The following is a 115343-nucleotide window of genomic DNA, read 5'->3' as shown; positions in this document are numbered from 1 at the left end:
CTGCCCTACGGTGCCGCCACCAACCCGGTGGAGGAGTTCGACTTCGAGGAAGACACCGGCGGCGCCGATTCCTCCAAGTACACCTGGCAGAACGCCGCCTACGCGATGGCGGTCAACATCAACCGCTCGTTCAAGGCCTACGGCTGGTGCTCGCGCATCCGCGGCATCGAGTCCGGCGGCGCGGTCGAGGGCCTGCCGGTGCACGCCTTCCCGACCGACGACGGCGGCGTGGACATGAAGTGCCCGACCGAGATCGCCATCACCGACCGCCGTTCGGCGGAGCTGGACAAGATGGGCCTGATGCCGCTGGTGCATCGCAAGAACTCGGACATGGCCGCGTTCATCAGCGCCCAGTCGCTGGCCAAGCCGGAGGAGTACGACGATCCGGACGCCACCGCCAATGCCGCGCTGAGCTGCCGCCTGCCGTACATGTTCGCCTGCTGCCGCTTCGCGCATTACCTCAAGTGCATCGTGCGCGACAAGATCGGCTCCTTCAGCGATCGCGAGCAAATGCAGAACTGGCTGACCAACTGGGTCATGCAGTACGTCGACGGCGATCCGGCCAACTCCAGCGAGGAGACCAAGGCGCGCAAGCCGCTGTCGGCCGCCGAAGTGGTGGTGGAAGAGGTCGAGGGCGCCCCCGGTTACTACACCTCCAAGTTCTTCCTCAAGCCGCACTACCAGCTCGAGGGTCTCACCGTGTCGCTGCGGCTGGTCTCGCGCCTGCCGTCGGCTGCCAAGGCCTGACGCCCCGACGCGGCGGTAGCGGCCCTGCGCCGCCATCGCCGTGTCGCATGCGCCAACCGGCGAAGTTCCACCCGCACCGCAGCAAGACGATCCGAAGGGCAGGGACGCGTCCCGCCGGCGGTATCGAACATCCATCACGAAACGTAGGGAGAAGGTTTCATGGCATTCGACATGCACATCAAGTTCGGCGCCGGCAAGGTCAAGATCGAAGGCGCGTCCAACCACAAGAAGCACAAGGGCGAAGTGCCGATCCTTGCCTGGTCGTGGGGCGTCAGCAACACCGGCGACCTGCACACCGGCGGCGGTTCGGCCAGCGGCGGCAAGGCGCACGTGCAGGACATCTCCATCACCAAGTTTGTCGACGGCTGCTCCAACGCGCTGCTCGACGCCTGCTGCACCGGCGCCCGCGTCGAGCAGGCCTGGATCTACATCACCAACGCGACCGGCGAGCAGACCGACTTCCTCACCATCGAGCTCTCCGAGGGCGTGCTGGTGACCTCCGTCTCCACCGGCGGCAGCGGTGGCGAGGATCGCCTGACCGAGAACGTCACCCTGCACTTCGGCAAGTTCAAGTACTCGTTCCAGCCGCAGGACGACAAGGGTGCCAAGCAGGGCGGCGCCAAGGAATTCACCTACGACATCCAGGGCGTGGCCAAGGCCTGATCCTGATCCTGCAACGCCTCTGAAGGCGTATCCGACATCTCCAGGGCTCGACCATGACACCCGAGAACATGCTGAAGGAAGGTCGCCTGGACGAGGCGTTGCAGGGGCTCACCTCGCAGGTGCGGAACAACCCGGCGGACGCGCGCTGCCGGGTGTTCCTGTTCCAGTTGCTGGCCTTGCTGGGCCAGTGGGAGCGCGCGCAGACGCAACTGAAGGTCAGCGGCGAACTGGACGTGAACAACACCCTCATGGCCGGCGCCTACGCGCAGGCCGTGCGGGGCGAATTGATGCGCGCCGGCGTGCTTGCCGGCGAGCGCATGCCTTCGGTGGTCGGCGAGCCGTCCCAGTGGATGGCGCTGCTGCTGCAGGCACTCAAGCTCGATGCGCAGGGGCAGCACGCCAACGCGGCGCCGCTGCGCGAGGAGGCCTTCGAACTGGCGCCGACCGTGGGCGGCGAGATCGACGGCGAGGCCTTCGAATGGATCGCCGACGCGGACCCGCGCTTCGGTCCCTGCCTGGAAATGGTGGTCAACGGCGGTTACGCCTGGGTGCCCTTCTCCCGCCTGAAGCAGGTGGTGTTCGAGGAGCCCACCGACCTTCGCGACAAGATCTGGGCGCCGGTGCAGGTGACCTGGACCAACGGTGGCCAGGCGGTCGGCTTCGTGCCATGCCGTTACCCGGGCTCGGAGCGTTCGGCCGATCCCGACGTGGTCCTCGCCCGCCGCACCGACTGGGACGAGCGCGCTCCCGGCCTGTTCACCGGCCTGGGCCAGCGCATGCTGGCGACCGATGCCGGCGAGTACCCGCTGCTGGACGTGCGCACCATCGTCCTGCATCACGATGCGGCCGCCTGATGGCCGAGCTGACCACCCAGGAGCGCCTGCAGCCCTCGCTGCTGGACCGGCTGACCGACGAGGAACCGGGGAAAGCCGAGGAGAGCCGCGAGAAGCGAGTGATTTCCGCCACGCGCCTGCGCGACTGCGTGGCCCGCGACATCTCCTGGCTGCTCAATTGCGTGAACCTCGGTAGCGGCGTGGAACTCGACGACTACCCGGAAGTGGCCCGCTCGGTGGTCAACTTCGGCATCCCCGATCTGACCGGCATGGCGCTTTCGGGCGTGGATCCCGGCGTGCTGCAGCGGCAGTTGCGCGAGGCGCTGATCGCGTTCGAGCCGCGCCTGACGGGCAGCACGCTGCGCGTGGTCGTCAACGCCGACACGAAGCGCATGGACCAGCAGTCGCTGGTCTTCAACATCGAATCGGAGATGTGGGCCCAGCCGATCCCGCTGAACCTGTATCTGAAGACCGAAGTCGACCTGGAGACGGGCCGCTTCAGTGTTTCCGAAAGCCTGGGCTGACCGCCATGGACCCGCGCCTGCTCCGCTACTACAACCGCGAGCTGCAGCACGTACGCGAGATGGGCGGCGAGTTCGCGCGCGAGTACCCGAAGATCGCCGGCCGGCTTGGCCTGGAAGGCTTCGAGTGCGCCGATCCCTACGTCGAGCGCCTGCTCGAGGGCTTCGCCTTCCTCGCCGCGCGCGTGCAGCTCAAGCTCGACGCGCAGCAGCCGGTGTTCACCCAGCACCTGATGGAGATGGTCTACCCGCACTACCTCGCGCCCGTGCCGTCGATGGCGGTGGTCGAGATGGGGGCGGATCTCAAGGAAAGCGCGCTCGTCGCCGGCCATGTCGTGCCGCGGCACACCGCCCTGCGCAGCCTCACCGGTCGTGACGACCGCACCGCCTGCGAATACCGCACCGCGCACGACGTCACGCTGTGGCCGCTCAAGCTCACCGAGGCCAAGTACTTCGACACCCCGGCCGCGATCGCGGCGGCGGGTGTCTCCATCCCGGCCGATCGCACCGTTCGTGCCGGCCTGCGGCTGAAGTTCGCGGTGACCGCGGGCGCGCAGGCGAACCTGCTGGCGATGGACGAACTGCCGGTGTTCCTGGCCGGCGCCGATGAGCTTCCCAAGCGCCTGTACGAGCAACTGCTCGGCAACGCCGCCGGCGTGGTGGTGCGGGCCAGGGGCGAGGGCGGCATCGTCAGTACCTGGCTGGAGCCGGGCAGCATCAAGTCCAAGGGCTTCGACGACGCCGAGGGAATGATTCCCTACAGTGGTCGCTCCTTCAGTGGCTACCGGCTGCTGCAGGAATATTTCGCCTGCCCCGAGCGTTTCCTGTTCGCGGTATTCACTGGCCTGCGCCAGGCGCTCGCCCGCGCGCAGGGCCACGAGTTCGAGATCGTCGTGCTGTTCGACCGCAGCGTCAGCCGCCTGCACAACGCGGTGGACGCGGGCAACTTCCGGCTGTTCTGCACGCCGGCGGTGAACCTGTTCCCGCGCCGCGCCGACCGCATCCACCTTCAGCAGGGCCGCACCGAATACCACGTGCTCGCCGACCGCACGCGGCCGATGGATTTCGAGATCCACTCGATCGGCAACGTCGAGGGCTTCGGCGACAGCCAGGAGCCGGAGCAGCGCTTCCAGCCGTTCTACGGTTGCGACGAGCGCACCTGGCAGGCCGGCCACGGTGCGTTCTACACGGTTCGGCGCGAGCCGCGTCAGCTTTCGGCGCGGCAGAAGCTGCAGGGCGCGCGCTCCAGTTACGTCGGCAGCGAACTGTTCATCGCGCTGGTCGACGCCAGCGAGGCGCCGTACTCCAGCCGCCTGCGCCAGGTCGGCATGCAGCTGATGTGCACCAACCGCGACCTGCCGCTGCAGATGCCGGTCGGCAAGTCGCATACCGATTTCACCCTGGACATCGGCGCGCCGGTCGAGTCGGTGCGCTGCGTCGCCGGACCGACCAAGCCACGCGCGGCGGTCGCCGGCGGCGAGACCGCCTGGCGGCTGCTCAGCCACCTGCAGCTCAACTACGTCTCGTTGCTGGGCGAGGGCAACGCCGACGGCGCGGCCGCGCTGCGCGAGATGCTCACGCTCTACTGCGACGAGTTCGACTCGGCCGCGCGGCGGCAGATCGACGGCATCAAGGCGGTGGGCTCGCAGCCGATCGTGCGGCGCATCCCCGTACCGGGCCCGATCAGCTTCGGGCGCGGAATGGAAATCACCCTGACCTGCGACGAGGGCGCCTTCGAAGGCACCGGCGCGTTCCTGCTCGGCTCGGTGATGCAGCACTTTTTCGCGCGCTACGTCTCGGTCAATTCGTTCACCGAAACGGTCCTGCGCACCCTGGAACGCAACGAGGTCGCCCGATGGCCGGCACGGCTGGGCTCGCGCCAGACGCTGTAGCGCTCGAGCGTGCGCTCGAGGAGCGGCCGGGGGACTTCGATTTCTTCGAGGCGATCCGGCAGCTCGAGTGCGCGCACCCGACGCGGCCGCGGCTGGGTGAGTCGACGAAGCCTTCCGAGGACTTCGTGCGCCTGTGCCAGACGCCGTCGCTGGCGTTCGCGCCGAGCAGCATCGGCGACTACCAGCCCGCGGCGGGCGGTCGCCCGGCGCGCATGCGCGCGCTGTTCTTCGGCCTGTTCGGCCCGAATGCGCCGCTGCCGCTGCACCTGACCGAATACGCGATCGACCGAGAACGCAACGCACGCGACACCACCCTGATCGCCTTCGCGGACGTCTTCCACCACCGCATGGCGAGCCTGTTCTACCGCGCGTGGGCCAATTCGCAGCCGACCGTGCAGGCCGACCGCCCGGCGCAGGACCGCTTCCGCCTCTACACCGGCGCGCTGGTCGGCATCGCCACGCCGGGGCTGGAAGGCCGCGATGCGCTGCCGGACGACTTCAAGCGCTTCTTTGCCGGCCAGTTCCTGGGCCAGACGCGCCATCCGGAAGGCCTGCGCAGCCTGTTGCAGCAGTTCTTCGCCATTCCCGTGCGCGTGGTCGAGTTCGTGGCCGAGTGGATGCGCCTGCCAAGCGAGGCCTACCTGCGGCTGGGCCGCTCGACCGAGGTGGCCTGCCTGGGCCGCACCGCCGTCATCGGCGCGAACGTGTGGGGCGCGCAGCAGCGCTTCCGCCTGCGCCTCGGGCCGCTCAGGCGCAACCAGTTCGAGCATTTCCTGCCCGGCGGCGACGCGCTGGCGCAGCTGGTGGCGGCCGTGCGCAGCTACATCGGCGACGAGAAAGCCTGGGACGTGCAGCTGGTCCTGGCGCACGACCAGGTGCCGGCAACCCGGCTGGGGCAGGGCGGTCGGCTGGGGCTCACGACCTGGCTGGGGCAGCGCGCCGCGCGAACCGATGCCGACGACGTCGTACTGAAACCGGTGGGCTGACGCCCGCCATACCGAACACCACACCGGGCCGCCAGGCGGGCCGGAAGCAAACGCGAAGGGAAGACAAGTCATGGCCGAGATCAGTCGCAGCGCCCTGTTCGGGAAACTCAACAAGCTTGCCTACCGGGGCATCGAAAGCGCCACCGTGTTCTGCAAGCTGCGCGGCAATCCCTACGTGGAGCTGGTGCACTGGATCCACCAGATCCTGCAACTGCAGGACTCGGACCTGCATCGCATCGTCAAGCAGTTCAACATCAATCCGTCCAACCTCGCGCGCGACGTCACCGACGCGCTGGACAAGCTGCCGCGAGGCTCGACCACGATCACGGACCTGTCTTCCAACGTCGAGGAAGCGGTCGAGCGCGGGTGGGTGTTCGCCACCCTGATGTTCGGCGAGGCACAGGTGCGCACCGGGTACCTGATCGTCGGCGTGGTGCGCACGCGCCACCTGCGCAACGCGCTGGTCGCGATCTCGCCCGAGTTCGAGAAGATCAAGCCCGAGACGCTGGTGGAGAAGTTCGCCGAAGTGGTGGCCGGCTCGCCCGAGGACGGCCAGAGCGCCAGCGACGGCTTCAAGATGGGCGGTGCGGTGCCGGGTGAGGCCAGCGGCGCGATGGGCCCGGCCCAGATGGGCAAGCAGGAGGCGCTCAAGCAGTTCACCGTCGACCTCACCGAACAGGCGCGCAGCGGCAAGATCGACCCGATCGTTGGCCGCGACGAGGAGATCCGCCAGGTCGTCGACATCCTGATGCGCCGCCGCCAGAACAACCCGATGCTGGTCGGCGAAGCGGGCGTGGGCAAGACCGCGGTGGTCGAAGGCTTCGCACTGCGCATCGCCCAGGGCGACGTGCCGCCGCAGCTCAAGGACGTGGAGCTGCGCACGCTGGACGTGGGCCTGCTGCAGGCAGGCGCCAGCATGAAGGGCGAGTTCGAGAACCGCCTTCGCCAGGTGATCGAGGAAGTGCAGTCCTCGCCGAAGCCGATCATCCTGTTCATCGACGAGGCGCACACCCTGGTCGGCGCCGGCGGCGCGGCCGGTACCGGCGATGCCGCCAACCTGCTCAAGCCGGCGCTGGCCCGCGGCAACCTGCGCACGGTCGGCGCGACCACCTGGGCCGAGTACAAGAAGCACATCGAGAAGGACCCCGCGCTGACCCGCCGCTTCCAGACCGTACAAGTCGACGAGCCGAGCGAGGAGAAGGGCATCCTGATGATGCGCGGCGTCGCCAGCGTGATGGAGAAGCACCACCGCGTGCAGATCCTGGACGAGGCGCTGGAGGCCGCGGTCAAGCTCTCGCACCGCTACATTCCCGCCCGCCAGTTGCCCGACAAGGCGGTGAGCCTGCTCGACACCGCCTGCGCCCGCGTGGCCATCAGCCAGCACGCGGTGCCGCCGGAAGTGGACGACACCCGCAAGCGCATCCAGGCGCTGGAGACGGAGCTGGCGATCATCGCCCGCGAGAAGACCGTCGGCGTGGACGTGGCCGAGCGCGAGGCTTCGGCCGGCGAGAAGCTCGCCGTGGCCAAGGCCCGGCTGGAGACGCTGGAGGTCAACTGGCAGGTCGAGAAGGGCCTGGTCGAGAAGATCCTCGCCATCCGCGCCCGCCTGCGCGGTGACGCCGCGCCCGTCGAAGGCACCGGCAGCGCGCTGGAGCAGGCGGCCGAAGCCGAGGCCGGCGCCGTCGCCGTGGCCAGCGCCGCGCTGACCGACGCCGAACGCGCCGCCGCGCTCGAGGAGCTGAAGGCCCTGCAGGCCCAGCTCACCGAACTGCAGGGCGAGAGCCCGCTGATCCTGCCCACCGTCGACTACGTGGCGGTCGGCTCGGTCGTTTCGGACTGGACCGGCATTCCGGTCGGCCGCATGGTCAAGAGCGAGCTCGAGATCGTCATGAACCTGGCCGGCCTGATGGGCAAGCGCGTGATCGGCCAGGACCACGCGATGGAGATGATCGCCAAGCGCATCCAGACCAGCCGCGCGGGCCTGGACAACCCGAACAAGCCGATCGGCGTGTTCATGCTGGCCGGCACCTCGGGCGTGGGCAAGACCGAGACCGCGCTGGCGCTCGCCGAAGCGCTCTACGGCGGCGAGCAGAACATCATCACCATCAACATGAGCGAGTTCCAGGAAGCGCACACCGTTTCCACGCTCAAGGGCGCGCCCCCGGGCTACGTCGGCTACGGCGAGGGCGGCGTGCTGACCGAGGCGGTGCGTCGCAAGCCCTACTCGGTCGTGCTGCTGGACGAGGTCGAAAAGGCGCACCCGGACGTGCACGAGATCTTCTTCCAGGTGTTCGACAAGGGCGTCATGGAGGACGGCGAGGGTCGCCAGATCGACTTCAAGAACACCCTGATCCTGCTGACCACCAACGCCGGCACCGACCTGATCGCCGGACTCTGCAAGGACCCGGAGCTGATGCCCGAACCGGAGGGCATCGCCAAGGCGCTGCGCGAGCCGCTGCTGAAGGTGTTCCCGCCGGCGCTGCTCGGCCGCCTGGTCACCATCCCGTACTACCCGCTCAGCGAGACCATGCTCGGCGAGATCGTCAAGCTGCAGCTGGGACGCATCAAGAAGCGCATCGAGGCGCGCTACCGCATCCCGTTCGAATACGACGACGAGGTGGTCAAGCTGGTCGTCAGCCGCTGCACCGAGAGCGAGTCGGGCGGCCGCATGATCGATGCGATCCTGACCAACACCATGCTGCCGGACATCTCGCGCGAGTTCCTCAATCGCATGATCGAAGGCAAGCCGATCGAGCAGGCGCGCGTGGGTGCGCAGGACGGCAACTTCTCCTACACCTTCTAGGCATGGGCGGCGGATCTGCGGATTGCCGCTCGGCGAACCTCTCCACAACCGGGTCGTAACTGGGCTCCACCGGCAACAAGCATCGGCGAACAGGACATGGTCGACTGGAACAAGAAGTTCATTACCGAATACCGCGCCGCGAGAACCGCGATCGGCAAGACGGCCAGCTTCGAACGGAGCTGGCAGCCGCTGGTGGTCAAGCTTGGAAAACTGATGGGTGCGGAGGGGTTCGAAGCCAGCGAGGAGACAGCGCTGGGCGAGCTGCGCAGCAGTCTGACCAAGGGGCCCAGCCAGACGCGGGTCGCCGAGGAAAAGGGCATGCTCCAGGCCGCCGCCGGCTGGAACGACAGCGATGCCGGCCTGATCGACCAGGACACCCGGCGCCGCGCGGCAAGCCTGAAATTCCTTCGCCACGTCTACCTGCAGAACAAGGCCGGCAACCGCAGGGTCTGGGTGTTTTCGCTGCCGACGAATTTCACCGACTGGCCGAGCGCTTACCTCGACACGCATGCGCCCACGGTGGGGCATGCCAAGCAGTGTCTGGCCGGACAGAACGAGCACTTTTCCGACCAGGAGCGCCGATATCTCGGCAACTCGACGCAGCAGGCGCTTGCCTGGTGCCAAAAGGCCGGGATGGTGCTCGCGGGTGCGGCATCGTCCAGCGGATCGGCGGCAAAGCACGCCGAGTCACGCGCCATGGTAAAGCGATGGTTCGCCGAACCGGGCCTGGCCGATGCCGCACTCGACAATCACATCGCGACCCTGGCGAGCGGCTTCAAGAAGATCATCGGCATGTTGAACAAGGGGCGCTTCGTGGTGACCGACTGGGTGCCCTTCCGTGGTACCAGCGACGCCGACGAAGCCGCATTCCTGGCCTCCGAAGCGTTTACCTTCCGCAACGGCGCCGAAGGCATGGACGTGGTCTACATTGAAAGCAACTTCTTCACCGATGATCCGGGCGGCGTGGTCCACGGCCAGGCCAACTGGACCCGGATCATCGTGCATGAGTTGTCGCACCTGGCATGCGGCACGCTCGACGTGAAGAATGGCCAGGACCGGTACGCCTGGTACGGCATCGGGCCCCACGCCGGCTATCCGGCATCCGACTGCGTGCGCAACGCGGACAACTGGGCGTTCTTCGCAGCCGACTGCGGCAACGCGCTGTCCGATGCGGAGCGCAACCACGCGCTGAAGATCATATGAGCGTGCGCACGTCCCGTAGCCGGGGGGCGCGCGCGTTCTCCCTGCCGGCATGTATCGCGGGGCTTGTGCTGGCCGTCTCGGCATGCACATCCCATCCGGCCACCATGCCGCCCGGCCCACCATCCAACGACAAGGCACCGACCATGAACGACGACATGCCCAGCCCAAGCCGCCCGTCTCCGCCCGCGGTCGCGCCTATCGTCCACAACGGCGTGCGCTATGAGCAGGACATGCAGAGCTACCGCCATGGCGGCACCCAGTCCGGTGGTTACCTGGTGGCCATCGACCAGGCCACCGGGGAGCGCCTGTGGATGCTCAAGGTGTATGAGGTGCCCAGCCAGGATGCCGCGGGCGTGAGCACGCCAGGGCGCTACTTCAAGAGCATGCGGCTGCTCCCGGACGGCGGGCGGGTCGAGATCGAGAGCGAAGTCGGCGGGAGATACGTGGTCGACCTGCAGAAGCGCACCTCGACGTGGATGAGTGGACCGGATTCGGTCCACAAGGCGCGCGACGCGGAATGAAGTGACTCAACGGTCGCCGCGGGGGACCGGGGACGACCTGCGGAAGCTCGCGCAAGCGCCTGCCGGATGAGGGCCTCTTGGGGGCATGCGGCGGACGCTGAGCGATCAACAGACATTTTGGCCATTGATGACAGATGAGGTGACAGCGTGGCGATCCTGGTCTTGTGGGATGACGACGACCACCGGAAACGGGCTGAGCTTCTTGCCCAGACCTACAACGGCGTGGCGCATAAAATCTCGGACACCGTGCCGGTACAGGTTCCGGGCGTGACAACGATCTCCTTCTGGGGGCACGGCGATGCGGCGAGCTTCTGCCACAAGTCCCCGCAGGAGTTCCTCGATGTGGTTTCGGCCTGGAAAAAGGTCAATCCGCAGATCGACACCGTCGAGATGATTTCCTGCAATCTGCGGCACCGGCAGGGGACGCGGCCGGACTCCTATACGACCCAGGTCGTCACCAGGCTGAAGAGGAAGCATGCCGGCATCGTCTTCAAGGCATTTCCGGTTGCGGTCACCAAGCTCGGCGTTCCCAGCGAAAACTCGATCCTCAAATGGCATCCCGGTTCGCAGACGTGGGCCTATGTCGGCACGCCCGGCAAGGACGACAGGTACATGTTCGCAACCTGCCGCATGGTCGAGGACCACATGCCGCCGCGCGGAGTGCACGCGGGCTATGTGAGGGCCCACAACACCATGCGGGGCGCGAACTATTTCGAGACGCACAAGTTTGGCAAGGACGCGCTTGGCAGCATCGTTCCCGAAGCGTGTTCACTCCGGCATGTCCTGTGCGTCGCCAACAACGCGAGCGTCATGAGCGGGACGATCGGCACGCTGCGCTGGGCGTTGACGGAGATCAAGTAGCGGCGCGTCCTCACGGACAGCTCGGATCGAGGGCAACGAAAGGCCACGGCTGCCTGGCCTTTTTGCGGCGATGCATGGGACATCGGCCGAAAAGGTCAGGCATCTGCCGGACGAAGCGCGGGACGTGTGCGAAATCTTCCAAGGCACAGGCTGCGGCGCCAGCCAGAGCAGCACGACACATGCGAGATACCTCGGCCATGTGCGCGTGCGCGGTCGGCAGCGACGGGACAATGCGGTTGACCGACAACGATCCGAAGCACGCGGCGGTGGGGCGCGATCGCCGACGACTGGGCCACCCTCGCCGAGGAATGGGCCAATGCACCCGTTCAGCCAGAGGAAGCGGCTGTATCGCGCGTTCGACCCGACCGGCGCCACTGGCGACGGTTTCGACGCGTACGCCAAAGGTCCCGTGACCGGATTGGCAGGGCTTTTACGGATTCACCTATAGGCGACGCCGGCCGGCCCGGCAGGCGTCCCGTCATCAGGGCAGTGCCGCCGTTCCCGGGCGACTGCAGCCTGGCGCCGTTCGATGGCGCCGGTGCGCTGGATGACTCATGCAACGTCGGGCCCTAGCCAAGCATTATCCGAGGATTCCGCATGCAGCCGGCCGCCCGACTTACCGACATGCACGTCTGCCCGATGGTCACCGGGGTGGTCCCCCATGTGGGTGGCCCGATCGCGGCACCAGGGGCACCGAAGGTGTTGATCGGCGGACTTCCGGCCGCGCGCATGGGCGACATGGCCACCTGCGTGGGGCCGCCGGACAGCATCGTTCTGGGATCACCCAAAGTCCTGATCGGCGGCCAGCCGGCCGCGCGCATGGGCGACAGCTGTGCGCACGGCGGCACGATCGTGCTCGGTTGCTTCACGGTGCTGATCGGCTGATGGCGATGCGTACCGTGCTCCCGCAGAACGTGGCATTGCGCCGTTCCGTGCGCGACTTTGCCGGCGTACTCCAGCAGGCGCTTTGTGCGCACCAGGCAGACGACCTGGAGACTGCCGAGCGGCTCTACCGCGAGGTGCTCGACCTGCGGGCCGCGCAGCCCGACGCGCTGCATTACCTGGGCGTGCTATGCCACCAGCAGGGGCGCAGCGACGAGGGCGTGGAACTCATCCGCACCGCGCTGAAGATCACGCCGCGTCACCCGGACGCCCACAACAACCTGGGCAACATCCACAAGGAGTGCGGCCGGCCGGCCGAGGCAGAAGCCTGCTACCGCCACGCACTGGCATGCGCCCCCGACCACCACAACGCGCAAGGCAACCTGGCGGTGGTGCTGGAGGTGCAGGAGCGTCTGGACGAGGCGTTCGAAGCTTACGGCGCGCTGCTCGCGCAGGCCCCGGACGACGCGCGGGGCCACTATCTGATGGGCCTGTTCCTGCGCAACCACGCGCAGAGCATGGAGCACCTGGAGCAGTCGGCCGAGTGCTTCCGCCGCGCTTTCGCGGTCGATCCGCGCAGCCTGCGTGCGCTGGAGGCGCTTGGCGTAACGCTGTATGCCCTCAAGCGTCACGACGAGGCCCGCCAGGTCTACCGCGACTGGCTCGCACGCGAGCCGGACAACCCGGTGCCACGCCACATGCTGGCCGCCTGCGGTGGCGCCGAAGCGCCCTCGCGGGCCGACGATGCCTATGTGCGCGAACTGTTCGACGGCTTTGCCGACAGCTTCGACGAACAACTGCTCAAGAACCTCGACTACCGCGCGCCGCAGGTGCTCGCCGCGGCGTTGGGCGAGGTGCTCCGCCCGGCGGATGGGACACTGGACGTGCTCGACGCCGGTTGCGGCACGGGCCTGTGCGCGCCGCTGGTCCGGGCCCACGCACGAAACCTGGTCGGTGTGGACCTCTCAGGCGGCATGGTCGAGAAGGCGCGCCTGCGTGGCGGTTACGACGATCTGGAAGTGGCCGAACTGACCAGCTACCTGCAGGCCCACCCCGACGCCTATGACCTCGTGCTGTCGGCCGACACGCTGGTGTACTTCGGCCGGCTGGAAGATGTGCTGGCCGCCGCCCACGCGGCGCTTCGTCCCGATGGCTGGCTCGGCTTCACGCTCGAGGCCATGGAGGGCGGCACGGCGGACCTTGAGATCACGCCCAGCGGGCGGTATCGCCACGCCCGCCGTTATGTCGAAGACGTGCTGGCCTCCCGTGGCTTCCGCGACGTGCGCATCCAGGGCGATACGCTGCGCCGCGAGGCGGGCCATGCGGTCGCCGGCTGGGTCGTGCTGGCGCAACGCCCGTCCGACGCCCTGGCGTCATAGTCCGATCGCCCGTGGTGCACCAGGCGCTGCAACTCAGGGGCAGTTGCCGCCATTGAGCGCGTTGTCGGCATCACAGCGCAGGCTCCCGCCCAGCGTCTCCAGTCGGCCGTGGATGGCACCGGCGCACGCGACCTCATGCTCGCGGCCGTCGGCGGTGGTCACGCGCACTCCGGCCGCGCGCCGGCCGTCCTCGGTCTCATCGAACACCGCGTAGTCGACATCCACGCGCGTGAAGCCGACCTCGGTGCGTGCGACCTGGAAGCGGGTGTAGTGCGCATAGCCCAGTTGCCGCGCGCCCTGGCTGGCGTCCCGCGGAAACGCCAGTTCCAGCTTGGATGCCTTGCCGTAGCGGTACTGCAGTGCGGCCGGCACGTTGCCGCACAGGCTGATGGTCTTGCCGCTCGAAGCGGTGCAGCTGAAGTAGGTCGTTTCGCCGGCGTGGCAAAGGCCCTCGGCGTGCGAAGTGGCCGGGCTCGCGCAGGCACCGGCCAGCAGGCAGGCGAATACCGTGGCAAGTAGGCGTCGCACGGTGGAGATCTCCTGAGGGGGCGTCGGACACGAAGCGAGGATGGGAGCGGGATGGCCCGGGGGGGGCATCCCATCGCGCAAGCGCTGACCGTCAGCCCGGACGAAGGTGCCGGGAAGGCGACTTCCCGTTGCTTGAGGTCTTGCCGGCAAAGCGCGTCAGCAGGGCATGGGCCGTCCGGCAGGTTCCCGTGCCCGTGGCGCGCTTCATTGCTGCATGAGCTCCTCGGTGCGGTCGCGCATGCTGTCGGCAAGGCACTGGGCATCCGTGCCACACGCGTCGCGCGAAGCGACCCACTGCCGCTGCGCCTGGCGCAGGGCAGGGGCGTCGTCGCCCGCCCGTTCGAGCGCGAACCGATAGGCGGCCGCCACGCTGCGGTCGTACGCGGCAAGCGTCGCCGATGCACATAGGGTCTGCTCGGCGGGACGCTTCGCCTTCGCGCAGGCGAACGACGCGCGTACGGGCTGCCGGCCTTCCACCTTGCGCAGCACCAGCACGTAACCGCTACCGTCGTAGTTCGTCAGCAACCGGTCATCGGACGTGGCCACCAGCCATGCGCCATTCCAGGGCGACGAGTCGGGCGTGCAGTGGACTTCCAGCGGTGACACCGACGCGTTGTCAGGCGGGATGCCGAAATCCGCCAGGGTCGGTTGCACCGGCGTGTCGAAGGACTCCGGACGGGCAAGGCGCTCGCCGATGAAACGCTGCAGCTTGACGACCGGCAGCGCGGTAACGGCCGGGTCGGCGCAGGGGTGCGAGCCGTCGTCGAGCCGGATGCCCGCGTCGTCGACGTCGAGCTGGCGGCCGAGCAGGCGAGGGTCGTCGGGGAAGTACTGCCAGTGGGGCTGGTCCCGATGATCGACCGCGACCTGGACCACCTCCCAGTGCCCCTGCAGGGCGGTTGGGACTTGGGCGGCGGCAGCCTGCACCAGGACGCAGCAAGCGATGCTCGATCCGAGCAGGCGCAGCAATGAGCGGTGTCGTTTCGAATGGCGCATGGATGGGTCGCTCACGGTTTTGCAGCCAACAGGATCGCTTCGAACTGCCGCGCGATGCCGGCGATGTCCGCCGCATGGTCGACGCCGTTCACCATGTGACGGGCGCCGACGTAGTCGGTTGTGGCGCCATGGAAATAGCGCGCGAATTTCCTTCCGTTGGCAAAGCTCTTGCCCGTCAGCATGCCGTGCGCCATGACCTTGTAGGCGATCGTGGGCTGCAGCACGTCGTCCGGATGCAGCAGGAGCCGGAGCCCCAGGTTCAGGTCGGCGCTGACCTGGGCGTAGTTCGACCACCACGTCAGTTGCACGTAGCCGCGGCCGTAGTAGGCCAGCTCGTTGCCATCATCGTCGTTGTAGGCGGTCACGGCTTTCCGGGTTGGCGCCGCGCCCTGCCTGGCGCCCCGGGCCATCGGCTTGAACCTGCCCTCGGCGGTGACGGTGAACTGGTCGCCGTCCTGCTCGGTGATGCGCGCCTCTCCCGTCGGGAGCGATGCCACCTTCACCGGCAGGAAGTAGTTGCGATGCGCGCCGTGGCCGACTTCCTCCACCGGCGACATGGTGATCGCCCAGCGCTTGCGCGAACGCACCAGGGGCTTGCCGTCCTTGCCGACCATCGGTTTGTGGTGCTTGTCCAGCACCGGCACCGTTTCCTTTTTCAGCGACGTGGTTTCCCAGTACGCCGTGGCGAGCATGTAGGCCGTCCAGCGCACGTCGGTGATCCGCGTGTCGTCCTCGATGAAGCCGACCAGCAACTCGAGCTGCGGAATAGCGGCCGCATCGAAGTGCGGCGATTTGCCGAATTCGCGGACGAAGCCCTCGCGCAACTTGATACGGTCGAACTTCCCCTGCCACCCATAAAGGGCGGTGGCGGCGTTGTCGGCCGCCACTTGCGCAGCCGATCTGCCAGGGGCGCGCGGTGTGGGCTTGGCGCCCCGGGCATGCGGTTGATGGCCGCCGCCCTGGGCGTGACGCTGGCCCGGCAGCGCCTGCTGCGAGATGGCGCCCGGAGCCGTCGGGTGAGCGTTGCGGTGGTGGCGCATGGGTTCCTTCCGGTGATGGGTCGCACCGGTCCGATCGGTGGCGCGCATGCTGATTCTAGACGCGTCCGGCCCTGTACGTGCGCGCGTGACGGCATGCCCGATACCTCGGTGTCCGCCTGCCGGGAAGCCGGGGAAAAGCCCGCGCACATGGCAAACAATGGCTTTCCGAACAAATGGTTGGCGGTTGCTCTGCCGGTATCGAAGCGGCATGACCTGAAATGCTCCCGGTTTACGCACTAAGAACCATGGGGACTCCCTGCGGGTGCCGCAGGGCCTCGTGGTGTTATGGGCGCAAACCCCTGGCAACGGGTTGTGCGTGCATCGGTCTGGCTCAAAGGGGGCTTCGGATGCGTATCGACTGTGCTTGCGGCGGCGGACCTGTCCGCGCCGTGGCAGTGGCGTGGCGGTGCTTGGGCGCCCGCTTCAGTCCGGCCTGCGCGTCGGGCACGGCTCCCTTGGCGCTCGACCGCGGGTTTTCGAGGGACTGGACATGACCTACCGCATGACGATGACGTCGTCGCTCGGCGACAAGCTCACGGCGGCGAGCCTTACCGGCAGCGAACAGTTGGGGCGGCTGTTTTCCTACCAGCTGAAGATGTGGAGCGAGGACAACGGCATCGATCTGCTCGCGCTGCTCGGTAGTTCGATCACGGTGACCTACGCGGACGGCGACTACACGCGCCACGTCAACGGCATCGTGTCCGAAGCGTCCCAAAGCGGCTTCGAGAGCTTCCAGGGCAAGTCCTACGCCGCCTATTCGGTGACGCTCGTTCCCAAGCCCTGGCTGCTGCTGAACAAGGTCGATTGCCGGATCTACCTGAACCAGTCCGTGCCCGACATCGTCAAGGCGGTGCTTTCGGAAATCGGCTACAGCGACATCAAGCTCGAACTCACTGCGAGCTACACGGCGCGCGAGTACTGCGTGCAGTACCGCGAGGACTACTTCAACTTCATCAGCCGTTTGATGGAGCAGGAAGGCATCTACTACTTCTTCCGGCATGCCGACGGCGTGCACACCCTGGTGCTGGCCGACTCGCTGGGGGCGCACGCCGCGACCGACGGGTTCGCCACGCTGCCGTACCTGCCGCAGGCCGGGGAAAGCGGATCGTCGCACGAGACCGCGGTCACCGAGTTCTCGCCGCAGCGCTCGGTGCAGACGCTTAAGTACTCGCTGACCGACTACGATCCGCTGAAGCCGAAGGCCTCCTTGCTCGGCGTCGAGTCGGCCAGCAACGCCGACGGCAACCACTCGATGTCCGACCTGGAGTCGTTCGACTATCCGGGCGAGCACGATACCGGCGACGCCGGCAAGCACTACGCGCAGGTCCGCGTCGAAGCGATCAACGCCACGCAGTCCCAGTTCTCCGGCGCCACCAACGCCGGCGGCCTGCTTACCGGGGCGTTGTTCAAGCTGAGCGGCTTCCCGCAGGACAAGCTCAACCAGGAATACCTGGTGGCCGGCTCCACCATCCACATCGCAAACCCGACCCAGGGCGGGGAGGGTGAGGAGCTGGCCTGCAACTTCACCGCCATCCCGAGCAAGCAGCCCTTCCGCACCATGCCGATGGCGGTAAAGCCGATGGTGGTCGGCCTGCAGACGGCGGTCGTGACCGGCAGCGACACCGCCGAAGACATCTCGGTGGACAAGTACGGCCGGATCCAGGTCACCTTCCACTGGAACAAGCCCGACAAGAAGAACGCGCAAAGTTCCTGTCCGGTGCGGGTGGCATCGGCCTGGGCCGGCAAGAACTGGGGCGCGGTGAGCATCCCGCGCATCGGCCAGGAAGTGGTGGTCAGCTTCCTGGAAGGCGACCCGGACCGGCCGCTGGTGATCGGCAGCGTCTACAACGCCGACAACATGCCGCCCTACACGCTGCCGGACAACAAGACCCAGAGCGGCATCAAGAGCCGCAGCCTGCTCGGCGGCACCGCGGACTTCAACGAGCTGCGCTTCGAGGACAAGAAGGGCGAGGAGGACTTCTTCATCCACGCCCAGAAGGACATGCACGAAGAGGTCGAGAACGACCACGTGGTAACCATCGACCACGACGAGACGGTGACGGTCAAGCACGACCAGACGCTCACCGTCGAGAACGACCAGACCGAGACGATCAAGCACGACCGCAAGGTCACCGTGCAGAACGACGACAAGCTGGACGTCACCAACAACGGCACCACCAGCATCGGCCAGAAGTTCAAGCTCTCGGCGGGTACCGAGATCGAACTGGTCACCGGCGCCTCGAGCATCGTGCTCAAGAGTTCCGGCGACATCGAGATCAAGGGCGTCAACATCAAGATCACCGGCAGTGTCGGCGTGAAGGTGGAGGGGCAGGTCGAGGTCGGCGTGAAGGCCGGCGCCACCATGGACCTGGGCGCCGGCGCCAGCCTGAAGGTGCATTCGGACGCGATGGTCGAAGTCGCCGGCAGCGCCATGGCCACCGTCAAGGCACCCATGCTCACGCTCAAGGGCGACGGCATGAACCAGGTGTCCGGTGGCGTGGTGATGATCGGGTAAGGGAGAACGCCATGTCGATCGTCATTCAAGCGGCCGAACAGATGGAGCTGGGTGCGCCCGCCCGCGCCCGGCTGGAACCAGGCATGGGCCCGCGCGAGGCCGTGCAGGCGCTGATCGAGGGCGGCGATGCGCCGGACGCGCTGAAGCTGCTCGCACGCCTGCTGCCCAAGCGTTACGCCGTGGCCTGGGCCTGCCAGTGCGCGCGCGACGCGGCGCTGCCGCTGGCCGACCGCGCAGGTGCCGCGCTCGCCGAGCAGTGGGTGCGCGAGCCGGAGGAGGCCAACCGCCGCGCCGCGTTCGAGTTCGCCAACGCGGGTGGCTACCAGACCGTCGGCGCCTGGCTGGCGGCCTGTGCCGGCTGGTCCGGCGGCAGCCTGGCGCCGGCGACCCAGGAAACCCCGGTACCGCCGGCCGAGCACCTGACCGCCTGCGCCGTGGTCGCGGCGATCAACCTGATGGCCGGGCTCGAGCCCGAACGCTTCGAGCAGCGCCGCGCCGGCTTCATGGCCCGCGCCATGAGCCTGCTCGGCGCCGGCGAAACACAGACCAGCTGAGGAGCCACGCGTGCCTATTCCACAGACACTCGTCCTGGCCGTGCTCGGCCCGCATGCCGCGCAGTTCGGCGCGCGCAGCCAGAAATCCTTCGAAGGCCGCGACGGCAGCATCGGCCGCGCGGAGGACTGCGACTGGGTGCTCGGCGCCGCCGGCGTCTCGCGCGTGCACGCCATGGTGCGCTGCCTCAACGGCATGTACTTCATCGAGGACCGCAGCACCAACGGCATGCTGCTCAACGGCCGCCCGCTGGTGAAGGGCGACCCCGCCTCGCTGAAGGATGGCGATCGCCTGCAGATCGATACCTTCGAAGTGTCCGTGCGGCTGCAGGCCGACAGCGCCACGCTGGTGCAGCCAGCCGCGGCCCCGGCCCCGGTGCCCGCGATGGCGGCGGCTGCCCCGCTGCCCGGTGGCGACTTCCTGGACGAGATGCTGGGCGGTCCGTTCGGCGCTCCGCCGCCGGCGCGCGGCATCCCGGACGAGCCGCTTATCCCCGCGACCGGGAGTTCGGCCGCCGCCCTCGATCCGCTGGCGTTCCTGGACGAGCCGTTCGGCGCGCCGCCCGCACCGGCGCCGGCGCCGGCCGCCAGCTGGAACCATTCCAGCGGCATGGCCGACCACTTCCACCCGCCGGGCGTTGCCGGCCAGCGTCAGGCGCTGCCGGAGAACTGGGATCTCACCATGGGCGATTTCGCGCCCAAGGCGCCGCCCGCCCCGGCTCCGGTTCCGCCGACTGTACCGCCGGTCGTGGCACCGCCGGCCGCGCCGGTAGCCCCCTTGGCGATGCCGGCCGCCATGCCGGTTGCCGCAGCGGCTCCTGCCGTCGGCGTCCCGCCTGAACTGGACACGATCTTCCGCATCGTCGTCGATGGCGTGATGGACGTGCTGCGCGCCCGTGCGGAGATCAAGAACACCTTCCGCCTGCCGGTCACGCTGATCCAGCGTTCGGAGAACAACCCGCTGAAGTTCGCCCCGACCGCGGACGAGGCGCTGCAGAAGCTGCTGGCCCCGGCCGGCGGGGCCTTCCTCTCCGGCACGGAAGCCTTCCAGGACGCCTTCGACGACATCCGTTGCCACCAGATGGCCATGCTGGCCGGCGTGCGCGCCGGCTTCGAGGCGGTGCTGGCGCATTTCAACCCGGACCGGCTGGAGCAGGAGGTCGACGGCAGCAAGCGCTCGACCTTCGGCGGCAAGGGCCGCTACTGGGAGCGCTACCGGGAGAACTTCGAGGGCCTGGCCAAGGACCCGGACGAATGCTTCCGGCGCCTGTTCGGCGACGAGTTCGCGCGCGCCTACGAGGAGCAACTGGCCCGGCTGAAGTCGGCGCGGGTGCGGCAGCGGTAAGGGCGCATGGCGCTTTTCACGTGAAAAACACGCACTAGAGGAAGGGCCCGGCGCTTTGCCGGGTCCTGCAGGAGCGCCGTGGGCGCGGACGGGTTACCCGATCGCGCCGAGGGGCCTCCTGCAAGACGCCCATGGGCAATGCCAGCAGACAGGTCGGTCATGACGCAAAACAACAAAGTGGTATGGAGCGAGGGCCTGTTCCTGCGCCCGCAGCACCTGCAGCAGCAGGAGCGCTACTTCGAGCGCTTCGTCGAACTGCGTGCCGGCGCCCTGCGGCCCTACGCCTGGGGCTTCCAGGAGCTGGAGCTGGAGCCCGACCTGCTGGCCATCGGCAAGCTCGGCATCCGCCGCGCGCGAGGCATCTTCCCCGACGGCACGCCGTTTTCCATGCCCGGCGACGACCCGCTGCCGCCGGCGCTGGAGGTCGACGCCAACTGGCGCGACCAGACCGTCTACCTGACCCTCCCGCTGCGCTCGCCCACCCAGCCGGAGAGCGGCCGGCCCGAAGCCCCGGCCGAGCGGCTGTTCCGCTACCGCGTGCGCGAGACCGAGGTGCCCGACAGCTCCGGCAGCGTCGAGGGGCTCACGCCGCTGGAAGTCGGTGGCATGAGCACGCGGTTGCTGCCGCAGTCACAGCCGATGGAAGGGCTGGCGCAGATCCCGGTCGCGCGCATCGTCGAATGCCGCGCCGACCGCCGCGTGATGCTCGACGACGCCTTCATGCCCACCGGGCTGAGTTGCCAGGCCGTACCGCGGCTGGTGACCTTTCTCACCGAGCTGCTCGGCCTGCTGCACCAGCGCGGCGAGGCGCTGGCCAGTCGCGTCGCGCTGACCGACCGTGGCGGCGCGGCGGAGATCGCCGACTTCCTGATGCTGCAGGTGGTCAACCGCTACCAGCCACTGGTCGCGCACCTGGCCGAGGCGCCGCTGGAGCACCCGGAAGCCTTCTACCGCACGCTGGTGGCGATGGCCGGCGAGCTGACCACCTTCACCGCGCCGGGCAAGCGCCCGCCGATGTTCCCGCCGTACCGCCACGAGCTGCTGCGCGAGAGCTTCGAGCCGGTGATCGTCTCGTTGCGCAATGCGCTCAGCGCGGTGATGGAGCAGACCGCCATGCCGATCCCGCTGCAGCAGCGCAAGTACGGCGTGTGGGTGGCGGTGGTGCCGGACCTCACCCTGATCGACACCGCCGCGTTCGTGCTTTCGGCCAAGGCCGACATGAAGTCCGAGGACCTGCGCCGGCAACTGCCCGCGCACGCCAAGATCGGGCCGACCGAGAAGATCCGCGACCTGGTCAACCTGCAGTTGCCCGGCATCGCGGTGCAGCCGATGCCGGTGGCACCGCGGCAGATTCCCTACAACGCGGGCTACCTCTACTTCGAATTCGACAAGCACTCGCCGATGTGGCGTGAGCTGAAGACCTCCGGCGGCATCGCGTTCCATTTCGGCAGCGAGTTCGCCGGTCTCGACCTGCAACTTTGGGCCATCCGGAGCTGATGCCATGAGCGGTCCCTTCGACGAGGACATGCGCGACGCCACCGTGGTGCGTCCGCGCGGCGCGCCGGGCCCCGCTGCACCCGTGGCGCCGCTACCGGCCGCCCACGCGGCGCCGCCGGCGGCCTACGCCGCCGCGGCCCAGCCGGCACGCGAGGAAGACATCAGCGGTTTCCTCGGCGGCGGCATGAACCCGCTGGTGCAGGCGGCCAGCCCGCTGCTGCTGCTGGCCGTGCAGTTGCGCCACAGCGCCAGCGCGCCGGACGCCGCGCGCCTGCGCGAGCAGGCCACCACGCAGGTGCGCCGCTTCGAAAGCCGTGCACAGGCGTCCAACCTGCCGCAACAGACCGTGCTCGCGGCGCGTTACGTGCTGTGCACCATGCTCGACGAGTCGGTGCTCAACGCGCCCTGGGGCGAGCACAGCGGCTGGGCGCAGCAGACCCTGCTGGTCGCGTTCCACAGCGAGTCCTACGGCGGCGCCAAGTTCTTCCAGATCCTCGAGCGGCTGTGCGCGGATTTCTCCAGGCACATCGACCTGATCGAGCTGATGTACATCTGCCTGGCGCTCGGCTTCGGCGGGCGCTACCAGATCGAGGCAGGCGGGCGCGCCAAGCTGGCCGACATCCAGGAAGACCTGTACCGGCGGCTGAAGGAACAGCGCGCGCCGGCCGCGCAGGAACTGGCGCCGCACTGGCGCGGCGTCGAGGACCGGCGCAACCCGCTGGTGCGCTACGTGCCGCTGTGGGTGATCGCCACCGCGGCCGCCTGCGTGCTGCTGGCAGCGTTCCTGTTCTTCTATACCCGGCTCAACGACGCGGCCGCACCGGTCAACGCGCAGCTCGCGCGGATCGGGCTGGAGGGCGCGACGGCGCCGGATACGGCGCATCGTCCGGCGCCCGAGCGCAAGAGCCTGAAGCAATTGCTGTCGCCGGAAGAACAGGCCGGGTTGCTGAGCATCGACGAGCAGCCGGACGGGCAGGCGATGCTGCGCCTTTCGGGCAATGCGATGTTCGCCTCCGGCGGTGTCGACGTGAACGACCGCCAGCTGCCGTTGCTGCACAAGATCACCGCTGCGCTCAACCAGGTATCCGGCCGCGTGATCGTGATCGGCCATACCGACGATCAGCCGATCCACTCGCTCAAGTTCAAGGACAACTTCGCGCTGTCGGCCGCACGCGCGCAATCGGTGCGGCAGATCCTGACCCAGGGGCTGGACGACCCGGGCCGCATCGAATCGACCGGCGCCGGCGCCTCGCAGCCGATCGCGCTGCCGCCGGACCTGCCGGACAACCGCACGCGCAACCGACGCGTCGAAATCAAGTTCATTCCGGAGGCCTGACGCCGTGGCGAAGTTGCTGAGCCTTTTGAAGTCCGCCTGGTTCGTCACGCTGATCGGCGTGCTGCTGCTTTCGGTGCTGGTGTGGCTGGGCGGCCCGTACCTGGGTATCGGGGATGCGCAGCCGCTGGCCAGTCCGGTGGCGCGGCTGCTGCTGATCATGGTGATCGTGCTGGCCTGGGGCGCCTGGCTGCAGGTGCAGGCGCTGCGCGCGCGCGGCAAGGCGAACAAGATGTCCGGCGAGCTGGCCGGGCAGGGCGGCGCGGCGCCTGCCGAGGGCGGCGACAACCGCAGCGCGGGCGAACGCTCGCAGTTGCAGGGCCGCTTTGCCGAGGCGGTCGAGATGCTGCGCAAGCGCCGCCGTGGCAACCTGTACGCCTTGCCCTGGTACGTGGTGATCGGCCCGCCGGGCTCGGGCAAGAGCACGCTGCTGCAGAATTCCGGACTCAACTTTCCGCTGTCGGAGCGCTTCGGCAAGGAAGCGCTGCGCGGCGTGGGCGGCACGCGCAACTGCGACTGGTGGTTCACCGACGAGGCGGTGTTCCTCGATACCGCCGGCCGCTACACCACGCAGGATTCCGACCGCTCGGCCGACGCCACCGCCTGGGGCGAGTTCCTCAAGCTGCTGCGCCGTTACCGCAAGCGGCGGCCGATCAACGGCGTGATCGTGGCGATGAGCCTGTCCGACCTGATGGTGCTGGACGAGACCGGCCGGCAGGAACATGCCCGCGCGATCCGCCGCCGCCTGGACGAGCTGGCCGAACACCTGAAGATCGGCGTGCCGGTCTACCTGGTGCTGACCAAGTGCGATCTGGTGGCCGGCTTCGGCGAGTTCTTCGACGACATGAACCCCGAGCTGCGCAACCAGGTCTGGGGCGTGTCCTTCCCGCTCAACAAGACCATGGACGGCAGCGCCGCCAAGGCCTTCGCCGACGAGTACCGGCTGCTGCTTGACCGGCTCAACACGCGCACGCTCGACCGGCTGCACGCCGAACGTGATCGCGGCCGTCGCGCCGCCGTGTTGTCCTTCCCGCAGCAGCTCGCCTCGCTGGGCGAGACCGCGCGGCAGTTCGTCGAGGGCGTGTTCGCCGGCCACGCCTACGGCACCCCGCCGTTGCTGCGTGGCGTCTACCTCACCTCCGGCACCCAGGAAGGCACGCCGATCGACCGCATGATGGGGGCGGTGGCACGCACCTTCGGCCTGGATGCGGCGCGGGTCAATCCGCAGGGCGCGCAGCGGCGCACCTTCTTCGTCGAGCGGCTGCTCAAGGAAGTGCTGTTCCGCGAGTCCGGCCTGGCCGGGACCAACCCCGCGATCGAACGGCGCAAGGTCGCCGTGCAACTGGCCGCCTACGTCGGCATGGCGCTGTTCACCGTGCTGCTGTGCTTCGGCTTCGCCACCAGCTACGCGCGTAATCGCGCCTACCTGGGGCAGGTGCAGGACGCGCTCAAGGGTTACCCGGCCGGCGTGGACCTGCCGGCCAGCGCCACGCCGAAGGAATACTTCGCCAAGGTGCTCGATCGGCTCGAAGCGCTGTCGGCGGTGCAGCAGACGGCCACGCCCGAGGGCGGCGTGCCGATGTCGATGCGTCTGGGTCTCTACCAGGGCAACGCGGTCGGCGAGGATCTGCACGCGGCCTACCTGCGCGAGCTCAACGCACTGCTGCTGCCTGGCGTGGGTGCGCAGTTCCGCGGCGGCCTGGCCGCCAGCGCGTCCGATCCGCAGGCGCTCTACTACTACCTGAAGGGCTACCTGATGCTGGGCGAGCCCAAGCATCTGGACGCCGACGAACTGGTGGCGCTGGCCAACCTGGAATGGCGCAAGGTATTTCCCGACGAGCCTGTGCTGCAGCAGGCGTTGGCCAAGCACTTCCAGGCACTGGTGGAAGAGCCCGGCCAGTTGCGCGCGCTGCCGCTGGATGCGGCATTGGTCGAGCAGGCGCGCACCACGTTGCGCACCGCCGACCTCTCCACGCTGGTCTACGGCAGCATGAAGCTCTCGGCCGAAAACGCCGGCAAGCCGCTGCAACTGGACAAGGAGCTGGGCCTGCTCGGCAACGTGTTCCGCCGCCAGAGCGGCAAGCCGCTGTCCGATCCGCTGCCGGCGCTCTACACGCAGCCGGTGTTCGCCATCGAGGCGGACAAGGGCGTGGCCGAAGCAGTGAAACAGTTCGCCGCGGACGACTGGGTGTTCGGCGGCGAGCCGATCGATGCGCTGGCGCAGGCGCGGCTTTCGCGCCAGGTGCTGGCGCTCTACGAGACCGACTACATCAAGGCCTGGGACGCGCTGCTGGCCGATCTGCAGTTGCAGCCGGCGGCGAGCATCCAGGACGCCAGCACGATCGCGGCGAAGCTTTCCGGTCCGAGCTCACCGCTGAAGTCGCTGCTCAAGCTGGTGAGCGACAACACCAGCGACATGCTGCGCGCGCCGCCGCCCGACGCAGGCGACAAGGGGCTGGATGCGGCCAAGGACGCGGCCGGGAAGAAGGCCACCCAGAACGCACTCGGCCGCGCGCTGGCGAAGGCCGGGGGCGGCGCCGCCGCGGCGGACGAAGCACCGCCCGGCAGCGCCATCAGTGCTCACTTCGACACCCTCAACAAGCTCAGCGAAGGCGCCCCCGGCGCGGCGCCGATCGACCAGACCCTGGCCGCGCTCGACCAGTTGAGCAAGACGCTGTTGACCATGACCGACTTCAGCGATGCCGCCGGCCAGCCCAACCCGCAACTGCTGATGGCGCAGCAGGCCGCCGCGCAGTTGCCGCCGCCGGTGTCCGGCTGGGTCGCCTCGCTGACCGGCAAGAGCCAGGCGCTGGTCGCCAGCGGCACCAAGGGCGCGCTGGACGAGCAGTTCCAGCAGGCCGCCGCGCAGGATTGCGCAGCCTTCACCCAGGGCCGCTTCCCGTTCTCGCCAACCAGCCGCAACGACATCCCGGTGCAGAACTTCGGCGAGATGTTCGGCTACGGCGGGCGCTACGACGGCTTCTTCAAGCAAACCCTGGCCAAGCTGGTCGACACCAGCGGGCGTAACTGGCAGTGGAAGAGTGGCCCGGGCGCGGTCAGCGGTTCGGCCTCGATGCTGGCGCAGATGCAGCTGGCCGACAGCATCAAGCAGATGTACTTCCGCAATGGCAGCCCGACGCCCGAAGTGGGCTTCACCCTGCTGGCGCCCGTGCTGGCGTCGGGCATCGGCCGCTTCGCCATCGCCATCGACGGGCAGACCTTCGACTACAAGCCGGGCGGCAGCACCAGCATGGCGATGAAGTGGCCGGGACCAACGCCGGGACAGGTCAAGGTGTCGGCGTGGGATACGTCCGGCAACCTGCTCAGCAGCTACGACTACCAGGGCGACTGGGCCTTCTTCCACGCCCTGCAGGCGGCGCAGCTCTCCCGCCAGTCGGACCTGCGCTACCAGGCGCATTTCGATTTCGGCGGCCAGGCGGTCCAGCTCGTCGTGCAGGCCAGCAACCTTAAGAACCCGTTCCTCAACACGCAGGTGCAACGCTTCCGGTGCGGGGGCTAGCCATGTCCGGGCCGACAGGGGGCGGGACGGCGAGCGTGGGCTTCTTCGGCAAGTTGCCGGGGGCGGGGGACTTCGTGCAGCGGCGGTTGCCCGGAGGGTTCGTCGAACGCTGGGACCGGCATTTCGAGCAGGCGGTGTTCGCCAGCCGGGAGGCGCTGGGCCAGGAGTGGGGGGCGGCCTATCGCGCCAGCCCGACGTGGCGCTTCGTGCTGTCGCCGCAGGCGTGCGGCGAGGGTGCCTGGGCGGGCGTGTTCGGACCGGCGGACGACCGCGTCGGCCGCAGCTTCCCGATGGTGCTCGCCGCTTCGGTCGTGCCCGCACAGATCGAGCCGCTGCTGCGCGAGGGCGCCGGCTGGTTCGAGGCGCTGGCGCGCGTGCACGCGCAGGGACAGCGCGGTGCGCCGGTGGACGCCGAAGGCTTCGACATCCTGGTGTCGGCGTTGCCCGGCCCGTCGCCCCATGTGCCGGCGACGGTCGACCTGTGCGAAGGCATCGACTTCAGTCGCGCGACGCATTGGCGCCTTCCGCTGCCGGCGCGCGCGATCGATGGCGAGGCGCTGGTCGGGCTGTGGCGGCGGCTCGCCAGCCATGGTGGCCCGTGGTGCCTGTGGTGGAGCGAAGGTGCCGGTCGCGTGCCGGCCGGGATCCTCGCCACCCGCGGACTGCCCGCGCCCGAGGCGTACGCGGGTTTCCTGGATGCGGCGCGGGCCGGCGCGTGGCTGAGTCCAACGGGCGCCTCCGCAGCGCCGCCGGCGCCCACGGCGGCAGCCGTGAACGGACAACCGCTCACGCCCATGCACGCGCCGCCACCGCCGCCGGTTCCGCCGCGCGAGCCGGATGACGACGTGACCGTGCCCGGCTTCGTGCGCCAGGCACAGGCAGCCGCTCCCCTGGCGGGCGCGCCCGTGTTCAACACCGAGCTCTCGGTCCAGACGGCGCCCGGCGCTGCCGTGGTCCGCCATCCAGCCTGCGCGCTGACCCTCGTCGCGGCGGATCTGGGCCTGGCCGATCCGCGCCGCCGCGCCGCCTCCGCGGCTGCCAGCGTCGGCGCCGAAATGAATCCCGCCGACGAGGTGGCGCCCGGCACGCATGCGCTGCGTGCCCGCCTGATGGCGCTCCATCCGCTGTTGCGCCACGGGCGCGTCGGCGAGGACGGCGCGGTGGTCGCCGTGCGCGTCGCCGGCACCCAGGCCGGGCTGCTGCGGGTGGGCGCCGCCAGTGCCTGGCACTGGCGCGGTGGCCGCATGCGCCCGTTGTTCGCCGCCGCGCCGGCGCAGCCGGTTTTGCCTGGCGGGGGCGAGCTGGACGACCTGCTGTTCGGCGGCACCGACGCTCCCTCCGTCCCCGGCCTGGGCGCCGAAGGCATGCCCGGCTGCGAGCAGATCGCGTGCGAACTGATGCCTGGCGACCGCCTGGTGCTGCTGGCCGGCCTGGCGCATGCGCAGCTTTCCCAGGCCACGCTGGCCCAGGCGCTGGTCGCCGCCACGCCGGAGGACGCGCAGGCGCGCCTGGCCCAGGCGCTGGGTCCCAACCCTACGCGGCCCTGGCCGCTGGCCGTCATCGAGGTACAGCCATGAGCGTGCGTTACCAGTCCGCGGGACACACCCACACCGGCAAGGTCCGCAAGCACAACGAGGACGCGATCCTGGTGCGCGAGGACGTCGGCCTGTGGGTAGTCGCCGACGGCCTGGGCGGGCACTCGGCCGGCGACTACGCCAGTGGGCTGATCGTGGAGCGACTGGGCTCGCTGCCGCGCAACGGCGACGTGTTCGAGTTCATCGAATCGATCGAGGACACGCTGGCGCAGGTCAACAGCGAGCTGCGCCAGGTAGCGATGGTGCGCGGCGTCGACCTGATCGGCTCCACCGTGGTGCTGCTCGTGTACGACCCCGACTTCATGCTGTGCGGGTGGGTCGGCGACAGCCGCGCCTACTGTTTCGAGGATGGCCACCTGCGCCAGATCACCCGCGACCACGTGCATGGCGTCAAGGAAGAAGTGACCCAGTTCGCCGGCGGCCCCGCGCCCGCGCGCCCGCAGCCGGGCGCCGGCGTGCTGACCCGGGCGATCGGCGCGGAAGAGCGATTGTTCGTCGACTGGGTGGTTGCAGGCAACCGTGCGGGTACGCAGTTCGTGCTGTGCTCCGACGGCATCAACAAGGAGATGTCGGACGAGGAGATCGACGCGCAGTGCGCGCGTCCACAGCTGCCCGGCGATGTGCTGCAGGGGCTGTTCGCGCTGGCCATGGGCCGCGCCGCGCGGGACAACGTGTCGGCCGTGGTCGTGCGGCTGCAGGACTGACCCGGCACCATGACCACCCCGTCGCTAAGCGCGCTCATCGAGGCCTACCAGGCCGGCGAGCTGTCGTTGCCGGCATTGCTGGTCGACGCACTCGCCGAGCGCGGCGCGGTGTCTATGGAGCAGCATGCGGACGACCTTCAGTGGCTCGGGCGGATGCGCGAGGAAGGCCGTCTGGATGCCGGCGTGGCGCACCTGGTGTCCGAACGCCTGGCGTCGCTGCAACGCGCCGGCGAGGAAGTGGCCTCGGTGCTGGCCGAAGCCGACGAGGCGACCTGCGTTGCACCGGGCCTGCGATCCACGCCGATCGCCACCTCGGGTGATGAGGCGACCTGCGTCGCGCCGCCGGCACGGCCGGTCACCGACAGCGCGCCGGCAGACCAGGCGACGGTGGTCAAGCCGGCCTCCGTCCGCCCGGAAGCGACCCGCACCGGCGTCACCGGCTCGCGGACCACAGGCAGCACCGGAAGCGTCGACGCCGCCGGCTGGCAGCAGCTGGCCAGCGTGGCGGGCGGCGATCAGGCGAACGTCGGCATGCTGCTCAAGGGGCGCTTCCTGATCGAGCGCGAGATCGGTCGCGGCGGCATGGGCGTGGTGTTCCTGGCGCGCGACGAACGCAAGGTCGAGGCCCGTGACCGCGACCCGTACGTCGCGGTGAAGGTGCTCAATGACGAATTCCGCCGCCACCCCGATTCGCTGATCGCGCTGCAGCGCGAATCGCGCCGCTCGCAGCAACTGGCGCACGACAACATCGTGCGCGTCTACGACTTCGACAAGGACGGCACCATCGTCTTCATGACGATGGAGTACGTCGACGGCTCCGATCTCAAGACGCTGATCCGCGAGAGCGCGTTCCGTGGGCTGCCGCTGGCGAAAGCGAGGCCGCTGATCGAAGGCATGGCCCGCGCGCTCAAGCGCGCCCACGACGCGGGCGTGGTCCACTCGGACTTCAAGCCCGGCAACGTGATGGTCACCCGCGAGGGCTATCCGAAGGTGTTCGATTTCGGCATCGCGCGCGCCGGCAAGCAGCCGGGCGAGGCGGCCGAGGACCAGACCGTGTTCGACGCAGGCCGCCTTGGCGCACTGACCCCGGCGTATGCCAGCCTGGAGATGATCCAGGGGCGGCCGCCGCAGGCGACCGACGACATCTATGCGCTCGGCTGCGTGGCCTTCGAGCTGCTCACCGGCAAGCACCCGTTCGACAAGGTGAGCGCCGAGGTGGCCATGCGCGAGGGGCGCAAGCCGCCGGCGGTGCCGGGGCTGACCCGCCGCCAGTACAGGACGTTGTGCGACGCCGTCGCGTTTACCGCCGACAAGCGCCTGAAAAGTGCCGACCTGATGGTCGAGGGCTTGCGTGATGTCGGCCTGGGCGAGCGCCTGGGCCGGCCGCTCGCCTGGACCCTGGCCGGCGTCCTGCTGCTGGCGGTCGCCGGTTGGGGCGCGCTCGGCCAGTGGCGCGCGCGCCAGGTCGCCGAGGTGGCCTCGCGTTTCCAGGCGGCCAACCCGCGACATTTCGGCGACGAAGCGGAGGCGGTCGCCGCGCTCGAGCGACTGGGCGAGGACGGACGCAAGCGCCTGATGCTCGACCAGGGCGACCAGGTGCAGCAATTTCTGCTCGACCGCGTCGACGCCTACTGGGATCCGGGCCAGGGCCGGCGCGATTACGCCGCCGCCGAGCGTGTGTTCGAACTGCCCGCGCGGTTGCACCTGTTCCTGCCGCGGCTGGATCTCAAGCGTGCCACCGTGGAGAAGCAGAAGCAGGAGCTGGAGCGGCACGCCCTGGCGAACACTGCGCCGACGCCCGCGCCAGCGACGCCTCAGAGCAACCCCGATGCGGTGCCGGCGCCGATTCAGGCGACGCAAGCGCTGGCCACCCAGCCATCGGCAGCGACGCAGGCCGCGACCACGCAGCCTTTGGCGACGACGCAGGCAGCGACACCCGCCAGGACGCCAACGGCCGAGAAGCACCGGGCCGCTCCGTCATCCGCAGGTTCTTCCAGCCGCATGCAGGAAGTCGCCGCCGGGCTGCTGCGCGAGGGCGAGCGGAACTTCGCCCAGCAGAACTACTCCGCCGCCATCGCCAACGCCAAGGCCGCGCTGCAGGTCAACCCCGGCGACGCGGCCGCCCGACGTCTCCTGCGCCGCGCCCAGCAGGCACAGCAGCAGGCCATGAACAGCATCTCGATCAACTGAGGAGGGACTCGCCATGCATAACGGAATTCGCGGTATCAGCCTGATGGGCGCGGCTTGCATGCTCGCCCTGGTCAGTGGTTGCGCGCAGATGCCCGAACTGGGCATGCCCGCCGCTGACGCCGGCCGCACGAACGTCGCCGAACCGGCGTCGCCGGAATGCAACCCGGTGGTGGGCGGTGCGATCGGCGCACTGGCCGGGTCGATGTTCGGCAAGGGCAAGGGCCACGTGGCGGGCGCGGCGATCGGCGCCGGCATCGGCGTGTTCGCCTGCATGGCCTACAACTATCACGCGCGCAAGGTGCGCGACGCGCGCTCGGTGGAAGACCAGTACCGGCGCGACCGCGGCGCCTTGCCGACGGACAACACCATCAGCGCCTACCAGACTGCGCTGCTGCCGGGCGAGACGATCCGCTCCGGCAGCAAGGCGGCAATGCAGTCGCGCGTCACGCTGGTGCGCGGCACGCAGGCCGGCGCGCCGCAGCTCAAGGAACAGTTGACCCTGTTCGCGCCGGACGGCCGTCAGTTGACCACCGTGACCAAGGACGCCACCGCCATCGACGGCACCGGCGAGTACGAGACCAATTTCGACTTCAACCTGCCCAAGGGCATCCAGGACGGCCGCTACACGATGCGCTCGGCGCTGTACATGGACGGTCAGCAGGTGCGCACCAACGAAGTCCCCATGCTGGTGGTCAGCTGACCGCATCCGGCCGCCATCGCACCGGTTGCCTTGTGCAGCCGCCGCACCGACCAAGAGCTTTGCATGAACACGCTTGCCGAACTGATCGCCGCCTTCCGCAACGGCCACCTGCCGCTTCCCGTGCTGCTCGATGCGCTCGGTCGCCGCGGCGTGGTGCCGGAGGATCGCCACCACGACGAGCTCGCGCTGGTCCGCCGCCTGCACGACGAGGGTGAGCTGGATGCCGAGATCGGCCGCGTGCTGCTGGAGCGATTGACGGCCGCGCAGACCGCGGTCGAGGAAGCGTCGATGGTCAATGACGCCACCGTGGTGGCACCGGCCGGGATGGCGCTCGTGGAAGGCGATGCCACCGTGGTGGTGCCGGCACCCGTCGCGCGGGCCGCGTTCGAGGACGTCGGCGACGCGACCGTGGTCATGCCGGCCTCGCGTCCGCCCGCGCCGCCTGCACCCGTCGGCGAGGCAACCGTGGTCATGCCCGCCTCGCACGGACGCGCGGCCGACGAGGCGCAGTCGACCGGCATCCAGTCCGGCACGGGCACGGGCACCCACTCAGGCAATAGCGCCAGTTGGGAGCGCCTGGCCGGCGCCGAGGGCGGCGACCACGCGCATGTCGGCATGCTGCTGAAGGGTCGCTTCCTGCTCGAGCGCGAGATCGGCCGCGGCGGCATGGGCGTGGTGTTCCTGGCACGCGATGAACGCAAGGTCGAGGCCCGCGACCGCGACCCGTACGTCGCGGTGAAAGTGCTGAACGACGAGTTCCGCCGCCATCCCGACTCGCTGATCGCGCTGCAACGCGAATCGCGCCGCTCGCAGTCCCTGGCGCATGACAACATCGTGCGCGTCTACGACTTCGACAAGGACGGCACCATCGTCTTCATGACGATGGAGTACGTCGACGGCTCGGACATGAAGGCGCTGATCCGCGAGCGCGCCTACAACGGCATGCCACTGGCCAGGGCGCGCCCGCTGATCGAGGGCATGGCCTGGGCACTCAAGCGCGCGCACGCCGCCGGCGTGGTGCACTCGGACTTCAAGCCCGGCAACGTGATGGTCACGCGCGACGGCGTGCCGAAGGTATTCGACTTCGGCATCGCGCGCGCCGGCCAGCACATGGGCGAGGCGGTCGGCGAACAGACCGTGTTCGACGCCGGCACGCTGGGCGCGCTGACACCTGCCTACGCCAGCCTGGAGATGATCCAGGGCGGCGAGCCGACGCCGAGCGACGACATCTATGCGCTCGGTTGCGTCACCTTCGAGCTGCTCACCGGCAAGCACCCGTTCGACAAGGTGAGCGCCGAGGTGGCCATGCGCGAGGGGCGCAAGCCGCCGGCGGTGCCGGGGCTGACCCGGCGCCAGTACAAGGCGCTGTGCGACGCGGTCGCGTTCCGCGGCGAGGATCGCCTGCGCACCGCGCAGGAATTCGTCGAGGGCCTGCGCGACGTCGGCCTGCGCGAGCGCATCGGCCCGTACCTCGCGTGGGGCGCCGGCGCACTGGTCGTGCTGGTGGCCGGAGGCTGGGGCGGCACGTACTACCTGCACCAGCGCAAGGTGGCGCAGGTGATCGCCCGCTTCGGGCCGCAGGACGCGCATCGCTACGCCGACGAGGCGCAGGCGATGGCCGCGCTCGATACCCTCGGCGACGAGGAGCGCAAGCGGCTGGTGCTCGACCAGGGCGACCTCATCCAGCGTTTCCTGCTGGCCCGCCTGGACGCTTACTGGAATCCCGCGCAGGGGCGCTACGACTACACCCACGCGCAGCAACTGTTTGCGCTGCGCGACCAGCTCAAGCTTTATTCGCCGGAACTGGACATCCGCCGCAGCGCGATGGACCAGCAGAAGAACGAACTGCTCAACAGCCTGGATACCCAGCTTTCCCGGCGCATCGAGGCCGGCGCGATCTTCGCCGACCAGCCGGACAACGCAATCGAGACGCTGCAGAAGATCCGCGCAATCGACCCGACCAGCAGCCTGCTCAAGAACGCCGAGCTGGAACTCAAATACGACATTGCCATCGGCGACGCGCTGGCCCAGCACCACGGCGACCAGGCCGCTGCGCACCTGAAACAGGCGCTCGCGCTGTTCCCCGATTCGGCACGTCTGCAGCGGCGTCAGGCGCAGCTCGACGCGATGGCTTCCGGCGCCGCCGTGGCGGCCGCCCCGACCACCGCGGCCGCCACCAGCCTGCCCGAGGCGCGCGCTGCGCTGGCCGTGCTGATCGCCCATCCGCAAGCGAGCGCCGACTGGCAACGCCAGGTCGCCGCCGCGATGGCGCCGCTCAAGGGCGACGCCTCGCCGCAGACCCGCGCGCTGGTCGACCAGCTGGCGACTGCCATTGCCACCATCGCCGACCAGCAGACCGACGCGCTGCACCTGCCGCAGGATCAGGCGCTGGTCGACTTCGGCCTGACCGTCGCGCCGCAGTCGGCCGCGCTCAAGACCGAGCACGATCGCCTGGCCGCGCTGGACAAGCAGCAGCAGGACCGCCTGGCGCAGGAGAGTGCCGTAGCCGAAGTCACCGCGCGCATCGAGTCGGTCAAGCGTGCCGCCGCGGCGGGCGACACCGCCAAGGCGCAGGAATCGCTCGCGCGTATCCGCACGCTGGCGCCGCAGCACCCCTTCCTGGCCAGCGAAGGCCCGCAACTGCTCGCCGACGCCTACCTCGGGCAGGCTCGCGAGGCGTTCCGCAAGGGCCGCTACCAGGCCGCCGCCGACGTGCTCACGCGCGCCACCGGCCTGCTCGGCCAGCGCGCCGACCTGGCCAAGGCCAGCGCCCGCTACGGCCTGGCGGCCGACCTGGTGAAGGCGCGCGGGCAGGCGGTGTCCGCGCCCGAGCTCGACCGCATGCGCCACCAGCTGGCGCAGGTACGCCACGCGGACGCCGACGCGCTGGCCGCGCTCGAGGCGGACATGAAGCTGCGCGGACAGCTCGGCGAAGGCTCCCTGGCCGCGCTGCTGGATTCGCTCAAGCCCGCCAGCAGCACGCCGTCGACGCCCGTTTCGCCCACCGCTGCGCCGACGCCCGCCGAGGGCAATGTGGCGCCCCCGGCCGCCGGCCGTACACCGGCCACAGGGCAGCCTGCGGCCACCGCGGCAGCGAAGGGCAGTCCGGCGGTGATCCGCCCTGCGCCGGCCACGGCGACCGCAGGGCCCTCGTCGGACCCTTGCGCCGCGCCCGACCTGGTCGGTGCGGGCCGCGCCTGCTTCGACAGCATCGACGGCAAGCGCGGCCCTGCGCTGGTGGTGGTGCGTGCCGGCGGCAAGACGCTGGCGATGACCCGCTCGGAAATCACCATCAACGAGTACAACCGCTATTGCGCGGCCACCGGCAAGTGCAGCGCCATCGCGTTGGACGACCGTTCCGCGGGCAGCCTGCCGGTGAGCAACATCAGCCTGGCCCAGGCGCGCGCTTACGCGGCGTGGCTCGGCAGCGCCAGCGGCCACGTCTATCGTCTGCCGACCGACGCCGAGTGGCTGGCGGCCGCGCGCGCCGGGGGGGGCTGGAAGCAGGCGCCGGACAGCAACTGCATTCCGCCCACCGCCGGGGCCGACGACGGCAGCGGCGCGCCGATCGCCGCCCGCGGTCGCAGCCCCAACCCGTGGGGTCTGGTCAACCTGACCGGGAACGTCTGGGAATGGGTGGACGATGGCGCCGCCGTGCGGGGCGGCAGCTACAGCAGCTACTGGTCCGACTGCACCGTCGACAGCCGGCGCCCCGACGGCGGCGTTGCGCAGAAGGACGTCGGCCTTCGCCTGGTGAGGGAGGTGCCATGAACGATCGCGAACGCATCGTCAACCGCGACCTGAGCCTCCTCGACGAGGCCCATTACGGCGGACGCATCGCCCGCGCCGAGTACCGCGCGCGCCGGCGCAACGTGCTGTCCGCGCTGCGCGACAGCCACGGCGTCACCGCCCGCAACGTGCTGGTGCAGCCGGGCCGCCCCGCGGCCAACGCGCCCGGCGACGAAATGCTGCCGGCCCTGATGGGCGCAGGCGCACGCTCGAGCCGGATGTTGCTGGTGGTCTTTGCCGCCGGGGCGCTGGTGTGCGCCGTGCTGCTCGGCCTGCTGTTTTTCGCTGCCTGAAACGTGAACGTCCGATGAGCAAAACGTGAACGAAACTGCCCGCTGATGGGCGTTTTTGTTGACGTAGTTCGCACTACAGGGTGAGGGCGCGCGTTTGCGCGGCCACCAACGGCCGGGCCCCAAGCCCGGCCGTTGGCGCTGATGCGATGCCGGCAACCGGCGCCGCGCCAAGGAACCGGTCATCAAGAGGGGAATGTCGTGCGGATTGCTTGCCTCGCAGCAGCGGTGGCCCTGGCCCTGGCGGGCGGGGACGCCTGGGCCCAGGCGTCGCCACCGGCACCGTCCGAGTCCGGCGCGCCGGCGCAGGACATCCTGGTCAGCGGCGTGCCGACCGAGGGGCCGCAGGCCGCTCAGGTCCAAGCGCTGATCCAGGCCGAATACCAGCAGGCGCTCGCTACCGCGGGCGCTGCCTCGCTGGATGCGGGGCAGCTGCAGGCCGCGGCCGTGCTGATCACCACCCGGCTGCACGAGGCCGGCTACCCCGACGCCCACGCCTACCTGCCGGGGCAGGTGCTGGCGGTACACCTGGGTGCCGGCGCGACGCCTGCCGCGACCGTGGCGCAGGCCCTCGCCACGCCAGCGGCGCCGGTGCCCGACGCCGCACCTGCCGCCGCGGTACCGCCGCTGCGCGAGCGCGTGGCCGCCGAAGCGCAGGAACAGACCCTGGCCGTGCATGGCTTCCGCGTGCAGGGCGTGGGTGACCATCCCGAGGACGGCATCACCCCGGCGACCGTGCAGGCGATGGCCGACGAGCAGTTCGCCACGCTTTCCGGCGGTTCGGGCAAGCCGGTCCAGGCCAACTTCAGCCAGCTGCAGCAGGTCGCCGACCGCATCACCGACCGCTATCGCAAGGCCGGCTACATCGTGGCCACCGCCTTCGTGCCCGCGCAGGACGTGGGCAGCGACGGCATCGTGCGGCTGGGGGTGCTCGAGGGCACGATCGGCAAGGTTGTGGTCAAGGGCACCTCGCGCTACCGGCCGGGGGTGATCGCCGCGCCGGCCGAGAAGCTCAAGGGGCAGCCGCTGCGCAAGCAGGACATCGACTCGGCGCTGCTGTACGCGCGCGACCTGCCAGGCGTGACGGTTTCCTCCACCTTCCAGCCCGGCGCCAAGACCGGCCAGACCGACCTCGTCATGGTGGCGCACGAGGCCAAGAGCCCGTTCACCTTCACCGTGGGCGGCAACAACTACGGCACCGAACTGACCGGCCGCTACCGCGCGCAGGCCGGCGCCGCCTGGAACAGCCCGCTCGGCATCGGTGACCAGCTGACCGCCAACGTCGACTACGCGCTGGACCCGCACAGCAACGTCTATTACGCGCTGTCCTACCGCGCCCCCACCGTGGTGGTACCGGGCCTGGGCGGTGTGATCGGCGCCACCCGCAGCGAACTGCAGATCAACAGCGGTGCCTTCGCCGATCTCAAGGTGCGCGGCCCGACCTCCTCGACCTTCGCCGGCGCCGACTGGAAGTTCGTCAACACCGACGACGTCTCGATGCAGAGCTCGCTGCGTTACATCCGGGAGAAATCCCAGCTCGGTGCGCTCGGCGTGAAGCTCTCGGACGAGCGCTTCGACGTGGCCGAGCTGGGCTTCGGCCTGCAGCGCACCGACCAGCGCCTGCGCGGCCTGGACGTGGTGCAGGGCAGCCTGCGCAAATCGGTACGCGACGACTCGCTGGAACCGGACCTGGTCAGCCCCGACCACGACAGCAACTTCCTGTTGGCGCGGCTCTCCTACACCCGCCTGCAGTTCCTGACCCGTTCGCAGCGGCTGTACTTCAAGCTGGGCGGCCAGTACACGCGCGATGCGTTGCCACCGCTGGAGCAGTTCGTGATCGGTGGCCCCGACAGCGTCCGCGCCTACCCCATTGCCGACGCGCTCACCGACCGCGGCTGGTACACCTCGCTGGAGTACCACATCGACGCGCCAGGCCTGGGCGATCGCGTCTCGCCCTTCTACGACCGCCCCTGGCGCGAGTTGCTGGAAGTGGAGGTGTTCTACGACTTCGGTCGCGGCTACGCCTCGAACCATCGCGACGGCAACAACCCGATCGAGACGCTCGAGGGTGTCGGCGCGGGCCTGATCTTCCGCATTCCGCGCTTCCACCATTTCGAATTCCGCCTCGACGCCTCGGTGCCGACCGGCAGCCGCGACGCTTCGGACAAGCGCGGCTACCACGTCTATTCGCGCTTCGGCTTCACCTTCTGACGGACCCATCCCATGCACACCACCCGCGCGACCTCCCGCAAGGACTCCCTCGCCAGCCTGCGCCGCAAGGCACTGCCGCTGAGCCTGTCGCTGCTGCTGTGCGGTGCGCTCGCCAGCGCACCGGCCCAGGCCGGCGGTGGCGTGGGACGAACCACCACGCCGACCGGCGGCACCATCGTCGGCGGCAGCGGCAGCATCCTGCAGGATGGCGCCAACGTGGTGATCAACCAGACCAGCGACAAGCTGGTTCTGAACTGGCAGAGCTTCAACCTGGGACAGGACGCCCTGGTGCGCTTCAATCAGCCGGGCAGCTCGGCGGTCGCGCTCAACCGCATCCTCGACCAGAACCCGAGCCAGATCTTCGGCCAGATCAGCTCCAACGGGCAGGTGTTCCTGATCAACATCCACGGCATCATCTTCGGCAGCACCGCGCAGGTGAACGTCGGTGGGCTGGTCGCCAGCACGCTGGACCTCACGCCGACCGACTTCCTCTCGAACCACTTCAACCTCAACGCGGTCGGCGGCGGCGCGGGCATCGTCAACCACGGCACGATCGCGGCGGCCAGCGGTGGTTCGATCAGCCTGATTGGCGGCAGCGTAGCCAACGATGGCGTGATCCTGGCCAACTACGGCCGGATCAACCTCGACGGCGCCGAACACGCCGTGCTGGACTTCGACGGCAACGGGCTGATCAACGTCCAGATCACCGGCGAACTCAAGCAGCGCCTGGATGCCAAAGCTGCGGTCAGCAACGCCGGCACGCTGCAGGCCGACGGCGGCACGGTCGTGATGGAGGCTTCGGCCGCGCGCGACCTCTTCACCAGCCTGGTCAACAACTCGGGCGTCATCGATGCCGGCGCGATCAGCCACGACGGTGGCGTGGTGCGCCTGGTCGCACGCGGCGGCGACACCGTCAACAGCGGCAGCATCGATGCGACGGGTGCGCACGGCGGCAACGTACAGCTGCTGTCCGACCGCAACGTGGGCGTGACCGGGGGCAGCATCGACGCCTCCGGTACTTACGGTGGCGGCGCCATCCGTGTCGGTGGCGGCTGGCAGGGCGGCGAAGGGCTGCAGACGGCCAATGCCGTCTACGTGGACGGCGATGCCACGCTCAAGGCCGACGCCACGCGCAACGGCGATGGCGGCTCGGTGGTGGTCTGGGGCAACCAGGTCAACAACTTCTACGGCAGCATCAGCGCGCGCGGCGGCGCCAACGGTGGTGACGGCGGCCGCGTGGAGACCTCGTCGCACGAGGGACTGAACGCACAGGGCCACGTCGACGCTTCGGCCGCGCACGGCAACATGGGCAGCTGGCTGCTCGATCCCTACAACATCACCATCAGCAGCGGCACGGACAGCAAGGTGTCCGGCGGCCCCGTCTACACCCCCAGCGGCAACCCCTCGGTGGTCAATGCCGGGGAGATCGGCGCCGCCCTGACCGGCGGTACCAGCGTCTACGTGTTCACCAACACCGCCGGCGGGTCGCAGAACGGGGACATCACGGTGAATGCCCCGATTACCGCGAGCGGGGCGGGTCAGCTCTACCTGCAGGCCTTCGGCAGCATCTTCGTCAACGACGACATCACCGCGGCGGCCGGGCAGTCGCTGGACGTGCATCTGTGGGCCAACTACGCCGGCACCGCCGGCGCCAGCACCTACACCAAGGGCTCGTGCACCACCTCCTGCGTGGTGAGCATCGGCGATACCGGCGCCGCGACGATCGATACCCATGGCGGGCTGGTCGACATCCTGGCCTCGGGCGCGGTGAAGATCGGCAACAGCACCAACACCGCGGTGGTCAACGCCGCCACGCTCAACATCGGTAGCGCCACCAGCAAGGTCGCCTCGATCAAGGAGGGCAGCAACGGCAGCATCGTGGCCACCACGGTGACCGCGCGCGCCACCAGCGGCATCACGCTGACCAACAGCGCCAACGCGATCGGCACGGCCAACCTCTACGGCGGCACCACCCAGATCACCGACAGCACCAACCTGGTGCTGGGGACGGTGGCCACCGGCAGCCTGACCGCGACCACCAGCGGCACGCTGGGCTTCGGCGGCGGCACCGTCAGCGGCAACCTCACCGCGACCAGCAATGGCGACATCGGCCAGACCGGCGCGCTCACGGTCACCGGCACGTCGAACTTCAGCGCGGGTACCGGCGTGATCACGCTGACCCAGGCCAACAACGACTTCCAGGACGCGGTCAGCCTCAGCGGCGGCGCTGCGCAGATCAACGACAAGAACGCCCTGACGCTGGACCAGGTGAGCACGGACGACCTGCTCGCCACCAGCACCGGCGCGCTGAACCTGGGAACCGGCACGGTCGGCGGCAACCTCACCGCAACCAGCAACAACGGCGCGATCACCCAGGCCAGCGGTGGGTTGGCGGTAACCGGCACCAGCACGATCCATGCAGGCACCGGCGCCATCACGCTTGGCGACGCGGCGAACGATTTCACCGGCCTGGTGACGCTCACCGGCGGCGCCACGCAGATCACCAGCAGCGGTGCCCTGTCGCTGGGCACGCTTGCCACCGGCAACCTCACCGTCGACAGCGGCGACGTGCTGACGTTCGCCGGCGGCACCGTCACGGGCAGCCTCGATGCCACGAGCGCGGGCAACCTGAGCCAGACCGGCGCGTTCGACGTGACCGGCACCTCCAGCTTCACTTCCAGCGGCGGCGGCACCGTCACGCTGACCGATACGGGCAATGCCTTTGGCGGGGCGGTCAGCCTGACCGGCGGCGCCACGCAGATCACCAGCGGTGGCGCGCTGTCGCTCGGCACGCTTGCCACCGGCAGCCTGACGGCTACCAGCACCGGCGCGCTCGACCTGGGCCAGGGCACGGTGGGTGGCGCGCTCGTGGCCACCAGCAACGGCGGCGCGATCACCCAGGACGGCGCGCTCGCGATCGGCGGTGCCAGCACCCTCGACGCTGGCAGCGCGGCGATCACGCTGGCCGACGCAGCCAACGTCTTCACCGGCGCGGTGAGCGCTACCGGTGGCGACGTCTCGCTGCAGTCGTCGGGCGACCTCACCGTGGCCGCGCTGACCAGCGGTACGGACGCATCGGTGAGCCTGATCGCGGGCGGCTCGCTGTTTTTGCCCACGGCGGCGATCGATACCGGCCTGGGTAACCTGACCCTGGCCGCCAGCGGCGGCAGCCTCGGCATCAACGGCAACCTGAGCGGCGCGAACGTGTCGCTGGCCAGCCGCGATGGCCTGAACCTCGCCTACGACGTCACCGCAAGCGGCACGCTCGGCCTGGACAGCAGCAGCGGCGTGATCACCCAGACCGCCGGCACCCTCACCGCCGGCGGCATCAGCGCGATCACCGCCGCCGGCGACATCACGCTGACCGGTGCCGCCAACGACTTCCAGGATGCCGTGAGCCTGAACGGCGGCAGCGTGCAGATCACTGACGCCAACGCCTTGGTGCTGGGGACGCTCGCCACCGGCGACCTGACCACGAACAGCGTGGGCAGCCTGACCCTTGGCACCGGCACGGTCGGCGGCAACCTCGTCGCCACCAGCGGTGGAGCGATCGACCAGGCCAGCGGCGGCCTTGCGGTCACCGGCACCAGCAACCTCGACGCCGGCGCCAACGCGATCACGCTCACCGACACCGGCAACGATTTTGCCGGCGCGGTGAACCTCACCGGCGGCGCTGTCGCCATCACCGACAGCAACGCGCTGACCCTGGGCACCCTCGCCACCGGCGCGCTGTCCGCCACCAGTACCGGCGCGCTCGACCTCGGCCAGGGCACGATCGGCGGCAACCTCTCGGCCACCAGCCATGGCGGCGCCATCAGCCAGGCCGGCGCCCTCACCATCAGCGGCACCAGCGGCATCGACGCCGGCGGCGGCACCATCACGCTCGACAACAGCGCCAACAGTTTCGCCGGCGCGGTGAGTCTGGCCGGTGGCGATACGCGGATCACCAACAGCGGCAGCCTGGCGCTGGGCACCCTGGACACCGGCAACCTGACGGTAGTGAGTGCGGGCGCGCTGAGCTTTGCCGGCGGCAGCGTCGGCGGCAACCTCGACGCCACCAGCGTGGGCGACATCAGCCAGGGTGGTGCGCTGGCCGTCACCGGCACGTCGAGCTTCGACGCCGGCACCGGCGTGATCACGCTCACCCAGGCCAACAACGACTTCGGCGGTGCGGTCAGCCTGGCCGGCGGCACCACGCAGATCGTGGACCGCAACGCGCTGGTGCTGGGTACGCTGGCCGCCGGCAACCTGACCGCCACCAGCCATGGCAACCTCGATCTCGGTACCGGCAGCCTCTCCGGCAACCTGGTCGCCACCAGCAACGGCGGCGCGATCAGCCAGGCCGCCGGCGGGCTCGCGATCAGCGGCAACGCCACGGTCAACGCCGGCAGCGGCGCGATCACCCTCAACGATGCGGCCAACGATTTCGGCGGCACGGTGAACCTCGCCGGCGGCGCCACGCGCATCACCGATGCCAATGCCCTGTCGCTGGGCACGCTGTCGACCGCGAACCTGACCGCGATCAGCCACGGCGCGCTGAACCTCGGCAGCGGCACCGTCGCCGGCAACCTTGCCGCGACCAGCAACGATGGCGCGATCAGCCAGTCGGGCGGCCTGACCGTCAACGGCACCAGCGCCATCAACGCGGGTAACGCCGGCATTTCGCTCGCCGGCCCGGGCAACCATTTCGTCGGCGCGGTCAGCCTGTCCAACAGCGGCGCCAACAACGTCGCCGTGGACAACGGCACCCACGCGCTGCTGCTGGGCAGCTCGACCGTCGGCACCGGCACGCTGTCGCTGGCGGGCAACGGCATCGGCCAGGTGGGTGGCATCACCCAGGCGGCCGGCGGCGGGGCAGTGACCCTGACCGCCGGCAGTGGCGCGCTGGTGCTGGGCAACGCCGGCAACGACTTCACCGGCACGGTGGATGCACAGGGCGCGTCCGTCTCGCTGAGTACCCTGGGCGACCTGCACATCGTTGGCATGAGCGTCGCCACCAACGGCTCGCTCAGCCTGGTTGCCGGCGGCGCACTGGACCTGGCCTCGTTCGGTGCGATCGACACCGGCACCGGTGACCTCACGCTGAGCGCGGGCGATGGCCTCGCTACCAGCGCCGACCTGCGCGGCCACGACGTATCGCTGGCCGGCGGCGCGGGCCTGACGCTCAACGGCAATGTCACGGCGAGCGGCACCCTCTACCTGGGCAGCACCAACGCGGCGGTCAGCCAGACCGCGGGCGTGCTCTCCGCCGCCGGCACTACCACCGTCGACGCGGGCACCGGCACCATCACGCTCACCAGCGCCGGCAACGATTTCCAGGGTGCGGTCAGCCTGACCGGCGGCGCCACCCGGATCGTCGACGCCAACGCACTGACCCTGGGCACGCTCGCGACCGGCGACCTCACCGCCACCAGCACGGGCAACCTCGGCCTCGGCAAGGGCACCGTGGCCGGCACGCTGCTGGCAACCAGCAACGGCGGCGCGATCGGCCAGGCCAGCGGCGGGCTGACCGTGACCGGCGCCAGCACGCTCAACGCCGGCAGCGGCGCGATCACCCTGGCGGACGGCAACAACAACTTCGCCGGCACGGTGAACCTGACCGGTGGCGCGGTCAGGATCACCGACCGGAACGCGCTGTCGCTCGGCACCCTCGCCACCGCGTCGCTGGCCGCGACCAGCACGGGCGCGCTCGACCTGGGCGCCGGCAACATCAACGGCAACCTCGTCGCCAGCAGCAACGGCGGTGCGATCACCCAGGATGGTGCGCTCGCGGTGAGCGGCGCCAGCAGCATCGACGCGGGCAGCGGTGCCATCACGCTGGCCAACGCTGCCAACGATTTCACCGGCGCGGTCAGCCTCGCCGGCGGCGCCACCCAGCTGGTCGATGCCAACGCGCTGACCCTGGGCACACTGGACACGGGCGTCCTTGGCGTGACCAGCACCGGCGCGCTCAACCTGGGCAGTGGGACCGTCGCCGGCAATCTCTCGGCGGCCAGCAACGGTGGCGCGATCAGCCAGTCGGGTGCGCTGACGGTGACCGGTACCAGCGCGCTCGACGCGGCCACGGGCTCGATCACGCTCGCGAATGCCGGCAACGATTTCCAGGGCAGCGTGGGTCTTGCCGGCGCCGGCCTGTCCGTGCGCGACGCCAACGACCTGACCATCGGCACGCTGGCTGCCGCGGCCAACACCGACGTCAGCCTGGTCGCGGGCGGGTCGCTGATCCTGCCGGTGTCGGGAATCGACACCGGCACGGGCAATCTCGTGCTCGCCGCCAATGGCGGCACGCTGGCTACCCAGGGCACGCTCAGCGGCGCCGACGTCTCGCTCAGCGGTCGCGACGGTCTGACGCTGGCGCACGACGTGAACGCGACCGGCACGTTGACCCTGGTCAGCACCGGCGGCGACATCACGCAGACCGCCGGCGTGCTCACTGCCGCTACGCTGACCGGCAATGCACTGGGCAACGTTACGCTCGGCTCGGCCAACGCAATCGCCGCGCTCGGCAGCTTCAGCGCCGACGGCTTCCTGCTGCGCACCGCGGGCGGCCTGACCGTCAACGGTGCGGTGGCGGGCGGCGCCGGCGGCGTGGATATCGGCAGTGGCGGCCTGTTGAAGGTCGCCGCCGGCATCAGTGGTCACGCCATCGCGCTGCAGGGCGCCGGCATCAGCCAGACCGCCGGCAGCATCAACGCCGGCACCGGCCAGGTCGAGCTCACCTCCAGCGCGGGCATCACCCAGACCGGCGGCTCGATCACCGCCGGTACGTTGACCGGCAGCGCCACGGCCGATGCCAGCCTCGCCGGCGCCAACCATCTCGTCAGCCTGGGCAGTTTCGACGCGGCCAACCTGTCGCTGACCAACGCACAGGACCTGGTGCTGGCGGGCCCGGTCACGACCAGCGGCGCCACCGCGCTGACGATCGGCGGTGACCTGGCGATCAACGGCACGCTCCATGCCGCCACCGTTTCGCTCGACGTGGATGGCGCGGTCAGCGAGGGCGCCAGCGGCAATCTCGTCACCGGCACGCTGAGCGGCCAGGCGGGCGGCAACGTCACCCTGACCCGCGGCAACCACGTCGGCACGCTGGGCAACTTCGCCGCCGCCAGCTTCGCGCTGACCAACGCGCAGGCGCTTACCGTCAACGGCAGCCTCGGCGTGGGCACGGGCAGCATCGCGCTGACCACCACCGCCGGCGCGCTGAACATGAACTCGGCGCTCAGCGGCGGCAGCATCGCGCTGGACTCGGCGGCCAACCTGGTGCTGGGCAAGGCGATCAACGCCACCACGCTGAGCCTGAAGTCCGCCGGCTCGATCAGCCAGACCGCCACCGGCCTGATCACCGCCGGCACGCTGAGCGGGCAGTCCGCCGGGGCGACCACGCTCAACCAGGCCAACGCCATCTCGACGCTGGGCAACTTCAGCGCGGACGGCTTCGGCCTCACCAGCACCCGCGCACTGACGGCCGCCGGCACGGTCGACGGTGGCGCCAGCACCGCGCTCGCCGCGGGCGGCAACCTGCGCATCGACGGCACCGTCAAGGGCGACGCCACCTACCTTTCGGCCGGCGGCACCATCACCGAGGGCGCCAGCGGGAACATCGTCGCCGACGCGCTCACCGGCAAGGCCAGCGGCACCGCCACGCTCGGTGGCGCCAACCACATCGGCACGCTGGGCAACTTCCAGGCGGCCGGCTTCAGCCTGCACGATGCACAAAACCTGCGCGTCTCCGGCACGGTCGATGGCGGCGCGAGCACCACGCTCGATACTGCCGGCAACCTGGCGATCAGCGGCACGGTCAAGGGCACCAGCACGCGCCTGAACGTGACCGGCGCGCTGAGCGAAAGCGGCAGCGGCCGCATCGTCGCCGACGCGCTGGCCGGGCACGTCACCGGCAGCGCCATCCTCACGGGCAACAACGCGGTGGCAAGCCTGGGCAACCTCGACGCGGCCGGGCTCAGCTTCACCAACGCCCAGGCGCTGACCATCGCCGGCACCGTCGATGGCGGAGCCAGCACGACGCTGACCACCAAGGCCGGCGGCCTCACCGTCAACGGCACGCTGGCCGGCACCAGCACCTCGCTCGACATCGCCGGTGGCATCGAGCAGTCCAGCCAGGGCCGCATCACCGCGGGCACGCTGACCGGCCAGGCCGGCGGTGACGTCGCGCTGGACGGCGACAACCGCATCGATACCCTGGGCAGCTTCAGCGCGTATGACTTCGCGTTGAGCAACGGCAAGGCACTGGGGGTGAACGGGCCGTTGACCGCCAGCGGCGGCGGCATCGCGCTGGCTACCACCGCGGGCAAGCTGTCGGTCAACACGGCGTTGAACGGCGACACCATCGCGCTCGATTCGGCCGGCGATCTGGCCCTGGCGCAGGCCGTCCACGGCGGTGCGGTGACTCTCGTGTCCGGCGGCAAGATCAGCCAGACCGCCGACGGCATCATCACCGCCGACCGCCTGAGCGGCCATTCGGCGGGCAGCACGACGCTCGACCAGGCCAACGCGATCGGCGCGCTCGACGGCTTCAGCGCCAGCGGACTGACGGTCACCACCAAGCGGGCCCTCACCGTCACCGGCACGGTCGACGGCGGCGGCAGCACCACCCTGACCACCGGCGGCAGCCTGGCGATCAACGGCTCGCTGACCGGCGACACCACCACGCTGGCGGTCAGCGGCAACATCAGCGAAGGCAGCGCCGGCAGCATCACCACGCATATGCTGACCGGCCACGCGACCGGCGCCGTCGCGCTCACCGGCGCCAACCGCCTCGATACCCTGGGCCAGTTCACCGCCGCCGGCTTCGCGTTGAGCAACGGCCCGTCGCTTACCGTGACCGGCCCGCTCGACGGCGGCGCGAGCGTCAGTCTGACCACCACCCGCGGCGACCTGCTGATCAACGGCCAGGTCAGCGGCAAGGCGACCACGCTGGTCTCCTCCGGCGCGATCACCGAGGGGCAGGGCGGCAGCATCGTCGCGGACACCCTCTCCGGCCGGGCCGGCGGTTACACCCAGCTCGGCACGGCGAACAGCCCGCTGGCCAACTACATCGGCACGCTGGGTGGCTTCTCCTCGACGGCAAGCTTCAGCCTGACCAACGCGCAGACGCTGACGCTGGCCTCGGTCGACGGCAGCGCCTACACCGTCGATGCAGGCACCTCGTCGCTGTACCTCGGGGTGACCGGCGGCGACTTGCTGCAGGTCGGCAAGACCTGGCTGTACGACGGCGAGGGCACGTTCGCCTCGACCGGTCGCATCGGCACGTCCGACGCGCCGATCTACGTCACCGGTACCGGGCCGCAGGCCGTCGCGCTGGTCGGCATCCCGCCGGCCTATTTCTACGCGGTGAACGCCAGCGGCAACCTGCTGCCGCTGACCGGCGGCGACAGCGTCAACGTGCCGACCTCGCTGTTCACCAGCCGCGCGCAGAACGCGAACAACCATACGGACGTCTATATCGACCCGAGCGTGATCTCGGCCGACTACCGCTCGTACGGCATCGTGCCCTCCGGCATCCTGCTGCCTGCCGACCAGCAGGCCTGCGACCCGGAAGTGGAGGAGTGCGATGAGTAAGGCGCTCCGCCTGCGCCAGGCGGCCGGGCTCGGGCTGCTCTTCGCCCTGGCCGCGCCGGCCTGGGCGCAGCTTCCGCCGCGGTTGACGCCCGGGGGCGTGGCCGACCAGCTCGATGCCGCGCGGCAGCGCCTGGCCGGCCAGCCGGGGGCCGCGGCGACGGCGGAGCAGCTGCAGGCGCTCGCGCAAAACCTGCGTGGCGCGTTGGGCAAACAGCTCGCACAGCCGCTGACCGCGCTGGACGATCGCGCGCGCGGCCAGGTCTTGCGCGCGCACGCCGCCGCACAACTGGCCGTGGACTTTGCCGACAACGCCGGCGGCTGTCGCGAGGGCGAGCTCGCCGCCATGGCGCAGGCGCTTGCGCTCTCGGTTCGCCGACTCGCGCAGGCGCCGGCCGAGGGCAAGCCGATGCAGGCGACCATCGACCGGGTGGAAACCGCGGACCATGCCGCAGTGTTCGCGCTGCGCATGGTGGACAAGCCGGTCACGCTGGCGCTGGTGGGCAGCGAACTCCACGACCCGCAGTGCCCGGACCCGCAGTTGAGCGCCACTGACGCCAGCGGCACGCCGCTGTCCGTGCAACCGCGTATCACCGGGGTGCTGCCCACGCGCATCGAGTTCGAGTGGCCAGCGACCGCCTCGCTCGTGCCAGGCAGTTACGTGCTGCACGCGCGGCCGCAGCACAAGGCCTTCCTGGTCGGCTGCAGCGCGCAACCGGAGGCGACTGTCGCGGTGCAATTGGTCCCGGCGCCGAGGTTCACCGTGGGCTATGCGCTGGACGCGGTGTGCGGCCGGGCCGCCTCGCGCACGGTGGCGCTGGGCAAGGGCACTTTGCCGCCGCTGAGTGGTTACGGTGCGACCGTGGCGCAGGCTATCGATACGTCGGCTTGCGCCGATCCGGTCGCCTACCGGATCTCCGCCACGGTCGCCTATGCCGACGGCGCCAGCGCAACGGCCGGTCCGTTCGAGCAGAGCGCGGACGCCAATGCCACCGTGGGGCTTCCGGGTGGCCTGTCGTTGAGTTGGGATCCGGCGGTGCGTCAGCTGTTCGTGCGTTCGGGTGCGCCGATGTGCAAGGGCGTGCGCTGACCTTCAGCTCCCTCTCGCCACCGGGGAGAGGGCTGGGGTGAGGCGGGGCTTGCGGGAATGCTTCCCGCATGGGGATTTCGTTTGCTGCTCTTGCATGGCGCCCCCGCGAACAGGCTCGCCTGCCGCGGGCTTCCGAGCGCCTGCCGGCGCTCGGGTCACTTTTCTTGCTGCCCCAATGAAAAGCAACCAAAAGAAACGGCCTGGCTAGGCCCGGTGTGGCTAGAAAGCCTAGTGCCTCGGCGCCTTGCTTGGTGAGCCTCGCGCTCTTAGAGGCGCTGCCGCGGCTTTACCGCGGGCGCTCGGGAACTGAGGCAAGAGGATTTACGGGGGTGTGCGCGAGCACCGTGCTCTGCTCCCTCTCCCCGCCGGGGAGAGGGTTGGGGTGAGGGGCCGGGCTCGCGGGAGTGCCTGCAAACGCCAGATGCCTGGGGTGGCGCCACGCCACCGCGCGGCGCTACGCCAGTTATTCCTCGCTCGGGCCCGAGATCACTTCCATCTCGCTGACGCCGCCGGGCGCCAGGTCCTTGAGCAGGTCGAGGAAGTTCTTGCCGACCAGGCGCTGGGCGCGCCGCAGCAGCAGCGGGACCGGGCTGGAGGGTTCGCAGCGCGCGTAGTAGTCGCAGATCTCGTCGATCCTGCGCAGGACGTCCTGCGGCGTTTCGATGCGTCCCGGCACGCTGGCGCGCGTACCCGGGCCGGACGGCTCGCCACCCTCGGCGCCGGCTTCGCCTTCACCGGCGATGTCGGGGTTGCGCCGGGCTGCCTGCGACTCGACGAATTTCTTCAATTCGTAACTGTCGGTCAGCAGGGGCTTGAGGTCGGGACCGGCGGTGCCGATGCGGTCGTTGAAAATCCGGTCGATCGCCTTGGCTTCGTCGAGAATGCGTGTCACGGCTTCCAGCGTGGCGGCGAGTTCGTCTTCGGGGCAATCGAGGCAGCAGGCTTCGATTTCCGTCATGCTCGGTAGCGCCGCGTCGCCCGCATCGATTTTCACCGAGCCATTGGCGATGCGCAGGTCGCGCAGGGAAAACCGGCCGAGCCGCGGCGACTGCACGAACGGCGTATTACGGAAATACGCGAGCAGCCCCGTGGGGTTGGCGATCGCCGAGACGGCGTTGACGCGCGCGGTCGGATCGTCGTCGTCCTCGGCGTCCAGTTGCGGGTGCACGCCATCCCAGTGGTCTTCGAGCAGGCCGCGGATCAGCGTCAGGCCGGCGGCCCATCCGGGCATCCCGCCGGTACGCATCCAGGCAGTCGCCAGGTGCGTGGCCACGCGCAGGTCGCGCGAGCGCTGGAGCAGTCCGGTGGCGAGCGAATCGACCTCGTCCCAGTCCGGCTCCTCGGCCGCCTTGACGCTGTCGCCCATGGCGCGCTCGGCGCGCGGGGCGGCCGCGCGTTCGAGCGCCATGAAATCGGGGTCGTATTCGAGATCGCTGCCGGTCGGCGAGTCGCCATCCAGCGGTGCGAGAAAGGCTGCCGGGTCGTAACGCATCATCGTCAGTAAATCCCCTGTGTGCCGCGGGATAATACAACACGGATAATGCGGTACCGACGCCGTGCGGCATCAAAAAATTGCGTGGATAAATCGCCTTTCGATTTACGCAATACCGGCGCTTTAAAATCCGCGCTTAACCGACGCAGGTCAGGGATGCACGTGCCGACCGGCCGACTGCGCAGCCGGTTCCTGCGGGCAACGGCCGACCACGTGGGCCAGCGTGTTGACGTTGTCGACCAGGCGATCGGTAAGGCGGGCGACCTGGTCGGCGCCGGCCTGGTCCTCGGACATCGCCAGCAGGGTGCCGAGGCTTCGTTGGAGCAGGCGAAGGTCGGGCAACTCGAGTACCGGGCGCTGTTCGCGCAGGGCGCCGGCGATGCCGTGGAGCGCAGTGGCCGTGTGGTCGACGAAGGCGCTCACCTCGGCCTGCTCGGGCAGGCTCGCGCAGTGCTGCAGCAGCGCCTCCAGCGTCATCGCGGTGCGTGCCAGGCGATTGCCGTTGGCGAACAGTGCCTGGGCCAGGTCGACGAGCGCCGCCGGCGTGGCCGGTTCGGCGCGCATGCGTTCGAGCGAGGCCAGCGCGTTGGTGCGCGCGGTACGGGCCGCGGTGCGCGTCTCGCGGTGGGTCCCGCGCCGTTGCGGGCGGCCCAGGGCGCGCAGGTAGTCGGCATAGGCGTCGAGCATGTCGGCCAGCGCCGCGCGCGCGCGGCCGTGCTCCCAGGTCGGCCACAGCACGTAGGCAAGGAGCGCCATGCCGCTGGCCAGCGCCGTGTTGATCACGCGGTCGGTCACCGCCACGCCGGGATCGACGCCTTCGAAGGAAAGCAGGACCACGACGGTGCCGGTCAGCGCCGCGACCGCGATGCCGTAGTGCGCGGTGGCCAGGTAGCGGAACGCCATGCACAGCACGCCCATCAGCACCAGGTGCGCCCAGGCTTCGTCGGGAATCACATGCAGCAGCCCGGTGGTCAGCAACAGGCCGAGCACGGTGCCGACCACGCGCAGCAGGCCGAAGTTGAAGGTGGCGGCGAAATCCGGGCGCAACACGATGGCGACGGTCATCGGCAGCCAGTAGCCGTGCGGGAGTTCCAGTGCGCGCGAGAGAGCCAGCGCCAGGCTCAACGCCACTGCCGAGCGCACCGCGTGGCGGAACGCTACCGAGCGGGGCGTCAGGTTCGCCACCAGCATGGCGCGGGCCGAGCTTTGCCGCAGCGAGGCAGGCAGGCGCAGGTCCGCGGCTTCGGCACGCTGTTCGCCGCGGCTGCCCGCCCAGTTCGCGTTGCGTACGGCGGCGGCGAGCTGGCCGGCGAGCGCGTGGACGTGCAGGGCACGCTGCGGATTGGTGTCGGCAGCCTGGCGCTCGATGGTGCGCAGAGCCTTCATGGCCCGTTCGGCCTGGTCCGGCGCGACGCCTTCTTCCAGCGCCTCGGCGATATGGTCGAGCACCCGCGCCACGCGAGCGCGAAAGCGCAGGGGGACGGCGTTGGCGGGCGAGCCGTCAGCCAGTGCGGTCAGTTCGAGGCGGATGCGCTCGGCCAGCTCCAGCATCACGCCGAAGGCCTCCATTGCGCGGCCGCGGGCGTGGAAGCGGCCCAGCAACGTCTGCTGCAGCGTGGTCATTGCGCCGCTGAGGGCAGGCTCGTCCTCGTCATCCTGCGCGCGCTGCCGGGCGACCGCGGCCAGGCCGCGGTAGACCACGGCCAGCGCCTGCCGCTCGGGCCGGTAGCGCTGCAGTGGCCACGCGGCAACCGAGAACACCATCATCAGCAGGCCGCCGGCGAAGATCAGCGCGGCGCTCGCTGCCGCGTGCGCGGGCGTGGTGGGATAGGCGGCGGTGACCACCAGCAGGATCATGCTGGTCATGCCCACGCGGGCCAGGTCGGTGCCGAACACTACCAGCATGCCGCCGCCGAAGCCGACCAGCGCAGTGGCCAGCAGCATCGAGGGCAGGTGCCCGCCGATCAGGAAGCCGGCGAAGGCGGCCAGGCCCGCGGCAAGCGAGGCCAGCAGGAGTTGCCGCACGCGCTGGCGATACGGTCCGGGCTGGTCGGAGAACATCGTGTCGAGCGCACCGGCGGCGATGCCCAGGCCGACTGCGGTGTACCCGGTCGCCATGCCGATCGCCAGCGGCAGCACGACGGCCAGCGTGTTGCGCACGACCACCCGCAGCGGGACGTCCGGACGCTTGGTCCGCGTCAGGCTTTCCAGCACGTTGGCGCGTAGCGAATAGACGCTGGCGGTCATGGGCCGAATCGCTGGGGTGGGGACAGGCGATTCTGCACGAGGCTAGTTGAACCGCCGTATAGGAGGTCGCTTCGCCGGCAGGGGCGCTCCGATCAGGAGGCGCCCCCGCCGGGATCGCCGTCCCTCAGGCGCGCCCGGCGAACTCGCCGGTCAGGGTATTCACCCAGACCTTTTCCTCGTTGGTGATGTACTCGGGCACCTGGATCTCGACGCCGGTATTGAGCCGTGCGGGCTTGGTGCGCTTGGTCGCACTGGCGCCCTTGAGCTCGGGTGCGGTGTCGACCACCGTCAGCACCACGCTGGTCGGCACCTGCAGGCCGACCGGCGCGTCGTCGATCAGCTGCACGTAGTAGCCCTCGGTGTCCTCCACGATATAGCCGGCGTTGTCGCCGACCAGTTCGGGGCCGAGCAGGTACTGGGTGTAGTCCTCGGCATCCATGAACACGAACGCCTCGCCATCCATATAGGAGAAGTTGGCCGCACGGCGGACCAGGTCCATTTCCTTCAGGTCGTCGTCCGCGCGCAGGCTCAGGTCGAACTTGCGCCCGCCGGGGATCGAATACATGGTGAAGCGGAAGGTCACGTTGCCACCGCGCGCGGTGGGCGAGCTGCGCTCGATGTCGCGCACCTGGTAGACGGTGCCGTCGTGCTCGACCACGTTGCCTTTCTTGACGTCGGAAGCTTTCATTGGGCGGGAATCGGGAATGGTGAATAGGGAATCGTAAGAGCAAAGGGGTCGGAGGAAGCGTTTGGCGATTTCCGATTGACCATTTACGGCTATTTGGGCTGCAGCCGCACTGCGCCGTCGAGGCGGATGGTTTCACCGTTGATGTAGCGGTTGCCCAGGATGAACGCGACCGTCTGCGCGAATTCCTCGGGCTTGCCCAGGCGCGAGGGGAACGGGATCGAGGCGCCGAGCGATTCCTGTACCTGCGGCGGCATGCCATCGACCATCGGGGTCCAGAAGATGCCCGGAGCGATGGTCGCCACGCGGATGCCGAAGCGGGCCAGCTCGCGTGCCATCGGCAGCGTCATGCCAACCACGCCGCCCTTGGAGGCGGAATACGCGGCCTGGCCGATCTGGCCTTCGTAGGCGGCCACCGAGGCGGTGTTGATGATCACGCCGCGCTCGCCGTCCTCGCCGGCTTCGTTGGACTGCATCAGTGCCGCACCCGCCTTGGCCACGTTGAAGCTGCCGACCAGGTTGACCATCACGGTGGCCTGGAACTGCGACAGCGCCATCGGACCTTCCTTGCCCAGCACGCGGCCGGCGCCAAGGATGCCGGCGCAGTTCATCACCACGTTGAGTCCGCCCATTGCCTCGCGCGCGGCGGCGACGTTGGCGGTCACGCCTTCCTCGGAGGTGACGTCGGTGCGGTAGAAGCGCGCGGCATCGCCCAGCGCCTGGGCGGCCTGCTGACCCTTCTCCTCGTTGACGTCGAACAGCGCGACCTTCGCGCCTTGCGCGACGAGATGCTGCGCCACCGCGTGGCCGAGTCCAGAGGCGCCGCCGGTGATGACGGCCTTGACCTGATCGAGCTGCATGGGGGGTCCTTATGTAAGGCGGAAAACGGCAATGGTAGCCGAAGCCCTTTGCTCCCTCTCCGTCGGGCGGGGAGAGGGAGTCAGGCGCGCCAGACTCGCGGGAGCCTGGTCGATCAGAGCGGAAGGCCACGCAGCGAGATGCCGCCGGCGTCCACGCGCAGCACCGAACCCTGCTCGTACCAGTCGCCCAGCACGATGCGCTGTGCCGCCTGGCCGTCGAGCGTGAATTCATGGACCGCCGGCCGGTGCGTGTGGCCGTGGATCAGGCGGTTGACGCCGGCGCCGCGCATCGCCTGGGCGACCGCTTCGGCGTTGACGTCCATGATCGACTCCATGGTGGCGCCGGTGTGTGCGCGGCTGTCGGCGCGGGCCTTGGCGGCGAAGGCCCGGCGCGCTTCCAGCGGCATCGCCAGGATGTTGGCCTTCCATTCGCTCGTGCGCACCTGGCGACGCACCGCCTGGTAGGCGACGTCGTCCGTGCAGAGCGTGTCGCCGTGCATAAGCAGGGTGGGGTGGCCGTGCAGGTCGTGCACCACGCCGTCCTCGAGCAGGGTCAGGCCGGCGCGGTCGGCGTAGTCCTGGCCGAGCAGGAAGTCGCGGTTGCCGGGCATGAAGTACACCGGCCGCCCCGACTCACGCACGGCGCGCGTGGCGCGGGCGATGCGGTCGGGCAGTTCCGCGTCGTCATCGTCGCCGATCCAGGCCTCGACCAGGTCCCCCAGGATGTACAGCGCGTCCGCCCGGCGCACCTCGTCGCTGGCCAGGTAGGACTCGAACAGGTCGGTGATGTGCGGGCGGCTTTCGTCCAGGTGCAGGTCGGCGATGAACAGGCTGGCCATCAGCCGCCCTTCTTGCCGGCCGGCTTGGCCACGCTGGCAGCCTTGGCGGGTGCCTTGGCGCTGGCGGCGGAGGCGGGTGCCTCCTCGCCGATCACGCGTACGCTCTGGATGACCGGCAGCGGGTAGGGCACGTCGGCGGCGAACGGACCCTGGCCGCGGGTCGGAAGGCCGGCGATCTTGTCGACCACGTCCATGCCCTCGACCACCCGGCCGAACACCGCGTAGCCCCAGGTGAGCCCGCTCTGGTTGCCGGCGTAGTCCAGGCGACGGTTGTCGACGAGGTTGATGAAGAACTGCGCCGTGCCCGAGTTCGGGTCGGCACCGCGCGCCACCGCCACGGTACCGCGCAGGTTGGACAGGCCGTTGTCCGCTTCGCTGGCGATCGCCGGATGGGTGCGCTTGGGTTGCAGGTCGCGCGTGTACAGGCCGCCCTGCACCAGGTAGCCGTTGATGGCGCGATGGAACACGGTGCCGTCGTAAAAGCCCTCGCGCACGTACTGCAGGAAATTGGCCACGCTCTTGGGCGCCTTGTCCGGGAACAGTTCGAGCGTGATGTCGCCGACGCTGGTGTGCACCAGCACCTTCGGCCCCGGCGCGGGGGGCGTCGCGCTGGTGCTCGCCGGCGGCGGCGCGGCCTGGGCGGCGACGCCCAGGGGCAGGAACAGCAGGAGGGCCAGCAGGAGTCGGGGCATGCGTGCGGAACCTGTGTGGATTGCCTGCGCATGATACGCGGTGGCGTTGCGTGGGCGCGCGCTCCCTCTCCCCTCCGGGGAGAGCGCTGCGGTGAGGGGCGGCTCTTGCGCAGAGACTGGACAGAAGCGCAGCTCCGTCGGAATGTCCCCCCCGGCCCCTCACCTCAATCCTCTCCCCGGAGGGGAGAGGAGGCAAATGCAAAGAGCCGTTTCCATGACCTCAGCTCAATCTCCTCCCTGGAGGTGAGAGGAAGTCATCAGGTGCGCTGGATTTCGAGTGTCAGACCCAGTTCCGCCATCGGCCCCTGTTCCTGCTCCAGGTCCGCCTCGGTCAGCGGATGCTGGTCGAGCCAGCTGGCCGGAATGGCCAGCCGCAGGCGGTGGCTGGTGGCGCTGAGCTTCAGTGGCGGCAGCGACTCGGCGCGGCGTCCGCGGCGGAACAGCACGGAAAGCCGCAGCAGCGCGGTGATGTGCCGGGCCAGCGCGCGGTAGCGCTGCGGCAGTACGGAGATCAGTGCCTTGGCCGGCTTGCGCCGGTGCGCCTCGATCACCGCCGCGAGCAGTTGCTGCTCCTGCCGCGAGAAACCCGCCAGGTCGGCGTGGCGCAGGATGTAGGCGCCGTGGTGATGATGCTGGCTGTGCGCGATGGCCAGTCCGATCTCGTGCACGCGGGCGGCCCAGGAGAGCCACTCGCGCGCCTCGGCGTCCAGCTTCCACGGACGCGCGACCTGGTCGAACAGCCCCAGCGCCGTCTGCTCCACGCGCCGCGCCTGCGCGCGATCGACGCCGTAGCGGCTGGCCAGCGCGTCGATGCTGTCGGTGCGCGGGTCGCGGCCGCCGGCGCGACCGAGCAGGTCCCACAGCAGGCCTTCGCGCATGGAGCTTTCGCACACGCGCATGTGGCCGATGCCCAGTGCTTCGAACGCCGCCTCGAGGATCACCACCGCGCCGGCGAACACCGGCGCGCGTTCTTCGGTGAGGCCGGGCAGGCGCAGCAGGTCCATCTGGCCCTGTTCGAGGATGGCCTCGCGCAATTCGGCGAGGGCCTCCAGGGTGACGCCGTCGTCGGTCAGGCCCATCGCCTGCACCACCGCGTCGACCGCCTTGGCGCTGCCGGAGGAGCCGTAGGCCTCCTGCCAGCCGGCTTCGCGGAAATCCTCGGCGAACTGCTGCAGCAGCACGCCCACTTCGCTGCGCGCGCGCTGCCAGCGCTTGGGCGTAAGCCGGCCGCCGGGAAAGAAGCGCAGCGTGGAGGCGATGCAGCCGGCCTGTACGCTCTCGGTGTGCAGCGGCGCGAGCCCGCGGCCGATGATGAACTCGGTACTGCCGCCGCCCACGTCGATGACCAGCCGCGGCTCGCGCGAGGCGGGCAGGTCATGTGCCACGCCAAGGAAGATGAGCCGACCTTCCTCGCGGCCGGAGACGATCTCCACGGGATGGCCCAGCGCGTCTTCGGCCGCGCCCAGGAAGTTGTGCGGTGACGACAGCCGCCGCACGGTGTTGGTAGCCACCGCGCGCACGTTGGCCGAGGGCAGGCTTTCGATGCGCTGGCCGAAACGCGCCAGGCTCGCCAGTGCGCGGGCGCGGTGGGCGGCATCGAGCGTGCCGTCCGAACGCAGGCCGGCGGCCAGGCGCACGCTGTCGCGCAGGCGGTCGATCACGCGTGGTTCGCCGTGCTCCATGCGCGCCACCACCATGTGGAAGCTGTTCGAACCCAGGTCGACGGCTGCAATCAGCTCGCCATCCTTGATGGGTACGGGCTCGGTGGTCACGCGGGTGTTCCAGGCAGGCGAAGCGGGCATTCTGCCACGCAGGACCAGGCCCACGCGGCCGTCAGGCTGCCGGCGCGCGCCCGTGCGCGGCGGCCATGGCGGCCAGTGCTGGTGGCCTGGACGGGCCGGGCATCGCGGTCGCGCACAGGTGCGCTCCTGCAGGCCTGTGCGGGCTTCATGCGCAGATCTTGTCCAGCAGTGTCTGCTGCGCGCTGTGCGGCGGCTGGTCGCCGGGCGTGGCGCGGGTGTAGTGGCCGTCGCTGTCGAGCAGCCAGGCCTGGGTGTTGTCGGCCAGGCCGTTGGCCAGTGTCTCGTCGAACACGCGCGCGGCCAGCACCGGGTCGAGGATCGGGAAGGCAACCTCGATGCGGCGCATCAGGTTGCGTTCCATCCAGTCGGCGCTGGCGCAGTAGATTTCCGGCTGGCCGTCGTTGGCAAACCAGTACACGCGGCTGTGCTCGAGGAACCGGCCTACGATCGAGCGCACGCGGATGCGCTCGGAAATGCCCGGCAGGCCCGGGCGCAACGTGCAGGCCCCGCGCACGATCAGGTCGATCTCCACGCCGGCCTGCGAGGCGCGGTAGAGCGCCTCGATCACATGCGACTCGTTGAGCGCGTTGAGCTTGGCCACGATGCGCGCGGGCTTGCCCGCCTGCGCGTTGGCGGTCTCGCGTTCGATCTTGGCGACCACGCTCTTGTACAGGGTGAAGGGCGAATGCAGCAGGCGCTTGAGGCTGATCACCGAGCCCAGGCCCGAGAGCTGCTGGAACACCTTGTGCAGGTCCTCGCCGATCTCCGCGTTGGCCGTCATCAGCCCGATGTCGGTGTACATCCGGCTGTTGGCCTGGTGGTAGTTGCCGGTGGACAGGTGCACGTAGCGGCGCAGCATGTCGGTCTCGCGGCGCACGATCAGCATCATCTTGGCGTGGGTCTTGTAGCCGACGACGCCGTAGACCACCTGGACGCCGGCCTCCTGCAAGCGTGTTGCCAGGCGGATGTTGGCCTCCTCGTCGAAGCGTGCGCGCAGCTCGATCACCACGGTGACGTCCTTGCCGTTGCGCGCGGCCTCGACCAGCAGGTCGACCAGCGGGGTGTCCTCGCCGGCGCGGTAGAGCGTCTGCTTGATCGCCAGCACGGCCGGATCGGCCGCGGCCTGGCGCAGCAGGTCGACCACCGCGGCGAAGCTTTCGTAAGGGTGGTGCAGCAGCACGTCGTGCTGGCCGATCAGCTCGAACAGGTTGGTGCCCGGTTCGATCGCCGCCGGCAGGCAGGGCACGAAACGCGGGAACTTCAGTTCCGGCCGGTCGACGTGATCGTAGATGCCGCCAGCGCGGATGATGTTGACCGGGCCGTCGCAACGGTAGACGTCCGATTCCTCCAGTTCGAAGTTTGCGACCAGCATCGCCGTGATCGCCTTCGGGCAGTCGTTGGCGATCTCCAGCCGCACCGGCCGCGCGTAGCCGCGACCGAGCAGTTCCTCGCTGAGCGCGCGGGCGAGGTTCTCAACCTCGGCCTCTTCCACGATCAGCTCGCTGTTGCGGGTGACGCGGAACTGATAGGAACCGACCACCCTGAAGCCGGGGAACATCAGGTCGACGAAGGCCTGCAGCATTTCGGCCAGGAACACGAAATTGTCGCCGCCGCCGCCCACTTCCGCGGGCAGCTTGACGATGCGCGGCAGCGAGCGCGGCGCACGCACCAGCGCCATGTGGCCCTCGTGCCCGAACGCGTCGCGGCCCTGCAGCACCACGGCGATGTTGAGCGTCTTGTTGAGGATGCGCGGGAACGGATGCGCCGGGTCCAGGCCCAGCGGCGAGAGCACCGGCAGCACCTCGTGTTCGAAATAGCCTTGCAGCCAGCGCCGCTGGACCGGCGTCCACTGGTGGCGCGTGAGGAAGCGGATGCCCTCGGCATCCAGTTGCGGGCGGAGCTGTTCCTGCCAGGTCGCGTACTGGTCGGTGACCAGATCCAGGGCGCGCGCGCGGATGCGCGTCAGCAACTCGCCGGAGGACAACCCGTCCGGCCCCGGCGCGGCCGAGCCATAGGCATGGTGGTGCTTGAGCATCGCCACCCGCACCTCGAAGAACTCGTCGAGGTTGTTCGCCACGATGCTGAGGTAACGCAGCCGTTCCAGCAGCGGCACATGGGCATCGCGCGCCATGGCGAGTACGCGGAAGTTGAACTCCAGCGCGGCCAGCTCGCGGCTCAGGTACAGCTCCGGCGCGGACAGGTCGGCGATCGCAGTGGCGGTTTGCGGCAGTTTGCGGGCCATGGGGACCCATTCTGGACGATGCGGGGGCCAAGTACACCCGGTCACCGTCACACGGTCGGGTGGCCTTCAGCCGCGCGGATCCCTGTAGGAGCGCACCCGTGCGCGACCGGGAGGTCCGCGGTCGCGCACGGGTGCGCTCCTACACGGGGCCCGGTTCGGCCGGCAGCAGGCGTTCGGGCCCGAAATGGCAGGCGAACGTGGAACCCTGGCCCGGCGTGCTCTCCACGGTCAGGCGCCCCTGATGCAGGTTGAGCACGTGCTTGACGATGGACAGCCCCAGCCCGGTACCGCCGGTCTCGCGCGAACGGCTGGAGGAAACGCGGTAGAAGCGCTCGGTCAGTCGCGCCAGGTGGCTGGCCGGGATGCCGTAGCCGGTGTCGGTGACCGAATAGGCCGCGCCCTCGGCCGTACGCTGCCAGCGGATCGAGATGCGCCCGCCGTTGGGGGTGTAGCGCACGGCATTGCTGACCAGGTTGGACAGCGCACTGTGCAGGTCCCTGGGGGAGCCGAGCAGGTCGCAGTCCAGGTCTGCCTCAAGCGTCACCTGGTGCCGGCCCTGGCTCAGTGCCTCGGCTTCCTTGCGCAGGGTGGCGAGCAACGCGGCCATCGGCACGCGCTCGTCGACCACGTGCTCCTGCGTTTCCAGGCGCGAGAGGGTCAGCAGGTCTTCCACGATCTGGCCCATTCGCTTGGATTGCGCACGCATCTCGCCGAGTACCGGGGCCAGTTCGGGCACGTCCTCGGGGTCGAGCAACTCCAGATAGCCGTGGATCACGGTCAGCGGGGTGCGCAGTTCGTGCGAGACGTTGGCCACGAAGTCGCGGCGGATCTGCTCCAGCCGCGTCAGCGGGCTGATGTCGCGCCCCAGCAACATCCGCTGGCGCCGACCGAACGGCTGCACGGAGACGTCCAGATGGCCTTCGGCGCGGCCAGGTGCGGGCACGTCGTGCAGCGGCATCCGCGCGCCGGACCGGAGCCAGGCAGCCAGGTCGCTGCCCTGCAGGCGGTCGGAGAGCAGCACGCCGCGATCCTTGCCGCGGCGCAGGCCAAGCAGCGTCTCGGCGGCGCGGTTGAACCAGCGCACGCGCCAGGCTTCGTCCAGCAACACGATCGCGTCGGGCAGGCTGTCGGCCGCGTCGCGAAGGTCGTGCAGGGTGATGGCGAGGCGGCGTGCGCGGGTCATGCGTCGGGTCCGGGGCAGGGCGGGTGGATCAGGTACTGGCCGAGAAGCGGTAGCCGGAACCGCGCACCGTCTGCACCATGCCGTCCAGTTGCCAGGGTTCGAGCGTCTTGCGCAGGCGGCGGATATGCACGTCGACCGTGCGCTCTTCGACGTAAACGCTGCCGCCCCAGACGTGGTCCAGCAGCTGGGCGCGGGTGTAGACGCGCTCGGGATGGGTCATGAAGAAGTACAGCAGGCGGTACTCGGTAGGGCCGATCGGCACCAGCTCCTCGCCCGCAAAGACGCGATGCGCCGGGCCATCGATGCGCAGGCCGCCCAGTTCCACCATGCCGGTACCGTCGTCGCCCTGGCTGCGGCGCAGCACCGCCTTGATGCGGGCGATCAGCTCCCGGGTCGAGAAGGGTTTGACGACGTAGTCGTCGACGCCCGCTTCCAGCCCGTTCACACGGTCCATTTCCTCGCCGCGCGCGGTGAGCATGATGATCGGGATCTCGCGGCTGAGCTCTTCCTTGCGCAGCCGCCGCGCCAGCTCCAGCCCGCTGGTGCCCGGCAGCATCCAGTCCAGCAGGATCAGGTCCGGCACCTGTTCGGCAATGGCAATCTGCGCTGCGCGGGCATCGGCGGCCTGCATGGCTTCCATCCCCGCCTTGTGCAGGGCGAAGGTGACCATGTCGCGGATCGAGGCTTCGTCTTCGACGATGAGGATGCGCTTGTGCACGCGGGTTGCGCCTGGCCTGTGACGGGCTTATTGCAATGGGGGAATGTTACGTGGGGATGACACCGGGCGGGGAGGTTGCTTCCCCGTTCCACGAGGGGAAGGTGCCGGCAGGGCGGATGGGGGGAAGACTTGCGACAGCCCTCCGGATTTTCCCGCCAGGAGCGCCCCCGTCCGCCTTCGGCACATCCCCCGCGTTCGCGGGGAAGGCTCGGAATGGGGGCCTCATCCGAGGCCGGGGCGTGGCCCTCGCGGGGCGCCCGGATTACTGGCTCCGCCCGTCCGGATTGTCCACCGTCTGCACCTTGCGCTTGCGCAGCTCCAGCACCAGCGGTGTCAGGTCGGCGATGCGCGCCTGGATGCGCGCGCGGGCGTAATAGTCCAGGTCGTCGCGCTTGAGCAGCCGCTTGAGCTGCTCCATGGCATCGAACGGGCGGCCGGAGAGGTAGCTGGCGTCCGAATAGGCCTCGCCGGCGCGTACGCTGTCGCCGGCCTTGTCGCTGGCGCGGGCGTAGCTGCGGTAGATGTCCGGTTCGTCGGCGTTCTCCAGCAGCGGGCGCAGCAGGGAGGCGGCGAGCGTCGCCTGTGCGGTGTCGCCCCCGGCGGTCAGCGCCTTGGCGTAGGCCAGCGCCACCGCGCGGTTGCGCGGGGAGCGGGCGTTGAGGCGGGCGTAGCGCGCCAGGGCGTCGGCGCGCTGGCCATCCTGCAGCTGCGCGTCGGCCATCGCCAGGTCGAGGATCAGGTTGTCCGGGTGGGCGGCGAGCAGCGGCTTGAGCTGTGCGATCGCCTGCGCGCCGGCGCCGCTGCGGGTCAGCGCCAGCGCGTAGCCGTAGCGGTTGGCGGGGCTGTCGAAGCCGGCCGTGCCGAAGCTCGCGTCGTAGTAGTGGACCAGCTTGGAAGCGTCGCCGGCCAGCACCCGGGTGCGCTCGCGCATCAACGCGTAGGTATCCAGCCCGTCCTTCGCCGGGGCGGCGGCGAGCAGCGCGGTCGGGTCCTTCACGTAGGCGATCGGCGCGGTGGTCTTCTCCCAGTCGCCGCGCACCAGCGTGGTGCCGCCCGGACGCTGCTTCTGCGCGGCCAGCAGCGCGCCGGCGCGCGACTTGGCGTCGCTGATGCGCGCGAGCGTCACCGGGTGGGTCTGCAGCAGCGCGGGCACGTCGGTGCCGCCGGAGCCCGCACGGAGGGTGTCCTGCATGCGCTCGAAGAAGCTGGCCATGGCACGCGGGTCGAAGCCGGCATCGGCCAGCGTCTGGATGCCTACGCGATCGGCCTCGATCTCGTCCTTGCGGGTGAAATTGATCGAGCGCTGGGCGATCAGGCCCTGGCCGGCGGCCAGCACCGCCATGGGCGAGTCGCCACTGTGCGAGCCGGCGCCCGCGGCGACGGCGCCGAGCAGCACGAGCGCCATCAGCGGCGCATCCTTCTTCGAATCCTCGAACGCGCGTTGCAGGTGGTTCTGCGTGATGTGGCCGATTTCGTGGGCGATCACGCCGGCCAGCTCGCTTTCGCTGCGGGTGATGGCGATCAGGCCGGCATTGACGGCGATGTACCCGCCGGGCGCGGCAAAGGCGTTGATCTCCTCGTCCTTGACCACGAAAAACGTGAAGCGGTCCTTCGGACGGTCGCTGCTGGCCACCAGGCGGTAGCCGAGGTCGTTGAGGTAGTCGTCCAGCAGCGGGTCTTCGACCACCATGTCCAGCGAGCGCATCTCGCGCAGCATCGAGGCGCCATAGTCCTGGGCGTCCTGCGGGGAAATCAGCGCGTCGGCCGAGCTGCCCAGGTCCGGCAGCCGGATGTCCTCCTGCGCGCCCGCGCCGAAGGCGAGGCAGGCGGTGACCAGCGCAGTGAGCAGGCGGGGGGCGAGTCGTGGTGCCATGGCCATAGGTGGGCGACAATACATCAGGACAGACCGCCGGTAGCGGGCGTCGGTTCATCGTCCGTTGCTTGCAAACGGACGGCCCGGGCCCCATTTGAAGGCCCGGTTACAAAGTTTCTCCGGAGCGTTCGTCATGCCCAAGATCGAGGTCTATTCCACCGCCGTGTGTCCCTACTGCGTGGCCGCCAAGAACCTGCTCAAGTCCAAGGGACTGGAGTGGAACGAAGTACGCGTGGATGCCGACCCGGCCCAGCGCGAGCTGATGCTCCAGCGCAGCGGCGGTCGCCGTACCGTGCCGCAGATCTTCATCAACGACCAGCACGTCGGCGGCTACGACGACCTGGTTTCCGCCGACCGCAGCGGCAGGCTCAAGCAACTGCTGGGCGAGGCCGCATGAGCGACGCCGACAAGAGCAAGGACCGCGTGGCGGAATTCACCGCGTTCCGCCAGCGCATGAACGAGCGCATCCTGTCTGAGGACAACCAGGTCGTACGGCGCTTCTTCGCGCTGGACACGCAGACCTACAAGCCGGGCGCGCTCGACGTGAAGACCAAGGAGCTGCTCGGCCTGGTCGCCTCGATGGTGCTGCGCTGCGACGATTGCATCAGCTACCACGTGGCGCAGTGCAAGGAGGCCGGCGTCACTCGCGAGGAATTCTTCGAGACCTTCAGCGTAGGCCTCGTGGTGGGCGGTTCGATCGTGATCCCGCACCTGCGCCGCGCGGTGGATTTCCTCGATCGGCTGGAAGAGGGCGAAGCACCCGGCGAGGGTTGTACAGACCACGCGCAGGCCTGAGTAGGGTGGGCTTCAGCCCACCTCCCCCGGTTGCCGTGGATTTCCCGATCGGCTGCAAGGCGCCGCCAGTGTCGATCGCCCTTAGTTCCAGCACGGTGGGCTTCGGCTTACCTTTCCGGCCGGTTGCGGTGGGCTGAAGCCCACCCTACGCACCCGCGGTGCGATGAACCGCAACGCTGCATGCGAGGATTTGCAACGCCCTGGCGCGCCCCGCCTGCTGCCGGCACGGGGCCGCATCGGCGATAATGGGCTTCTTTGCCGCGCGCATTTCCCTCCGCGCGGCCGCGATCAGTCCCCAAGGAGTCTCCCATGAGCAAAACCATCGCCGTGATCCCGGGCGACGGCATCGGTCCTGAAATCATGACCGCTACCCTGCGCGTGCTCGACGCGCTGGACTGCGGCCTGAGCTACGACTTCGTCGACGCCGGCATGGTGGCGCTGGAGAAGCATGGCGACCTGTTGCCGAAGCCGACCCTCGACAAGATCGCCGAGCACAGGGTCGCGTTGAAGGGCCCGCTCACCACGCCGATCGGCGGCGGCTTCACCTCGATCAACGTCACCCTGCGTCGCCATTTCGACCTGTACGCCAACGTCCGTCCGGCGACCAGCTTCCCCGGCACGAAGGCGCGCTACGAGAACATCGACATCATCACGGTGCGCGAGAACACCGAAGGCGCGTACCTGGCCGAAGGCCAGAGCGTGTCCGAGGATGGCGAGATCGCCACCTCGCTGATCCGCGTGACGCGCAAGGGCTGTGCCCGCATCGTCCGCTACGCCTTCGAGATGGCGGTCAAGAAGGGCCGCAAGAAGGTCACGGCCGTGCACAAGGCCAACATCATCAAGACGGCCTCGGGCATGTTCCTCAACGTGGCGCGCGAGATCGCCAAGGAATACCCGCAGATCGAGTTCAACGAGATGATCGTGGACAACACCTGCATGCAGCTGGTGATGCGTCCCGAGCAGTTCGACGTGATCGTGACCACCAACCTGTTCGGCGACATCCTGTCGGACCTGTGCGCCGGCCTGGTCGGCGGCCTGGGCCTGGCGCCGGGCGACAACATCGGCGAGCACGCGGCGATCTTCGAGGCCGTGCACGGCTCGGCGCCGGACATCGCCGGCAAGGGCATCGCCAACCCCTGCGCGCTGCTGCTGGCCGCAGCCGACATGCTCGACCACCTGGGCATGGTCGACAAGGGCACCCGGCTGCGCATCGGCATTCGCGAGGCCATGGCCAACGACCATGACCACGTCACGCCGGACCTGGGCGGCAAGGGCAACACCGCCAGCTTCGGCGAAGCGATCGCCCGCCGTCTGGCTGCCTGAGGCACCCATAGCGGCTGGCGGGTGGCGCGTGGACGGCAGCGCCACGCCGGTAATGCTCTGATCTCTGAAGCGCTTCGGCCTGCGCCGAAGCGCGGGCCGCTTGCACGGGCTGCAAGCGGAACCGAGATCGTGGAGCTCACCGCATGACAGACCCCCAACGCCGCGCCCGCGAGGGCGAAAGCCCGCTGAAGAAATCCTGGGAAACCGTCCGCCGCGCGTTCGTCGAATTCCTGGGCCTGCCAAGCCTGCTCATCGTCGGCTTCCTGCTGCTAGCTGCCGTCACTTCGGCGCTCGATTCGGCACGCCTGGCCTGGCTCGAGCCGGTGCGCACCACGATCCGCGTGGTGCTGTTCCGTGACGCCGAGGCCACCGCCTCGCTGCTGTCGACCATCGCCGGCAGCATCATCACCGTCACCTCGATCACTTTTTCGCTGTTGCTGCTGGCCGTGCAACAGGCGGCCGGTGCGCTCACCCCGGTGGTCTACGATCAGTTCCTGCGGCGCCGGTTGAACCAGGTCTACTTCGGCTTTTTCGTGGGGCTGGCGGTCTACATGCTGCTGATCCTGGCTACCGTCAACCGGCCCTACAACCCGGTATTCGGCGCGACCGTGGCACTGGTGCTTACCTTCGTGGCGATGTCGCTGATCATCGTGCTGCTCTACACCACCATCAACCAGATGCGTCCGGTGGTGGTCATCGAGTCGATCCACGACCACATCCTGCGTGCGCGCCTCGCCCAGCACGAGTTCCTCCGGCGCACACGGCGAAAGGCGTCCGCTGCGGCGTCATTGTCCACGCCCGTGCACGCGGCCGAGCACGGTTACGTGGTGCAGGTGGACCTGGACGCGATGGCGGCGGCGCTCGACGAGACGCCCGAGGCGGAGGTTGTCCTGGCGATCGCGATCGGCCACTACGTCGCCTTCGAGGACATGCTGGCGACCATCCGCACGACCACGGAGCGCGCGCCAGCAGGCCTGGTCGACGCCGTGCGCAATGCCATCCGGCTTGAACAGCAGCGCGATCTGGACGGCGACCCGGCCTACGGCATCGATCAGCTGGCGGTGATCGGCTGGACGTCGGTTTCGACCGCCAAGTCCAACCCGGCGCCTGGCCGGATGGTCCTGCACACCTTGCGCGACCTGATGGCGCGCTGGTCGGCCGAAACGGCCGGAACGCACCAGGCGCACGAGCAGCGTCCATCTGAGGTGCCGGTCGTCTACGAGGACAATGTGTTCGCCAAACTGCTCGACACGTTCGAGATACTGGCGGTGGTCGCGTCCGAATCGATGCAGCCGCAGACCATGGCCTCGTTCGTGCGCACCTTCGTGTTGATGTTCGGCCGGTTGCCGCCCGAGCAGCAGCCGCGGGCGCAACGGCTGATCCGCAGCAGCCTGTCGGCACTGGGCGAGCACGTGTTGACGGTCGAGCTCGACAGCGCGCTGACCGAACTGGCCGTCGCACTGGACGTCGCGCACCAGCGCGACCTCGCCGCCGAGGTTCGCGCCGCGCAGCAAGCCATGGCCGCGTCTCTGGGCAAGCTCGGCTCGCGCGCGACGCGCGCTTCGGCGGCGGGGTGATCGGCCGGAGCTTTTGCGCTACCACAAGGCTGGTGACCACGGGGGCGCTCGGGGCTCGCGATGGTATGGCTGGGTCGTGACACGGGAGTTTGGCCGCCTGGGCATCGATCGCGGTTTCCGGGTTCACGCGAAAGGCAGGTCGCTCGCTCCGGTTGCCCCATCCGCCTGTCGGCACCTTCCCCCGCGGGCGGGGGAAGGCTCGGAATGGAGTGGCGCTGGGTCGGGGGATTGCGGACGTGATTGCCAGGACCGTGACGCCTGGGTGCTAGCCCTCCTCCGCGACGCGGGGAAGGGGCCGGAAGCGCAGCGTGCTCAGTGCATCCCGGGCTTGTGGCTGCCGCCAATCGTACGCGCGGCGATATTGATGCGGTTCCAGCTGTTGATCGTCACCACCAGCAGCGTGAGGTCGACCAGCGCGTCTTCGTCGAACTGCTGGCGGGCCTGCTCGTAGAGCGCGTCGGAGACCGCGTCGTGCGAGTTCAGTTCGGTCAGTTCCTCCGCCCAGGCCAGGGCGATGCGCTCGCGCTCGCTGAACAGGGTGGTCTCGCGCCAGGCCGGCAGGACGTACAGGCGTTGCTCGGTTTCGCCCGCGGCGCGGGCGTCCTTGCTGTGCATGTCCAGGCAGTAGGCGCAGCCGTTGATCTGCGACACGCGCATGAGCACCAGGTCGATCAGGCGGGCCTCGAGGCGACCGGCGTCGTGGACCTGTTTGCCGAGCTGGACCAGCGGCATCATCGACTTGTAGTGGCGTTGGATGGCGAAACGGGACATGGAAAGCTCCTTGGCTGGAAATCGGCCCGGAGTGGGCCGTTCAATGCAAGGACGCGGGGAGCCGGCTTTTCGTGACCGCCGCCAGGCGCGCCAGCTTTGCCGGGTGGCGCAGGGCGAGCGTGGCGGTGATGCGATCGCCCTCGCACTCGATCCAGGTCGCGCTGACCAGCGTCTCCTGGGCCCAGGCCAGCAGTACGGGCTCGCCATTGAGCGTGGCGACGGAGAAGTGCACTTCGGGGTGGGAATAGAAGCGGGTGCCGATCTGCATGTAGAGACGGGCCAGCCGGTCGGCGCCCTGCAGGGGACGCAGTACCGCGCGCACGACGCCGCCGCCGTCGGCGATGGAGATCGCATCCTCGGCGAACAGCGCGCGCAGCGATTCGAGGTCCGGCGTCTTCATGGCCGTCATGAAGCGCTGCAGCATGCGCTGCTTGGTCGGGGCATCCACGCTGAAGCGGGGCCGTCCCTCGCGCAGGCGCGTCTTCGCGCGGTGCACGCGCTGGCGGCAGGCGTCCTCGGCGATGCCAAGAATGGCGGCAACCTCGGCGTGGCTGTAGTCGAACACCTCGTAGAGCAGGAAGGCCGCGCGCTCCTCCGGGCTCAGCCGTTCGAGCAGCAGCAGGAACGACAGGGTGAGCGTCTCGCCGCGCTCGAGCTCGGCCTCCGGGTGGTCGGCATCGGCCACCAGCGGCTCGGGCAACCACGGGCCGGTGTAGTGCTCGCGCTCGGTCTTGGCGCGGCGCAGGCGGTCCAGCGCCAGGCGTGTGGTGACCGTGACCAGCCACGCTTCCGGGTCGTCCAGGACGGTGGTGTCCTGCGCGTGCCAGCGCAGCCAGGCATCGTGCAGTACGTCCTCCGCGTCGCTCGGCGAGCCGAGCATGCGGTAGGCCAACCCGAACAGGCGCGGACGGTGTTGCTGGAACAGGGCGGTCTGGGTATCCATGGAGATCTCCGGTGGGATACGGCCAGGACGCGCGACCTGGGCGGAACGTGACCGGTTCAGCGCACCAGCGGCCAGGGCGCCAGGAACACCAGCCACATCAGCAGCACGATGCCGGCGTACTTGAGCGTGCGAAACAGCTTCGGATGCCGGCGCTTCAACGCCTTGCTGCGCTCACGGCTGCGCTGGTTGAGCGCGAACATGCGATTGACGAAACCGACCTTCTCCACGCCGTTGTCCGCGTTCGGCGAAGCGGTGATCTTGCCCATGAATGCGCCCACGCGATGGTTGATCGCGCCCATCCAGCGCGTGCGCAGCGGGCGCTCGACGTCGGCGAACAGGATCACGCGGGTCTGGTCGGTCTTGTTCTCGACCCAGTGCACGTAGGTTTCGTCGAACACCACGTCCTTGCCGTCGCCCCAGGCGTGTTCCTCGCCATCGACGAAGATCCGGCAGTCGCGCGAGTTCGGGGTGATCAGCCCGAGGTGGTAGCGCAGGGAACCGGCGAACGGATCGCGGTGCGGGTTGAGCTTGCTGTGCGGCGCCAGCGTGGCGAACATCGCCGCCTTGATGCTCGGGATGGCGTTGAGCAGCTCCACCGTCTTCGGGCACAGCGCTTCGGCCGAGGCGAGTGGTTCGCCGTACCACTTGAGGTAGAAGCGCTTCCAGCCCTGCTTGAAGAAACTGTTGAAGCTGGCGTCGTTGTGCTTTTCGGCAGCGCGGATGTGGCCCTCGTCGAACAGGCGCAGGGCCTCCTCGCGGATGGTCTGCCAGTTGGCCTGCAGCAGGTCCAGCTGCGGGAAGCCGCGGCGGTCCAGGATCGGCCGCGCCGGTACCGCCGAGAAGGCGTACATCAGCAGGTTGTACGGCGCGAAGATCGCCGAATGGTCGACCAGCTGGCGATCGAAGCGCAGCCGCGCCCGTCCGCGCAGGTGCACCAGCAGCACGCAGCCGGCGAACAGCAGGAGCAGCAGCAGGACGATCAGGCGGGGGGTGAGGATCATGGGGCTGTATCGCGGATGGGGCGGTTCATTCTACGCCGGCAAACGCCTTTGGACGGAGCTGCGGCCTGTCCCTCCGCTGTCGGGGAGAGGGCTGGGGCGAGGCGACAGTCTTGCGACAGCGATGGGTCAAAGCGCGCCATTGCTCCTCTCCTCAGCGGGGAGAGGGTTGGGGTTGGGGTCGATCTCGCGGCATGCGCGGTCCGAAGCGCGGCTTTGCTCCCTCTCCCCGCCGGGGAGAGGATTGGGGTGAGGGGCCGAGCTCGCGGCAAGCGCGAGTCGCAGCGAGGCTTTGCTCCTTCTCCCCGCCGGGGAGCGGTTGGGTGAGGGGTCGGTCTCGCGGCATGAGCAGGTCGCAGCGAGGCTTTGCTCCCTCTCCCCGCCGGGGAAAGGGTTGGGGTGAGGGGACACTCTTGCGTTGGGAGTCGATCGAAGCGTGGCTCTGGTGGAACTCCCCGCGAGCCCCGGCCCCTCACCTCAATCCTCTCCCCGGAGGGGAGAGGAAGCGAATGCAAAGAGCCATACCCAAGCCCTCACCTCAATCTCTCCTCCGGAGAGGAGAGGAAGCGATCGCAAGGAGTCATTCCCGAGCCCCGCCTCGATTCTCCCAGGCCGGAGCGAAGCAGGGTCAGGTTTAGTCGACCAGATCCGGCTCGAAGAAGCTCCAGCGGATGTCGGGAAACTGCGCCTTCATCGCCCGCTCCACGGTGTTGATCGCCTCGATCATCGCGCGATCGCTGGCGCACGCCTCCATCTTCGCCTTGACCGACACCATCACGTCGGCGCCCATCTGCAGCGTGATCAGGTTGAGCACCTTGGCCACTTCCGGGCGGTTTTCCAGGAAGGACATCAGCTCGGTGCGCCGGCGCGGCTCCACGCCCTGGCCGATCAGCAGGGCTTTGACCTCGACCGCCAGCGCCACGGCCACCACCACCAGCAGCACGCCGATCGCGATCGTACCCATGGCGTCGAACAGCAGGTTGCCGGTGAGCATGGTGGCGCCCACGGCCAGCGCGGCCAGGCACAGGCCGATCAGTGCCGCGAGGTCCTCGCCGAAAATCACCAGCAGCTCGCTGGAGCGGGTCTCGCGGAACCAGGTCCACAGACCCTGATCGCCGCGCGCCTTGTTGACCTCCTGCATGCAGCCGCGCATGGAGATGCCCTCGGCGACGATGCCGAACACCAGCACGCCGAGCGCCAGCCAGGGCCACTTGAGCGGTTCCGGATGGCTGAGTTTGTGCACGCCCTCGTAGACCGAAAACATGCCGCCGACGCTGAACAGCAGGATCGCCACCAGGAACGACCAGAAGTACAGCGCGCGGCCCCAACCCAGCGGGTATTCGTCCGACGGCGGCTTCTTCGCCTGGCGCATGCCCAGCAGCAACAGGCCCTGGTTGCCGCAGTCGGCCAGCGAGTGCACCGCTTCGGCCAGCATCGCCCCCGAGCCGGTCAGGAAGGCGGCGACCAGCTTGGCCACGAAGATGGCGAAGTTGGCGCCGAGCGCGAGGAAGATCGCCTTGAGCGAATTGGCGTGGCCGGACATGCGTAGGTTCCTGCGGGTGGCCGGTCAGTTTAAGGGCAGGCGCCGGGTGGGGCGAACTGCCGTCCCCGCCGTTCGTCCCGGGCGGTTGCCTCAGCGGATCCCGACGCCCACGCCCACGCCGAAGTGCACGTTGTTCTTGCCCTTGTTCATCTCGTCGGCGGTCCACACGTGCGACTGGTTCACCTGCACCAGCGGGAAGACGTAACCCGCCTGGCCGACCTTGCCCGCGCGGCTGCCGTTGAGTTCACCGTTGACCGTGATCAGCGCGCCGGAGGGATAGTCGAGCGATTCGACGTAGCCCGGCATGACCGCGATGAACCGGCCATTGCCGCTGTCGTTGGCCTGCGGCCGCTGTGACTTGTCCAGCGGGTAGGCGAGGATTTCCACCTCGCTATGGTCGGCGAGGTTGGTCACGCCGACGATGCGGCCGCCCCAGATCACCTGTTTGCTGGCGAACTGTTCGGGTGATTGCGCGACCTGGTACGGCGCGGCGGTCACCGCGTCGGCGGCGGGCTTGTAGATCGGCGCGGGGGCGCACGCGGCGAGCATCAGCAGCGTGGCGGGCACGAGCGAGCGGAACGTGATCGAAGCGAGGCGGATGCGCATGGCGGGCTCCTGACCTTGGCGAAAAAAGGGCGCGGCGCGATGCCGCCGCGGTCCGGAGCGAGCTTAGCGGCGGCCGTGTGAACGCGGTAGCGGCGAGGGCGGCGGCGCGGCACCTTCCTCGAGCAGCCAGTCCAGCCGCCATTCGGCCGGACGCCCCTGCGCCAGCAGCCGGGACAGTGCGCGCAGCGGCTCGCGCAGCGCCTCGTCCAGCTTCCACGGCGCGTTGAGGATGACCATGCCTGAGCCGTTCAGGCGCAACGGCGAGTCGTCCGGATGCACCAGCAGCTCCGCGCGCAGCACGCGGCGGGCGCCGCAGTGGCCGAGCCAGCGCAGGAACGGCTGCACCTGGCTGCGCAGCTTGATCGGGTACCACACGGCATAGACACCGGTAGGCCAGCGCGCGAGTGCCCCCTTGAGCGCCTGCTCGATCAGCCGGTACTCGGCCTCCTGCGCCTCGTACGGCGGGTCGATCAGCACCAGGCCGCGTTTCTCCTGCGGCGGCAGCAACGCCTTGAGCGCCTCGTAGCCGTCGCGCTGGTGCACGTGCATGCGCTTGTCGCCATGGAACAGCTCGCGCAGGCGCGACACTTCCTCCGGCTGGAGCTCGCACAGTTGGGCGCTGTCGCCCTGGCGCATGGCCATCGCCGCCTGCAACGGCGAGCCGGGGTAGAGCTTCAGGCCATGCTCGTTGCCGGGCATGGACAGCAGGCCGTCCAGCCAGTGCCGCAGCAGCGGCGGCAGCGGGCCACCGCTGCTCGCGTGCGGGCCGACGTCCGGGAACAGCAGCCGGCCCACGCCTTCGCGCCACTCGCCGGTCTTCTCCGCCTCCTTGCCCTCGAGCGCGTAGCAGCCGCTGCCCGCATGGGTGTCGATCACGGCGAACGGCGTGGGCTTGGCCTTGAGCGCGTCGATCAGCGCGGACAGCACGACGTGCTTGAGGACATCGGCGAAATTGCCGGCGTGATAGGCGTGGCGGTAATTCATGGCCGAAGTATAGAGGCCGGCTCGTCCCTCTACCTGCAGGAGCACACCCTATGCGCGACGTAGGCCTCCAATTCGGTCGCCTGGTCGCGCACAGGGTGCGCTCCTGCAGGCTGACTCACTCGGCGGTGTTGTGGGACTCGCTCACGCCCAGCAGCTCCGGCTGCGCCGGCTCCTTGCGGCGGCTCAGCCAGGGATGCACGAACACCGCGGCCAGGATCACCGCCACGCCCAGGTAGAACGGCCAGGCCAGCTCGCGCTGTTCGCCCAGCAGCACCACGGCCAGCACGATGGCGTACACCGGTTCCAGGTTGGTCACCATCTGCGTGCCGAACGCGCTCAGGTGGCGCAGCGCCACCAGCGCCAGTGCGAACGGCAGCAGCGTGCAGCCGAAGGCCAGCAGTACCAGCAGGACGGCATCATGCAGGCCGGGCAGCACGAAGGCGTTGCCGGCATGCGGCAGCAGCGGCGCGAGCAGGCCGAGGAACAGCGTGCCGGTACCCAGTTCCATGCAGGTCACGGTAAGCGGGTCGCCGTGTTCGACCAATCGCTTGTTGCACGCGCTGAACAGCGCCACCAGCAGCGCCGAAGCGGTGCCCACCACGAGCCCCAGGCGCATCGCGACCGGCACGCCGCCGACCACCATGGCCACGCCCGGCACCACAGCGACCCCGAGCAGCAGTTCGCGCGGATCGAAGCGCCGGCGCGCGATCCACGGTTCCACGAAGGCCAGGAACACCGGCCCCAGCGCGATGCAGGTCGCACCCACCGAAGCGTTGGAGAGCTTGATCGCCGCATAGAAGGTGAGCCAGTGCAGCGACACCAGCACGCCGATGCCGGCATAGGCCCAGCGCAGCCGGGCCGGCATCGCCTTCAATCCACGCCAGACCCGCGGCGTGGCCACCAGTGCAAGGGTCACCAGCAGCATGCGCCACCACACCAGCGAGGCTGCCGGCAGCGTGATCAGCTTGCCCAGGATCGCGGTGAAACCCCACAGCACCACGCAGAAGTGGATCTGCAGGCGGGCCTTGCTGATGGCTTGCATGGGGAATTCGCGTGGGGGGAAGCCGGCATTCTAGGGTCAGCAAGACGGTTACCCGCAAGCGTCGCCGGCGCACGGGACAGGCAAACACGAATGCGACAAGTGACCGCTGTCAGGAATGAAGCCCATCGCCCCCGGGGGTGACGTTGCCCACGACAATGTCCCACGGGAAGGTCAGGAAGTGGGCGAACGTATGCGCCGGCGTGGTGGCTCCGTTGCCGGCCGTCATTCCGGCTTGCGCGACGGTATGCCGATGCTGCACAGGTCGATCGCGCCGGCCGGGTTCGTATAGAACGCATCGCGCCGGTTGCGCTTGGCCTCGACCAGCCTGGCAAAGGTGGGGCTGTCCGTACGCAGCACCTCGATCTTCGGCCGCTCCGCCTTGGGCATGTCCGCCGCCAGGTGCAGGGATTCGATCTTCACGCGCTGCGATTTGTCCGTATAGAAACCCATCGGCGCCGGTCCGCGGGGCAGGGCCGAAAGCAGCTCCATGCCGTCGATGACGCGGCCGGCGACCGCCAGGTTGCGGTCCAGTCCGCGCGGGGCCTGTCCGATGATCGCGTAGAGCGCGCTGCCGTTGCCGGTTTCCGGCCCTACGTCGCGCGCCACGCCGACCGTGCCGTAGCAATGCGCGATCCACTCGCGGCCGGACGCCGGATCGCGCGCCACGGGGAAGCCCTCGGAGAAGCCCACCTGCGGCGCATAGACGTCGCCATCAGGCAGCGGCGTCCATTCGAGCTTTGCATCGATCGCGCGGGTGAACTCCGGCGGCAGGGTCTTCTTTGCCGTACCGAGCGGCTTGATGCGGGCCTTGTCCTCGTCGTCCGCGGCCGGGTCGTCCCATTGGGTGACGAAGTTGTCCTGCACGCGCACGATCGCCAGGCCGTCGAAGTAATGCTCGTGCGCCATCGTGCGGATGTTGGCTGCGTGCAGCGGGCTGAAGTCCGGCGCCAGCTCGATCAGCACGTGCCCGCCGGGCAGCTTCATGTCGAGCAGGTTGGACGGGTCGGGCGTGCGCCATTCCTGCGGCCGGGACTGGGCCAGCAGTTCCTTCGTGGTCGGCGTGGGCTTGGCTTCGTCGGCCAGCGCGGGCAGGGCGAGGAGGCTGGCGAGCGTGAAGGCGAGAAGCGTATGGCGCATGCTTGGGTTCCCCTGCAGGCATGGATGAGGTTGGAGAGCTTATAGCGTTCCCGCCACCCGTGCGGTTGCCGTGTCTACGCGTTCCGCCGGCGGCGTGGGACAATGCCGGCCTTGCTGGCGCCGGTTTCGTTTTTCGTTAACCGCACGTATCACCGGTGCGGAACGCCAGGTGGATGAACGGCTAACCAGCGCCCTGTTATTCCTGCTTCCGAAGCAGGGGTTTCGCTATCGATGGGAGCGATCATGCGTCTACGTATCCTGGCCGCCGCCGCCCTGGCCTGCGGGCTGGTCCAACCGGCGCTCGCGGGCGATCCGGACTCCTGGCCCACCAGCGTGGAGCTGGGCAACGGCGTCAACGCCGGCCTGAAGGGCCTGCTGCAGTACGACCTCAACCAGTTCACCGACGATCGCATGCCCGACGGTAGCGACCGGTTCGACGACGCGCACACCTGGCGACGACAGGAGTTCAATCTCTACGTCGAGAAAAAGGGCGTCTTCACGATCAACGCCGGCTACGACTTCCAGTCCAACAGCTGGGTCGACAACTACATCGGGCTGGAAACCAGGGCGGGCCGCTTCCGCCTCGGCCAGTTCAAGACGCCGGTGGGCTGGGAGGACGGCAACACCTCCACCAGCAACGTGACCTTCATGGAGCGCAGCCTGCCCGAGCAGGCGGTGCACGAAGGCCGACGTGTCGGCGTGGACTGGTTCTACCAGGGCATCCCGCACTGGTTGCTGCAGGTGGGGTTCTTCACGCGCCACGATCTCAATGACGATGCCGCCGGCGAAACCTTCGCCGGCCGCGTCGTATACAACCCGGTGCAGGAGCAGGGCGAGGTCGTGCACCTGGGCCTGACCGCCTCGCGCGAGTTGCGTGACGACCGCACCGGCCGCATCCGCGCGCGCCCGGAGGTGAACCTGACGCCGGTGCGCCTGGTCGACACCGGCACGCTGCTGGGCGTCGACCGGCTCGATCGCCAGGGCCTGGAAGCGGCCTGGATCCACGGCCCGATGCTGCTGCAGGGCGAATACCTGGCGATGCAGGCGATCCGCCCCGGCCTGCGCGACTTCCACGCCCGCGGCTACTACGTGTTCGGCACCTGGGCGCTGACCGGCGAATCGCGCGGCTACAAGACCGGCTCGGTCGCCGGCCTCACGCCGCAGCATCCCTGGGGCGCGCTCGAGCTGGCGCTGCGCTACGCCACCCTCGACCTGGACGACGGTGCGGTGATGGGCGGGCGCGAACACGACTGGACGCTGGGCCTGAACTGGTACATCAACACCCACTTCAAGCTGCAGGCCAACGTGATCCGCGCCTTCAGCGACCGCGGCAACCTACCGCTGGATCCCACCATCTACGCGATGCGCGCCCAGCTCAACTTCTGAGCGCTTGATCGGCAGGCGGACCGGCGGGCTCACGACGCCGGCCCGCCAGAGCCAGCGGTCTTCGGCGACCGGCTTGCCGTCATGGTCCAGCGGGAAGATCACTGCGTGGCTGGGCGAAACATGCAGCTGCGCCCCGGCCTGCAATCCCATCCGCGCCAGGTCTTCGCTGGCGATGTCGGCTTCCAGTGGTTGGTCCAGCGCGGCCACGTCCAGGTCCAGGTGTGCCACGCTGCCGGCGAGATAGACATGGCGCAGGCGCGCGCGCCACGCGCCGGGTACTGGCGTGGTCGACAGGGTCAGGTGTTCCGGGCGCACGTAGGCCGTCGCCCGGGTGTGCTCGCCGGCCCACGGCTCGTCGGCGAAGATCCAGCCGCCGGCGAGGAAGCGCGCTCCCTCGCGGCGCAGGATCAACCGGTTCGCCTTGCCGATGAACTCGCACACGAACGGCGTGGCCGGTTGCTGGTAGATCTCCCGCGGCGTGCCGACCTGCTCGATGCGCCCGCGGTTCATCACCGCGATGCGGTCGGCCAGCTCCAGTGCTTCCTCCTGGTCGTGGGTGACGAACACGGTGGTCAGGCCCAGCTCCTCGTGCAGCCGGCGCAGCCAGCGGCGCAGCGTCACGCGCACCTGCGCGTCGAGCGCGCCGAAGGGTTCGTCGAGCAGCAGCAGGTCCGGCTCCACCGCCAGCGCGCGGGCCAGCGCCACGCGCTGGCGCTGGCCACCGGACAACTGCGACGGGAAGCGCTTGCCGAAACCGTCAAGCTGCACGCGCTTGAGCAATTGTTCGACGCGCGCTTCGATCTCCTGGCGCTTCGGACGCGTGCGCCGCGACCGCACGCGCAGGCCGAAGGCCACGTTCTCGGCCACGGTCAGGTGGCGGAACAGCGCGTAGTGCTGGAACACCAGCCCGACGTTGCGCTCGCGTGGCGCGGCGGCCAGATAGTCCTTGCCGTTGAAATTCACCTGTCCGCTTTCCGGATAGTCCAGCCCGGCGAGGATGCGCAGCAGCGTGGTCTTGCCCGAGCCGGAGGGGCCGAGCAGCGCCAGGAACTCACCCGGCGCGATCGACAGGCTGACGTCGTTGAGCGCCGGGTAATCGGAGAAGCGGCGGTTGAGGCGGGTCAGTTCGAGGGTCATGCGTCGTCTCCGGGGTGCAGGGAGTCCATCCAGGGGTGTGGAGCGCGCGTTGGGAGCCGATGGCGAGCGTGGGGGCCGGGGTCGCGCACACGTGCGTTCCTACAGGGGGCCGCGCCCACGCATGCCTCTGCAGGAGCGCACCTGTGCGCGACCGCCATCTGCATGCGCGCGATGAAAGGCGACATCACCGCCCACCCGGCGCGTGCGAGGCGATCTCGTCGCCATAGCGCCATTCGAGCGCGGTCTTGATCGCCAGCGTCACCAGCGCCAGCAAGGCCAGCAGCGAGGCCACCGCGAAGGCACCGACGTAGTCGTACTCGTTGTAGCGCATCTCCACTTCGAGCGGGATGGTCGTGGTCAGCCCGCGGATGTGCCCGGACACCACCGACACCGCGCCGAACTCGCCCATCGCGCGCGCATTGCACAGCAGCACGCCGTAGAGCAGCGCCCAGCGGATGTTGGGCAGCGTCACGCGGAAGAACATCTGCCAGCCGTTGGCGCCGAGCACGCGGGCCGCTTCCTCTTCCTCGTTGCCCTGCGCCTGCATCAGCGGGATCAGCTCGCGCGCCACGAACGGCAGGGTGATGAACATCGTCGCCAGCACCAGGCCTGGCACGGCGAAGATGATGCTCACGCCATGCGCCTCCAGCCACGGACCGAACCAGCCCTGCGCGCCGAACAGCAAGACGTAGACAAGGCCGGAAATCACCGGCGAGACCGAGAAGGGCAGGTCGATGAACGCGCCGAGCAGTGACTTGCCGCGGAACTCGAAGCGCGCCATCACCCAGGCCGCGGCAATGCCGAACACCAGGTTCACCGGCACGGCGATCGCCGCCACCAGCACGGTCAGCCAGATCGCCGAGCGCGCCTCGTCCTGGCCGATCGCGTCGAAGAAGGCGCCCGCGCCCTGGCGGAAGGCCTCGACGAACACCGCCGTCAGCGGCAGCAGCAGGAACACGGTCAGGAACGCCACCGCGGCGAGCGTGAGCAGGGCCCGCCCGAGCAGGCGCGGCCAACCGAACGAACGCGAAGGCCGCCGGCTCATGGCGCCACCGCCGCCCAGCGATGGCTCCAGCGCTGCAGCAGCGTGATCAGCAGCAGCAGCACGAAGGAAAAGGCCAGCATGGCCACGCCCAGCGCCGCCGCACCGGCGTAGTCGAACTGCTCCAGGCTCTGCACGATCAGCAGCGGCGCGATTTCCGATTTCATCGGGATGTTGCCCGCGATGAAGATGACCGAGCCGTACTCGCCCACCGCGCGGGCCAGCGCCAGCGCGAAGCCGGTCAGCAACGTCGGCACCAGCATCGGCAGGATCACCTTGAGGAAGATCTGCCAGCGCCGCGCGCCCAGCGTCTCGGCCGCTTCCTCCACGTCGTGCTCCAGCGTCTCCAGCACCGGCTGCAGCGTGCGCACCACGAACGGGAAGCCGACGAACACCATCGCCACCAGCACACCCCACGGCGTATAGGCCACCTTGAGGCCGAGCGCGGCGAGCCACTGCCCGATCCAGCCATTGGGCGCGTACAGCGCGGTCAGCGCGATGCCGGCCACGGCCGTCGGCAATGCGAAGGGCAGGTCGACCGCGGCGTCGAACAGGCGCCGCCCGGGAAAGCGGTAGCGCACCAGCACCCACGCCACCAGCAGGCCGACCACCACGTTGATCGCCGCCGCCAGCGTGGCGCCACCGAAACTCAGTTTCAGCGCCGCCAGCGTGCGCGGCACCCGCAGCAGATCGATCAGGCCGCCGATGCCCAGTCCCGAGGCCTTCCAGGCCAGCGCCGCCAGCGGCAGCAACACGATCAGGCCGAGATAAGTGAGCGAGTAGCCGAGGCTCAAGTTGAAGCCTGGAAGGATGCGCCGCCTCATGTCAGGTCCCCGGGCCGATCTGGTCGAAGATCGCGCGGTCGGCGAAGAATTTGCTGTTCGCCTGGTCCCAGTTGCCGAACATGTCCTTCAGCGTGAACAGGTGGACCTTCGGGAACTGGTCGGCGTACTTCGCCATCACCTGCGGCGAGCGCGGGCGATAGTGGTTCTTCGCCGCGATCTCCTGGCCCTGCGGCGAGTAGAGGAACCTCAGGTAGGCCTCGGCCACGGCGCGGGTGCCGTGCTTGTCGACGTTGCGGTCGACGACCGCCACCGTGGGCTCGGCCAGGATGCTCATCGATGGCACCACGATCTCGACGTCCGCGCCGCCGATTTCCTGCCGGGCGAGGATCGCCTCGTTCTCCCATGCCAGCAGCACGTCGCCGATGCCGCGCTGGACGAAGGTGTTGGTGGCGCCGCGCGCACCGGTGTCCAGCACCGGCACGTGCTTGTACAACTCGTGTGCGAAGGCCTTCGCCCTGGCCTCGTTGCCGCCGGGCTGCTTGAGCGCGTAGCCCCAGGCGGCCAGGAAGTTCCAGCGCGCGCCGCCGGAGGTCTTGGGGTTGGGCGTGATCACCTGCACGCCCGGGCGCACCAGGTCGGACCAATCGCGGATCTTCTTCGGGTTGCCCTTGCGCACCAGGAACACGATGGTCGAGGTGTAGGGCGCGCTGTTGTCGGGCAGCCGCTGCTGCCAGTTGGCGGGCATCAGGCCACGATCGGCCAGCACGTCGATGTCGTGCGCCAGCGCCAGCGTCACCACGTCGGCCGGCAGGCCGTCCACGACCGCGCGCGCCTGCTTGCCGGAGCCGCCGTGGGACATGCGGATGGTCACGCTGTCGCCATGCTGCGCCTTCCATTGCGCGGCGAAGGCGGCGTTGGCGTCACGGTAGAGCTCGCGCGTCGGGTCGTAGGACGCGTTGAGCAGGGTCACGGTCTTCGCCGCCGCGGTGCCCGCGGCCAGCGCGCCGAGCACGGCGCAGATCGCAATCAGCTTCTTCATGGAATCTCCCTGACGAACGATGGCTGTGGCACGCGATGTCCTCGCCCCAGGCGCAGACACCCGTTCCTGCGGCGGGGCCGCCGGCTGGCGTGGTGATGTGTTTCCCCCGGGGAGCGGTTACGCCGGATCAGGCCGGCGCAAGCGCGCGGTGGCGGGAGCTGTCCCAGTCATCGAACGCTTCCCGCGCGAACCGCCGGCGGGTGCCTGGACGACGTGCCCTTGCCGCGGTGGACGTGTCGGCACGGCGCCGGGGAGCGGTGCGGATGTCGAGTGCGTCGTGCATGGCATTCACCTCGGGGAATCGGCGTACTCGGGGCGAACTGCAACACAGCTCCCGTTAAGCATCCGCTAGGCGTTCGTGGCATTTGGCGTAGACAATTTCGTCCACTTTTCAATAACAAGCGGGCGTTCTTGTCTGGCCTGCGGGAAGCGCCAAAGACACACGTCCAGGAAGCGTCCCGTCGGATTCAACCGCCCGTGGGAGAGTCCAGCTTCGCGGCCACCAGAACGGCAGCGAGGGCACCGACGACCTGCGCCAGCACGAACCCGGAGACATCCACGGGGCGGATGCCCGCGAACGTGCGCGTCAGCGAACGGGCCAGGGTGACCGCCGGGTTGGCGAAGGACGTGCTCGCGGTGAACCAGTACGCCGCGAAGATGTAGCTGGCCACCAGTGCCGGCACCGCCGCCGGTCGATGCCGCATCCCGAGCAGGATGGTCAAGAGCAGGCCGAAGGCCGCCACGCCCTCGCTCAACCATTGCGCGGCGCCGGTTCGCGCATGCGTGCCCGGCTGCAGCAGCGGCAGGTCGAACATGGCGTGCGCGAGCAGCACGCCGAAGATGGCGGCCGCGACCTGCACGAGCACGTAGGCCAGGGCCTCACGGGCACGCAGTTCGCCACGCAGCCACATGGCAAGGGTTACGGCCGGGTTGAAGTGCGCGCCGGAGATCGGCCCGAACAGCACGATGAGGACGTAGAGCGCCGCGGCCGTTGCCGCCGCGTTGGCGAGCAGGGCCACCCCGGTGTTCCCTGGCGAAAGCATCAGGCCCATGATCCCCGAACCGACCACGGTGGCGAGCAGCAGTGCGGTGCCGATGAACTCGGCCAGAAGCTTGCGCACCAGCATGTTCAGAGCGACGCCAGCAGCGCTTGCACGCGGGTGGAAATCTCGTCGCGCACCGCGCGATAGCCCCCATCGTCCAGGTCTTTCGGGTCGGGCAGGTTCCAGTCCTCGCGCCGGCGCGCGGGTATCCACGGGCAGCGGTCGCCGCAGCCCATGGTGACCACCGCATCGAAATCGCCCACGACCGTGTCCAGCGACTTGGAGGCATGGCTGGCGAGGTCATACCCGAGTTCCGCCATGAACTGCACCGCGCGCGGGTTGATGCGCCCGGAAGGTGCCGAGCCGGCGCTGCAGGCCTCGACAGCCTCGCCGCCATGGATGCGCGCGAAGGCTTCCGCCATCTGGCTGCGGTTGGCGTTCTCGACGCAGACGAACAGGACGCGTTTTTTCATGGGCAGGCTCATGCGCTCAGCAGCAGCCGGAGTCCGCGGCGCAGCAGGACGCGCCCTTGGCGACTTTCGGTTTCACCGCCCGCAGGTCCGGGCTGCAAGTGGCGCCATCGGTCGCGCAGGGCGCCTCGCCGGCGTAGTAGGTGGTCGCCTCGCCCAGGGTGTGGAAGGTTTCCCAGCGCGTGCCTTGCGGGTCTTCGGTCCACAGCTTGTCCGAGCGGGCGTAGCAGCAGACGGTCGCTTCCTCCGGCACGAGCGCGCCACCGGCGGCGTCCAGCCGCTGGCCGAGCGCCGCCAGCGCGTCGCCGCTGTCGGCCTGGATGCCCAGATGGTCGATGCCCGGCTCGCGACCGGTGCTGGAGATGGCGAAATTGACGCGCGGGTCCTCGACCATCCACTTGGCGTAGTCGTCCTTGCGCACGGTCGGTTCGGCGCCGAACAGCGCGGTGTAGAAGCGGACGCTGCTCGCCAGGTCGGCGACATTGAGGTGCACGTGGAAGCGGTTCATGGCGTCAGGTGTCCTTGCGGCGTGGCTTGCAGGACCGGGCCGGACCACAGTCCGTGGAGCCGGCGCAGCAGTTTTCGGTGAGGTAGGCGAGCAGGGCGTCCATCTGCGCGTAGTCGGCGCGTACGCGGATCACCCGCCCTTCGCGCCGGTCGATCACCAGTCCGGCGGCGCGCAGTACGTTGAGGTGTGCGCTGAGCGTGGCCGGCGCCAGTTCCAGGTGCTCGCGCAGTTCGCCCACCGACAGGCCTTCGGGGCCGGCTTGTACCAGTCGGCGGAAAGCGGCCAGGCGCGATTCGTGGCCGAGGGCGCTCAGTGCGGCAAGGGCGGCTTTGATTTCCATAGTTCCGAAAATATCGAAATGAGATCTGCCCGTCAAGCGTGGATGGTCCCGACGCGGCCTGCTGCGGCCGACGACGGTTGAAGCATCCACGCGTTGCCCATACAAACCGGGTACGTCGGCCGGTCATGGCTCCGGATTCGTGAGCCAGCGTCATGGGTGCATGTCCACGACGCCGACTAACCAGCTACGGCCGGCACCCGCACACTGGTGAATTGGCAACCGCCGGGCCCGCTGCCGCCGATTGAGTCATCGGCGTTCGCGAACCCCAGCGCTGGCGCTCGACGGCCAGCGCCCGACCATCCATCCACGCTGCGAGCGCAGGCGCTTTGTTGCCGCGATCCGGTCGCCACCTTCTTTCCACCTGCACAGGACCACACCATGAAGACCAAAGCCTACGGTGCCCACGCCAGCGACAAGCCGCTCGAAGCGATCGATATCGAGCGTCGCCAGCCCGGCCCGCACGACGTGCAGATCGACATCGCCTATTGCGGCGTGTGCCACTCGGACCTGCACACGGTCCGCTCCGAGTGGGCCGGCACGCTGTACCCCTGCGTGCCCGGCCACGAGATCGTCGGCCACGTCAGCGCGGTCGGCAGCGAGGTCACCGGCTTCAAGGTCGGCGACACCGTCGGCGTCGGCTGCCTGGTCGACAGCTGCCAGCACTGCGCATCCTGCGGGGAAGGGCTGGAGCAGTTCTGCGAGAACGGCTTCACCGGCACCTACAACGGCAAGACGCCGGACGCGCCCGGCCACACGCTGGGCGGCTACTCGCAGCAGATCGTGGTCAGTGACCGTTTCGTGCTGAAGATCCGGCACCCCGAAGACCAGCTCGCCGCGGTCGCGCCGCTGCTGTGCGCCGGCATCACCACCTACTCGCCGCTGCGCCACTGGGGCGCGGGTCCGGGCAAGAAGGTCGGCATCGTCGGTATCGGCGGCCTGGGCCACATGGGTATCAAGCTGGCCCATGCGATGGGCGCGCACACGGTCGCCTTCACCACCTCCGAATCCAAGCGGCAGGACGCCATGGACCTGGGCGCCGACGAAGTGGTGATCTCCAAGAACCCCGACGACATGGCCAAACATGCCGGCAGCTTCGATTTCATCCTCAACACCGTGGCGGCCAGCCACGACCTGGACGCCTACACCCGCCTGCTCAGGCGCGACGGCACGCTGTGCCTGGTCGGTGTGCCCGAGCATGCGCATCCGAGCCCCAGCGTCGGCAACCTGATCTTCGGCCGCCGCTCGATTGCCGGTTCGCTGATCGGCGGCATCGCCGAGACCCAGGAGATGCTCGATTTCTGCGCCGAGCACGGCATCGTCGCGGACATCGAGATGATCCCCGCGCAGCAGATCAACGAGGCCTACGACCGCATGCAGCGCAGCGACGTGAAGTACCGCTTCGTGATCGACAACGCCTCGCTGGCCGCCTGACGCCATTGCAGGGTCCTGCGCGCGGGCCGCGCGCAGGACCGATCCGCCATGACGCTCGCGGTCGTCGAAGGCTGGAATCCGTTGGGCGGCCGACCGGCCTGCAGCGACGATGAGATCTTCGAGCTGCTCACCGCCGCCGTGTTCCAGGCCCGCTTCCGGCCGGCCGTGGTCCGCGCGCGCTGGCCCGCCATCCGCCGCGCCTTCGCGGACTTCGCGCTGGCGACGGTCGCCGCCTGGCCGGACGACCGCCTGGACGACCTGCTGGCCGCCGAGGGCATGATCCGCAATCCCAAGAAGATCCGCGCGACCCTGCGCAACGCGCGCGACCTGCAGGCGCGCAGCCGGCAGTTCGGCACGGCGGCCGCCTATCTGCAGTCGTTCGGAGGCGACAGCGAAGCGATGGTCCGTGGCATCGACACCTGGGCGCACTACATCGGCGCGCCTTCCATCCGCTGGTTCGCGGGGATGCTCGCCGGCGGCGAGGTGAAGTAATCCACGCCGGCACTGCCATCCTTGCGCGCGGACACGGTGCGCCTGCGCGGTTATCGGTACACTGTCCGCCACAGAACCGAGCTCGGCGCGGGCCCGCGGCAGTGAATGCCGCAGAGGCCGATCGTCGCCCAAGAACAAGATGCCGTTGGACAACTGCCCTGTAAGGATGGCCCGGATGCGCTGCCCGGATTTCCTTCCGCGTCGAAGCGTAAGCACGAGCGCGGGAGTGCGTGCGCTTGCGCGTGGTGCCGTCGTGATGACCCTGCTCGCGCTGTCCACCCGCGCGGTGTGCGCGGCCGCCCAGGAGCCGACCGACCTGGGCAGCCTTTCCCTGGAGGACCTGGGCAAGGTCGTCGTTTCCTCGGTGACGAAGAACCCCGAGTCGCTCAGCAAGGCGCCCGCGGCCGTCTACGTGATCAGCCACGACGACATCATGCGCTCAGGCGCCAGGAGCCTGCCGGACATCCTGCGGCTGGCGCCGAACCTCGAGGTGTACCAGACCAGCCCGGGCGGCTACCTCATCACGGCCCGCGGCTTCAGCGGCAACAACGTCGCGCAGAATTTCCCGAACAAGCTGCTGGTGATGATCGACGGCCGCAGCGTGTACTCGCCAATCTTCTCGGGCATGTACTGGGACGACCAGTTCGTGCTGCCGGAGAACATCGAGCGGATCGAGGTGATCAGCGGCCCGGGCGGCGCGCTGTGGGGCGCCAACGCGGTCAACGGCGTGATCAACATCATCACGCGCAGCAGCGCCGAGTCCGATGGCGGACTGCTGGCCGTGCGCGTGGGCAACCTGGAAAGCAGCGCGGCCGTGCAGTACGGCGGCGCCCTGGGCGCGCATGCGCATTACCGCGTCTACGCGCGCGACGTGCGCCGCCACGAACTGGACGACGCCGACGGTCGGCCTGCACGCAACGGCTGGAACAGTCCGCAGGTCGGCTTCCGCATCGACTGGGAGAAGAGCCCTGTCGACACGGTGATGCTGCAGGGCGACCTGCACGACGGCCGCACCGACCAGCCTGGCGCTTCCGATGCGCGCAACACCGAGGCGGACGTGCTGGCACGCTGGCAGCACACCATCAGCGACACCTCGGGCGTCCAGCTGCAGGCCTACTACGATCACGTGCATCGCCGCGACAGCAGCGACGGCGGCAGCGGCTTCGCGCTGGACACGCTCGACGTCGAATTGCAGCACAGCCTGGCCGTAGGCGAGCGCCAGCATCTGCTGTGGGGCCTGGGCGACCGCATCTATCGCTACGACATCAAGCCGCGCATCGGAGAGGCCAGTTCGCTGCTGTGGGAGCCGGCGCGCGATACGCAGAACCTGGCCAACGCTTTCGTGCAGGACCAGGTGGCGCTCAACGACCGGACCCAACTGACGCTGGGACTGAAGGCCGAGGACGATCCGTACTCGGGCGTGTCGCTGATGCCGAACCTGCGGCTGTCCTGGAGCGGTGCGAGCACCCTGCTGTGGGCCGCCGCCTCGCGCGCCGTGCGCACGCCCACGCCGTTCGACGAGGACGTGATCGAGAAACTCGGCCCGGTCGTTTTCCTGACCGGCAGCCCGTCGTTCAAGCGCGAGAAGCTCACCGCCTACGAAGCGGGCTGGCGCGGCCAGGTAGCCACCCGCGCGACCGTGTCGGTGTCCGTCTACTACAACGTCTACGACGACCTGAGGACGATCGAGCTCTCGCCCACGGGGCTGCCCTTGCTGTGGGGCAACGGCATGGAAGGCCACACCTACGGCGTGGAGGCCTGGGGCAGCTACGCGATCAGCGACTGGTGGCAGCTGGGTGCCGGCTTCGATGCGCAGCGCCAGCACCTGGGCTTCAAGCCGGGCGCCAGCGGCCTGCTCGGCGTGGCGCAGGCGGGCGACGATCCCGAGTACCAGGGCTTCGTCCGCTCGATGATGAACCTCTCCGACAGCTGGACGCTGTATGCCGACCTGCGTGGCGTCGACGCCTTGCCCGACCCGAAGGTGCCCGGCTACGTGGAACTGGACCTGCGCCTGGGCTGGCTGGTGAACGACAAGCTGGAGCTGTCACTCTCCGGCTCCAACCTGTTGCACGCTTGGCACCAGGCATATCCCGGCGGCAATCGTATCGGGCGCGGCGTGTCGCTCGACGCGCGCCTGAACTTCTGACGCGCGGCCGGACGCCCCAGGAGATGCCGATCCGCAACCGCCGCGCCCCAGCCATTGACTTGCGCCCCCGCACGGCTGGCCTGCTCGCGTGGCTCGGTGCACGCACGCCGGCCTGCCTGCTCGCGCTGGTGCTGGCGTGCGCGACCTGCGAGGCCTCGCCGCAGCCCGGACAGCAGGCGCAGCCGGAGGTTTCGCTGGAGTACGCGGTCAAGGCGACGTATCTCTACAAGCTGGCACCGTTCGTCAACTGGCCACCGGCCACGTTCGAATCGCCGGACCAGCCCTTCCGCATCTGCGTGGCCGGCGAGGCGCCGTTCGACGATTATCTCCAGCACGCGGTGGCCGGGCGCAGCCTGGGCACGCACCCGTTCGAGGTGCGCCGGCTCGAAACGGTCACGCCGGACAGCCAGTGCCAGATCGTGTTCATCAGCCGCCTCTCGTCGCAGACCGTGCAGCAGGCGCTCGAAGCGGTCAGCGGCAAGCCGGTGCTCACCGTGGTCGACTCGAGCGAGCCTCGCGCCGACGGCGGCATCGTCCAGTTCGTCATCGAACGGGGGCGCGTGCGGTTCGTGATCGACACCGGCGCCGCCGCGCGCAACCACATCACCATCAACTCCAAGCTGCTCAACCTGGCGCTGGCCGTGAGGGAAGCGTCGTGAAGCGGCGGGTCATCGGCCAGCCCTTCGCCTTCCGGCCCGTGATGTCGCTGGTTGCCGCGGGGCTGCTGCTGCTTGCCGGCGCGCTCGCGGCGGGCTACCAGTACCACTCCTCGCACGCCGAGCACCGCCGCCAACTCACCGTACAGGCCAAGATCCTCGCGGCCAGCGTCACCGCGGCGATCGCATTCAACGACCGCGCCACCGCGCAGGAGTATGTCAACGCGCTGATGCTCGATCCGCGCCTGGACGCGGTCGCCGTCTACAACGAGTCGCACCGCCAGGTGGCCGGCTTCCAGCGCCCCGGCAGCGAACCCCTGGCCGACAGCCTGGCCAACGGCGGGCGGCTGCCGCGCGACCAGATGGTGGTGGCCGCACCCGCGCAACAGGGGACCACCACCGTGGGCAGCGTGTACCTGCGCGCCGCCCAAACGCCCATGATCATGCAACTGGCGCGCTACAGCGGCGTCGCCTTGCTCACGCTGATGGCCGTACTGATGCTGTCCGCGCTGGCGGTCGCCCATCGCGTGCTGATGCGCGCCAACGCCGCGCTGGAGCGGCGCGCGCGCGAGCTGGCCACGGCCAACCAGCGGCTCAGCGACGAGATGGAGCATCGCGCGCGCACCGAGGAAGCGCTGCGCCAGAGCCAGAAAATGGAAGCGATCGGCCAGCTTTCCGGCGGCGTCGCGCACGATTTCAACAACCTGCTGATGATCATCCGCGGCAGCCTGGCGCGCCTGAGCAAGCAGCTGCAGCAGAGCGACCCGGCCACCGAGCGCGAGCTGCAGCTCGAGCGTGCAGGCGTGGCCGCCGGCCCGGAAGCGCACGCGATGCCGGCGCGGGACCGCGAGCTGTTCGAGGAACGCCAGGCCCGCCATCAACAGATCCAGCGCTATCTCGACATGGCGCAGAACGGCATCGATCGTGCCGCCAGCCTCACCCAGCGCCTGCTCAGTTTCGCGCGGCGCCAGCCGCTGTCGCCCCGCTCGCTGCACCTGGACGAGTTGATCGGGAGCATCCAGCCGCTGCTCGACCATTCGGTCGGCTCGAGCTGGCGGATCGAGTACCGGCTGGATTCGCAGTGGGCCGTGCTGTGCGACTCCAACCAGATGGAAAACGCGATCCTCAACCTGGTGATCAACGCGCGCGACGCGATGCCGGACGGGGGCGTGATCTCGGTTTGCACCGACGACCTGCGCGTGGACGCCGCGCACCCGGTGAACGCCCTCGAGGCGGGCGACTACGTGCGCCTGCGCGTGGTCGACACCGGCGTGGGCATGAGCGAGGAAGTGCGCAGCAAGGCCTTCGATCCCTTCTTCACCACCAAGCCGGTCGGCAAGGGCACGGGCCTGGGCCTGAGCACCATCCTCGGTTACGTCGAGCAATCCAACGGCGTGGCGAACATCGAAAGCCGACCCGGCCGTGGCACCACCATCCACATCATCCTTCCCCGCGCACCCCGCGACCCCATCCCCGAGGAAGCGTAATGCCTGCTGCAGACACCGCCCCCCACATCCTGCTGGTCGAAGACGAGGCGTTCCTGCGTGAACTGGTCATGGAAGGCCTGCAGGACGCCGGCTTCAGCGTACTGGAGGCCAGCGACGGCACGTCCGGCGTGCAGGCGCTGAAGTCGGACCAGCGCATCGACGTGCTGCTGAGCGACATCAAGCTGCCCGACATCGACGGCTACCAGGTCGCCGAAGCCGCGCGCACCCTGCGCCCGGGGCTGAAGGTCATCCTGATGACCGGCTACGCGCCGTCGCCGTTGCCGCCCGCGCTGCAGTCGGTGGTCTATCGGGTGCTGCAGAAGCCGTTCTCGCTGGAGACCCTGCCGGGCATGGTCAACGCCGCGCTGGAAACCTGAGCGCGGCGCATCCGGCCGCGGGCCGGTCAGGTAGTCATGGCCCTGGCCTGCTTGTACAGCCGGGTCAACAGCAGGGCCACGTCGCGCAGGCTGGCGTTCCAGACCTGCACGTTGACTTCCGTGCGGTTGGCCAGCTCGAACGAGGTCCAGCAGGTCAGTTCGTGGCTGTCCGGCAAGCCGGGGTCCACCGCAGGGACGATGTACGTGTCGCTGTCTTCCCAGCACTGGACATAGCCGATGTAAGGCGACTCCATCGCGAAGTAGTGCTCCTTGGCCGTGGAGCCGAGGTACTTGAGCCCCGGGAAGCGTTCCGAGCGCAGGCGGGTCGGGGTCAACGTGAACCCGAGGTCCGAGCCGTCACGGCGGCTGCTCGATAGCCGGCTTGGGTCCCTGCCGGGGTCGTCATGCCGAGGACCCGGGAGGATCCATGCAAGGCTGCCGCATGGTGGTTGACTCTTCTGCGGCCCCCGACAGGGACCGAGCGACTGTCCATCCCAGTATGCGTACATTTCCCAATCGCGGTTGTGTCCGCGCCCCGTGGGCGGGAGCAGGACCTGGAAGCGGTCAGGCACCGTCCAGGTCAGGCCGTCGGCCGTAAAACGCACGGAGAAATGCCCGCCGGTCATGTCCGCGAGGATCGCGTTGTAGGCCCGGGCGTAGGCGCGTGCCGCGTAGACCAGCCGGTCATGTGCGGGAAACCCGGGGCGGAGCGTCGCCCCCCGCAGGCACCGCGTGCCGAGGCGGGCCTGCAACTTGACCAGCCGCGCGTCCGTGCCGGTGTAGCCAGTGCAGATGCCGTGATCGCGCAACCCGATGGGACGAAAATCCAGGTGCGCCACATTCGCCCTGACGTCGCGCGCGGGGTCGTCAAGATGCAGGGGAGCCACCGCGGCCTTCAGCGCCCGCACGTCCGCGGTGCCTTCCAGGTCGGAGCACGCGGCCAGTACCAGGGCGAGGCCGACGCCAACGCCAAGGAAGGTCCGAGACATGGCCGCACCCCGCTGGGGCAGGTGAGTGAACTTCTCCAGCACGGGCGTACCTCCGGTCCGCGGAATCGCTGATTCACCACGGGCATACACGTCCTTGACCCGCGATCGACCATGTTGCCATGGCGCGCGCCAGCGACTGCTCTGCCGGCAGGTAACGCATGCGCTCGTCCCGGACAACCTTACCTACGCCAACAGAAGGCGCGATGGCACGATGATCCGACAGCAGGCAAAGCCGAGGGTAACGGCGAATCCGCAGGGTCGTGCCGCCGACGGACCGGCGGCTGAGCCTCCCGGCATGGACATCCTCCAGCAGGTCATCGATGCGGACCGGGCGATGGTCCAGGTGGTCGACCTCGAGTACCGCTTCCTCGCCATCAACAAGGCCAGCGCCGACGAGTTCGAGCGCATCTTCGGCTCGCGTCCGCGGCGCGGCGATTCGATGCTGGATCTGCTGGCGCACCTGCCTGCGCAACAGGCCGCGGTTCGCGCCATCTGGAGCCGGGCGCTTGCCGGCGAATGCTTCGTCGAGATTGGCGAGTTCGGCGACCCGGCGCGGGAGCGCCGGAGCTACGAGATGAAGTTCCTCCCGCTGCGGAACGCCGAGGGCAGGCGGGTAGGCGCATTCCAGTTCGTCTACGACACCACCGACAGCGTGCGCCGCATCCGCCCGCCGCCCGACGGCGGGCAGCTCGATCGTGTCGGAGGGCTTGCCGGCGAGGAGCTGGGCAACGGGCACTATCGCGAACTGTTCGCCCGCATCCGCGAGGGCTTCTTCATCGGCGAGGTGGTACGCGACAGCGAAGACCGGGTCGTGGACTTCGTGTTCCTGGAGGTCAACGAGGCGTTCACCCGGCAGACCGGTCACCCGGCGCAGGCGGTGCTCGGGCAACGGGTCAGCCAGGCGATTCCCGGCTTCCCGGCCAGCGTGATCCAGCGCTACGCGGCGGTGGTCGACAGCGGCGCACTGTCGGCGTTCGAAGTGCAGGTGCCGGCGCTGGAAGACCGCGTCTACGAAGCCCGCGCCCATCCCCTCGGCGGCGACCGGTTCGTGGTGCTGTTCCTGGACATCACCGAGCACAAACGGATCGAACAGGCGCTGGAGGAGAGCCGGGCGTCGCTGCGCGCGATCGTCGATTCGGTCGACCAGATCATCTGGACGGCCAGTGCCGACGGCTACCACGACTTCTTCAACCAGCGCTGGTACGACTACACCGGCGCGGTGCCGGGAACCACCGACGGCGACGACTGGGCCGAGCTGTTCCACCCGGCCGACCGCGAGCGAACGTTCGCCCGTTGGCGGCACAGCCTGGCCACCGGCGAGCCCTACGAGATCGAATACCGCCTGCACCACCACACGGGCGTCTACCGCTGGGTGCTCGGCCGCGCGCATCCGGTGCGCAACGGCGCTGGCCAGATCCTGCGCTGGATGGGTACCTGCACCGACATCCACGAGCAGAAGGCCTCTGCCGAGCAACTGGAACTGGCCGGCAAGGAACTCAGCCACCGCATCAAGAACATCTTCGCGGTGGTCTCGGGCCTGGTCGCGCTGACGGTCCGGCAGTTCCCCGAAAGCCGCCGCTTCGCCGACGAACTGCTCGCCCGCCTGCTGGCCCTGGACGAGGCTCACGACTACGCGCGCCCGCAGGGTCAGGACGCCAGGCCGGTCGAAAAGGAGGCCACCGTGCTGGGCCTCACCCGCCGCCTGCTCAGGCCTTACGCGCTGGCGGGATACGACCGCATCGAAGTGACCGGCGACGACCTCGCGCTCGATCCGCGCGCGCTCACGCCGTTGTCCCTGGCGATCCACGAGCTGGCCACCAACGCCGCCAAGTACGGCGCGTTCGCCGTGCCCGGGGGCAAGGTGCGGATCTGTGGCGAGCGCTCCACCGGCCGCTTCGCGCTGCACTGGCGCGAGCAGGGCGGGCCGGCCGTGCAGGAGCCTGAGCGGACAGGGTTCGGCAGCCGGCTGGTGGACCTCACCCTGCGCGACCAGCTGGCCGGCGAGCTGACCCGCACCTGGCACCCCGAGGGACTGGAGGTGCGGGTATCCGTGCCGATCGAACGGCTCGCCGGTCGAGGGCGAGCCTGACCCCGAGGTCGTTCCAGGAAAGGGAGCGTGGGGGCGGCAGCCACCGGGTGTGACTTCAGGCCCATGTACTAGTGCGAACTTCGCACTAACCTGCACTCCAACCCAAGTGGCAGTGCAGGCAAGCGCGTGGACGATCGGGTCGGCCATCTGAAGAAACATCGACTGGGGCTTCGGCCAGCACGTGCCGGGCTGGGGCGATGCGATCGCGCTGTGCGTGCTGGGTGTGCTGCTGCTGTTCGCCACGCTGCACCTGGCACGTGGGCTGGGCCGCATGCACGGACAGGTCGCGCGGCACCTGCTGGTGCGCGGCTGAGCATCGCGCAGAGCACGTAGGGTGGGCTTCAGCCCACCGTACAGGGAGCTTCGCTGCACCTGGCGCGTGGGCCAGGTCGGGGGTGGTGGGTGAGCTTCAGCCCACCGGACCGCGCGACGGGTTGTGCCGGTGGGCTGAAGCCCACCCTACCGTCAGAAGTCCTCGCCGTCGACGATCTCGAGGCCGGCATCCAGTCGCCGTGCCTCGGCCTCGGCGACCACCCGCACGGCGTCGGCGCGCATGTCGTCCGGGGCATCGACCTCGACCATGAAGACCCGGCCTTCGCTGTCGTCCACGAGATTGGCCGAGCTGGAATCGTCGCGCACGCCCAGCATCATGTCCTCGATCTCCTCGACGTGCTCGATGCCGTCGATGCCGTGCAGCATGGTGATGATCGAATCGGCGGCATCGCGGTTGCCGATCAGGCGCAGGCGGATCATGGACATGGCGCGGGCTCCAGGTGGGGCGGTTGCAAAAATGCTGGAGTGCCCTATGTATGCGTCGGGTGATTGCCAGGCCGTACCATGGGCGTTTTCTCCAGCCGCCAGCCCATGTCCAAGACCTACGACCGCGCCTATTTCGACAAGTGGTACCGCGACCCGCGCCACGCCGTCGCCTCGGCCGCCGAGCTCAAGCGCAAGGTGGCGCTGGCGGTCGCGCAGGCCGAGTACTACCTGGGTCGCCCGCTGCGCAACGTGCTGGACGTCGGTTGCGGCGAGGCGCCCTGGCGCGCGCCGCTGCGCGCCCTGCGCCCGGGCGTGGCGTATCGCGGGCTGGATGCGAGCGCCTACGTGGTGGCCCGCTACGGGCGCAGCCGCAACGTGGGGCTGGCGCGCTTCGGCCAGCTCGAGCACCTGCGCTTCGAGGAGCGCTTCGACCTGATCGTGTGCACCGACGTGCTGCATTACCTGCGGCCGGCGGAGATCCGCGCCGGCCTGGCCGGCATCGGCGAGATGCTCGAGGGCGTGGCGTTCCTGGAGGTGTTCACCAGTCGGGACGACGTGGTCGGCGACCGCGAGGGCTTTTTCTCGCGGCCGCCCGCTTGGTACCTTCGGCAGTTTGCGCAGGCGGGGCTGCTGCCCTGCGGTTCGCACTGCTACCTGGGGCCGCGTCTGGAGCGCCATGTGGCGGCGCTGGAGCGGGCCCAGGTCGCGGGGTAGGCATTCACGGCACGGATGAGGGAAGGCCCCATAATCCGCCGTCTGCCTGCGGCAGTGGAAGGTTGTTCGGTTCAAGAGGTAAGCATGTCGACAGGTGGGGAAAACTACAGCCGGATGATGCAGGCGCTCGATGCGCTTGCCCTGGTTTTCCTCGATCCGCAGGGTCGCATCGCCAGCTGGAACGCGGGGGCCGAACGCATCTTCGGCTACGCCGCCGGCGAGATCGTCGGCCAGCCGTTCGCGACGCTGCACACCCCCGAGAGCCGCTCCGCGGGGCTGCCCGACCAGGCGCTCAAGGCGGCCAGGGACGAGGGGCGCGACGAAGAGACCGGCTGGCGCCTGGGCAAGCACGACCAGCGGGTGTGGACGCGATCCATCCTCGAAGCCGTGCGGGACAAGACGGGCGAGCTGGAGGGTTACGCGTATCTGGCCCGCGACATTCCCTGGCCCCACCAGGCCGACGGCATGCTCGGCAGCAACGAGCAGCAGTTCAGCCTGCTCGTGCAGGGCGTGCGCGACTACGCGATCTACCTGCTCGATCCGGACGGCCACGTGGCCAGCTGGAATGCCGGGGCCGAGCGCATCAAGGGCTATCGCGCCGACGAGGTCCTGGGCAAGCATTTCAGCCATTTCTATGCCGACGAGGACGCCAGCGCCGGCAAGCCGTCGCGCAACCTGGCCGTCGCGCGCACCCAGGGCGTCTACGAAGGCGAGGGATGGCGCAGGCGCAAGGACGGTTCGCTGTTCTTCGCACACGTGGTGATCGACCGGCTGACCGATGCCGAGGGCCGGGTCGTCGGTTTTGCCAAGATCACCCGCGACGTGACCGAGAAGAAGCGCGCCGAGGAAGAGCTGGCGGCCGCGCGCGAGGCGCTCTTCCAGGCGCAGAAATCCGAATCCATCGGCCACCTGACCGGTGGCGTGGCGCACGACTTCAACAACCTGCTGATGGCCGTGATGGGTAATCTGGAGCTGTTGCGCAAGTGGCTGCCTCCGGCGCCGCGTCCGCAACTGCTGCTGGACAACGCGATGGCCGGCGCGCAGCGCGGCGCTGCACTGACCCAGCGCATGCTGGCCTTCGCGCGACGGCAGGAATTGCACCCGCGTCCGGTCGACGTACCGCTGCTCGTGCATGGCATGGCCGAACTGATCCGCCGCTCGCTCGGCCCGGAGATCCGCATCGGCACGAGTTTCCCGCTGCAGCTTCCGCGGGTGCTGATCGACCCCAACCAGCTGGAGCTGGCGCTGCTCAACCTCGCGGTCAATGCCCGCGATGCCATGCCGCTGGGCGGCCGGCTGGAAATCGGTGCGCGCAGCGAGCACGTGGGCGACGGCCATTCGACCGGACTCCCGCACGGCGAGTACGTCTGCCTGTGGGTGGCCGACGAAGGCCAGGGCATGGACGAGGCCACGCTGCAGCGCGCCACCGAGCCCTTCTTCACCACCAAGGGCGTCGGCAAGGGCACCGGCCTGGGCCTGTCGATGACCTACGGCCTGGCCGAGCAATCGGGCGGGCGCCTGCTGCTGCAGAGCCAGCCGGGCAAGGGCACCACGGTCGAGATCTGGTTGCCGGTGGCCACCACGAAGGCCGAGTCGGTCGCGACCGCCGAATCCAGCGAAGACGGCAATGGAACCTTGCACGCCGGCGAGCCGCTCTCGCTGCTGATCGTCGACGACGACGATCTCGTACTGCTGAGCACGATGGCGATGGCCGAGGACCTCGGTCATGCCGTCCAGGCGGTGCGTTCGGCCGAGGAGGCGCTGGCGTACGTCGATGCGGGCGGCGAGGTCGATGTGGTGATCACCGACCAGGCGATGCCCGGCATGACCGGCACCCGCCTGGCCAAGTCATTGCGCGAGCGCGTCCCGGGCCTGCCGATCGTGCTCGCCTCAGGCTATGCCGAGCTCCCCGGGACGCCGATCCCGGACCTGGTGCGGCTGAGCAAGCCCTTCACCAAGCGCGACCTCCACCGGGCCATCGGCGACGCGGCCGGCCAGCTCGGCATGGCGGAACGGTCCAGGTGAGCTTCCGGGCGGGCCGCGGCCCATCGCTTCGCGTCCGGCCGCTGCCGGTGCGCTGAAGCCACTTGCGAAGTTCCACGTCGGCGCGGGAGAACCTCACGTCGCCGTGCCCGGCGTGCGCTAAAGTGCCTTCGCTGGCCGCAGGTACGAGGATTTGCCATGCAACATCGCGCGGGTCCGATCTCCACCCAGGCGCGCGCCGAGTTGCCTTTTGGCAGCGAGGCGCGCCTGGAGCTGGCAGCGCGCGCGGCCCGGCTGGGCATCTGGGACTGGAACCTGCGGGACAACACCTTCGTCTACTCGCCCCGTGCCCGCGAGATCTGCGGCCTGCCGCCGGGCGACGGGCCGCTGCGGCTCGAACAGCTGCAGGCATGCACCCATCCCGACGACCTGCCGCGCACGCACGGCATGTTGCTGCGCGCGCTCGACCCGCAGGTCCGCGAGAGCGTGCCCTACGAGTACCGCGTGGTACATCCGGACGGCCAGGTGCGCTGGGTGGTGGCCCATGGCGAGGCGATGTTTGCGGCGGTCGACGGCGAAGTGCGCGCGGTGCGTTACATCGGCACGCTGCAGGACGTCAGCGAATGGCGGCAACTTCGCGCGGCGCTGGAAGCCAGCCAGGCGCGGTTGCACCTGGCCATCGAAGCCGGGCGCATGGCCGTGTGGGAAGTGGACCTGCGCAACGAAACCATGGTCGGCTCGCCCGAACTCAACCGCCTGCTCGGGTTTCCCGAGGACGCCACGCCGACGGTCGAGCAGCTGCGCGCCGGCTACCCGCCCGGCGAGCGCGAGCGCGTGCAGGCCTGCATGGTCGAAGCGCTCGCGCGGGGCGAGCGCTTCATCGAGACGGAGTTCCGCTACATCCGCCCCGATGGCGACCAGCGTGGGCTCTTGCTGCGCGCGGAGATCCACGTGGTGGACAGCCAGCCGGCGACCGCGATGGGCGTGCTGATGGACATCACCGACCGCCGCCGGGCCGAGGACGCGCTGCGCGCCAGCGAAGCGCGGCTGCAACTGGCCCAGCGGGTGGGCCGGATCGGCGTGTGGGAGTGGGAGCTGCCGTCGGGCGACGCCAGCTGGTCTCCCGAGATGTACGTGCTGTTCGGGATCGACCCGGATGCCGGGATCACACCGGACGAAGCCTGGCTCGCCACCGTTTACCCGGAAGACCGCGTGGCCGTGGACGAGGCGGTTCGCCACAGCACCGAAAGCGGCCAGCCGCTGGACATCGAGTTCCGCATCCGCGTCCGCGGCGAGACCCGCTGGATCCTGTCCAAGGGTACGCCGGTCACCGGTTCGGACGGCCGCCGGCGGATGATCGGAGTCAACCAGGACGTGACCGGCGCGCACCGCGAGCGGACCGCGCTGGAGGACCGCAACCGCGCGCTGCAGGAGGCGGCCGTGCAGATCGGACGCGAGCGCGAACGCGTGTTCGAGCTCAGCCGCGACCTGTTCGCGGTAGCCGGGTTCGATGGCTACTTCAAGGTCATCAACCCGTCCTGGTCGCGCATCCTCGGTTACGACACCGATGCCCTGCTTGCGCGGCCGTTCCTGGATTTCATCCACCCGGAGGATCGCGCGGCGGCCAACGCCGTGCTGGCCTGCCTGCGCCGGGGGCACCAGGCGCCGCCGTTCGAGAACCGCATGCGCTGCGAACACGGCGGCTGGCGCTGGATCGCCTGGACGGCAGTGGCCGAGCATGACCGCATCTACGCGGTCGGCCGCGACGTCACCCAGGAAAAGCTTGCCGCGCACGAACTGGAGGCGGCCAACCGCCAGCTGCGCAACCAGATCGAAGGGCGCGAACGGGTCGAGGCGACGCTGCGCCAGATGCAGCGGCTGGAGGCGGTCGGCCAGCTCACCTCCGGTGTCGCGCACGACTTCAACAACCTGCTCACCATCGTGTTGGGCAACCTGGACCTGATCGAGATGTCGGTCGACGAGCCGAAAGTGCGCCGCCGGCTGGAACTGATGCGCCAGGCCGCGTTGCGCGGCGCCACGCTGACTTCGCAGTTGCTCGCGTTCTCCCGCCGGCAGCGGCTGGAGCCCAAGGTGGTCGACCTCAACGGCACCGTCCAGGGCATGAGCGAGCTGCTGCGCAGCACCATGGGCGGCAGCGTCGCGGTGGCGGCCCACCTCCAGCCGGCGTTGTGGAGCGCGCTGGTCGACCCGACCCAGATCGAGCTGGTGATCCTCAATCTCGCGATCAATGCGCGCGACGCCATGCCGGTGGGCGGCAGCCTCACCATCGAGACAGCCAATGCCACGCTCGCCGCGGAACCGCGGCAACCGGGCGAACCGCCGCCGGGCGACTACGTGGCCATCTCGGTGACCGACACCGGCACCGGCATGAGTGAAGAGGTGCGCGCGCGCGCGTTCGAGCCGTTCTTCACCACCAAGGCCGTGGGCAAGGGCTCCGGCCTGGGGCTGGCGCAGGTGCTCGGCTTTGCGCAGCAGTCCGGCGGGGGTGTGCGCATCGAAAGCCGGTCCGGTGCGGGCACCACGGTGCGGGTCTACCTGCCGCGCGCGTATGCGGGCGCGGCCGTGAGCGAGGCGGCGCCCGACAACCACGCCCATGCCGAGCCGCTGGCGCAGCGACGTTTCGCCTTGCTGGTAGACGACGACAGCGCGGTTCGCGACGTCACCGCCGCGCGGCTGCGCCAGCTCGGCTTCGAGGTGCTGGAGGCCGGTTCCGGAGGCGCAGCGCTGGATCTGCTCGACCGCTCGGCGCAGGTGGACCTGCTGGTCGCGGACTTCGCCATGCCCGGCATGAACGGCGTGGAGGTCGCCCAGCAGGCGCGCGCGCGCCGGCCGGAATTGCCGGTGCTGTTCGTCACCGGCTACGCCGACCAGACCGCGCTGGCCGGCGTCGGCGAGGAGCGCGTGGTGCAGAAGCCGTTCCGCGACGACGAGCTGGAGCGCAAGGTGCGCGCGGTCATCGGCGGGTAGGGTGCCTCGCCCGCGCTCCGCTCCCTCGCTTGAAGCGAGCGCTTCAGGGGCGGTAGGAATCTGCCGCCAGCCTGCCTACCATGCAAGGGGTGTCCCCTCGCAAAGGTGCTCGCCTTGAACCGATCCCTCGCTTACGCCATCGCCGCGGCCCTGCTCGTGCCCGCGCTCGCCAGCCCCGCGTGGGCCACCGACCTTCCCACCTTCGACCCGCACCGCCTGTCGCAGGAGGTCAGGACGCTGTCCTCCGATGCCTTCGAGGGCCGCGGCCCGGCCACGCCGGGCGAGACGAAAACGGTCGACTACGTGGTCGCGCAGTTCAAGGCGGCGGGCCTCGAGCCCGGTGGCGCGATCGTCGAGGGCAAGCGGACCTGGACGCAGCCGGTGCCATTGGGCCGGTTCGAAATCGTCGGCACGCCCGACTTCTCGCTGAGCGAGGACGGCAGGAACATCCCGCTGGCCCAGGGCGAGCAGATCGCCGTGCGCGCATCGATGGACGGTAGCCGCAAGGTCGACATCAACCAAGCGCCGCTGGTGTTCGTCGGCTACGGCGTCGACGCACCCGAGCGGAATTGGGACGATTTCAAGGGCGTCGACCTCAAGGGCAAGATCGGCGTGGTGCTGGTCAACGACCCCGACTTCGAGAGCGGCCGGGGCGATTTCGGCGGCAAGGCCATGACCTACTACGGCCGCTGGACCTACAAGTACGAGGAAGCCGCCCGCCAGGGCGCGCTGGGCATGCTGGTGGTGCACGAAACCGCGCCGGCCTCCTACGGCTGGGCCACGGTGAAGAACTCCAACACCAACGTGCAATTCGACATCGTGCGCGACAAACCGGCCGCGGAGCACCCGACGCTCGAGGGCTGGATCCAGCACGACCTGGCGGTGCAGATGTTCAAGGCCGCGGGGCTGGACTTCGCGGCGCTGAAGAAGCAGGCGCAGACGCGCGACTTCAGGCCGGTGACGCTCGACGGCGTCACCTTCTCGGCGCACTACGACGTCGATGCCAAGGTGATCACCTCGCAGAACATCGTCGGCCGCGTCGAGGGCGCCAAGCGTCCGGACGAGACCGTGATCTACAGCGCGCACTGGGATCACCTGGGCGTGGGCGCACCCGATGCCAGGGGCGATCGCATCTACAACGGCGCGGTCGACAACGCCACCGGCACCGCCGCGCTGATCGAGCTGGGGCGGGCCTTCGCGCACGCGCCGCGGCCGGAGCGCTCGGTGATCTTCCTGGCGGTGACCGCGGAGGAAAAGGGCCTGCTGGGCTCGGAGTACTACGCCACGCATCCGCTGTACCCGGTCGGGAAGACCGTGGCGGACATCAACACCGACGCACTCGACCCGGGCGGCCCCGCGCGCAACTTCTCCATCTCCGGCAACGCGAAGCTCGGTCTGCTCGATCGCCTGATCGCCCTGGCCAAGACCTACGGCATGAGCTATGCGCCCGATCCTCATCCGGAAGCGGGCAGCTTCTTCCGCTCCGACCACTTCTCCTTTGCCAAGCAGGGCGTGCCGGCGATCTCGTTCGAGTCGGGCAACGACCTGGTCAAGGGCGGCAAGGCGGCCGGCGAGGCCGCGGGCAAGCGCTACAACCGCGAGCACTACCACCAGCCCTCGGACCAATGGCAGGCCAGCTGGACCTTCACCGGCATGGCGCACGATCTGCGGCTGCTCTACCAGCTGGGCTACCAGCTCGCCGATTCGGATGCCTGGCCGCAGTGGTCCAAGGATTCGGAATTCCGCGCGGTGCGCGAGAAGACGGCCGACCAGCGCAAGTAGCGCCGGGGGACCGCCCCTATCCGCCTTCTCTTCGCGGGTAAGGATGATTCCCTGAAGCCCACACCCGATCCTTCCCCCGTCCCACGGGGGAAGGTGCCCGAAGGGCGGATGGGGGCAGCCTTGCCCCAGCCCACACGCTAGCGCCCTCGCACACGGATCGATCGGCGCCCGAGCACATGCCCTTGGGCATCCGTCGCCACCAACCGATAGCTGCCCTCCCGCAGATACAGCTCGCTCACCGACGCTCCCCCCGTCGGCCGCAGTCCGCGGCCCGCCGGCCCGGCAGAGGGCGGCGGATCGAACACCAGCCGGTCCGCGGGAATCGCCGCATCCGGCTCGTCGGCGTAGCGCGCCTCGACCAGGCAGGGATAGTCCGCCCGGCAGAGGCCTTCACCATCCACGCGGTACGGCGTGCGCAGGCCATCCAGTGCCAGCCAGGTCGGCCGGCCGCGGCGCAGGGCCTCGGGCGGGAACAGCACGCTCACGTCGTAGCCCTCGCGCAAGGCCCACGGCGTGCCGTCCCCGCCGATGAACACCAGCGGCCGGGCCGGCTTGAGGCGCGTCACCAGGTCCGTGTAGTAGGGATGGTCGTGCGTGGTATCGGCATGCGGCACCAGCATGGTCTGCTCGACCGTGAGCGGGTCGATGTCGACCAGTTTGCGCAGGTGCTCAGCCATCGACTGCCCGCCCAGGTACTTGCCGCTTTCCTGGATGTGGCCGTAGCCGGCGTCGACCACCAGCCGCGCTTCAGGGTGGGCCTTGAACACGCGCTCGTACAGGTTGCGCGCCTGCGAACGCTCGCGTGCGTCGCCGCCGTCGCCACGTTCCGATTCGTACGGCACCACCCGGTAGCCCAGCCTGAGCGCGGTGCGCACCATCTCCGCGCATAACGGCTCGCTGGTGTAGAAACCGCTGCTCTCGATCGGATAGCCGCGCGCCTGCAACCGGTCGTCGCGTGCATAGAGGGTCTCGGCGGCGAAGGTGTCGAACCCCTCCTCGCGCAACCGGGTGAGCAGCTCGATCGTCAGCGTGCGGGTCAGCGGCAGGTGGTGGGCCTCGTTGAAGAAAACCGCCTGCCGGCCGCGGGCGAGCCTGGCGATCGCGTCGACGGCCGGCTGCGCGTGCATGCCCGATGCAAGCGGTGGGGCATGGTCGTCCGGCTGCTGGACGCCCTGCGCCGAGAAGCTTGCCGCCGCGTTCGGGTAATCGCCGATGTAGGTCTGGTACCAGGCCAGATACTGGCTGAAGATCACCGGGAAGGCAGGGTTGCGGTCGCCTTCGAACATGGCCGACAGCACGGTCTCGTAGCGCCCCAGCACGGTCTTCTGGCGATCGGCCTGGCGCATGATGCGATCGGCCTTGTCCGCCGCCTGCATCTGCAGCGCGTACCAGCGCTCGGGCGTCATCGCCGGCTGCTCCTGCCTGGGCATGGCGGCCATGCCGATCGGGAGCAGCAGGCAGGCGATGCAGGCGGCAAGGCGGCAGGACATGGTCGGAGACTCCGCGCGTGTGGTGGAGTCTGTACCAAAACCGGTCCGGTGCAGCAGCCTGGACGGCTACGTAGGGTGGGCTTCAGCCCACCATCGCGCGCGCCAACGGTGGGCTGAAGCCCACCCTACGACAGCGGCCGCACGCGGAAGGCCAGGCTGATCCGCGGCGCCATCGGCGTACGCTGCTTGGGGATGCCGTGGTCGTAATGGAACTGGCTGGCGTAATCCATCAGCAGCAGGCTGCCGGCCGCCAGGTCCAGGTGCAGCACGCGCCGTGGCGGGTGCTTGGCACGGATCACCATCTCGCGCGTGGCCCCCAGCGACAGCAGCACGATCGGATGGCCGCGCACGAGGTCTTCCAGCTTGTCGTTGTGCGGGGCCACGCTGTCGTGCTCGTCGCGATAAAGATTCAAGCCCACGCTGGTGAACGGCGCATCGACCATGGCGCGCACCGCCGCGAGCGCCTCGTGCAGCGGCGCGGGCAGCGCGGGATCGGCCAGCTCGAAGTGCGCGCGCAGGCGCGGCACGTCGACCTCGCGCTCGTACATCATGCGGCGGCCGCCGCGCCAGGCGATGCCTTCGAACAGCTGCGCGAACCATGCCTGCGCGGTATCGGCGGCCACCACGTCGGGGATGTACACGACCCGGCCGCTGGAGTCGTCGAAGAGCACCTGCGGGCCGGCGGTGAACAGCGAGAACTGGGCCATGGCGGCCTCACTCCCGCGGCGCGTTTTCCCGCGCGATGGCATGCTGGCGCGCGCGCCAGGTTTCGGCGGTCTGCGGCTTGACGAACAGCGACGTGACCTCCGCGTGGCAGCTCTTGACTGCCTTCTCGATGCGATGGATGCACTGCTCGATCTGCGGCGTGGTCAGCTCGTCCTCGAATTCGGCGCTCAAGGCCGCCACCACGGTGTGCGGCCCCATCTGCACCGTCAGCACGCCGTTGACGCGTCCCACGCCCGGATCGTTGGCAGCGATCTCCAGCAGCGATTCGCGCAACTGCGGATGCGCCGGTTCTCCGATCAACAGCCCCTTGCTCTCGCGCGCCAGCAGGCTTGCGGCAATGGCCAGCACGATCGCGATGCCGATCGAGGCTGCGCCATCGAGCTCGGGCATGTCGAACACGCGCGCGCACACCACGCCGGCGAGCGCAATCAGCAGGCCGAGCAGCGCCGCCGAATCTTCCAGCAGCACGGTGAAGGTGGTCGGGTCCTTGCTCTTGCGGAAGGCCTCGAAGTAGCCCATGGAGCCCTTGGCGGCGCGAAACTCGCGCAGCGCCAGGTACCAGGAGGTGCCCTCGAACACCATCGACACGCCGAGCACGATGTAGTTGATCAGCGGATCGCTCATCGGCTCGGGATGGCGCAGGTGGTTCACGCCCTCGAACAGCGACACGCCCGCGCCCAGCGCAAACACCAGCAGCGCCACGATGAAGCTCCAGAAATACAGCTCCCGGCCGTGGCCGAACGGATGGACGGCGTCGGGCGGTCGAGCGGCCTGGCGCATGCCGTAGAGCAGCAGCAGCTCGTTGGAGGTATCGACCAGCGAATGCACGCCTTCGCTGAGCATCGCCGAACTGCCCGACAGCGCAGCCGCCACGAACTTGGCGATGGCGATGGCCAGGTTGCCGGCGAGGGCGGCGTAGACGACCAGCCGCGAGTTGGACGATGACGAGGACATCCTCAGCTCTCCACGTAGCGCCGCTGGCACAGTTCGCAGAAGAAACTGCGGCGGTTGGTTCTGCCCAGATAGGCGCGGTGGAACTTCACGTGGTCGCGCGGGCAGATGCTCTTGTTGTGCGCCAGCCAGTGCTTGCGCAGTACGAAGGCCCGCTTCCACTCCAGGAACTCGAAGCTGTACTGGCGCGCCTGCTCGACGAGCTCTCGCAGCTTGCGCGCCGGCAGCGCGCCGACGGTCGAGAGCGGATGCGTACGGATGCGGAACAGCACCTCGTTCTTGATGATGTTGCCCACGCCGGCGAAGACGTCCTGGTCCAGCAGGGCGTCGCAGGCGAGGGTGTCGGGCATGGCACGCAGGCGCTTGCGTGCGAGCGCCGGGTCCCAGGCGTCGGACATCACGTCGGTGCGCCAGTCGTAGAGCTCGTCAAGGTCGCCCTCCAGCAGCCGTACCGAGCAGCTGTAGAAGTTCAGTTCGCCCTCGTCGAACTGCAGGCTCAGTCGCGGCGCGGCTTCCTTGCGCTCGTCGATGCGGTAGCTGCCGAACATCAGCAGGTGGATCCGGATGGTCACGTCCGGCAGCTCGATCAGCGTCTGTTTGCCGAAGCTGCGGAAGGCGACGACCGGCTGGCCGACCAGCCGCGCCATGTCGATCTTGGCGTTGCCTTCGGCACGCCGGATCGTGCGCCCGGTGAAGGGCGCCACCTCTTCCCGCAGGATGACGATCGAAGGGCCTTCGGGCACGAATCACCTGTCGCGGCTGCCTTGGGCTGATTCTGGGCGGCCCGGGGGCACGTCGGAGTGAACGCCGCGTTGCAGGAGCGCACTTGTGCGCGGCCGCTCGGCGTTCCCATTGTAGGAGCGCACCTGTGCGCGACCGCGGTGAACGACCGGGCATCGCGGTCGCGCACAGGTGCGCTCCTACAGGGAGTCGAGCATGCGCTTCAGGTCGAGGGCGTTGGCCGTCGCGTGGCCCAGCGTCGTGTTGTCGAAGATGCACCAGGCGTGCGGCGCCCGGCGCAACCGTCGCGCCACGCGTTCGAGCGCCTCGGAGGCGTAGGCGTCGTAGTACGTGCGCGGCGATCCGTGCAGCCGCAGATAGATGCGAAGGCGGTCGCCGCCAGGCAACGCCGCCCGCGGCACAGGCGCCGGGTCGGCCGCGACGCGCGAGATCGACAGGCCGCGCAACGCCTGGTCGACAGCCGCCGTGAACCACGAGGCATGCCTGGGCTCGCACGCCAGCGCGCCGTCGTAGCCTTCCCGCAGGCGCTCGAAGAAGGGCAGGGCGACCGAGGCGTCGAACACCAGGCTCGGCGGCAGTTGCAGCAGCAGCCAGCCCAGCTTGTTGCCCAGTTCGCCGACCTGGTCGAGGAACCCCGACACCAGCCCGTCGCACGAGCGCAAGCGGCATGCGTGGCTGATCGCCTTGGGCATCTTGGCGGCGAACCGGAAATCCGCCGGCACGCTGTCGGCCCAGCGGCGCCAGGTCGCCGGGCGGTGCGGGCGGTAGAAGCTGGAGTTGATCTCCACGCAGTCGAAGACCTGCGCGTAGCGTTCCAGCGTGCTGCCTTCGGCCGGGAAGGCAGCGGCGTGCGCCTTCGGGATCGACCAGCCTGCGCAGCCGATGCGGACGGTCACGCCATCACCGACGCCCCGGCCGGGCTTTTTGCCTCTGTAGGAGCCCGCTTGCGGGCGATGCTCTCCAGCAGACCGCAACCGCCAAAGCATCGCCCACAAAGTGGGTTCCTACGGGGAGCGCACCGGTCATTTGGCGACCTCAACCTTTCGGCTTGCGGAACCGGTACATGAACTGGTCCGTATGCCCGCGGATCGACTTGTCGAACACCTTGATGTCGTGCGGATCGGCCGGGTTGCGCAGTGCGTCGCTCTCCCCGTCGAACACGAAGCCTGCCGATTCGGCCTGCTTGCGGACGATGGCCGGGTCGATGCGATGCAGGGTGTCGGTGTCGCGCATGCCCGATCCGGCGGGCGCCACGTGGTCGATCACGACGAACACGCCGCCCGGCTTGAGCACCTTGTACACCTGCTTGTCGAGCACGACCGGGTCGACGTTGCCCATGAACTTGTCCGGATAGTCGTGGTAGTTCTGCGAGGTGAACACCACGTCGACCGACTCGGGCGCATCGAGCTTCGCCGCCGGCTGCATGAGCACGCTGACGTTGGCGTAGTGCGGCTGCTGGGCGAGCTTGCGCAGGTGGGTCACGTCCGACTGCGCCTCGGCGGCGTACTCGTTCGGCCACAACGCATAGACGTGCCCCTTGGCCCCGACCACACCGCTGAACACGCGGGTGAAGTAACCGCTGCCAGGAATCAGCTCCAGCACCTTGTCGCCCGGCTTGACCTCGGCGAAGGCCATGACCTGGGCGATCTTGCGGCGGGCGTCGTCGGCCCGATCGGCCTGTCGGCCCGGGTCGTTGATCGCCGCGGCGAGATAGGGCGGTTGCGTGTGCTGCGCGGCATCCTGCGGGGAAGGTGCCGCATGGGCGGCGGGCAGGGCGAGGGCGATCACGGCGGCGAGGACGAGCGTGCGCATGTCAGGCTCCTTCGGGTTGGGTCTGCGATTGTGCGCCTGGCCCGGCGGCAGGGGGCCGTGACTTCTGGGGGGGATGGTGCGCTCCACAGCCAGCCGAAGCAGGCATGAAGAGGGGCCCGGCTGGCGCCAGGCCCGCGTGCCTTCCCCGGTCCCGCATCAGGCCATCCCTGGCCCTGCGTGCCTCCCTGCCAGTCGTCCGGCGTGCGCTCAGTAGGCGCCGCCGGAGGAGTTCGGCGTGGTCGAGGTCGGCGCCGGCATACCGGCGGTCGACGAGGACGGCGGCATGGTGGCCGGCGGGGTCATCGCCGTGGACGCAGGCGGCGGCGTCATCGGCGTGGTCGGCTGGGACGGCGTGGTCGGCGTCGTGGCCGGCGCGGTCGACGGGGTCGCAGCACCCGGTTCGGCGTTGTTGTCGTCGGTGTGGTTGCAGGCGGCCAGTGCGAACGAGGAAGCCAGCAGCAGGCTCCAGCACAGCAGGCGGATCTTCATGGCATTGCTCCTCTGGTAAAGGTCAGTGCGGCTGGGAGACGGCGCGGGTGACTTCCTGCTGCAACGAGCGGGCGTCCGTGCGTTCCAGGTCCGCCAGCGAGACGATGCCGCACAGCGCGCCCTTGGCGTCGACCACCGGGACCCGCCGGATCTGCTGGCGCTCCATCAGCTTGGCGCAGTCCTCCAGGCTCGCGTCCTCCTTGATCACGATCGGCGGTGCGGTCATGCAGTCCTGCACGCGTACGTCCAGCGGGTTGCGACCGGCGGCCAGCGTGCGTACGACGATGTCGCGATCGGTGATGACGCCCACCGGGCGGCGATCCAGGTCGACCACCGGGATCTCGCCCACGTCCTCGTCGCGCATCGCGCGGGCGACTTCGTCCAGCGGCGAGGTGGTGAGGCAGAACTTCGGGTTGCGGGTCATCACGCGGTCGAGGTCCATGGGTACTCCGGAGCGGCGGCGGGAAGCGGGGGCGGAAGGCATGTTCCTCGCGCCCGGTTGAATGCGGTGTGCGCGGATCATGAAAGGTGCGTGCAATGCACGCGCTTCTCCCCAAGGGGGATGGCTGGGGAAAGGAGTGCCGGAGCCCTACGTCAGCGCCGTCGGCTCATCAAACGGCAGCGGCCTGCCACCCGCGCGTGCCAGCGCCGGCTCGACGCGCGCCAGCAGATCCTTGTCGCCGTCCACCACCACAAGGATGCGGCCGGCCTCGATCTCGTCCTCGAACTTGCGCCGCACCGGATCGGGCACGGAGGCACCCACCAGCGCGCCGGTCCAGCCCCCGGTCAGCGCGCCGGCGACGGTCAGCCCGGCCACGCCCGCCACCGTGATGCCCACGGGCGGGATCGCCACCGCCACCAGCCCGGCCAGCAACCCAACCGCGCCGCCGCCGACCACGCCGCGCAACGCGGCCGGATAGAAATCGCTGCCGGCTTCCTTGTGCTGCTCGGGAACCGCTTCCAGTTCGATGTCCGAGCGGGCGATCAGTGAAATGTCCTCCTCGGGCACGCCAGCGGCGCGTGCGGCCTGCATGACGGTCCTGGCGGACTCGACATCGGGGGTGCTGAACACGTGGCGGGTCTTCATGGCGGTTCCTCGCGGTTGGGGATGGGCGGGCGCGGGGACGGCCCGGCACCATCCTTGTGGAACGCGGGTTGGCGGGGCGTGGGGTGCGCGTGTCCATGGCGTGAGCGCGGCCTTACCATCGATGCCATGGAGCTTCCGTTCCCGCCCGACGACCCGCCGCCCGTGCCCCCGCGCGAACCCGACCCGGACGATTGCTGCGGCGAGGGCTGCGTGAACTGCGTGCTCGATCGCTACGACGAGGCGCTGGAGCGCTACCGCGTCGCGCTCGCGGCCTGGCACGTTCGACATCCGGAGGCCCCGCGTCCCTGAGGCGTGGCGTCGCCATGCCGTCGCCATCGATGCTGCTAGTCTTCGGGCATGCCGTCGGACGCCTTGCCCGTGATCATCGCCGGCGCCGGTCCGACGGGGCTGGCGGCCGCGCTGCTGCTCGCCCGGCGCGGCATCCCGGTGCGCATCGTCGACAAGTCGCCCGCTCCGAGCCGCAACTCCAAGGCGCTCGCCGTCAACCCGCGCACGCAGGAGTTGCTGGAGGACACCGGCGTGACCGCGCGCATGCTGGCCGAGGGCTGGATCGTGCGCGGGCTGTCGCTGCACCAGCCCGGGCACGAGGATGTCACCGTGCCGATCTCGCCCCTGCTCGATACCGACCGTTCGCTCCTCGCACTGCCGCAGTCGCGTACCGAAGCCCTGCTGGCCGAGGCGCTGGAGGCTCAGGGCGTCACCGTCGAACGCGGAGTGAAGCTCGACGCGCTGGCGCAGGGCGACGAAAGCGTCACCGTCCAGCTGGTGCATGCCGACGGCAGCGTCGAACGCACGCAGGCGCCGCTGCTCTACGGCGCCGATGGCGCGCACAGCACGGTGCGCCAGGCGCTGGGACTGGCCTTTCCGGGCGACGAACTGCCGGAGCCCTGGCAACTGTGGGACCTGCACCTGGCCGCACCGCTGGACCCCGACCGAGTGCACCTGTGGCTGCTGCCGGATGGCTTCCTGTTCGCGCTGCGCGTGCGCGACGACATCTGGCGCCTGATCGGCAACAGCGCCGAACCGCTGGCCGCATTGCCGGCCGGCACGGTGTGCGGCGACGTGCTCTGGCAATCGCATTTCCACATCGCGCACCGGGTCGCCGAGCGGGCAGGCGTGGCCCGCGTCCTGCTCGGCGGCGACGCCGCGCACATCCACTCGCCGCTGGGCGCGCGCGGCATGAACCTGGGCATCGAGGACGCCTACGTCTTCGCCGACTGCGCGGCGGACGCGCTCAACGGCCGCCTCTCGCGCCTGGCCAGCTACACGCAATTGCGCCATCCGGTGCACCGCCAGGTGGTGCGCCGCGTGGGCGCGCTGACCCGGCTGATGCACGGACGCCCTTCCACGCTGCGCGAATTGCGTGACGTGCTGGTGCCGCGCCTGATGCACTTCGGCCCCGCCCGGCGCCAGTTCCTGCGCGTGGCCGGTGGCCTGGACCACCCCGTCCGCACGCGCGGCTGAAGCGCAATGGGCAAGAGCCCACCGCGCCACCACGACTGGCCGGCGGGCGGAGCACTGGCTCGCAAGCCCGCCCACGCTGGCGGCAAGCAACAATCGGACGTCCAAACGTGCACTGGCTCGCGTTTGCCGGCCGCCTGCGTTGATCGCGCATCGGCGCACCTGTAGATTCGTTCAGGCAATTCGTTCTCGGGGGAGTTCTTATGAAGAAGTTTGCATGGGTCGCCGGCGCGACCCTGCTGCTGGCCGCATGTGGCGGTTCGCAGGACACGCGCGTGCCGGTGGCGCTGGGCAGCCTGGTGACGCCGGCATCGGCGCCGTGGCTGCAGGTGGAGCAGGATCAGCAGGACGTCGAAGTCCGCGGCCTGGAGGATTCGCTTACGCTCAAGCCCTCGCCGCCGGTGTCGGAGGTGTTGCAGGCGCGCCTGCGCCAGGCGCTCGCACCAGCCTATTTCACCGACCTGGTGGTCCAGTGCGAGCAGGTCTTCGCCGAGATGCGTGTCGACACCGACGCCACGCCGGCCACGGTCACGCTCGAACTGGGCACGCACTGCGCCATCCACGCGCGCGGCCTGGGCTCGGACAAGACCTACCACGTCTCGCCCTCGATGCCGGCGCCGGCCCGCGCCGACTACGCCAAGGCACTGACCCGGCTGCTGGGCACGGGCGCGGACGATATCGCCCGCCAGTTGCGCGCGGACGTGGAAGCCACGCCGCACTGACGTCCACTCAGTCCTGCGCCGGCATGAACTGTCGGCGCAGGTCCAGCTGACCGCGCCGCATGACCGGGCCCGGGAAGCAGGTCGGCCAGGTGCCGCTGTAGTCCAGCTCCGCATCCAGCAGGCCGCGTTCGACCAGCAACTGCACCATCGCCAGCGGGTCGGCGCAGGCCAGCACCTTGCCCAGCGGCGAAGCCGGTGCCTGCGGGGCGTTGACGCGCTCGACCAGCGCTTCGACCACGTTCGCGGGCATCTCCCAATGGCGCACCGCGCGCAGCGACAGCCGTGCGCCGATGCGCATGCAGCCGGCCAGGAACACCGGCGAGAACGCACCCAGCGACGGCGGCGCCTCCTGGTCCAGCAGGCGCACGACCGCGCCGGTACCGGTATGGCAGACCATCCCCGCGAGGAAGGCCTCGAAGGGGTCGCAACCGCCGTGGCGACCGAGGAAGGCGGCGGCATGGGCGCAGCGCTCGGCGTGTTCCCACAGCCAGGGGCCGGCCATGTGGCCGCGCATGCCCGCGCTGGCCTGCAGGATCGGCTTCATCACGTGCAGCGTGGCGACCTTGCGCAGGGCGTCGCGGCCGAGCAGCACCACCGCATGCTGCAGGCTGTGGATCGGCTGGGCCGAGCGGAAATGCGCGCTGCCGGCCACCCGCATCACCTCGCCCACGAGCACCGGGTCGCGGCCGATCATCGCGGCCAGTTGCGAGCCGGCCAGGTTGTCGTTCCTCAACGCGCGCAGCAATTGCGGCAGCACGCTGGGCAGGCGCGGCAGGCCGCTCACGTCGAAACGTTCGCCGATCGCCTCCAGCCGCCGCAGCGTGGCCTGCTCGGCGGTGCTGGCCGTGTCGCTGGCGGCCGCGGGCAGGCCGAGCACGAACCGGTGGAAGCGATCCTCCACCTCGGCCAGCGGCGGCCCGGCCTCGCACGCAGGCACGTCGGCCACGACCGTCACGACCGTCACGACCGGCGGCGCGGGGGCAGGGCGGAGCGGGGCTTTCCTTGCGGCGAAGAGTCGCCGCCACATGGCGATCATCCGAATTCAGGTCCCATGGCGTGCTCCGCGCTGTATCGGCCGCCGGCCGCACAAATGTAGGAGCTCGCCGGCGCCTGGGTGGACGCCGGACAGGCCCGTCCGAAAAAGGTCGTCGTGCGAGCGCTGGCGCAGTCGAAGCTCCGTCTCGTACTCCGGCGCTGGCAATGGCCGCCCGCGACCCCACATCCGAGGGCATCCTCTGGCAGGAACGGCACATGATCCCCTTCTCGATCCTCGACCTGGCGCCCATCACCGAAGGCAGCGATGCAAGCGCGGCCTTCGCCAACACGCTGGACCTGGCCCGGCTGGGCGAACAACTGGGCTACCGGCGTTACTGGCTGGCGGAGCACCACAACATGCCCGGCATCGCCAGCGCCGCCACGGCGGTGCTGATCGGCCACGTCGCCGGCGGCACCTCGACCATCCGCGTCGGCGCGGGCGGCGTGATGCTGCCGAACCACGCGCCACTGCAGGTGGCCGAGCAGTTCGGCACGCTCGCCGCGTTGTATCCGGGCCGCATCGACCTGGGCCTGGGCCGCGCGCCGGGCACCGACCAGGCCACCATGCGCGCGTTGCGCCGCTACGCCGATGGGGCCGAGACCTTCCCCGACGACGTGCTCGAGCTGCTGCATTACTTCGAGCCGGCCAAGCCGGGGCAGGCCGTGCGCGCGGTTCCCGGCGCGGGCCTGGACGTGCCGGTCTGGCTGCTCGGCTCGAGTCTGTTCAGCGCGCGCCTGGCCGCGGCGCTGGGACTGCCGTTCGCATTCGCGTCGCATTTCGCGCCCGACGCGATGGATGCGGCGCTGTCGATCTACCGGCGCGAGTTCCGCCCCTCGCCGCGGCTGGCGCAGCCCTACGCGATGCTCGGCGTCAACGTGGTCGCGGCGCAAACCGACGCCGAAGCCCGTCGCCTCTTCACCACGCAGCAGCAGAGCTTCATCAACCTGCGCCGTGGCCAGCCCGGGCTGGTGCCGCCGCCGATCGACGATATCGATGTGTTCTGGACGCCCACCGAAAAGCTCGGCGTCGAACGGGCGCTCGCCTGTGCCGTGGTCGGTAGCCCGGCCACCGTGCAGCAGGGCCTGGCCGATTTCATCGCGCGCCATCGTCCGGACGAGCTGATGCTCACCGCAAACATCTTCGACCACACCCTGCGACGACGCTCGTTCGAACTGGCGATGCAGGCGCGCGAGCGGCTACCGGGCTGACGCGCGCTGCGCACCCGTGCGATCGCCACTGCCGGCCACTCAGACCCGACCCCGCTCCGGCTTGCCCCGCGCCGCCTGCGCGAACAGCCAGGCGGAGCCAGCGAACAACGCGACGAAGAAGCCGTTCAACAGCACGATCTCCACCGGCCCGCTCCAGGGAAGCCCCAGGCCCTCGATCAGCGCAAACGCGCCGATCAGCGCCTGCGCGAAGGCCATCGCCGCCAGTGCCCGCGCCATGCCGACCGGATGCAGGCGCGCGATCGCCGCGCCGATGCCGCCAATCGCCACTACGCCGAAGTACATCCGGTTGGCCGGATCGCCATCGGCGCCGATGATGCCCACCCCCAGGCTGAGCCACACCAGCAGGATCGTCGCCACCAGCGCCACGCAGGCGGCGGACAGGTAAGTGTTGCGGTGAACAGGATTGCGCATGGCTTGGCCTCCGCTGAAAACATCCGCTGGTTTTGCTGCACCGGATCAGGCGTGCTCGCTCAGCAGTCCGCGCGCGATGAACTGCGCCAGCGTGCCGGCAAACCCCAGGCCGATCAGGAAGAGGACCCACCGCAGCCTCAACCAGGACGCGCGCAGCGTGGACCATTGCACGGTAAGGTCGACCGGGTAGGCGGCGCAGTAGGCCACGTTCGCCAGCACCGCAAGCAGGAACAGCTGCAGGAACAGGTCGAGCGAAACGATGCGGCCGAACGCAGCCGCATTCGCGGCGAAGATGGCCGTGACCACCACCAGCAACACGAGGTTGTAGATGATGCGGTGGCGCTCCCAGTAACCGATGGCGTCGCCGATGAAAGTGCGCATGTCCTGATGATCCATGGATGCAGCCTCACGCTTGGGTTGAAAGGCCGGGCGATGCCGCCCGTTGATGTGTGTGCTCAGCGAGCCGCCGTCTCCCGTTCCGGCCCGGCTGCGCAGGCTTCGGGCACGCTGCCGAACCGGCGGTTGCGCCGGTGGAACGCCTCCACGGCCGCGCCCAGGTCCTCGCCCGTGAAGTCCGGCCACAGCACGCTGGAGAAAAGAAGCTCCGCATAGGCGCATTCCCACAGCAGGAAATCGCTGAGCCGCTGCTCGCGCCCGGTACGTACCAGCAGGTCCACGTCGGGCGTGCCGGGATCGCCGTGCTGTGCATGGGCCAGAAGCGTGCGGAACGCCTCGCGGCTGGGTACCGCGCCCTGGTGCAGCGCCGCGGCGGCGGTGATCGCATCGCGCGAGGAATAATCCACGGCAAGGCGCAGGTTCAGTACCCGGCCCGCGGCGGTCGCCGCTTCGGCCTGCTCGATGGTCCTGACCAGTGCGGGAGAAAGACGGTCACGGCGTCCGATCACGCTCAGGCGCACGCCCTCGCGCCGGCAGGCGCCCACTTCGGCACGCAGGAAGTTGCGGAACAACGCCATCAGCGTCGCCACTTCGGCCGCCGGGCGGCGCCAGTTGTCCGCGGAAAACGCATACAGCGTCAGCGTGGTGATCCCGAGCCGCGGCGACGCTTCCACCACGCGTCGCACCGCACCGGCGCCGGCGCGATGCCCCCGGCTGCGCGGCCAACCGCGGTCCTCGGCCCAGTGTCCGTTGCCGTCCATGATGATCGCCACGTGCAGGTTTTCCATGTCCATCAAGCACTCTGTAATACAAAGTCGATTGGCACACCAAAGCGCCGGGCGGCAGCCGGCTATTCGCCGCTGCGGGTCGCGGCGATCAGTGCTTCCATGTGGTTGAGGTAGGACTCCAGGGCTTTGCGGCCCTTGGGTGTGATGCGGAATTCGGTACGTGGCACGCGGCCCTCGAAACCCTTGTGGCAAGCGACATAGCCGGCGTCCTCGAGCTTGCGCGCATGGACGCTCAAGTTGCCGTCAGTCGTATTGAGCAGGGCCTTCAGGTCGGTGAAACCGAGCCGGTCGTTCACCGCCAGCGCGCTGACGATGCCGAGCCGCAGCCGCTCGTGGATCAGGCGGTCCAGGTCCACCGTGCGCTCCACCGCACCCTCTACCGGCACCAGCGCCGGGCGGGCATGGCGGCTTTCCACCTTCGCGGTCGATCGCTTAACCACCGTACTTTCTCGCAATGAGCACGCCGAACACGACGTGCAACCCACCAAACCCCAGCCCCAGGCAGAGTGCCGGGACGGGCGGGGCGGTAAAGAGCGCGATGGCGCCCAGGAACAGGAAGAGCACTCCCATCAGCGGCACGATCCGGATCGAGAACGTGCCTCCGGCGATCACGGCCGTGCCGTAGAGCAGCAGCCACATGCCGGGCAACAGCGCGTCCAGCCCTGCGCGGAACAGCACGATGGTCAGGAGCGCCGCCACGAAGATCGCCGGCACAAAGCCAAGCGCAAACTGCCGAGCCGGGCGAGAGAGCAGCGGAACCCCTTCGTTGCGCGCCTTGAACAGCACCCCGAGCAACCCGACCGCTACCGCGACCGCAGCCGCCCCGAGCCAGGTCAGCAACCACGCCCACCGGCTCGATTGCGCCGGCGCAATGACGGCCGCAGCCAGCCCGGCCAATCCCATGACGACCCCGCCCCAGCCGGGCACGGCGGTAAAGGAACTGGCGCGCTCCATGGCGCCGCGGATGTAGAGCAGGTTCTCCGCGGCATGCTCGTGAAGCGACACCGTGCTTCGAGGGCGGTTGTCCATGCCGGCAGGCTAGATCGCTCTGGAATGGCACGTCAAGTACTTTGTAGTGAAAAGTCGATGACGCGGGATGCGACCGTAAGCTCCCCCGTCAAGCAGACACTTCAAAAGTAGAACGACTGGCGGCTTGTTGGCGGTACTCGGCGGGTGTCAGATCACCGAGCGATTCGTGGGGGCGTTGCTCGTTGTAGTCGAGCATCCACC

The 115343-nt window shown here is 69.3% G+C and carries 94 protein-coding genes and 3 pseudogenes (1 of these 97 running past the window's edge); 48 read left to right on the top strand and 49 right to left on the bottom strand.

What is annotated here, in order from left to right; all coding sequences use genetic code 11:
• The 12 genes and pseudogenes from tssC to ACFWZU_RS11840 form a co-directional block, all read left to right on the top strand.
• A protein-coding gene (tssC, locus tag ACFWZU_RS11895; protein ID WP_439701723.1) for a type VI secretion system contractile sheath large subunit crosses the window boundary here: on the top strand, positions 1-747 show its final stretch. 747 nt of this gene lie to the left of the window's left edge; the window shows 747 of its 1494 coding nt (coding positions 748-1494); its start codon lies off the left edge, out of view; it ends in the stop codon at positions 745-747.
• A 159-nt stretch (positions 748-906) separates the two neighbouring features.
• A complete protein-coding gene (locus tag ACFWZU_RS11890; RefSeq protein ID WP_439701722.1) occupies positions 907-1410 on the top strand; it encodes an Hcp family type VI secretion system effector in 504 nt (167 codons plus the stop codon).
• A 53-nt stretch (positions 1411-1463) separates the two neighbouring features.
• Entirely contained in the window at positions 1464-2264 is an 801-nt protein-coding gene (locus tag ACFWZU_RS11885; protein ID WP_439701721.1) for a type VI secretion system accessory protein TagJ, read from the top strand.
• Entirely contained in the window at positions 2264-2767 is a 504-nt protein-coding gene (gene tssE / locus ACFWZU_RS11880) for a type VI secretion system baseplate subunit TssE (protein WP_439701720.1), read from the top strand. Before ACFWZU_RS11885 ends, tssE begins: the two co-directional genes overlap by 1 nt.
• Positions 2768-2772: 5 nt before the next feature.
• Positions 2773-4656, top strand: coding sequence for a type VI secretion system baseplate subunit TssF (tssF, locus tag ACFWZU_RS11875; protein ID WP_439701719.1), 1884 nt, complete (start codon positions 2773-2775; stop codon positions 4654-4656).
• Positions 4620-5642, top strand: a complete 1023-nt coding sequence (tssG, locus tag ACFWZU_RS11870; protein ID WP_439701718.1) for a type VI secretion system baseplate subunit TssG — start codon at positions 4620-4622, stop codon at positions 5640-5642. Before tssF ends, tssG begins: the two co-directional genes overlap by 37 nt.
• A 70-nt stretch (positions 5643-5712) precedes the next feature.
• Complete coding sequence (gene tssH, locus ACFWZU_RS11865) at positions 5713-8445, top strand: type VI secretion system ATPase TssH (protein ID WP_439701717.1); 2733 nt, start codon at positions 5713-5715, stop codon at positions 8443-8445.
• Positions 8446-8541: 96 nt separating this feature from the next.
• On the top strand, positions 8542-9648 hold the full coding sequence (locus ACFWZU_RS11860) for a M35 family metallo-endopeptidase (RefSeq protein WP_439701716.1): 1107 nt from the start codon (positions 8542-8544) through the stop codon (positions 9646-9648).
• 143 nt (positions 9649-9791) lie between these two features.
• A complete protein-coding gene (locus tag ACFWZU_RS11855; protein WP_439701715.1) occupies positions 9792-10169 on the top strand; it encodes a hypothetical protein in 378 nt (125 codons plus the stop codon).
• A gap of 147 nt (positions 10170-10316) precedes the next feature.
• Complete coding sequence (locus ACFWZU_RS11850; protein WP_439701714.1) at positions 10317-11030, top strand: hypothetical protein; 714 nt, start codon at positions 10317-10319, stop codon at positions 11028-11030.
• A 554-nt stretch (positions 11031-11584) separates the two neighbouring features.
• Positions 11585-11915 (top strand): annotated as a pseudogene (locus ACFWZU_RS11845) (PAAR domain-containing protein).
• Positions 11915-13291 (top strand): tetratricopeptide repeat protein, encoded by a 1377-nt coding sequence (locus ACFWZU_RS11840; protein ID WP_439701713.1) that lies wholly within the window; start codon positions 11915-11917, stop codon positions 13289-13291. The pseudogene ACFWZU_RS11845 and the gene ACFWZU_RS11840 overlap by 1 nt, the downstream one beginning before the upstream one ends.
• Positions 13292-13324: 33 nt before the next feature.
• On the opposite strand, the gene ACFWZU_RS11835 is transcribed toward ACFWZU_RS11840, so the two are convergent.
• The 3 genes from ACFWZU_RS11835 to ACFWZU_RS11825 form a co-directional block, all read right to left on the bottom strand.
• Positions 13325-13819, bottom strand: coding sequence for a hypothetical protein (locus ACFWZU_RS11835; protein WP_439701712.1), 495 nt, complete (start codon positions 13817-13819; stop codon positions 13325-13327).
• A gap of 204 nt (positions 13820-14023) precedes the next feature.
• Complete coding sequence (locus ACFWZU_RS11830; protein WP_439701711.1) at positions 14024-14788, bottom strand: lysozyme inhibitor LprI family protein; 765 nt, start codon at positions 14786-14788, stop codon at positions 14024-14026.
• A 38-nt stretch (positions 14789-14826) separates the two neighbouring features.
• Positions 14827-15903: a hypothetical protein gene (locus tag ACFWZU_RS11825; RefSeq protein ID WP_439701710.1), complete on the bottom strand. Its 1077-nt coding sequence runs from the start codon at positions 15901-15903 to the stop codon at positions 14827-14829.
• A 442-nt stretch (positions 15904-16345) separates the two neighbouring features.
• On the opposite strand from ACFWZU_RS11825, the gene ACFWZU_RS11820 reads away from it, so the two are divergent.
• From ACFWZU_RS11820 to ACFWZU_RS11750, 15 genes are all read left to right on the top strand, one after another.
• A complete protein-coding gene (locus ACFWZU_RS11820; protein WP_439701709.1) occupies positions 16346-18370 on the top strand; it encodes a type VI secretion system Vgr family protein in 2025 nt (674 codons plus the stop codon).
• 11 nt (positions 18371-18381) lie between these two features.
• Positions 18382-18924 (top strand): DUF6931 family protein, encoded by a 543-nt coding sequence (locus ACFWZU_RS11815; protein WP_439701708.1) that lies wholly within the window; start codon positions 18382-18384, stop codon positions 18922-18924.
• A 16-nt stretch (positions 18925-18940) separates the two neighbouring features.
• A complete protein-coding gene (gene tagH, locus ACFWZU_RS11810) occupies positions 18941-20266 on the top strand; it encodes a type VI secretion system-associated FHA domain protein TagH (RefSeq protein WP_439701784.1) in 1326 nt (441 codons plus the stop codon).
• Positions 20267-20425: 159 nt separating this feature from the next.
• Positions 20426-21763: a type VI secretion system baseplate subunit TssK gene (gene tssK / locus ACFWZU_RS11805; RefSeq protein ID WP_439701707.1), complete on the top strand. Its 1338-nt coding sequence runs from the start codon at positions 20426-20428 to the stop codon at positions 21761-21763.
• A 28-nt stretch (positions 21764-21791) separates the two neighbouring features.
• The gene (gene icmH / locus ACFWZU_RS11800) at positions 21792-23099 is read left to right on the top strand and encodes a type IVB secretion system protein IcmH/DotU (RefSeq protein WP_439701783.1); all 1308 of its coding nucleotides are present in this window, start codon (positions 21792-21794) and stop codon (positions 23097-23099) included.
• Between the two features lie 4 nt (positions 23100-23103).
• Positions 23104-26616: a type VI secretion system membrane subunit TssM gene (gene tssM / locus ACFWZU_RS11795; RefSeq protein ID WP_439701706.1), complete on the top strand. Its 3513-nt coding sequence runs from the start codon at positions 23104-23106 to the stop codon at positions 26614-26616.
• A 2-nt stretch (positions 26617-26618) separates the two neighbouring features.
• Entirely contained in the window at positions 26619-28193 is a 1575-nt protein-coding gene (gene tagF / locus ACFWZU_RS11790) for a type VI secretion system-associated protein TagF (RefSeq protein WP_439701705.1), read from the top strand.
• Positions 28190-28915, top strand: coding sequence for a PP2C family protein-serine/threonine phosphatase (locus ACFWZU_RS11785; RefSeq protein ID WP_439701704.1), 726 nt, complete (start codon positions 28190-28192; stop codon positions 28913-28915). Before tagF ends, ACFWZU_RS11785 begins: the two co-directional genes overlap by 4 nt.
• 9 nt (positions 28916-28924) lie before the next feature.
• On the top strand, positions 28925-31105 hold the full coding sequence (locus tag ACFWZU_RS11780; protein WP_439701703.1) for a serine/threonine-protein kinase: 2181 nt from the start codon (positions 28925-28927) through the stop codon (positions 31103-31105).
• Between the two features lie 13 nt (positions 31106-31118).
• Positions 31119-31805, top strand: coding sequence for a hypothetical protein (locus ACFWZU_RS11775; protein WP_439701702.1), 687 nt, complete (start codon positions 31119-31121; stop codon positions 31803-31805).
• A gap of 63 nt (positions 31806-31868) precedes the next feature.
• A complete protein-coding gene (locus ACFWZU_RS11770) occupies positions 31869-35576 on the top strand; it encodes a protein kinase domain-containing protein (protein ID WP_439701701.1) in 3708 nt (1235 codons plus the stop codon).
• The gene (locus ACFWZU_RS11765) at positions 35573-35887 is read left to right on the top strand and encodes a hypothetical protein (RefSeq protein WP_439701700.1); all 315 of its coding nucleotides are present in this window, start codon (positions 35573-35575) and stop codon (positions 35885-35887) included. Before ACFWZU_RS11770 ends, ACFWZU_RS11765 begins: the two co-directional genes overlap by 4 nt.
• Before the next feature lie 225 nt (positions 35888-36112).
• Positions 36113-38095: a ShlB/FhaC/HecB family hemolysin secretion/activation protein gene (locus ACFWZU_RS11760; protein ID WP_439701699.1), complete on the top strand. Its 1983-nt coding sequence runs from the start codon at positions 36113-36115 to the stop codon at positions 38093-38095.
• Between the two features lie 12 nt (positions 38096-38107).
• On the top strand, positions 38108-47671 hold the full coding sequence (locus ACFWZU_RS11755; protein ID WP_439701698.1) for a two-partner secretion domain-containing protein: 9564 nt from the start codon (positions 38108-38110) through the stop codon (positions 47669-47671).
• The gene (locus ACFWZU_RS11750; protein ID WP_439701697.1) at positions 47664-48758 is read left to right on the top strand and encodes a hypothetical protein; all 1095 of its coding nucleotides are present in this window, start codon (positions 47664-47666) and stop codon (positions 48756-48758) included. Before ACFWZU_RS11755 ends, ACFWZU_RS11750 begins: the two co-directional genes overlap by 8 nt.
• Positions 48759-49221: 463 nt before the next feature.
• Here ACFWZU_RS11750 and tssA read toward each other — a convergent pair whose 3' ends face one another.
• From tssA to ACFWZU_RS11695, 11 genes are all read right to left on the bottom strand, one after another.
• Positions 49222-50250, bottom strand: a complete 1029-nt coding sequence (tssA, locus tag ACFWZU_RS11745) for a type VI secretion system protein TssA (protein ID WP_439701782.1) — start codon at positions 50248-50250, stop codon at positions 49222-49224.
• A 150-nt stretch (positions 50251-50400) separates the two neighbouring features.
• Entirely contained in the window at positions 50401-52497 is a 2097-nt protein-coding gene (locus ACFWZU_RS11740; RefSeq protein WP_439701696.1) for an FUSC family protein, read from the bottom strand.
• Positions 52498-52621: 124 nt separating this feature from the next.
• Positions 52622-53185: an elongation factor P-like protein EfpL gene (efpL, locus tag ACFWZU_RS11735; protein WP_439701695.1), complete on the bottom strand. Its 564-nt coding sequence runs from the start codon at positions 53183-53185 to the stop codon at positions 52622-52624.
• Between the two features lie 89 nt (positions 53186-53274).
• Positions 53275-54042 (bottom strand): SDR family NAD(P)-dependent oxidoreductase, encoded by a 768-nt coding sequence (locus ACFWZU_RS11730; protein WP_439701694.1) that lies wholly within the window; start codon positions 54040-54042, stop codon positions 53275-53277.
• Between the two features lie 113 nt (positions 54043-54155).
• Positions 54156-54881, bottom strand: a complete 726-nt coding sequence (gene lpxH, locus ACFWZU_RS11725; RefSeq protein ID WP_439701693.1) for a UDP-2,3-diacylglucosamine diphosphatase — start codon at positions 54879-54881, stop codon at positions 54156-54158.
• Positions 54881-55573, bottom strand: coding sequence for a peptidylprolyl isomerase (locus ACFWZU_RS11720; protein ID WP_439701692.1), 693 nt, complete (start codon positions 55571-55573; stop codon positions 54881-54883). The genes lpxH and ACFWZU_RS11720 overlap by 1 nt, the downstream gene beginning before the upstream one ends.
• A gap of 257 nt (positions 55574-55830) precedes the next feature.
• Complete coding sequence (locus ACFWZU_RS11715) at positions 55831-57345, bottom strand: Ppx/GppA phosphatase family protein (protein WP_439701691.1); 1515 nt, start codon at positions 57343-57345, stop codon at positions 55831-55833.
• 175 nt (positions 57346-57520) lie between these two features.
• Positions 57521-59617: a polyphosphate kinase 1 gene (gene ppk1 / locus ACFWZU_RS11710; RefSeq protein ID WP_439701690.1), complete on the bottom strand. Its 2097-nt coding sequence runs from the start codon at positions 59615-59617 to the stop codon at positions 57521-57523.
• A gap of 139 nt (positions 59618-59756) precedes the next feature.
• Positions 59757-60800, bottom strand: a complete 1044-nt coding sequence (gene phoR, locus ACFWZU_RS11705; RefSeq protein ID WP_439701689.1) for a phosphate regulon sensor histidine kinase PhoR — start codon at positions 60798-60800, stop codon at positions 59757-59759.
• A gap of 28 nt (positions 60801-60828) precedes the next feature.
• Positions 60829-61518 (bottom strand): phosphate regulon transcriptional regulator PhoB, encoded by a 690-nt coding sequence (gene phoB / locus ACFWZU_RS11700; RefSeq protein WP_439701688.1) that lies wholly within the window; start codon positions 61516-61518, stop codon positions 60829-60831.
• Positions 61519-61780: 262 nt separating this feature from the next.
• Complete coding sequence (locus tag ACFWZU_RS11695; protein WP_439701687.1) at positions 61781-63397, bottom strand: M48 family metalloprotease; 1617 nt, start codon at positions 63395-63397, stop codon at positions 61781-61783.
• A 127-nt stretch (positions 63398-63524) separates the two neighbouring features.
• Here ACFWZU_RS11695 and grxC point away from each other — a divergent pair, with 127 nt between their 5' ends.
• From grxC to ACFWZU_RS11675, 4 genes are all read left to right on the top strand, one after another.
• Positions 63525-63788: a glutaredoxin 3 gene (gene grxC / locus ACFWZU_RS11690; protein WP_439701686.1), complete on the top strand. Its 264-nt coding sequence runs from the start codon at positions 63525-63527 to the stop codon at positions 63786-63788.
• Positions 63785-64186 (top strand): carboxymuconolactone decarboxylase family protein, encoded by a 402-nt coding sequence (locus ACFWZU_RS11685; protein ID WP_439701685.1) that lies wholly within the window; start codon positions 63785-63787, stop codon positions 64184-64186. Before grxC ends, ACFWZU_RS11685 begins: the two co-directional genes overlap by 4 nt.
• Before the next feature lie 309 nt (positions 64187-64495).
• Entirely contained in the window at positions 64496-65509 is a 1014-nt protein-coding gene (locus ACFWZU_RS11680; RefSeq protein ID WP_439701684.1) for an isocitrate dehydrogenase, read from the top strand.
• Positions 65510-65652: 143 nt separating this feature from the next.
• A complete protein-coding gene (locus ACFWZU_RS11675; RefSeq protein WP_439701683.1) occupies positions 65653-67086 on the top strand; it encodes a DUF2254 family protein in 1434 nt (477 codons plus the stop codon).
• Positions 67087-67398: 312 nt separating this feature from the next.
• On the opposite strand, the gene ACFWZU_RS11670 is transcribed toward ACFWZU_RS11675, so the two are convergent.
• From ACFWZU_RS11670 to ACFWZU_RS11635, 8 genes are all read right to left on the bottom strand, one after another.
• On the bottom strand, positions 67399-67857 hold the full coding sequence (locus ACFWZU_RS11670) for a carboxymuconolactone decarboxylase family protein (protein ID WP_439701682.1): 459 nt from the start codon (positions 67855-67857) through the stop codon (positions 67399-67401).
• Positions 67858-67897: 40 nt separating this feature from the next.
• Positions 67898-68800, bottom strand: a complete 903-nt coding sequence (gene sigJ, locus ACFWZU_RS11665; protein ID WP_439701681.1) for an RNA polymerase sigma factor SigJ — start codon at positions 68798-68800, stop codon at positions 67898-67900.
• Positions 68801-68856: 56 nt separating this feature from the next.
• Positions 68857-69783: an aspartyl/asparaginyl beta-hydroxylase domain-containing protein gene (locus ACFWZU_RS11660; RefSeq protein WP_439701781.1), complete on the bottom strand. Its 927-nt coding sequence runs from the start codon at positions 69781-69783 to the stop codon at positions 68857-68859.
• A 649-nt stretch (positions 69784-70432) separates the two neighbouring features.
• Positions 70433-71341 carry a cation diffusion facilitator family transporter gene (locus ACFWZU_RS11655; RefSeq protein WP_439701680.1) on the bottom strand — a complete coding sequence of 303 codons (909 nt, stop codon included), beginning with the start codon at positions 71339-71341 and terminating at the stop codon, positions 70433-70435.
• A 90-nt stretch (positions 71342-71431) separates the two neighbouring features.
• Positions 71432-71947, bottom strand: a complete 516-nt coding sequence (locus ACFWZU_RS11650; protein ID WP_439701679.1) for a Slp family lipoprotein — start codon at positions 71945-71947, stop codon at positions 71432-71434.
• A gap of 63 nt (positions 71948-72010) precedes the next feature.
• Positions 72011-72931, bottom strand: a complete 921-nt coding sequence (locus ACFWZU_RS11645) for a 23S rRNA (adenine(2030)-N(6))-methyltransferase RlmJ (protein WP_439701678.1) — start codon at positions 72929-72931, stop codon at positions 72011-72013.
• Positions 72932-73046: 115 nt separating this feature from the next.
• The gene (locus tag ACFWZU_RS11640) at positions 73047-73973 is read right to left on the bottom strand and encodes an EamA family transporter (protein ID WP_439701677.1); all 927 of its coding nucleotides are present in this window, start codon (positions 73971-73973) and stop codon (positions 73047-73049) included.
• Between the two features lie 222 nt (positions 73974-74195).
• Positions 74196-75110, bottom strand: coding sequence for a peptidylprolyl isomerase (locus tag ACFWZU_RS11635; protein ID WP_439701676.1), 915 nt, complete (start codon positions 75108-75110; stop codon positions 74196-74198).
• A 243-nt stretch (positions 75111-75353) separates the two neighbouring features.
• Here ACFWZU_RS11635 and ACFWZU_RS11630 point away from each other — a divergent pair, with 243 nt between their 5' ends.
• Positions 75354-76496, top strand: a complete 1143-nt coding sequence (locus ACFWZU_RS11630) for an OprO/OprP family phosphate-selective porin (protein WP_209621388.1) — start codon at positions 75354-75356, stop codon at positions 76494-76496.
• A 90-nt stretch (positions 76497-76586) separates the two neighbouring features.
• Here ACFWZU_RS11630 and ACFWZU_RS11625 read toward each other — a convergent pair.
• From ACFWZU_RS11625 to ACFWZU_RS11585, 9 genes and pseudogenes are all read right to left on the bottom strand, one after another.
• Positions 76587-77633: pseudogene (locus ACFWZU_RS11625) on the bottom strand (sulfate/molybdate ABC transporter ATP-binding protein); the annotation flags it as partial.
• A 184-nt stretch (positions 77634-77817) separates the two neighbouring features.
• Positions 77818-78678, bottom strand: a complete 861-nt coding sequence (cysW, locus tag ACFWZU_RS11620) for a sulfate ABC transporter permease subunit CysW (RefSeq protein WP_439701675.1) — start codon at positions 78676-78678, stop codon at positions 77818-77820.
• A complete protein-coding gene (gene cysT, locus ACFWZU_RS11615; protein ID WP_439701674.1) occupies positions 78675-79499 on the bottom strand; it encodes a sulfate ABC transporter permease subunit CysT in 825 nt (274 codons plus the stop codon). The genes cysW and cysT overlap by 4 nt, the downstream gene beginning before the upstream one ends.
• A 1-nt stretch (position 79500) precedes the next feature.
• Positions 79501-80499, bottom strand: coding sequence for a sulfate ABC transporter substrate-binding protein (locus ACFWZU_RS11610; RefSeq protein ID WP_439701673.1), 999 nt, complete (start codon positions 80497-80499; stop codon positions 79501-79503).
• 127 nt (positions 80500-80626) lie between these two features.
• Entirely contained in the window at positions 80627-80782 is a 156-nt protein-coding gene (locus ACFWZU_RS11605; RefSeq protein WP_439701672.1) for a hypothetical protein, read from the bottom strand.
• Between the two features lie 184 nt (positions 80783-80966).
• Entirely contained in the window at positions 80967-81626 is a 660-nt protein-coding gene (locus ACFWZU_RS11600) for an aquaporin (RefSeq protein ID WP_439701671.1), read from the bottom strand.
• A gap of 2 nt (positions 81627-81628) precedes the next feature.
• Positions 81629-82015, bottom strand: a complete 387-nt coding sequence (locus tag ACFWZU_RS11595) for an arsenate reductase ArsC (RefSeq protein ID WP_439701670.1) — start codon at positions 82013-82015, stop codon at positions 81629-81631.
• A gap of 16 nt (positions 82016-82031) precedes the next feature.
• On the bottom strand, positions 82032-82520 hold the full coding sequence (locus ACFWZU_RS11590) for an ArsI/CadI family heavy metal resistance metalloenzyme (RefSeq protein WP_439701669.1): 489 nt from the start codon (positions 82518-82520) through the stop codon (positions 82032-82034).
• Between the two features lie 4 nt (positions 82521-82524).
• Positions 82525-82860 (bottom strand): ArsR/SmtB family transcription factor, encoded by a 336-nt coding sequence (locus tag ACFWZU_RS11585; protein ID WP_439701668.1) that lies wholly within the window; start codon positions 82858-82860, stop codon positions 82525-82527.
• 378 nt (positions 82861-83238) lie between these two features.
• On the opposite strand from ACFWZU_RS11585, the gene ACFWZU_RS11580 reads away from it, so the two are divergent.
• From ACFWZU_RS11580 to ACFWZU_RS11555, 6 genes are all read left to right on the top strand, one after another.
• Positions 83239-84291 (top strand): NAD(P)-dependent alcohol dehydrogenase, encoded by a 1053-nt coding sequence (locus ACFWZU_RS11580; protein ID WP_439701667.1) that lies wholly within the window; start codon positions 83239-83241, stop codon positions 84289-84291.
• Between the two features lie 48 nt (positions 84292-84339).
• On the top strand, positions 84340-84783 hold the full coding sequence (locus ACFWZU_RS11575) for a DNA-3-methyladenine glycosylase I (RefSeq protein WP_439701666.1): 444 nt from the start codon (positions 84340-84342) through the stop codon (positions 84781-84783).
• Between the two features lie 256 nt (positions 84784-85039).
• Complete coding sequence (locus tag ACFWZU_RS11570; RefSeq protein WP_439701780.1) at positions 85040-86929, top strand: TonB-dependent receptor domain-containing protein; 1890 nt, start codon at positions 85040-85042, stop codon at positions 86927-86929.
• Positions 86930-86988: 59 nt separating this feature from the next.
• On the top strand, positions 86989-87588 hold the full coding sequence (locus ACFWZU_RS11565) for a YfiR family protein (protein WP_439701665.1): 600 nt from the start codon (positions 86989-86991) through the stop codon (positions 87586-87588).
• A complete protein-coding gene (locus ACFWZU_RS11560; RefSeq protein ID WP_439701664.1) occupies positions 87585-89072 on the top strand; it encodes a sensor histidine kinase in 1488 nt (495 codons plus the stop codon). The genes ACFWZU_RS11565 and ACFWZU_RS11560 overlap by 4 nt, the downstream gene beginning before the upstream one ends.
• Entirely contained in the window at positions 89072-89449 is a 378-nt protein-coding gene (locus ACFWZU_RS11555) for a response regulator (RefSeq protein ID WP_439701663.1), read from the top strand. The genes ACFWZU_RS11560 and ACFWZU_RS11555 overlap by 1 nt, the downstream gene beginning before the upstream one ends.
• Positions 89450-89475: 26 nt before the next feature.
• Here ACFWZU_RS11555 and ACFWZU_RS11550 read toward each other — a convergent pair whose 3' ends face one another.
• Entirely contained in the window at positions 89476-90480 is a 1005-nt protein-coding gene (locus tag ACFWZU_RS11550) for a hypothetical protein (protein WP_439701662.1), read from the bottom strand.
• A gap of 253 nt (positions 90481-90733) precedes the next feature.
• Between ACFWZU_RS11550 and ACFWZU_RS11545 the strand changes: the two genes are divergently transcribed.
• Entirely contained in the window at positions 90734-92527 is a 1794-nt protein-coding gene (locus ACFWZU_RS11545; RefSeq protein ID WP_439701661.1) for a PAS domain-containing protein, read from the top strand.
• Positions 92528-92684: 157 nt separating this feature from the next.
• A pseudogene (locus tag ACFWZU_RS11540) lies at positions 92685-92840 on the top strand (sensor domain-containing protein); the annotation flags it as partial.
• Positions 92841-92992: 152 nt separating this feature from the next.
• Here ACFWZU_RS11540 and ACFWZU_RS11535 read toward each other — a convergent pair.
• Positions 92993-93286 (bottom strand): hypothetical protein, encoded by a 294-nt coding sequence (locus tag ACFWZU_RS11535; protein ID WP_439701660.1) that lies wholly within the window; start codon positions 93284-93286, stop codon positions 92993-92995.
• Positions 93287-93391: 105 nt separating this feature from the next.
• Here ACFWZU_RS11535 and ACFWZU_RS11530 point away from each other — a divergent pair, with 105 nt between their 5' ends.
• From ACFWZU_RS11530 to ACFWZU_RS11515, 4 genes are all read left to right on the top strand, one after another.
• Entirely contained in the window at positions 93392-94000 is a 609-nt protein-coding gene (locus tag ACFWZU_RS11530) for a class I SAM-dependent DNA methyltransferase (protein WP_439701659.1), read from the top strand.
• An 84-nt stretch (positions 94001-94084) separates the two neighbouring features.
• Entirely contained in the window at positions 94085-96025 is a 1941-nt protein-coding gene (locus ACFWZU_RS11525; RefSeq protein WP_439701658.1) for a PAS domain S-box protein, read from the top strand.
• A 156-nt stretch (positions 96026-96181) separates the two neighbouring features.
• Entirely contained in the window at positions 96182-98971 is a 2790-nt protein-coding gene (locus ACFWZU_RS11520) for a PAS domain-containing protein (RefSeq protein WP_439701657.1), read from the top strand.
• 114 nt (positions 98972-99085) lie between these two features.
• Positions 99086-100753, top strand: coding sequence for a M28 family metallopeptidase (locus ACFWZU_RS11515; RefSeq protein WP_439701656.1), 1668 nt, complete (start codon positions 99086-99088; stop codon positions 100751-100753).
• Positions 100754-100890: 137 nt separating this feature from the next.
• On the opposite strand, the gene ACFWZU_RS11510 is transcribed toward ACFWZU_RS11515, so the two are convergent.
• From ACFWZU_RS11510 to ACFWZU_RS11470, 9 genes are all read right to left on the bottom strand, one after another.
• On the bottom strand, positions 100891-102243 hold the full coding sequence (locus ACFWZU_RS11510; RefSeq protein WP_439701655.1) for a hypothetical protein: 1353 nt from the start codon (positions 102241-102243) through the stop codon (positions 100891-100893).
• A gap of 125 nt (positions 102244-102368) precedes the next feature.
• Positions 102369-102950 (bottom strand): alpha-ketoglutarate-dependent dioxygenase AlkB, encoded by a 582-nt coding sequence (locus tag ACFWZU_RS11505; RefSeq protein WP_439701654.1) that lies wholly within the window; start codon positions 102948-102950, stop codon positions 102369-102371.
• 7 nt (positions 102951-102957) lie between these two features.
• On the bottom strand, positions 102958-103923 hold the full coding sequence (locus ACFWZU_RS11500; RefSeq protein ID WP_439701653.1) for a cation diffusion facilitator family transporter: 966 nt from the start codon (positions 103921-103923) through the stop codon (positions 102958-102960).
• A 2-nt stretch (positions 103924-103925) separates the two neighbouring features.
• Positions 103926-104663 carry a DNA-formamidopyrimidine glycosylase family protein gene (locus tag ACFWZU_RS11495; RefSeq protein ID WP_439701652.1) on the bottom strand — a complete coding sequence of 246 codons (738 nt, stop codon included), beginning with the start codon at positions 104661-104663 and terminating at the stop codon, positions 103926-103928.
• Between the two features lie 177 nt (positions 104664-104840).
• Positions 104841-105557, bottom strand: coding sequence for a DUF72 domain-containing protein (locus ACFWZU_RS11490; RefSeq protein ID WP_439701651.1), 717 nt, complete (start codon positions 105555-105557; stop codon positions 104841-104843).
• A 139-nt stretch (positions 105558-105696) separates the two neighbouring features.
• Positions 105697-106473 (bottom strand): class I SAM-dependent methyltransferase, encoded by a 777-nt coding sequence (locus ACFWZU_RS11485; protein WP_439701650.1) that lies wholly within the window; start codon positions 106471-106473, stop codon positions 105697-105699.
• Positions 106474-106680: 207 nt separating this feature from the next.
• Positions 106681-106962, bottom strand: coding sequence for a hypothetical protein (locus tag ACFWZU_RS11480; protein ID WP_439701649.1), 282 nt, complete (start codon positions 106960-106962; stop codon positions 106681-106683).
• A 22-nt stretch (positions 106963-106984) separates the two neighbouring features.
• Positions 106985-107404, bottom strand: a complete 420-nt coding sequence (locus ACFWZU_RS11475; protein WP_439701648.1) for a CBS domain-containing protein — start codon at positions 107402-107404, stop codon at positions 106985-106987.
• A 147-nt stretch (positions 107405-107551) separates the two neighbouring features.
• Positions 107552-108049 carry a hypothetical protein gene (locus ACFWZU_RS11470; protein ID WP_439701647.1) on the bottom strand — a complete coding sequence of 166 codons (498 nt, stop codon included), beginning with the start codon at positions 108047-108049 and terminating at the stop codon, positions 107552-107554.
• 126 nt (positions 108050-108175) lie between these two features.
• Here ACFWZU_RS11470 and ACFWZU_RS11465 point away from each other — a divergent pair, with 126 nt between their 5' ends.
• From ACFWZU_RS11465 to ACFWZU_RS11455, 3 genes are all read left to right on the top strand, one after another.
• Complete coding sequence (locus ACFWZU_RS11465) at positions 108176-108358, top strand: oxidoreductase-like domain-containing protein (RefSeq protein ID WP_439701646.1); 183 nt, start codon at positions 108176-108178, stop codon at positions 108356-108358.
• 48 nt (positions 108359-108406) lie between these two features.
• Entirely contained in the window at positions 108407-109534 is a 1128-nt protein-coding gene (locus tag ACFWZU_RS11460) for an FAD-dependent oxidoreductase (RefSeq protein ID WP_439701645.1), read from the top strand.
• A 200-nt stretch (positions 109535-109734) separates the two neighbouring features.
• Positions 109735-110253, top strand: coding sequence for a hypothetical protein (locus ACFWZU_RS11455; protein ID WP_439701644.1), 519 nt, complete (start codon positions 109735-109737; stop codon positions 110251-110253).
• A 7-nt stretch (positions 110254-110260) separates the two neighbouring features.
• Here ACFWZU_RS11455 and ACFWZU_RS11450 read toward each other — a convergent pair whose 3' ends face one another.
• On the bottom strand, positions 110261-111217 hold the full coding sequence (locus ACFWZU_RS11450; protein WP_439701643.1) for an HDOD domain-containing protein: 957 nt from the start codon (positions 111215-111217) through the stop codon (positions 110261-110263).
• 287 nt (positions 111218-111504) lie between these two features.
• Here ACFWZU_RS11450 and ACFWZU_RS11445 point away from each other — a divergent pair, with 287 nt between their 5' ends.
• Positions 111505-112497, top strand: a complete 993-nt coding sequence (locus tag ACFWZU_RS11445; protein WP_439701642.1) for an LLM class flavin-dependent oxidoreductase — start codon at positions 111505-111507, stop codon at positions 112495-112497.
• A gap of 39 nt (positions 112498-112536) precedes the next feature.
• Here the strand turns inward: ACFWZU_RS11445 and ACFWZU_RS11440 are convergent, their stop codons facing one another.
• From ACFWZU_RS11440 to ACFWZU_RS11415, 6 genes are all read right to left on the bottom strand, one after another.
• Positions 112537-112929, bottom strand: a complete 393-nt coding sequence (locus ACFWZU_RS11440) for a hypothetical protein (RefSeq protein ID WP_439701641.1) — start codon at positions 112927-112929, stop codon at positions 112537-112539.
• A gap of 45 nt (positions 112930-112974) precedes the next feature.
• Positions 112975-113310, bottom strand: coding sequence for a hypothetical protein (locus tag ACFWZU_RS11435; protein WP_439701640.1), 336 nt, complete (start codon positions 113308-113310; stop codon positions 112975-112977).
• A gap of 74 nt (positions 113311-113384) precedes the next feature.
• Complete coding sequence (locus ACFWZU_RS11430; RefSeq protein WP_439701639.1) at positions 113385-114119, bottom strand: di-trans,poly-cis-decaprenylcistransferase; 735 nt, start codon at positions 114117-114119, stop codon at positions 113385-113387.
• A 56-nt stretch (positions 114120-114175) separates the two neighbouring features.
• Complete coding sequence (locus tag ACFWZU_RS11425) at positions 114176-114553, bottom strand: winged helix-turn-helix domain-containing protein (protein WP_439701638.1); 378 nt, start codon at positions 114551-114553, stop codon at positions 114176-114178.
• Positions 114546-115142: a hypothetical protein gene (locus ACFWZU_RS11420; protein ID WP_439701637.1), complete on the bottom strand. Its 597-nt coding sequence runs from the start codon at positions 115140-115142 to the stop codon at positions 114546-114548. Before ACFWZU_RS11420 ends, ACFWZU_RS11425 begins: the two co-directional genes overlap by 8 nt.
• A gap of 88 nt (positions 115143-115230) precedes the next feature.
• On the bottom strand, positions 115231-115343 hold a 113-nt coding region (locus ACFWZU_RS11415; protein WP_439699801.1), incomplete at its 5' end, for an integrase core domain-containing protein.

This window comes from Frateuria sp. GZRR33 (genome assembly GCF_051900425.1).
Lineage (GTDB): Bacteria > Pseudomonadota > Gammaproteobacteria > Xanthomonadales > Rhodanobacteraceae > Frateuria_A.
This window is presented reverse-complemented; position numbering and strand designations above follow the sequence as displayed.

What these genes read in the sequence shown, in the direction of transcription:
- cysT (WP_439701674.1), bottom strand. Translation starts at nt 79,499, where the DNA reads ATGAGGCGGCGCATCCTTCCAGGCTTCAACTTGAGCCTCGGCTACTCG.
- ACFWZU_RS11730 (WP_439701694.1), bottom strand. Translation starts at nt 54,042, where the DNA reads ATGCAGCTCGATCAGGTCAAGGCCGTCATCACCGGCGGCGCCTCTGGA.
- ACFWZU_RS11445 (WP_439701642.1), top strand. Translation starts at nt 111,505, where the DNA reads ATGATCCCCTTCTCGATCCTCGACCTGGCGCCCATCACCGAAGGCAGC.
- ACFWZU_RS11520 (WP_439701657.1), top strand. Translation starts at nt 96,182, where the DNA reads ATGCAACATCGCGCGGGTCCGATCTCCACCCAGGCGCGCGCCGAGTTG.
- ACFWZU_RS11440 (WP_439701641.1), bottom strand. Translation starts at nt 112,929, where the DNA reads ATGCGCAATCCTGTTCACCGCAACACTTACCTGTCCGCCGCCTGCGTG.
- ACFWZU_RS11600 (WP_439701671.1), bottom strand. Translation starts at nt 81,626, where the DNA reads ATGCTGGTGCGCAAGCTTCTGGCCGAGTTCATCGGCACCGCACTGCTG.
- ACFWZU_RS11535 (WP_439701660.1), bottom strand. Translation starts at nt 93,286, where the DNA reads ATGTCCATGATCCGCCTGCGCCTGATCGGCAACCGCGATGCCGCCGAT.
- ACFWZU_RS11720 (WP_439701692.1), bottom strand. Translation starts at nt 55,573, where the DNA reads ATGCCCCGACTCCTGCTGGCCCTCCTGCTGTTCCTGCCCCTGGGCGTC.
- ACFWZU_RS11640 (WP_439701677.1), bottom strand. Translation starts at nt 73,973, where the DNA reads ATGCAAGCCATCAGCAAGGCCCGCCTGCAGATCCACTTCTGCGTGGTG.
- ACFWZU_RS11675 (WP_439701683.1), top strand. Translation starts at nt 65,653, where the DNA reads ATGACAGACCCCCAACGCCGCGCCCGCGAGGGCGAAAGCCCGCTGAAG.
- ACFWZU_RS11505 (WP_439701654.1), bottom strand. Translation starts at nt 102,950, where the DNA reads ATGGCCCAGTTCTCGCTGTTCACCGCCGGCCCGCAGGTGCTCTTCGAC.
- sigJ (WP_439701681.1), bottom strand. Translation starts at nt 68,800, where the DNA reads ATGGATACCCAGACCGCCCTGTTCCAGCAACACCGTCCGCGCCTGTTC.
- ACFWZU_RS11815 (WP_439701708.1), top strand. Translation starts at nt 18,382, where the DNA reads ATGTCGATCGTCATTCAAGCGGCCGAACAGATGGAGCTGGGTGCGCCC.
- ACFWZU_RS11435 (WP_439701640.1), bottom strand. Translation starts at nt 113,310, where the DNA reads ATGCGCACTTTCATCGGCGACGCCATCGGTTACTGGGAGCGCCACCGC.
- ACFWZU_RS11840 (WP_439701713.1), top strand. Translation starts at nt 11,915, where the DNA reads ATGGCGATGCGTACCGTGCTCCCGCAGAACGTGGCATTGCGCCGTTCC.
- ACFWZU_RS11470 (WP_439701647.1), bottom strand. Translation starts at nt 108,049, where the DNA reads ATGAAGACCCGCCACGTGTTCAGCACCCCCGATGTCGAGTCCGCCAGG.
- ACFWZU_RS11655 (WP_439701680.1), bottom strand. Translation starts at nt 71,341, where the DNA reads ATGTCCGGCCACGCCAATTCGCTCAAGGCGATCTTCCTCGCGCTCGGC.
- ACFWZU_RS11885 (WP_439701721.1), top strand. Translation starts at nt 1,464, where the DNA reads ATGACACCCGAGAACATGCTGAAGGAAGGTCGCCTGGACGAGGCGTTG.
- ACFWZU_RS11430 (WP_439701639.1), bottom strand. Translation starts at nt 114,119, where the DNA reads ATGGACATGGAAAACCTGCACGTGGCGATCATCATGGACGGCAACGGA.
- tssH (WP_439701717.1), top strand. Translation starts at nt 5,713, where the DNA reads ATGGCCGAGATCAGTCGCAGCGCCCTGTTCGGGAAACTCAACAAGCTT.
- ACFWZU_RS11645 (WP_439701678.1), bottom strand. Translation starts at nt 72,931, where the DNA reads ATGAATTACCGCCACGCCTATCACGCCGGCAATTTCGCCGATGTCCTC.
- ACFWZU_RS11685 (WP_439701685.1), top strand. Translation starts at nt 63,785, where the DNA reads ATGAGCGACGCCGACAAGAGCAAGGACCGCGTGGCGGAATTCACCGCG.
- ACFWZU_RS11860 (WP_439701716.1), top strand. Translation starts at nt 8,542, where the DNA reads ATGGTCGACTGGAACAAGAAGTTCATTACCGAATACCGCGCCGCGAGA.
- ACFWZU_RS11740 (WP_439701696.1), bottom strand. Translation starts at nt 52,497, where the DNA reads ATGACCGCCAGCGTCTATTCGCTACGCGCCAACGTGCTGGAAAGCCTG.
- ACFWZU_RS11480 (WP_439701649.1), bottom strand. Translation starts at nt 106,962, where the DNA reads ATGAAGATCCGCCTGCTGTGCTGGAGCCTGCTGCTGGCTTCCTCGTTC.
- ACFWZU_RS11455 (WP_439701644.1), top strand. Translation starts at nt 109,735, where the DNA reads ATGAAGAAGTTTGCATGGGTCGCCGGCGCGACCCTGCTGCTGGCCGCA.
- ACFWZU_RS11510 (WP_439701655.1), bottom strand. Translation starts at nt 102,243, where the DNA reads ATGTCCTGCCGCCTTGCCGCCTGCATCGCCTGCCTGCTGCTCCCGATC.
- ACFWZU_RS11530 (WP_439701659.1), top strand. Translation starts at nt 93,392, where the DNA reads ATGTCCAAGACCTACGACCGCGCCTATTTCGACAAGTGGTACCGCGAC.
- ACFWZU_RS11755 (WP_439701698.1), top strand. Translation starts at nt 38,108, where the DNA reads ATGCACACCACCCGCGCGACCTCCCGCAAGGACTCCCTCGCCAGCCTG.
- ACFWZU_RS11780 (WP_439701703.1), top strand. Translation starts at nt 28,925, where the DNA reads ATGACCACCCCGTCGCTAAGCGCGCTCATCGAGGCCTACCAGGCCGGC.
- ACFWZU_RS11610 (WP_439701673.1), bottom strand. Translation starts at nt 80,499, where the DNA reads ATGAAGAAGCTGATTGCGATCTGCGCCGTGCTCGGCGCGCTGGCCGCG.
- ACFWZU_RS11525 (WP_439701658.1), top strand. Translation starts at nt 94,085, where the DNA reads ATGTCGACAGGTGGGGAAAACTACAGCCGGATGATGCAGGCGCTCGAT.
- ACFWZU_RS11580 (WP_439701667.1), top strand. Translation starts at nt 83,239, where the DNA reads ATGAAGACCAAAGCCTACGGTGCCCACGCCAGCGACAAGCCGCTCGAA.
- tssK (WP_439701707.1), top strand. Translation starts at nt 20,426, where the DNA reads ATGACGCAAAACAACAAAGTGGTATGGAGCGAGGGCCTGTTCCTGCGC.
- ACFWZU_RS11855 (WP_439701715.1), top strand. Translation starts at nt 9,792, where the DNA reads ATGAACGACGACATGCCCAGCCCAAGCCGCCCGTCTCCGCCCGCGGTC.
- ACFWZU_RS11475 (WP_439701648.1), bottom strand. Translation starts at nt 107,404, where the DNA reads ATGGACCTCGACCGCGTGATGACCCGCAACCCGAAGTTCTGCCTCACC.
- ACFWZU_RS11595 (WP_439701670.1), bottom strand. Translation starts at nt 82,015, where the DNA reads ATGAAAAAACGCGTCCTGTTCGTCTGCGTCGAGAACGCCAACCGCAGC.
- tssG (WP_439701718.1), top strand. Translation starts at nt 4,620, where the DNA reads ATGGCCGGCACGGCTGGGCTCGCGCCAGACGCTGTAGCGCTCGAGCGT.
- ACFWZU_RS11695 (WP_439701687.1), bottom strand. Translation starts at nt 63,397, where the DNA reads ATGGCCATGGCACCACGACTCGCCCCCCGCCTGCTCACTGCGCTGGTC.
- ACFWZU_RS11635 (WP_439701676.1), bottom strand. Translation starts at nt 75,110, where the DNA reads ATGCGCCATACGCTTCTCGCCTTCACGCTCGCCAGCCTCCTCGCCCTG.
- grxC (WP_439701686.1), top strand. Translation starts at nt 63,525, where the DNA reads ATGCCCAAGATCGAGGTCTATTCCACCGCCGTGTGTCCCTACTGCGTG.
- ACFWZU_RS11485 (WP_439701650.1), bottom strand. Translation starts at nt 106,473, where the DNA reads ATGCGCACGCTCGTCCTCGCCGCCGTGATCGCCCTCGCCCTGCCCGCC.
- ACFWZU_RS11670 (WP_439701682.1), bottom strand. Translation starts at nt 67,857, where the DNA reads ATGTCCCGTTTCGCCATCCAACGCCACTACAAGTCGATGATGCCGCTG.
- tssF (WP_439701719.1), top strand. Translation starts at nt 2,773, where the DNA reads ATGGACCCGCGCCTGCTCCGCTACTACAACCGCGAGCTGCAGCACGTA.
- tssA (WP_439701782.1), bottom strand. Translation starts at nt 50,250, where the DNA reads ATGCGTTACGACCCGGCAGCCTTTCTCGCACCGCTGGATGGCGACTCG.
- efpL (WP_439701695.1), bottom strand. Translation starts at nt 53,185, where the DNA reads ATGAAAGCTTCCGACGTCAAGAAAGGCAACGTGGTCGAGCACGACGGC.
- cysW (WP_439701675.1), bottom strand. Translation starts at nt 78,678, where the DNA reads ATGAGCCGGCGGCCTTCGCGTTCGTTCGGTTGGCCGCGCCTGCTCGGG.
- phoR (WP_439701689.1), bottom strand. Translation starts at nt 60,800, where the DNA reads ATGACCCGCGCACGCCGCCTCGCCATCACCCTGCACGACCTTCGCGAC.
- ACFWZU_RS11785 (WP_439701704.1), top strand. Translation starts at nt 28,190, where the DNA reads ATGAGCGTGCGTTACCAGTCCGCGGGACACACCCACACCGGCAAGGTC.
- ACFWZU_RS11585 (WP_439701668.1), bottom strand. Translation starts at nt 82,860, where the DNA reads ATGGAAATCAAAGCCGCCCTTGCCGCACTGAGCGCCCTCGGCCACGAA.
- ACFWZU_RS11890 (WP_439701722.1), top strand. Translation starts at nt 907, where the DNA reads ATGGCATTCGACATGCACATCAAGTTCGGCGCCGGCAAGGTCAAGATC.
- icmH (WP_439701783.1), top strand. Translation starts at nt 21,792, where the DNA reads ATGCGCGACGCCACCGTGGTGCGTCCGCGCGGCGCGCCGGGCCCCGCT.
- ACFWZU_RS11420 (WP_439701637.1), bottom strand. Translation starts at nt 115,142, where the DNA reads ATGGACAACCGCCCTCGAAGCACGGTGTCGCTTCACGAGCATGCCGCG.
- ACFWZU_RS11775 (WP_439701702.1), top strand. Translation starts at nt 31,119, where the DNA reads ATGCATAACGGAATTCGCGGTATCAGCCTGATGGGCGCGGCTTGCATG.
- ACFWZU_RS11575 (WP_439701666.1), top strand. Translation starts at nt 84,340, where the DNA reads ATGACGCTCGCGGTCGTCGAAGGCTGGAATCCGTTGGGCGGCCGACCG.
- ACFWZU_RS11650 (WP_439701679.1), bottom strand. Translation starts at nt 71,947, where the DNA reads ATGCGCATCCGCCTCGCTTCGATCACGTTCCGCTCGCTCGTGCCCGCC.
- ACFWZU_RS11460 (WP_439701645.1), top strand. Translation starts at nt 108,407, where the DNA reads ATGCCGTCGGACGCCTTGCCCGTGATCATCGCCGGCGCCGGTCCGACG.
- ACFWZU_RS11605 (WP_439701672.1), bottom strand. Translation starts at nt 80,782, where the DNA reads ATGCACGACGCACTCGACATCCGCACCGCTCCCCGGCGCCGTGCCGAC.
- tagF (WP_439701705.1), top strand. Translation starts at nt 26,619, where the DNA reads ATGTCCGGGCCGACAGGGGGCGGGACGGCGAGCGTGGGCTTCTTCGGC.
- ACFWZU_RS11630 (WP_209621388.1), top strand. Translation starts at nt 75,354, where the DNA reads ATGCGTCTACGTATCCTGGCCGCCGCCGCCCTGGCCTGCGGGCTGGTC.
- ppk1 (WP_439701690.1), bottom strand. Translation starts at nt 59,617, where the DNA reads ATGGCCCGCAAACTGCCGCAAACCGCCACTGCGATCGCCGACCTGTCC.
- ACFWZU_RS11825 (WP_439701710.1), bottom strand. Translation starts at nt 15,903, where the DNA reads ATGCGCGCCACCGATCGGACCGGTGCGACCCATCACCGGAAGGAACCC.
- ACFWZU_RS11465 (WP_439701646.1), top strand. Translation starts at nt 108,176, where the DNA reads ATGGAGCTTCCGTTCCCGCCCGACGACCCGCCGCCCGTGCCCCCGCGC.
- ACFWZU_RS11570 (WP_439701780.1), top strand. Translation starts at nt 85,040, where the DNA reads ATGACCCTGCTCGCGCTGTCCACCCGCGCGGTGTGCGCGGCCGCCCAG.
- ACFWZU_RS11500 (WP_439701653.1), bottom strand. Translation starts at nt 103,923, where the DNA reads ATGTCCTCGTCATCGTCCAACTCGCGGCTGGTCGTCTACGCCGCCCTC.
- lpxH (WP_439701693.1), bottom strand. Translation starts at nt 54,881, where the DNA reads ATGGCCAGCCTGTTCATCGCCGACCTGCACCTGGACGAAAGCCGCCCG.
- ACFWZU_RS11820 (WP_439701709.1), top strand. Translation starts at nt 16,346, where the DNA reads ATGACCTACCGCATGACGATGACGTCGTCGCTCGGCGACAAGCTCACG.
- ACFWZU_RS11750 (WP_439701697.1), top strand. Translation starts at nt 47,664, where the DNA reads ATGAGTAAGGCGCTCCGCCTGCGCCAGGCGGCCGGGCTCGGGCTGCTC.
- ACFWZU_RS11765 (WP_439701700.1), top strand. Translation starts at nt 35,573, where the DNA reads ATGAACGATCGCGAACGCATCGTCAACCGCGACCTGAGCCTCCTCGAC.
- ACFWZU_RS11590 (WP_439701669.1), bottom strand. Translation starts at nt 82,520, where the DNA reads ATGAACCGCTTCCACGTGCACCTCAATGTCGCCGACCTGGCGAGCAGC.
- ACFWZU_RS11555 (WP_439701663.1), top strand. Translation starts at nt 89,072, where the DNA reads ATGCCTGCTGCAGACACCGCCCCCCACATCCTGCTGGTCGAAGACGAG.
- tssE (WP_439701720.1), top strand. Translation starts at nt 2,264, where the DNA reads ATGGCCGAGCTGACCACCCAGGAGCGCCTGCAGCCCTCGCTGCTGGAC.
- ACFWZU_RS11545 (WP_439701661.1), top strand. Translation starts at nt 90,734, where the DNA reads ATGGACATCCTCCAGCAGGTCATCGATGCGGACCGGGCGATGGTCCAG.
- ACFWZU_RS11680 (WP_439701684.1), top strand. Translation starts at nt 64,496, where the DNA reads ATGAGCAAAACCATCGCCGTGATCCCGGGCGACGGCATCGGTCCTGAA.
- ACFWZU_RS11770 (WP_439701701.1), top strand. Translation starts at nt 31,869, where the DNA reads ATGAACACGCTTGCCGAACTGATCGCCGCCTTCCGCAACGGCCACCTG.